At 64.9% G+C, this 109,242-nt stretch carries 123 protein-coding genes, 3 tRNA genes and 3 pseudogenes (2 of these 129 only partly in view); 68 read left to right on the plus strand and 61 right to left on the minus strand.

The features are described 5' to 3' along the window. From NDI54_RS01485 to NDI54_RS01515, 7 genes are all read right to left on the minus strand, one after another. Positions 1-259, minus strand: the 5' portion of a protein-coding gene (locus NDI54_RS01485; protein ID WP_310894715.1) for an SCP2 sterol-binding domain-containing protein. Its footprint begins 152 nt before the window's first position; 259 of the gene's 411 nt are visible here — the first part of the coding sequence; it begins with the start codon at positions 257-259; its stop codon lies beyond the left edge, outside the window. A gap of 46 nt (positions 260-305) precedes the next feature. Beyond that, positions 306-1,196 (minus strand): DMT family transporter, encoded by an 891-nt coding sequence (locus NDI54_RS01490; protein ID WP_310894716.1) that lies wholly within the window; start codon positions 1,194-1,196, stop codon positions 306-308. Between the two features lie 94 nt (positions 1,197-1,290). Further along, entirely contained in the window at positions 1,291-2,013 is a 723-nt protein-coding gene (locus tag NDI54_RS01495; RefSeq protein WP_310894717.1) for an ABC transporter ATP-binding protein, read from the minus strand. Further along, complete coding sequence (locus NDI54_RS01500; protein ID WP_310894718.1) at positions 2,010-2,822, minus strand: ABC transporter ATP-binding protein; 813 nt, start codon at positions 2,820-2,822, stop codon at positions 2,010-2,012. The genes NDI54_RS01495 and NDI54_RS01500 overlap by 4 nt, the downstream gene beginning before the upstream one ends. Further along, on the minus strand, positions 2,815-3,924 hold the full coding sequence (locus NDI54_RS01505; RefSeq protein WP_310894719.1) for a branched-chain amino acid ABC transporter permease: 1,110 nt from the start codon (positions 3,922-3,924) through the stop codon (positions 2,815-2,817). Before NDI54_RS01505 ends, NDI54_RS01500 begins: the two co-directional genes overlap by 8 nt. Next, positions 3,921-4,838, minus strand: a complete 918-nt coding sequence (locus tag NDI54_RS01510) for a branched-chain amino acid ABC transporter permease (protein ID WP_310894720.1) — start codon at positions 4,836-4,838, stop codon at positions 3,921-3,923. Before NDI54_RS01510 ends, NDI54_RS01505 begins: the two co-directional genes overlap by 4 nt. Before the next feature lie 28 nt (positions 4,839-4,866). After that, positions 4,867-6,153, minus strand: a complete 1,287-nt coding sequence (locus NDI54_RS01515) for an ABC transporter substrate-binding protein (protein WP_310894721.1) — start codon at positions 6,151-6,153, stop codon at positions 4,867-4,869. A 401-nt stretch (positions 6,154-6,554) separates the two neighbouring features. On the opposite strand from NDI54_RS01515, the gene NDI54_RS01520 reads away from it, so the two are divergent. Further along, positions 6,555-7,391: a proline dehydrogenase family protein gene (locus NDI54_RS01520; RefSeq protein ID WP_310894722.1), complete on the plus strand. Its 837-nt coding sequence runs from the start codon at positions 6,555-6,557 to the stop codon at positions 7,389-7,391. A gap of 4 nt (positions 7,392-7,395) precedes the next feature. Here the strand turns inward: NDI54_RS01520 and NDI54_RS01525 are convergent, their stop codons facing one another. Next, positions 7,396-8,115, minus strand: a complete 720-nt coding sequence (locus tag NDI54_RS01525) for a helix-turn-helix domain-containing protein (RefSeq protein ID WP_310894723.1) — start codon at positions 8,113-8,115, stop codon at positions 7,396-7,398. Positions 8,116-8,313: 198 nt separating this feature from the next. Here NDI54_RS01525 and NDI54_RS01530 point away from each other — a divergent pair, with 198 nt between their 5' ends. From NDI54_RS01530 to NDI54_RS01570, 9 genes are all read left to right on the plus strand, one after another. Further along, entirely contained in the window at positions 8,314-9,837 is a 1,524-nt protein-coding gene (locus tag NDI54_RS01530) for an aldehyde dehydrogenase family protein (protein ID WP_310894724.1), read from the plus strand. Then, on the plus strand, positions 9,830-9,955 hold the full coding sequence (locus NDI54_RS01535) for a hypothetical protein (protein WP_310894725.1): 126 nt from the start codon (positions 9,830-9,832) through the stop codon (positions 9,953-9,955). Before NDI54_RS01530 ends, NDI54_RS01535 begins: the two co-directional genes overlap by 8 nt. A gap of 232 nt (positions 9,956-10,187) precedes the next feature. Then, positions 10,188-10,484 (plus strand): toxin-antitoxin system TumE family protein, encoded by a 297-nt coding sequence (locus tag NDI54_RS01540; protein ID WP_406600164.1) that lies wholly within the window; start codon positions 10,188-10,190, stop codon positions 10,482-10,484. A gap of 19 nt (positions 10,485-10,503) precedes the next feature. Further along, entirely contained in the window at positions 10,504-10,911 is a 408-nt protein-coding gene (locus tag NDI54_RS01545; RefSeq protein ID WP_310894727.1) for an HVO_A0114 family putative DNA-binding protein, read from the plus strand. Between the two features lie 119 nt (positions 10,912-11,030). Beyond that, a complete protein-coding gene (gene eif1A, locus NDI54_RS01550; protein ID WP_310894728.1) occupies positions 11,031-11,318 on the plus strand; it encodes a translation initiation factor eIF-1A in 288 nt (95 codons plus the stop codon). 41 nt (positions 11,319-11,359) lie between these two features. After that, complete coding sequence (rio1, locus tag NDI54_RS01555) at positions 11,360-12,295, plus strand: serine/threonine-protein kinase Rio1 (RefSeq protein WP_310894729.1); 936 nt, start codon at positions 11,360-11,362, stop codon at positions 12,293-12,295. 208 nt (positions 12,296-12,503) lie between these two features. Further along, complete coding sequence (locus NDI54_RS01560) at positions 12,504-13,553, plus strand: two-component system sensor histidine kinase NtrB (protein WP_310895138.1); 1,050 nt, start codon at positions 12,504-12,506, stop codon at positions 13,551-13,553. Positions 13,554-13,648: 95 nt separating this feature from the next. Beyond that, positions 13,649-14,197 carry a KH domain-containing protein gene (locus NDI54_RS01565; RefSeq protein WP_310894730.1) on the plus strand — a complete coding sequence of 183 codons (549 nt, stop codon included), beginning with the start codon at positions 13,649-13,651 and terminating at the stop codon, positions 14,195-14,197. A 73-nt stretch (positions 14,198-14,270) separates the two neighbouring features. Beyond that, positions 14,271-14,711, plus strand: coding sequence for an acyl-CoA thioesterase (locus NDI54_RS01570; protein WP_310894731.1), 441 nt, complete (start codon positions 14,271-14,273; stop codon positions 14,709-14,711). Positions 14,712-14,775: 64 nt separating this feature from the next. Here the strand turns inward: NDI54_RS01570 and NDI54_RS01575 are convergent, their stop codons facing one another. From NDI54_RS01575 to NDI54_RS01595, 5 genes are all read right to left on the minus strand, one after another. Further along, positions 14,776-15,045 (minus strand): hypothetical protein, encoded by a 270-nt coding sequence (locus NDI54_RS01575; RefSeq protein ID WP_310894732.1) that lies wholly within the window; start codon positions 15,043-15,045, stop codon positions 14,776-14,778. Next, entirely contained in the window at positions 15,042-15,281 is a 240-nt protein-coding gene (locus tag NDI54_RS01580) for a hypothetical protein (protein ID WP_310894733.1), read from the minus strand. Before NDI54_RS01580 ends, NDI54_RS01575 begins: the two co-directional genes overlap by 4 nt. 77 nt (positions 15,282-15,358) lie before the next feature. Then, entirely contained in the window at positions 15,359-15,595 is a 237-nt protein-coding gene (locus NDI54_RS01585; RefSeq protein ID WP_310894734.1) for a hypothetical protein, read from the minus strand. Between the two features lie 370 nt (positions 15,596-15,965). Then, positions 15,966-16,037: transfer RNA gene (locus NDI54_RS01590), tRNA-Thr, on the minus strand. Positions 16,038-16,104: 67 nt separating this feature from the next. Continuing rightward, positions 16,105-16,761 carry a DUF7114 family protein gene (locus NDI54_RS01595; RefSeq protein WP_310894735.1) on the minus strand — a complete coding sequence of 219 codons (657 nt, stop codon included), beginning with the start codon at positions 16,759-16,761 and terminating at the stop codon, positions 16,105-16,107. A gap of 60 nt (positions 16,762-16,821) precedes the next feature. On the opposite strand from NDI54_RS01595, the gene NDI54_RS01600 reads away from it, so the two are divergent. Both NDI54_RS01600 and NDI54_RS01605 read left to right on the plus strand, forming a co-directional pair. Then, entirely contained in the window at positions 16,822-17,496 is a 675-nt protein-coding gene (locus NDI54_RS01600; RefSeq protein ID WP_310894736.1) for an enoyl-CoA hydratase/isomerase family protein, read from the plus strand. Positions 17,497-17,534: 38 nt separating this feature from the next. Next, entirely contained in the window at positions 17,535-18,311 is a 777-nt protein-coding gene (locus NDI54_RS01605) for a DUF3105 domain-containing protein (RefSeq protein WP_310894737.1), read from the plus strand. 25 nt (positions 18,312-18,336) lie between these two features. On the opposite strand, the gene NDI54_RS01610 is transcribed toward NDI54_RS01605, so the two are convergent. Beyond that, positions 18,337-19,170 carry an NAD+ synthase gene (locus tag NDI54_RS01610; protein ID WP_310894738.1) on the minus strand — a complete coding sequence of 278 codons (834 nt, stop codon included), beginning with the start codon at positions 19,168-19,170 and terminating at the stop codon, positions 18,337-18,339. A gap of 228 nt (positions 19,171-19,398) precedes the next feature. Between NDI54_RS01610 and NDI54_RS01615 the strand changes: the two genes are divergently transcribed. The 5 genes from NDI54_RS01615 (at position 19,399) to NDI54_RS01635 (ending at position 23,301) form a co-directional block, all read left to right on the plus strand. Next, a tRNA-Gly gene (locus tag NDI54_RS01615) sits at positions 19,399-19,469 on the plus strand. Positions 19,470-19,986: 517 nt separating this feature from the next. Beyond that, positions 19,987-20,994, plus strand: coding sequence for an AAA family ATPase (locus NDI54_RS01620; protein WP_310894739.1), 1,008 nt, complete (start codon positions 19,987-19,989; stop codon positions 20,992-20,994). Between the two features lie 192 nt (positions 20,995-21,186). Continuing rightward, positions 21,187-21,495 carry a 30S ribosomal protein S24e gene (locus tag NDI54_RS01625; protein ID WP_004516108.1) on the plus strand — a complete coding sequence of 103 codons (309 nt, stop codon included), beginning with the start codon at positions 21,187-21,189 and terminating at the stop codon, positions 21,493-21,495. After that, on the plus strand, positions 21,496-21,630 hold the full coding sequence (locus tag NDI54_RS01630) for a 30S ribosomal protein S27ae (protein WP_310894740.1): 135 nt from the start codon (positions 21,496-21,498) through the stop codon (positions 21,628-21,630). A gap of 9 nt (positions 21,631-21,639) precedes the next feature. Then, positions 21,640-23,301 (plus strand): bifunctional N(6)-L-threonylcarbamoyladenine synthase/serine/threonine protein kinase, encoded by a 1,662-nt coding sequence (locus tag NDI54_RS01635; RefSeq protein WP_310894741.1) that lies wholly within the window; start codon positions 21,640-21,642, stop codon positions 23,299-23,301. Between the two features lie 65 nt (positions 23,302-23,366). Here the strand turns inward: NDI54_RS01635 and NDI54_RS01640 are convergent, their stop codons facing one another. Beyond that, positions 23,367-25,001 (minus strand): potassium channel family protein, encoded by a 1,635-nt coding sequence (locus tag NDI54_RS01640; protein WP_310894742.1) that lies wholly within the window; start codon positions 24,999-25,001, stop codon positions 23,367-23,369. A gap of 274 nt (positions 25,002-25,275) precedes the next feature. On the opposite strand from NDI54_RS01640, the gene ilvA reads away from it, so the two are divergent. From ilvA to NDI54_RS01670, 6 genes are all read left to right on the plus strand, one after another. Continuing rightward, positions 25,276-26,487 carry a threonine ammonia-lyase gene (ilvA, locus tag NDI54_RS01645; protein WP_310894743.1) on the plus strand — a complete coding sequence of 404 codons (1,212 nt, stop codon included), beginning with the start codon at positions 25,276-25,278 and terminating at the stop codon, positions 26,485-26,487. Positions 26,488-26,742: 255 nt separating this feature from the next. Continuing rightward, positions 26,743-26,952, plus strand: a complete 210-nt coding sequence (locus tag NDI54_RS01650; protein WP_310894744.1) for a DUF1328 domain-containing protein — start codon at positions 26,743-26,745, stop codon at positions 26,950-26,952. Between the two features lie 99 nt (positions 26,953-27,051). Further along, the gene (locus tag NDI54_RS01655) at positions 27,052-27,255 is read left to right on the plus strand and encodes a hypothetical protein (RefSeq protein ID WP_310894745.1); all 204 of its coding nucleotides are present in this window, start codon (positions 27,052-27,054) and stop codon (positions 27,253-27,255) included. 29 nt (positions 27,256-27,284) lie between these two features. Next, positions 27,285-27,366, plus strand: a tRNA-Ser gene (locus tag NDI54_RS01660). Between the two features lie 525 nt (positions 27,367-27,891). Continuing rightward, the gene (locus tag NDI54_RS01665) at positions 27,892-29,640 is read left to right on the plus strand and encodes a BCCT family transporter (RefSeq protein ID WP_310894746.1); all 1,749 of its coding nucleotides are present in this window, start codon (positions 27,892-27,894) and stop codon (positions 29,638-29,640) included. A 333-nt stretch (positions 29,641-29,973) separates the two neighbouring features. Next, positions 29,974-30,528 carry a DoxX family protein gene (locus tag NDI54_RS01670; protein WP_310894747.1) on the plus strand — a complete coding sequence of 185 codons (555 nt, stop codon included), beginning with the start codon at positions 29,974-29,976 and terminating at the stop codon, positions 30,526-30,528. A 163-nt stretch (positions 30,529-30,691) separates the two neighbouring features. On the opposite strand, the gene NDI54_RS01675 is transcribed toward NDI54_RS01670, so the two are convergent. After that, entirely contained in the window at positions 30,692-31,063 is a 372-nt protein-coding gene (locus NDI54_RS01675; protein ID WP_310894748.1) for a VOC family protein, read from the minus strand. A gap of 58 nt (positions 31,064-31,121) precedes the next feature. Then, positions 31,122-32,000 carry a PhzF family phenazine biosynthesis protein gene (locus tag NDI54_RS01680; protein ID WP_310894749.1) on the minus strand — a complete coding sequence of 293 codons (879 nt, stop codon included), beginning with the start codon at positions 31,998-32,000 and terminating at the stop codon, positions 31,122-31,124. A 107-nt stretch (positions 32,001-32,107) separates the two neighbouring features. On the opposite strand from NDI54_RS01680, the gene NDI54_RS01685 reads away from it, so the two are divergent. Beyond that, positions 32,108-32,719, plus strand: coding sequence for a DJ-1/PfpI family protein (locus tag NDI54_RS01685; protein WP_310894750.1), 612 nt, complete (start codon positions 32,108-32,110; stop codon positions 32,717-32,719). Positions 32,720-32,733: 14 nt separating this feature from the next. Here NDI54_RS01685 and NDI54_RS01690 read toward each other — a convergent pair whose 3' ends face one another. Continuing rightward, a complete protein-coding gene (locus tag NDI54_RS01690) occupies positions 32,734-33,807 on the minus strand; it encodes a Gfo/Idh/MocA family protein (RefSeq protein ID WP_310894751.1) in 1,074 nt (357 codons plus the stop codon). A 39-nt stretch (positions 33,808-33,846) separates the two neighbouring features. Then, the gene (gene rnz / locus NDI54_RS01695; RefSeq protein WP_310894752.1) at positions 33,847-34,779 is read right to left on the minus strand and encodes a ribonuclease Z; all 933 of its coding nucleotides are present in this window, start codon (positions 34,777-34,779) and stop codon (positions 33,847-33,849) included. Positions 34,780-35,162: 383 nt separating this feature from the next. Here rnz and NDI54_RS01700 point away from each other — a divergent pair, with 383 nt between their 5' ends. The 3 genes from NDI54_RS01700 to NDI54_RS01710 all read left to right on the plus strand — a co-directional run bounded on the left by NDI54_RS01700 (position 35,163) and on the right by NDI54_RS01710 (position 37,890). Beyond that, positions 35,163-36,305: a hypothetical protein gene (locus tag NDI54_RS01700; protein WP_310894753.1), complete on the plus strand. Its 1,143-nt coding sequence runs from the start codon at positions 35,163-35,165 to the stop codon at positions 36,303-36,305. A gap of 57 nt (positions 36,306-36,362) precedes the next feature. Continuing rightward, on the plus strand, positions 36,363-37,028 hold the full coding sequence (locus tag NDI54_RS01705) for a potassium channel family protein (protein WP_310894754.1): 666 nt from the start codon (positions 36,363-36,365) through the stop codon (positions 37,026-37,028). A 385-nt stretch (positions 37,029-37,413) separates the two neighbouring features. Then, complete coding sequence (locus NDI54_RS01710) at positions 37,414-37,890, plus strand: DUF7384 family protein (protein WP_310894755.1); 477 nt, start codon at positions 37,414-37,416, stop codon at positions 37,888-37,890. A 28-nt stretch (positions 37,891-37,918) separates the two neighbouring features. On the opposite strand, the gene NDI54_RS01715 is transcribed toward NDI54_RS01710, so the two are convergent. The 5 genes from NDI54_RS01715 to citZ form a co-directional block, all read right to left on the minus strand. After that, entirely contained in the window at positions 37,919-39,622 is a 1,704-nt protein-coding gene (locus tag NDI54_RS01715) for a methyl-accepting chemotaxis protein (protein ID WP_310894756.1), read from the minus strand. A gap of 134 nt (positions 39,623-39,756) precedes the next feature. Next, the gene (locus NDI54_RS01720; RefSeq protein WP_310894757.1) at positions 39,757-40,554 is read right to left on the minus strand and encodes an SDR family NAD(P)-dependent oxidoreductase; all 798 of its coding nucleotides are present in this window, start codon (positions 40,552-40,554) and stop codon (positions 39,757-39,759) included. After that, positions 40,544-41,215 carry a non-canonical purine NTP pyrophosphatase gene (locus NDI54_RS01725; RefSeq protein WP_310894758.1) on the minus strand — a complete coding sequence of 224 codons (672 nt, stop codon included), beginning with the start codon at positions 41,213-41,215 and terminating at the stop codon, positions 40,544-40,546. The genes NDI54_RS01720 and NDI54_RS01725 overlap by 11 nt, the downstream gene beginning before the upstream one ends. A 128-nt stretch (positions 41,216-41,343) precedes the next feature. Beyond that, positions 41,344-41,619: a DUF5808 domain-containing protein gene (locus NDI54_RS01730; protein ID WP_310894759.1), complete on the minus strand. Its 276-nt coding sequence runs from the start codon at positions 41,617-41,619 to the stop codon at positions 41,344-41,346. 266 nt (positions 41,620-41,885) lie between these two features. Next, the gene (citZ, locus tag NDI54_RS01735; protein WP_310894760.1) at positions 41,886-43,031 is read right to left on the minus strand and encodes a citrate synthase; all 1,146 of its coding nucleotides are present in this window, start codon (positions 43,029-43,031) and stop codon (positions 41,886-41,888) included. A gap of 227 nt (positions 43,032-43,258) precedes the next feature. Between citZ and NDI54_RS01740 the strand changes: the two genes are divergently transcribed. Then, entirely contained in the window at positions 43,259-44,473 is a 1,215-nt protein-coding gene (locus tag NDI54_RS01740) for a potassium channel family protein (protein ID WP_310894761.1), read from the plus strand. Positions 44,474-44,486: 13 nt separating this feature from the next. Here NDI54_RS01740 and NDI54_RS01745 read toward each other — a convergent pair whose 3' ends face one another. After that, positions 44,487-44,738 carry a DUF7536 family protein gene (locus NDI54_RS01745; protein WP_455032220.1) on the minus strand — a complete coding sequence of 84 codons (252 nt, stop codon included), beginning with the start codon at positions 44,736-44,738 and terminating at the stop codon, positions 44,487-44,489. A gap of 99 nt (positions 44,739-44,837) precedes the next feature. On the opposite strand from NDI54_RS01745, the gene NDI54_RS01750 reads away from it, so the two are divergent. Beyond that, on the plus strand, positions 44,838-45,794 hold the full coding sequence (locus NDI54_RS01750; protein WP_310894763.1) for a succinylglutamate desuccinylase/aspartoacylase family protein: 957 nt from the start codon (positions 44,838-44,840) through the stop codon (positions 45,792-45,794). Positions 45,795-45,992: 198 nt separating this feature from the next. After that, entirely contained in the window at positions 45,993-47,051 is a 1,059-nt protein-coding gene (locus tag NDI54_RS01755; protein ID WP_310894764.1) for a pyridoxal-phosphate dependent enzyme, read from the plus strand. 1 nt (position 47,052) lies between these two features. Here the strand turns inward: NDI54_RS01755 and NDI54_RS01760 are convergent, their stop codons facing one another. The 3 genes from NDI54_RS01760 to NDI54_RS01770 form a co-directional block, all read right to left on the minus strand. Further along, positions 47,053-47,256 (minus strand): hypothetical protein, encoded by a 204-nt coding sequence (locus tag NDI54_RS01760; protein ID WP_310894765.1) that lies wholly within the window; start codon positions 47,254-47,256, stop codon positions 47,053-47,055. A 56-nt stretch (positions 47,257-47,312) separates the two neighbouring features. Further along, positions 47,313-47,519 carry a hypothetical protein gene (locus NDI54_RS01765; protein WP_310894766.1) on the minus strand — a complete coding sequence of 69 codons (207 nt, stop codon included), beginning with the start codon at positions 47,517-47,519 and terminating at the stop codon, positions 47,313-47,315. Positions 47,520-47,686: 167 nt separating this feature from the next. Next, entirely contained in the window at positions 47,687-48,952 is a 1,266-nt protein-coding gene (locus NDI54_RS01770) for a tRNA(Ile)(2)-agmatinylcytidine synthase (protein ID WP_310894767.1), read from the minus strand. A gap of 132 nt (positions 48,953-49,084) precedes the next feature. On the opposite strand from NDI54_RS01770, the gene NDI54_RS01775 reads away from it, so the two are divergent. Further along, positions 49,085-50,053 carry a transcriptional regulator gene (locus NDI54_RS01775; RefSeq protein ID WP_310894768.1) on the plus strand — a complete coding sequence of 323 codons (969 nt, stop codon included), beginning with the start codon at positions 49,085-49,087 and terminating at the stop codon, positions 50,051-50,053. Between the two features lie 5 nt (positions 50,054-50,058). Here NDI54_RS01775 and NDI54_RS01780 read toward each other — a convergent pair whose 3' ends face one another. The 4 genes from NDI54_RS01780 to pyrE form a co-directional block, all read right to left on the minus strand. Further along, entirely contained in the window at positions 50,059-50,499 is a 441-nt protein-coding gene (locus NDI54_RS01780) for a PIN domain-containing protein (protein ID WP_310894769.1), read from the minus strand. Next, the gene (locus NDI54_RS01785; RefSeq protein WP_310894770.1) at positions 50,496-50,789 is read right to left on the minus strand and encodes an AbrB/MazE/SpoVT family DNA-binding domain-containing protein; all 294 of its coding nucleotides are present in this window, start codon (positions 50,787-50,789) and stop codon (positions 50,496-50,498) included. Before NDI54_RS01785 ends, NDI54_RS01780 begins: the two co-directional genes overlap by 4 nt. A 113-nt stretch (positions 50,790-50,902) precedes the next feature. Then, positions 50,903-51,151, minus strand: a complete 249-nt coding sequence (locus NDI54_RS01790; RefSeq protein WP_310894771.1) for a glutathione S-transferase N-terminal domain-containing protein — start codon at positions 51,149-51,151, stop codon at positions 50,903-50,905. Positions 51,152-51,236: 85 nt separating this feature from the next. Beyond that, entirely contained in the window at positions 51,237-51,788 is a 552-nt protein-coding gene (gene pyrE, locus NDI54_RS01795) for an orotate phosphoribosyltransferase (protein ID WP_310894772.1), read from the minus strand. Positions 51,789-51,948: 160 nt separating this feature from the next. On the opposite strand from pyrE, the gene glmM (NDI54_RS01800) reads away from it, so the two are divergent. After that, the gene (gene glmM, locus NDI54_RS01800) at positions 51,949-53,328 is read left to right on the plus strand and encodes a phosphoglucosamine mutase (protein ID WP_310894773.1); all 1,380 of its coding nucleotides are present in this window, start codon (positions 51,949-51,951) and stop codon (positions 53,326-53,328) included. Here glmM (NDI54_RS01800) and NDI54_RS01805 read toward each other — a convergent pair. The 7 genes from NDI54_RS01805 to NDI54_RS01835 form a co-directional block, all read right to left on the minus strand. Further along, a complete protein-coding gene (locus NDI54_RS01805; RefSeq protein WP_310894774.1) occupies positions 53,313-54,464 on the minus strand; it encodes a DUF7118 family protein in 1,152 nt (383 codons plus the stop codon). The genes glmM (NDI54_RS01800) and NDI54_RS01805 overlap by 16 nt on opposite strands. Next, positions 54,464-54,826, minus strand: coding sequence for a phosphoribosyl-AMP cyclohydrolase (hisI, locus tag NDI54_RS01810; RefSeq protein WP_310894775.1), 363 nt, complete (start codon positions 54,824-54,826; stop codon positions 54,464-54,466). Before hisI ends, NDI54_RS01805 begins: the two co-directional genes overlap by 1 nt. Positions 54,827-54,893: 67 nt before the next feature. Beyond that, positions 54,894-56,297 carry a protein kinase family protein gene (locus tag NDI54_RS01815; protein WP_310894776.1) on the minus strand — a complete coding sequence of 468 codons (1,404 nt, stop codon included), beginning with the start codon at positions 56,295-56,297 and terminating at the stop codon, positions 54,894-54,896. Positions 56,298-56,454: 157 nt separating this feature from the next. Further along, positions 56,455-57,483 carry an A24 family peptidase gene (locus NDI54_RS01820; RefSeq protein WP_310894777.1) on the minus strand — a complete coding sequence of 343 codons (1,029 nt, stop codon included), beginning with the start codon at positions 57,481-57,483 and terminating at the stop codon, positions 56,455-56,457. A 102-nt stretch (positions 57,484-57,585) separates the two neighbouring features. Further along, positions 57,586-57,975: a ferredoxin Fer1 gene (gene fer1 / locus NDI54_RS01825; RefSeq protein WP_310894778.1), complete on the minus strand. Its 390-nt coding sequence runs from the start codon at positions 57,973-57,975 to the stop codon at positions 57,586-57,588. A 126-nt stretch (positions 57,976-58,101) separates the two neighbouring features. Beyond that, positions 58,102-59,310 (minus strand): inorganic phosphate transporter, encoded by a 1,209-nt coding sequence (locus NDI54_RS01830; RefSeq protein WP_310894779.1) that lies wholly within the window; start codon positions 59,308-59,310, stop codon positions 58,102-58,104. A gap of 69 nt (positions 59,311-59,379) precedes the next feature. Further along, a complete protein-coding gene (locus tag NDI54_RS01835; protein WP_310894780.1) occupies positions 59,380-60,258 on the minus strand; it encodes a hypothetical protein in 879 nt (292 codons plus the stop codon). 109 nt (positions 60,259-60,367) lie between these two features. Between NDI54_RS01835 and hisA the strand changes: the two genes are divergently transcribed. Together hisA and NDI54_RS01845 are read left to right on the plus strand one after the other, a co-directional pair. After that, positions 60,368-61,108, plus strand: coding sequence for a 1-(5-phosphoribosyl)-5-[(5-phosphoribosylamino)methylideneamino]imidazole-4-carboxamide isomerase (gene hisA, locus NDI54_RS01840; protein WP_310895140.1), 741 nt, complete (start codon positions 60,368-60,370; stop codon positions 61,106-61,108). Positions 61,109-61,154: 46 nt separating this feature from the next. After that, positions 61,155-61,757 (plus strand): class I SAM-dependent methyltransferase, encoded by a 603-nt coding sequence (locus NDI54_RS01845; protein ID WP_310894781.1) that lies wholly within the window; start codon positions 61,155-61,157, stop codon positions 61,755-61,757. Between the two features lie 7 nt (positions 61,758-61,764). Here NDI54_RS01845 and NDI54_RS01850 read toward each other — a convergent pair whose 3' ends face one another. The 3 genes from NDI54_RS01850 to NDI54_RS01860 all read right to left on the minus strand — a co-directional run bounded on the left by NDI54_RS01850 (position 61,765) and on the right by NDI54_RS01860 (position 64,019). Next, entirely contained in the window at positions 61,765-62,157 is a 393-nt protein-coding gene (locus NDI54_RS01850) for a nuclear transport factor 2 family protein (RefSeq protein WP_310894782.1), read from the minus strand. Positions 62,158-62,263: 106 nt separating this feature from the next. Beyond that, positions 62,264-63,244 carry a porphobilinogen synthase gene (gene hemB, locus NDI54_RS01855; RefSeq protein ID WP_310894783.1) on the minus strand — a complete coding sequence of 327 codons (981 nt, stop codon included), beginning with the start codon at positions 63,242-63,244 and terminating at the stop codon, positions 62,264-62,266. A gap of 46 nt (positions 63,245-63,290) precedes the next feature. Further along, positions 63,291-64,019: a competence/damage-inducible protein A gene (locus NDI54_RS01860; RefSeq protein ID WP_310894784.1), complete on the minus strand. Its 729-nt coding sequence runs from the start codon at positions 64,017-64,019 to the stop codon at positions 63,291-63,293. 172 nt (positions 64,020-64,191) lie between these two features. Between NDI54_RS01860 and NDI54_RS01865 the strand changes: the two genes are divergently transcribed. Both NDI54_RS01865 and NDI54_RS01870 read left to right on the plus strand, forming a co-directional pair. Then, positions 64,192-64,320: a hypothetical protein gene (locus NDI54_RS01865; RefSeq protein ID WP_310894785.1), complete on the plus strand. Its 129-nt coding sequence runs from the start codon at positions 64,192-64,194 to the stop codon at positions 64,318-64,320. 75 nt (positions 64,321-64,395) lie between these two features. After that, on the plus strand, positions 64,396-65,145 hold the full coding sequence (locus tag NDI54_RS01870) for a potassium channel family protein (protein WP_310894786.1): 750 nt from the start codon (positions 64,396-64,398) through the stop codon (positions 65,143-65,145). Position 65,146: 1 nt separating this feature from the next. Here NDI54_RS01870 and NDI54_RS01875 read toward each other — a convergent pair whose 3' ends face one another. After that, complete coding sequence (locus NDI54_RS01875) at positions 65,147-67,228, minus strand: heterodisulfide reductase-related iron-sulfur binding cluster (RefSeq protein ID WP_310894787.1); 2,082 nt, start codon at positions 67,226-67,228, stop codon at positions 65,147-65,149. 143 nt (positions 67,229-67,371) lie between these two features. Here NDI54_RS01875 and NDI54_RS01880 point away from each other — a divergent pair, with 143 nt between their 5' ends. Continuing rightward, a complete protein-coding gene (locus tag NDI54_RS01880) occupies positions 67,372-67,992 on the plus strand; it encodes a conditioned medium-induced protein 4 (protein WP_310894788.1) in 621 nt (206 codons plus the stop codon). A gap of 150 nt (positions 67,993-68,142) precedes the next feature. Beyond that, positions 68,143-69,342, plus strand: coding sequence for an inorganic phosphate transporter (locus NDI54_RS01885; protein WP_310894789.1), 1,200 nt, complete (start codon positions 68,143-68,145; stop codon positions 69,340-69,342). Positions 69,343-69,347: 5 nt separating this feature from the next. Here the strand turns inward: NDI54_RS01885 and NDI54_RS01890 are convergent, their stop codons facing one another. Next, positions 69,348-69,563, minus strand: coding sequence for a hypothetical protein (locus NDI54_RS01890; protein WP_310894790.1), 216 nt, complete (start codon positions 69,561-69,563; stop codon positions 69,348-69,350). A gap of 176 nt (positions 69,564-69,739) precedes the next feature. Between NDI54_RS01890 and NDI54_RS01895 the strand changes: the two genes are divergently transcribed. Beyond that, on the plus strand, positions 69,740-70,423 hold the full coding sequence (locus NDI54_RS01895) for a hypothetical protein (RefSeq protein WP_310894791.1): 684 nt from the start codon (positions 69,740-69,742) through the stop codon (positions 70,421-70,423). A gap of 52 nt (positions 70,424-70,475) precedes the next feature. Here NDI54_RS01895 and NDI54_RS01900 read toward each other — a convergent pair whose 3' ends face one another. The 3 genes from NDI54_RS01900 to NDI54_RS01910 form a co-directional block, all read right to left on the minus strand. Beyond that, a complete protein-coding gene (locus tag NDI54_RS01900; RefSeq protein ID WP_310894792.1) occupies positions 70,476-72,341 on the minus strand; it encodes a carbon starvation CstA family protein in 1,866 nt (621 codons plus the stop codon). Between the two features lie 175 nt (positions 72,342-72,516). After that, entirely contained in the window at positions 72,517-73,491 is a 975-nt protein-coding gene (locus NDI54_RS01905; RefSeq protein ID WP_310894793.1) for an ArsA family ATPase, read from the minus strand. Then, positions 73,491-73,787 (minus strand): hypothetical protein, encoded by a 297-nt coding sequence (locus NDI54_RS01910; RefSeq protein WP_004959670.1) that lies wholly within the window; start codon positions 73,785-73,787, stop codon positions 73,491-73,493. The genes NDI54_RS01905 and NDI54_RS01910 overlap by 1 nt, the downstream gene beginning before the upstream one ends. Positions 73,788-73,932: 145 nt before the next feature. Between NDI54_RS01910 and NDI54_RS01915 the strand changes: the two genes are divergently transcribed. Next, positions 73,933-75,219, plus strand: coding sequence for a CobW family GTP-binding protein (locus NDI54_RS01915; RefSeq protein ID WP_310894794.1), 1,287 nt, complete (start codon positions 73,933-73,935; stop codon positions 75,217-75,219). On the opposite strand, the gene NDI54_RS01920 is transcribed toward NDI54_RS01915, so the two are convergent. From NDI54_RS01920 to NDI54_RS01930, 3 genes are all read right to left on the minus strand, one after another. Next, on the minus strand, positions 75,216-75,422 hold the full coding sequence (locus tag NDI54_RS01920; RefSeq protein WP_310894795.1) for a hypothetical protein: 207 nt from the start codon (positions 75,420-75,422) through the stop codon (positions 75,216-75,218). The two genes, NDI54_RS01915 and NDI54_RS01920, sit on opposite strands and share 4 nt — an antisense overlap. Before the next feature lie 93 nt (positions 75,423-75,515). Further along, entirely contained in the window at positions 75,516-75,929 is a 414-nt protein-coding gene (locus tag NDI54_RS01925; RefSeq protein ID WP_310894796.1) for an SRPBCC family protein, read from the minus strand. 30 nt (positions 75,930-75,959) lie between these two features. Beyond that, positions 75,960-76,274, minus strand: coding sequence for a hypothetical protein (locus tag NDI54_RS01930; RefSeq protein WP_310894797.1), 315 nt, complete (start codon positions 76,272-76,274; stop codon positions 75,960-75,962). Between the two features lie 59 nt (positions 76,275-76,333). Between NDI54_RS01930 and NDI54_RS01935 the strand changes: the two genes are divergently transcribed. Then, complete coding sequence (locus NDI54_RS01935) at positions 76,334-76,546, plus strand: hypothetical protein (RefSeq protein WP_310894798.1); 213 nt, start codon at positions 76,334-76,336, stop codon at positions 76,544-76,546. A gap of 29 nt (positions 76,547-76,575) precedes the next feature. On the opposite strand, the gene NDI54_RS01940 is transcribed toward NDI54_RS01935, so the two are convergent. Both NDI54_RS01940 and NDI54_RS01945 read right to left on the minus strand, forming a co-directional pair. Then, positions 76,576-76,947 (minus strand): cupin domain-containing protein, encoded by a 372-nt coding sequence (locus tag NDI54_RS01940; RefSeq protein ID WP_310894799.1) that lies wholly within the window; start codon positions 76,945-76,947, stop codon positions 76,576-76,578. Positions 76,948-76,997: 50 nt separating this feature from the next. Further along, positions 76,998-78,383 (minus strand): hemolysin family protein, encoded by a 1,386-nt coding sequence (locus NDI54_RS01945; RefSeq protein ID WP_310894800.1) that lies wholly within the window; start codon positions 78,381-78,383, stop codon positions 76,998-77,000. Positions 78,384-78,481: 98 nt separating this feature from the next. Here NDI54_RS01945 and NDI54_RS01950 point away from each other — a divergent pair, with 98 nt between their 5' ends. The 3 genes from NDI54_RS01950 to NDI54_RS01960 are packed head-to-tail and all read left to right on the plus strand — an operon-like array spanning position 78,482 to position 79,856. Then, on the plus strand, positions 78,482-78,760 hold the full coding sequence (locus NDI54_RS01950) for a glutathione S-transferase N-terminal domain-containing protein (RefSeq protein ID WP_310894801.1): 279 nt from the start codon (positions 78,482-78,484) through the stop codon (positions 78,758-78,760). Then, on the plus strand, positions 78,760-79,269 hold the full coding sequence (locus tag NDI54_RS01955; RefSeq protein WP_310894802.1) for a redoxin domain-containing protein: 510 nt from the start codon (positions 78,760-78,762) through the stop codon (positions 79,267-79,269). The genes NDI54_RS01950 and NDI54_RS01955 overlap by 1 nt, the downstream gene beginning before the upstream one ends. Before the next feature lie 2 nt (positions 79,270-79,271). After that, positions 79,272-79,856 carry an L-threonylcarbamoyladenylate synthase gene (locus tag NDI54_RS01960; protein WP_310894803.1) on the plus strand — a complete coding sequence of 195 codons (585 nt, stop codon included), beginning with the start codon at positions 79,272-79,274 and terminating at the stop codon, positions 79,854-79,856. A gap of 28 nt (positions 79,857-79,884) precedes the next feature. Here the strand turns inward: NDI54_RS01960 and NDI54_RS01965 are convergent, their stop codons facing one another. Continuing rightward, on the minus strand, positions 79,885-80,547 hold the full coding sequence (locus NDI54_RS01965) for a CRISPR-associated protein Cas4 (protein WP_310894804.1): 663 nt from the start codon (positions 80,545-80,547) through the stop codon (positions 79,885-79,887). Between the two features lie 137 nt (positions 80,548-80,684). Here NDI54_RS01965 and NDI54_RS01970 point away from each other — a divergent pair, with 137 nt between their 5' ends. Together NDI54_RS01970 and NDI54_RS01975 are read left to right on the plus strand one after the other, a co-directional pair. Beyond that, the gene (locus NDI54_RS01970; RefSeq protein WP_310894805.1) at positions 80,685-80,966 is read left to right on the plus strand and encodes a hypothetical protein; all 282 of its coding nucleotides are present in this window, start codon (positions 80,685-80,687) and stop codon (positions 80,964-80,966) included. Between the two features lie 59 nt (positions 80,967-81,025). Beyond that, complete coding sequence (locus NDI54_RS01975; protein ID WP_310894806.1) at positions 81,026-82,222, plus strand: hypothetical protein; 1,197 nt, start codon at positions 81,026-81,028, stop codon at positions 82,220-82,222. 104 nt (positions 82,223-82,326) lie between these two features. On the opposite strand, the gene NDI54_RS01980 is transcribed toward NDI54_RS01975, so the two are convergent. Beyond that, complete coding sequence (locus tag NDI54_RS01980; protein WP_310894807.1) at positions 82,327-83,025, minus strand: DUF5828 family protein; 699 nt, start codon at positions 83,023-83,025, stop codon at positions 82,327-82,329. A gap of 191 nt (positions 83,026-83,216) precedes the next feature. Between NDI54_RS01980 and NDI54_RS01985 the strand changes: the two genes are divergently transcribed. From NDI54_RS01985 to NDI54_RS21510, 8 genes are all read left to right on the plus strand, one after another. Further along, the gene (locus tag NDI54_RS01985) at positions 83,217-83,909 is read left to right on the plus strand and encodes a type 1 glutamine amidotransferase domain-containing protein (protein WP_310894808.1); all 693 of its coding nucleotides are present in this window, start codon (positions 83,217-83,219) and stop codon (positions 83,907-83,909) included. Between the two features lie 199 nt (positions 83,910-84,108). After that, entirely contained in the window at positions 84,109-85,146 is a 1,038-nt protein-coding gene (locus NDI54_RS01990; RefSeq protein WP_310894809.1) for a TAXI family TRAP transporter solute-binding subunit, read from the plus strand. 60 nt (positions 85,147-85,206) lie between these two features. Beyond that, on the plus strand, positions 85,207-85,695 hold the full coding sequence (locus NDI54_RS01995; RefSeq protein WP_310894810.1) for a DUF1850 domain-containing protein: 489 nt from the start codon (positions 85,207-85,209) through the stop codon (positions 85,693-85,695). Beyond that, positions 85,692-88,385: a TRAP transporter permease gene (locus NDI54_RS02000; RefSeq protein WP_310894811.1), complete on the plus strand. Its 2,694-nt coding sequence runs from the start codon at positions 85,692-85,694 to the stop codon at positions 88,383-88,385. The genes NDI54_RS01995 and NDI54_RS02000 overlap by 4 nt, the downstream gene beginning before the upstream one ends. Positions 88,386-88,425: 40 nt before the next feature. Then, complete coding sequence (gene upp, locus NDI54_RS02005; protein WP_310894812.1) at positions 88,426-89,103, plus strand: uracil phosphoribosyltransferase; 678 nt, start codon at positions 88,426-88,428, stop codon at positions 89,101-89,103. A 266-nt stretch (positions 89,104-89,369) separates the two neighbouring features. Then, positions 89,370-89,807, plus strand: a complete 438-nt coding sequence (locus NDI54_RS02010) for a DUF2391 domain-containing protein (RefSeq protein ID WP_310894813.1) — start codon at positions 89,370-89,372, stop codon at positions 89,805-89,807. 46 nt (positions 89,808-89,853) lie between these two features. Continuing rightward, a complete protein-coding gene (locus tag NDI54_RS02015) occupies positions 89,854-90,438 on the plus strand; it encodes a DUF7090 family protein (protein WP_310894814.1) in 585 nt (194 codons plus the stop codon). 241 nt (positions 90,439-90,679) lie between these two features. Then, a complete protein-coding gene (locus NDI54_RS21510; protein ID WP_044952319.1) occupies positions 90,680-90,838 on the plus strand; it encodes a DUF7563 family protein in 159 nt (52 codons plus the stop codon). Between the two features lie 101 nt (positions 90,839-90,939). On the opposite strand, the gene glmM (NDI54_RS02020) is transcribed toward NDI54_RS21510, so the two are convergent. Next, a complete protein-coding gene (gene glmM / locus NDI54_RS02020) occupies positions 90,940-92,256 on the minus strand; it encodes a phosphoglucosamine mutase (RefSeq protein WP_310894815.1) in 1,317 nt (438 codons plus the stop codon). Between the two features lie 209 nt (positions 92,257-92,465). Next, complete coding sequence (locus NDI54_RS02025) at positions 92,466-92,642, minus strand: hypothetical protein (RefSeq protein ID WP_406600161.1); 177 nt, start codon at positions 92,640-92,642, stop codon at positions 92,466-92,468. A gap of 58 nt (positions 92,643-92,700) precedes the next feature. On the opposite strand from NDI54_RS02025, the gene rpiA reads away from it, so the two are divergent. After that, positions 92,701-93,381, plus strand: a complete 681-nt coding sequence (gene rpiA, locus NDI54_RS02030; RefSeq protein WP_310894817.1) for a ribose-5-phosphate isomerase RpiA — start codon at positions 92,701-92,703, stop codon at positions 93,379-93,381. A gap of 52 nt (positions 93,382-93,433) precedes the next feature. Here the strand turns inward: rpiA and NDI54_RS02035 are convergent, their stop codons facing one another. Next, positions 93,434-93,601 (minus strand): DUF1931 domain-containing protein, encoded by a 168-nt coding sequence (locus NDI54_RS02035; protein WP_137683435.1) that lies wholly within the window; start codon positions 93,599-93,601, stop codon positions 93,434-93,436. Positions 93,602-93,890: 289 nt separating this feature from the next. Between NDI54_RS02035 and larB the strand changes: the two genes are divergently transcribed. The 6 genes from larB to NDI54_RS02060 all read left to right on the plus strand — a co-directional run bounded on the left by larB (position 93,891) and on the right by NDI54_RS02060 (position 99,237). Continuing rightward, positions 93,891-94,652, plus strand: a complete 762-nt coding sequence (gene larB / locus NDI54_RS02040; RefSeq protein WP_310894818.1) for a nickel pincer cofactor biosynthesis protein LarB — start codon at positions 93,891-93,893, stop codon at positions 94,650-94,652. Between the two features lie 105 nt (positions 94,653-94,757). Beyond that, positions 94,758-94,907, plus strand: coding sequence for a DUF7563 family protein (locus NDI54_RS21515; RefSeq protein ID WP_455032221.1), 150 nt, complete (start codon positions 94,758-94,760; stop codon positions 94,905-94,907). Between the two features lie 27 nt (positions 94,908-94,934). After that, a complete protein-coding gene (locus tag NDI54_RS02045; RefSeq protein ID WP_310894819.1) occupies positions 94,935-95,219 on the plus strand; it encodes a GIY-YIG nuclease family protein in 285 nt (94 codons plus the stop codon). A gap of 163 nt (positions 95,220-95,382) precedes the next feature. Next, entirely contained in the window at positions 95,383-96,780 is a 1,398-nt protein-coding gene (locus NDI54_RS02050) for a phosphoglucomutase/phosphomannomutase family protein (RefSeq protein WP_310894820.1), read from the plus strand. A gap of 43 nt (positions 96,781-96,823) precedes the next feature. Further along, complete coding sequence (locus NDI54_RS02055; protein WP_310894821.1) at positions 96,824-97,588, plus strand: ABC transporter ATP-binding protein; 765 nt, start codon at positions 96,824-96,826, stop codon at positions 97,586-97,588. A 2-nt stretch (positions 97,589-97,590) separates the two neighbouring features. Beyond that, a complete protein-coding gene (locus NDI54_RS02060; RefSeq protein WP_310894822.1) occupies positions 97,591-99,237 on the plus strand; it encodes a hypothetical protein in 1,647 nt (548 codons plus the stop codon). A 41-nt stretch (positions 99,238-99,278) separates the two neighbouring features. Here NDI54_RS02060 and NDI54_RS02065 read toward each other — a convergent pair whose 3' ends face one another. The 3 genes from NDI54_RS02065 to samp2 all read right to left on the minus strand — a co-directional run bounded on the left by NDI54_RS02065 (position 99,279) and on the right by samp2 (position 100,533). Next, positions 99,279-99,851 (minus strand): RDD family protein, encoded by a 573-nt coding sequence (locus NDI54_RS02065; RefSeq protein WP_310894823.1) that lies wholly within the window; start codon positions 99,849-99,851, stop codon positions 99,279-99,281. Between the two features lie 77 nt (positions 99,852-99,928). Further along, on the minus strand, positions 99,929-100,318 hold the full coding sequence (locus NDI54_RS02070) for a GNAT family N-acetyltransferase (protein ID WP_310894824.1): 390 nt from the start codon (positions 100,316-100,318) through the stop codon (positions 99,929-99,931). A 14-nt stretch (positions 100,319-100,332) separates the two neighbouring features. Continuing rightward, positions 100,333-100,533 carry a ubiquitin-like small modifier protein SAMP2 gene (samp2, locus tag NDI54_RS02075; protein WP_310894825.1) on the minus strand — a complete coding sequence of 67 codons (201 nt, stop codon included), beginning with the start codon at positions 100,531-100,533 and terminating at the stop codon, positions 100,333-100,335. A 78-nt stretch (positions 100,534-100,611) separates the two neighbouring features. On the opposite strand from samp2, the pseudogene NDI54_RS02080 reads away from it, so the two are divergent. The 6 genes and pseudogenes from NDI54_RS02080 to NDI54_RS02105 form a co-directional block, all read left to right on the plus strand. Next, positions 100,612-100,977 (plus strand): annotated as a pseudogene (locus NDI54_RS02080) (AAA family ATPase); the annotation flags it as partial. A gap of 51 nt (positions 100,978-101,028) precedes the next feature. Then, a pseudogene (locus NDI54_RS02085) lies at positions 101,029-102,279 on the plus strand (NUMOD3 domain-containing DNA-binding protein); the annotation flags it as partial. Positions 102,280-102,282: 3 nt separating this feature from the next. Then, positions 102,283-102,894 (plus strand): annotated as a pseudogene (locus tag NDI54_RS02090) (replication factor C small subunit); the annotation flags it as partial. A gap of 92 nt (positions 102,895-102,986) precedes the next feature. After that, on the plus strand, positions 102,987-103,619 hold the full coding sequence (locus NDI54_RS02095) for an archaellin/type IV pilin N-terminal domain-containing protein (RefSeq protein WP_310894826.1): 633 nt from the start codon (positions 102,987-102,989) through the stop codon (positions 103,617-103,619). Between the two features lie 70 nt (positions 103,620-103,689). Further along, the gene (alaS, locus tag NDI54_RS02100) at positions 103,690-106,473 is read left to right on the plus strand and encodes an alanine--tRNA ligase (RefSeq protein WP_310894827.1); all 2,784 of its coding nucleotides are present in this window, start codon (positions 103,690-103,692) and stop codon (positions 106,471-106,473) included. Positions 106,474-106,820: 347 nt separating this feature from the next. After that, complete coding sequence (locus NDI54_RS02105) at positions 106,821-107,012, plus strand: DUF7511 domain-containing protein (RefSeq protein ID WP_310894828.1); 192 nt, start codon at positions 106,821-106,823, stop codon at positions 107,010-107,012. A gap of 24 nt (positions 107,013-107,036) precedes the next feature. Here NDI54_RS02105 and NDI54_RS02110 read toward each other — a convergent pair whose 3' ends face one another. Further along, entirely contained in the window at positions 107,037-108,899 is a 1,863-nt protein-coding gene (locus NDI54_RS02110) for a cation:proton antiporter domain-containing protein (protein ID WP_310894829.1), read from the minus strand. A gap of 82 nt (positions 108,900-108,981) precedes the next feature. Here NDI54_RS02110 and NDI54_RS02115 point away from each other — a divergent pair, with 82 nt between their 5' ends. Next, on the plus strand, positions 108,982-109,242 hold the beginning of the coding sequence (locus tag NDI54_RS02115) for an alpha/beta fold hydrolase (RefSeq protein WP_310894830.1). Its footprint extends 501 nt past the window's final position; 261 of the gene's 762 nt are visible here — the first part of the coding sequence; it begins with the start codon at positions 108,982-108,984; its stop codon lies off the right edge, out of view.

Consider the following 109,242-nt stretch of genomic DNA (forward strand, 5'->3'; position numbering starts at 1 on the left):
TGACCCAGTCGCTGTAGGGGCCGCGGAACGCGAAGTCGTACTCGGGGTCCGCGACCGTCCCGGCGGCGGTACAGATGCCGTCCTCGATGACGACGGCGACCTGTATCGGCTCGCCGGTGTAGGTGTCGTCGGCGCGGATCTCGAAGCAGAACGCGGCGGTGAAGCCGTCGGCGGTGTCAGCGAACGCGGCGCGCTCGTTGATCCGGTCGCGCCACGCGGCGGCCCAGTCGTCGGCCTCGGTCGGCAGCGTCACAGTCATTGGCAGGCGATATGCGAGGGGGGCTTTTCTGTGTTGTCCTCCGGCCCTACGCCCGGGCTCGGCCGACGACCACCACGGCGGCGAGCAACAGGCCGCCCCCGACCAGAAACCAAGGACCGACCCGCTCACCGAGCAGGGCCGCGCCGAGCGCGGTCCCGACCAGCGGCTGGGCGACGAACAGCACCGACACGGTGCCGGCATCGACGTACTCCAGGCCCTTGTACCAGAGGTACCACGCCGCCGCGGTGGCGAACACGCCGAGATACACGACTGCGGCGAGAACCGCGGGGTCCGTCGGCAGCGAACTGAGCGAGCGGCCAAGCAGCCACAGTTCGCCCGCCGACAGGACCGCGAGCATCGGCGTCGCCGTGACGGTCGCGTAGGTCGCGGTCTCCAGGGCCGAGAACCGTGCCACGAGCGGTTTGCCCCAGACGGTGTAGGCGGCCCACGCGACACCAGCGCCGAGCAGCGCGAGGACGCCCGCCGGATCGAGACTCCCGTTGAGGCCGTTGTCGACGACGACGAGCACCGTGCCAGCGATTGCGAGGCAGACACCGGTGGCCTTCGCACGAGTGAGTTGTTCGTCGATGACGACGGCGGCCAGCAGGAGCGCAGCGACCGGCGTTGCGACGGTAAGGAGCGACCCCTGGCTGGCGGTCGTCAGGTCGGTCCCGACGAACTGCGTGACGATAGTCGCGGTCACCAGCGCGCCGAGCCCGACGAACCTGCGCCAGTCGGTCCGGGTCGGCGAACGGGTCGCGGCGGTAGATTTGACGACGGCGACCAGCACCGCCGCGCCGAGGACGACGCGGAGAAACCCCAGCGTGACGGGCGGAATCGCCCCGAAGCCCCACTTGCTAACGACGTACATCCCGCCCCAGAGGACCGCGGCCAGGAGCGGCGCGAGCACGCCGAACAGTCGGTCCAGCCGACTCATCGTGTTCGGTCAGTCGCGACTGCGCGACAGGAGAGAGATAGGTTCGTATCCATAGATCGTGTGTCGTTGGTTCGAAACTGAACCGGCGGTGGTATCAGCGGCGCGATTCGCCGCCGAGGTACAGCCGGGAGACCTCGGGGTCGTCCAGCAGCGAGTCGGCCTCGCCCTCGAACTTGACCGTCCCCTGGTCGAGGACGAACCCGCGGTCGGAGATGCCCAGCCCCTCGCGGGCGTTCTGCTCGACCATCAGAATCGACGTGCCGAGTTCGTTGACCGTCTCCACGTCGTCGAACACCTCCTTGGCGGTGTTCGGAGCCAGCCCGGCGCTTGGCTCGTCGATGAGTAACACGTCGGGCTCCATCACGAGCGCGCGGGCAAAGGCCAGCACCTGCCGCTGGCCGCCCGACAGTGTCTTCGCGTTGGCGGTGCGCTTGTCGTCGAGGATGGGGAACCGGTCGTACAGTTCGCCGACGACCTCGTCGAGGCCGCTGTCGCGGGCGACCCCGCCCATCCGGAGGTTCTCGTCGATGGTCAGCGACCCGAAGACGTTCTCGGTCTGTGGGACGTAGCCGACGCCGATCCGGACGATGTCCTCGGGAGCCATCCCACCGATTTCGCGGTCACCGAGACGGACCGAACCGGTCCAGGGCTCCAGCATGCCGAACACCGTCTTGAGGACGGTGGACTTGCCGGCCCCGTTCGGGCCGACGAGGCAGGCGATTTCGCCCTCACCCAGCGTCAGCGAGAGATCGTCAAGCACCTGCACCTCGCCGTAGCCGCTGTCGACACCGTCGACGGTGAGTATCGGGTCGGTCATTCCGACGGCCCTCCCAGGTAGGCGTCGATGACGCGCTCGTCGCTCCGGACCGCCTCGGGCGGCCCCTCGACGAGGACACTCCCCTGGTTGAGGACGATAATCGGATCGGCCAGCCGCATGATGAAGTTCATGTCGTGTTCGATGATGAGGAAGGTGATCCCCTCCTCGTTGAGTTCCTCGATGAACCCCGCTAGCTTGTCGGCCAGCACGGGGTTGACGCCGGCAACGGGCTCGTCCAGCAGGAGCAGGTCGGGTTCGGCCATCATCCCGCGGGCCAGTTCGACCAGTTTCATCTGTCCGCCCGAGAGGTCCGTCGCGGGCTGGGTCGCCAGGTCGCCGATCTCGAACCGTTCGAGCATCTGCTGGGCCTGTTCGAGCGAGCGCCGTTCCTCCCGCTCGACGGTCTCGGGCGAGGTGAACAGCGGGATTATCGATTCCCCAGTCTGGTCGTGTGGTCCCACAAGCAGCGCCTCCCGGACGGTCATTCCCTCCGGTTTGCGCGGCGTCTGGAACGTCCGGATCATCCCCTGATCGGCGATTTCGTGGGGGTCCTGGCCGGTCACGTCGACGCCGTTGACCGCGACGGAGCCAGCGTCAGGCTCGTAGAAGCCCGACACGAGGTTGAACAGCGTCGATTTGCCGGCTCCGTTTGGGCCGATGAGGCCCGTGATGGTGCCGCGTTCGACCTCGATGGACGCGTCGTCCGTCGCCACGAGGCCGCCGAATCGCTTCTCCAGGCCCCGTGCGCGAAGCACCGGGTCGTCCTTCCCGAGAACGGGTCCGTCGGAGACGAGCGACTGCTCACTCATCGCGACCACCGCCCAGCGAGTCGGGCCAGATGAGTTCGCGCTCCGGCGGGAGGATCCCCTCCGGGCGGAGCCTGACGATGAAGATGATGAGCAGACCGACCAGCATGAGCCGGAGCGGTGCCGCGCCGATGGGCAGCGCGCCCGTGTCGGTCAGGAAGCGCGTCCCCTGCTGGATGGCGACGATGGTGAACCCGCCCAGCATCGCGCCGCGGTCGCTGCCGGTGCCCCCGAGGATGACGGCGACCCAGACGTAGAACGTCGTGATCGGCTGGAGGTCCGAGGGACTGACGAACAACACGAGGTGGGAGTAGAACACGCCCGCGAGCGCCATGATGAGGCTCCCGATGACGAACGCCTGCATCTTGAACGCGAAGGTGTTCTTGCCCAGCGTCTCCGCGAGGTCCTCGTCGGTCCGGATCGTCCGCAGGACGCGGCCCCACGGCGACTGGTGGATCCGACGGAGGAACAGGTAGACGGCCGCGACGATCACCGAGACCAGCACGACGTTCAGCGCGCTGGTGACGACCGACTGGCTCATGTAGAACAGCGAGGTCCCCCCCACGTTGAACACGTACGGGTAGGTCAGGTCGCCGAGTACGGGCCAGTCGGAGAAAAACAGCGGAATCCCGGTCAGGCCGGCGCTGCCCGCCGTCCACTGTGATTCGTTGAGGATGAAGATACGCACGACCTCCGCGAGCCCCAGCGACGCGATGGCGAGGTAGTCATCCCGGAGCTTCAGCGTCGGGTAGCCGATAATCACCGCGAGCACCGCGGCGAGACCGAGACCGCCAAACAGCGCGATAACGGGACTGACGCCGCCGGAGATCGGCGAGCCGGACGCCGTCAGCAGCGCGGTCCCGTACGCGCCGAGGCCGAAGAAGGCCGCGACGCTGAAGTTGATCATGCCGCCGTACCCCCACTGGACGTTCAGCCCCATCGAGAGGAGCATGTACATCGCCGACAGCCCGACCAGATACAGCAGGTACGCCGGGGCGAGGAAGCCGGTGATAACCGCGAGGAGCAGGAACGCGGCAAGCGCGGCGAGCAGTCCCGCAACGCCCTTCTCGCGGGGCGAGTACGCACCGACATCGAGCGCGCTCATGTCATATCACCCGCGATGCCGCGGGGCCTGACAAGCAGGACCGCGACCATGATGACGAACGCGACGGCCGGTGCGTAGGCGTTGCTGATCGGGAGTCCGATGTCGCCAAGCAGCGGCGTCAGTTCGTGGAGCATCCCGATGAGCAGCCCACCGAGCATCGCTCCGTACACCGAGCCGATACCGCCGAGGATGACCGCGGCGAACACGACCAGCAGGATGTTGAAGCCGATACGCGGGTCGAGTTGGCTGTACAGCGCGAGGAAAACGCCACCAGCGGCGGCCAGCGCGCTGCCGACGACCCACATGACGAGAATGACGCGGTCGGTTCGGATACCGCTCACGCGTGCGAGGTCGGGGTTGTCGGCCGTCGCACGCATCTTCCGGCCCAGCGTCGTCCGCTGAAGCAGGAGGTGCAACGCAACCACGAGCACCGCCGCGCTGACGATAATTGCGACATCACGCTGTGTCACTGCGACATCGAGGGTGTCCAGCAGCAGCGGAATCGGGCCGCTACGGGTGATATCGTACTGCAGGAAATCCGTTCCGAAGGACGCCTGTAGTACCGCGCGGTAGACGAACGCCACGCCGATGCTCGTGATGAGCAGCCCGATCGAGTCCGTATCGAGTGGCTTGTACACGAGGATGTGAGTCAGGACGGCGACGACGGCTGCAAGCGCCATCCCGACGGCCAGCGACAGGAAGAACCCGATCGGGAGACCGAGAACGGTGCCGCCGAGGCCGCCCAGAACACCGAACGCGACGAAGGCCCCGTAGGCACCCAGCGTCATCGTATCGCCGTGTGCGAAGTTCGCGAAGTCGGCGATGCTGTAGACCAGCGAGAGCCCGATACTCCCGAGGATGATGATACTACTGAAGACGAGCCCGTTTGCCAGGTACTGTAATATCTGCGCCATTGGTGAAAATGGAAAGGTCGCGGCCGCCTTAGCCCTCGATGAAGCCGCCGGATTCGTAGGCGTGGTCCACGACTTCGAACACCTGCAGCAACCCGACCGGGTCACCGTTCTCGTCGAGGTCTATTGGGCCGCTGACGCCGGTGTAGTCCACATCAGACGGCGAGCCGCCGTTCGCCAGAATCTCGTGTGCGTCCTCGTAGCTGGTCGCTTCCTCGCCTTCGGGCCGGGTCACGTCCCGAACAACCTCCATGAGCGCCGAGCCGGTGAACTCGTCGGCGGCTTCGATGGCGAGTGCGCTGACGACCACCGCATCGTAGGCGTAGGCCGACCACGACGTGGGTTCCTCGCCGAAGCGGTCCTCGAACTCCGAGACGAACGCCTGGTAGTTCTCGGCGTCCTGGGGAACGCTCGGCACCACAGCCTTCATTCCGTCGAGACTTCCCTGGGGAGCCGATTCGAGGACTTTCGGTCCTTTGACGCTGTCGCCACCGTACCAGGCGGCCTGGTCGGTGACGCCCAGGTCGAACGCCTCCTGGGACATCGTGGCGAACTCCGGCTGGTAGGTGATGAACACCCACGCGTCAGCGTCGGTGTCAGACATCGAGGAGATGGTGCTGCTGTAGGAGGATTGGCCCTGGTCGTGGGGTTGGTTGTAGACGATGTCCCCGTCGAACGCCTCGACGAAGGCCTCGCCGACGGACTGGCCGTAGTCGTTGTTGATCCAGGCCAGCGCGGCGGAGCCGTTGCCGTCATCTTCGAGAAGCGTCGCAATCGCTTCCGCCTGCGCCTTGCCGGCCGGCGGCATCCGGAGCAGGTCCGGGTAGTTCGTCAGGTTCGGGCTGGTGCTGTTCTGGCTGATCTGGACGACATCGGTGTTCTGGACGACGCTCTCGTGTATGGCCGTACTGACACCGCTCCCGACGGTCCCGATGAGCAGCGGGACCTCCTCCTGGTTGACGAGTGTCTGAGCCGCACTGACCCCGCCCTGACTCGTACTCTGGTCGTCCTGCTGTGAGATCGCCAGTTCGCCGCCGCCGACGCCGACGGCGTTGACATCGTCAAGCGCGATCTCCTTGCCGCGCTGGTTCCGCTGGCCGAACGCGGACAGCGAACCGGAGAGGCTGTCTACCATCCCGATGGTGTAGGTTTCGGAGCCGGAGTCCGTCGAGGTATCCGTCGATTCGCCGTCACCGCCGTCGCCGCCGCTGTCTTCGGGAGCCCCCCCGGAACAGCCGGCGAGGCCGACGAGTCCGGCGCTGGCCGCAGCCTTGATTATGCTCCGCCTGTCGATCGATCGCGTGTCATTGTCGTTCATGATATACTGATAGCTTGTTTCGGAACGCCCTGTATAGTCGTGTCCCCGTCCATGGTAGGCCCCATGTTCTGCCGCCTGTACGGCAAGCCCTGAATTAATACTTTTGAAAGGTATTTCATCCCCGGCGTATCGTATGGAACAAACAAAAATTGCCACGAGAGGAGTTCATTCAGTCGGAGAGCCGACCCGCTATCTCGACTCTGAACTCGATGCTGGCAGACATATCTAGTTATTGTCCAATCAGAACGACAGCAGAAGGACACAGCACGGCCGAGCAGAGTGTGTGATCGGGCCGGCGATGAAACGCGCAGCGGTTTCACTGCCGCTTGTTTTCACCTAGATTGGTCTGATTTTTTTGGTAGGGGGTCTATTTAGGCTAATATAGTGGCGTAGATTCGGTAATGATCCCGCCGATAGCGAACAACTTCGTCGCCGGGGAGACAGCGCCGGGGGCACTCGACCACGTCGCCGCGCTCAACGACGACGATGTCAAGGGAATCTTGAATCTGTTAGGCGAACACTACGACGAGCGCCAGCCAGCTGACGAGGACGCCGACGCATACATCGAACTGATCAAGGAAATCGACAGAAGCGGCCTCGACTGCTGTATCTCAGTCAAACCCTCCCAGATCGGCCTCGATGTCGGCGACGACGTGTTCGTCGAGAACCTCGAACAGATCGTCGCGGCGGGCGACGACCACGGCGTCTTCGTCTGGGTCGACATGGAGGATTACACCACGACCGACGTGACCCTCGACGCGTACGAGCGACTCGTCACGGCCCACGAGGGCGGCGTCGGCGTCTGCACGCAGGCGAACCTCAAGCGCACCCCGGATGACCTCGAACGGCTCGCCCCCCTGCCCGGCAAGGTTCGGCTGGTCAAGGGAGCTTACTCCGAGCCCAAGCGTGTCTCCTACAAGAAGAAAGAGCGCGTCAACGAAGCCTACCGGGACTGCCTCGAACTGATGTTCGAGACGTTCGAGGGCGGTGTCGCCGTCGGCAGCCACGACCCGGCGATGATCGACTACGCCAAGGACCTCCACGACGAGTACGGCACCGACTACGAGGTCCAGATGCTGATGGGCGTCCGCGACGACGCCCAGCGCGACCTCGCGGCGGAGGGCGTTCCGATGTGGCAGTACATTCCCTACGGCGACAAATGGTTCTCCTACTTCTACCGGCGTGTCCGCGAGCGCAAGGAGAACGCGCTGTTTGCCGTTCGGGCCGTCCTGAACTGAACAGTTACGACGTGTCCGGGTCGAGCAGTTTCGCCTCGGCCTTCCGGAGGTGTTCGAGCAACGTCGTTTTCGAGACACCGAGTTTCGACGCGAGTTCGCGTGTCGAGATGCCACGGGGCCACGCGTAGTAGTCTTCCTGTCTGGCGAGTTCGAACGCCTCTCGCTGGCTGTCCGAGAGCCGGTCCATCCGCCGAAGCTGCCCCGGGTTGCCGCCGCCGGCGGACGTGATTCGAGTTACCTCGATGTCGGCCGACTGTTCCTCGCGGATCTCTTCGAGGAGCGACTCGGCCTCGTCGCGGGACTCCGGGAAAAACACCGGCCAGTGTTCGCGGCCGTGCCGGACGCGGACCGGGTCGTTGTGGATGAACCCCCGCGAGAGGAGGCTGTCGCTGATGGTGTTGTCCGGGTCGTACTCGACGAACAGCTCACGGGTCGTGTTCCCCGGAGAAGTCCCCGTCCCGGTCGCGCCGTGGCGCTCGCGCAGTTCCAGCACTGACTCCGTTAGCGACGAGTCGCGGGTCGCCTGGATGAGGTCTTCAACGTCGCTAATACTGTCGGCGTACGCCGTGAACAGGCCCTTTACGCTGCCGTTCTGTGTGTTGTACACGCCGTGAGCCAACAGCCCAGCCGCCGTCTTGTCGGTGACTTCGAGCGTCCAACAGTCCGGATGCCAGATGCTCAGGGTGAGTTGGAGTCCGCCGTCCGCTGATTGTACCTCGCTCATAGTGGGCGCCCTCCGTATGAGGGATTCCTAAGAGAAATCACGCTATGGACGCCAATAAAGGTGCGGTTAATAAGGGGAACACCGACCATGGGCGGTAATGCCGGGTTTTCGATGAGTCGTAAGCCGATGACTAACAGGGGGTGACCCCTGACCATGGACGGTGGTAGATATTGGTGGGACTAGTGAGAAATCACAGCTATGAGTGCAGACGACTCACGACGACACTACATCGACGGTGACTGGACGACAGGCACCGGCGACGAAACGTTCACGAGCCAGAACCCGGCCACCGGCGAGGCGCTCGCCTCGTTCCACCGCGGAACCGAAGACGACGTAGACCGCGCGCTGGCCGCGGCGGAGGACGCCTACGACGAGTGGCGCTCGCTCTCACACATCGACCGCGCGGAGTACCTCTGGGACATCTACCACGAACTCCGCGACCGCCACGAGGAACTCGGCGAAATCGTCACCATGGAGTGTGGCAAGGAGATCAGCGAAGGGCTGGCCGACGTAACCGAGTCCTGGCATATGGTGGAGTGGGCCGCCGGTAACGCCCGCCACCCCCACGGCGACGTGGTCCCCTCCGAAATCGCCAGCAAGGACGCCTACATGCGCCGCAAGTCGAAAGGTGTCGTCGGCTGTATCACGCCGTGGAACTTCCCGGTCGCCATCCCGTTCTGGCACCTCGCGGTGACGCTGGTCGAGGGCAACACCGTCGTCTGGAAGCCCGCCGAGCAGACCCCGTGGTGTGCCCACATCATCGCCGAGATGTTCGAGGATTCGGGCATCCCGGACGGCGTATTCAACCTCGTCCAGGGCTACGGCGACGCCGGCAACGCCATCGTCGAGGACGACCGCGTCGAGACGGTTCTGTTCACGGGCAGCGCCGAAGTCGGCCACCAGATCGCCTCGAAGGTCGGCGGCCAGCCCGGCAAGATCGCCGCCTGCGAGATGGGCGGGAAGAACGCCGTCGTCATCACCGAAGAAGCGGACCTCGACATCGCCGTCCACTCGGCCGTGATGTCCAGCTTCAAGACGACCGGCCAGCGCTGTGTCTCCTCGGAGCGACTCATCGTCCACGAAGACCTGTACGACGAGTTCAAAGAGCGGTTCGTCGACGTGGCCCAAGACATCGCCGTCGGCGACCCGCTGGAGGAAGACACCTTCATGGGGCCGCTCATCGAGGACGGGCAGGTCGAGAAGTTCAAACGCTACAACGACCTCGCCCGCGAGGAGGGCGCGAACGTGCTCGTCGACCGCGCCGACCTCGGTGCCGAGGAGATCCCCGACGGCCACGAGGAGGGCCACTGGGTCGGCCCGTTCGTCTACGAGATCGACTACGACGAGGACCTGCGCTGTATCAACGAAGAGGTGTTCGGTCCCCACGTCGCGCTGCTGGAATACTCGGGCGACTTCGACCGCGCGCTGGAGATGCACAACAGCGTCGACTACGGCCTCGCCGGGGCCATCATCTCCGAGGACTACCGCCAGATCAACCAGTTCCGCGACGAAGCGGAAATCGGACTCGCCTACGGGAACCTCCCGTGTATCGGCGCGGAAGTCCACCTGCCATTCGGCGGCGTCAAGAAGTCCGGCAACGGCCTCCCGAGCGGCCGCGAGGTCATCGAGGCCGTCACCGAACGCACCGCCTGGACGCTGAACAACTCCAAGGACATCGAGATGGCCCAGGGCCTGTCGGCCGACATCATCACCGATGAGTAAGGTCCAGTCACAGCCGGTCGGCTCAGTCTGTCCGCGCTGTCGCGGCGAGACGACGACGGCGAACGGCATCGAGACCTGCACCGACTGTTCGTGGGTCGGCTGTCTCGGCGCTGACTGAGCGACGATTCACGAGGGGCAGTTTTGCATCCTGGCCCTACTGTCTGTCCCACCTACTTTGCCGCTGGTCGCAGTATTGGTTCTGTTACGACAGGGCTGTGCTCTGCTGTCGTGGTATTATGTCGGTGCAGTCGGCGGTTTGCCGGCTCAGGACGGAGTGCGAAATCGACTCCCGTAATCGTTAGTCCTCACCCTAACGTTCATACTGTTAGGGACAAAACTAACAGTTATCGATAGGCAGCGATGTCGAGGTGCTGGAAGACGAAATTCAGGCCTACGACGACGGCACTGTCGCTCGGATACGCATCCTCGACGTGCCCCAATCTGACCAGTACCCGGAGGGCGTCAAGTACGCGTTCCACTACGGCGAGGCTGGCGCTGACGACCCCATCATCCGCTTCGACAACCACCACGGCCCGCACGAACTGCATATCGCAGGGCAGGTGTTCGAAATCGGATTCGAGGGCCTGCAACCACTGTATCGGACCTGGCGAGCCGCACTCCCGCCCGAGAAACGCATCGAATGGTAACTCACACGTATCCCAACCCATGACTCGAACGCTTCACATCACCATCGGCACGCGACCAGACCGTAGCGACCTCGCGGACACGCTCGGGGCTATCGACGCTGACGAAGCCGTTGAGCCCAATCCGTCCCGACTGTGCATCGAGAGTCTGGCAACGTTTGGCCGCATCTTCCGGCCGACGAACCTCGAACTGCTCGAAGCCATTGTCGAACACGAGCCCGAAAGCATCCGCGAACTCGCTCGTCTCGTCGAGAGACACCCCCCGGAAGTCACCGAGAACGTCCATGAACTCGCCGACTACGGGCTCATCGAACTGGAAGACGAAGGGCGTGCGAAGCGACCGACAGTCTGGTATGACGAGTTCGAGTTCTCCGGTGATGTTCCGCTCCGTGGGCTGGATCCTGACAGCGACACGCCAGTTGCCCCGTAGTGCCGCTGTCGTGACAGCGCGGGATCGCCCCGGCCCACAGCCCTTTGCCGGCGGTCCGGACCCCCGTACGCGGTCCAATTTTTCCAAACCTTAAACCTCTCCCCGTCGAAGTATCGTCTATGAGCGACAACGACAGCAGAAAGAACCTGCGGATGCCGGAAGAGGACGAGGTGTTCGCCATCGTCATGGACATGCTTGGCGCGAACCGCGTCAAGGTACGCTGTATGGACGGTGTCGAACGCACAGCCCGGATTCCGGGCAAGATGCAAAAACGGATCTGGATACGGGAAGACGATGTCGTGCTGGTCGAACCCTGGGACTGGCAAGACGAGAAGGCCGATATCACGTGGCGCTACGAGAAACAGGACGCCGACCAGCTCCGCGAGGAGGGACACATCCAGGAGTAGTCTGATATGTATCTGGCCGCGGGCTCGACGGGGGTGCAAGCGTGACCGAGGGGCAGTTCGGCCTGCTCGACACGGACGATGTCGACTCGCCGGGCGACGAGTGGGAGGAGGTCGACGTGTCCGACACGGAAGCCGACCGTATCGCCCGCAAGCGGGACCGCGAGTTCAGCGAGTTCCGCGAGCGCATCAAGGACGCCGACCAGTTCAAGGTCGAGGCTAGCGTCTTCGACGACGCCACCTACGGCGCGCTGTACAAACTCGTTCAGGACGGCCACATCGACGCCTTCGGCGGCCCGATTTCGACTGGGAAAGAGGCCAACGTCTACACGGCACTCTCCGGTGACAAGGAGGTCGCCGTCAAGGTGTACCGCATCAACGCCTCCGATTTCAAGGACATGCGGGGCTACCTCGACGGCGACCCCCGCTTCGAGGGCATCGGCTCGGACAAGAAGAAGGTCGTCACCGCGTGGGTGCGCAAGGAATCGTCGAACCTCAAGCGCGCCCGCCGGGCCGGCGTCCGGACGCCCGAACCCATCGCCGTCGAGCGCAACGTCCTCGTGATGGAGTACCTCGGGACCGAGGACGGCCGCAGTAAGCGCCTCTCCGAGGTCCACATCGAGAACCCCGAAACCGCCTACGAGGTCGTCAAGGAGTACACCCGCCGGCTGTACGACGCCGGCCTCGTCCACGGCGACCTCTCGGAGTACAACATCGTCTTCCACGAGGGGCAGTTATATATTATCGACCTCGGGCAGGCGGTGACCATCCACCACCCCAACGCCGACGACTTCCTGGAACGGGACTGTCGCAACGTCGCGAACTTCTTCGCCAGACAGGGCGTCGACGCGACGCCCGATGAGCTACTCTCGTACGTCCGGGAGTACGCGACACCGAAGGACAAGGACGACACAGCGCCGGGCAGCGACGACGACGCCGTGCCACAGGGGACGCCGGCAGACCGCCGCGACGACGAGTGAGTATCGGGCAGTACTACTCATGCCCCCACTCTGAGGCGAGCGAACCGCACTACTGCGCTCTTGTTACCCGGTTCATCACAACGCAGCTAACTGTGAAAACCGCAGTACGTAACCTATTAGCTGTCCTATGCTTTGGTATGAGTTATCATTCACAGTGGCCCTCGTACCGTGTGAACTGCCGCTGGCCGCCCACGGATCGGTACGGCTGATGGATACCACACCATCGAACAGCGGTTCGGACCAGCAATCAACGCACGGCGACGATTCGGTGTCTGAGCGCCTCATCGAAGGGCTGTCGTCGCACGCGGTGTTCATGCTCGACACTGACGGCACCATCACGACCTGGCCCGACCCGGCCAACGTGCTGTATGGCTACGACCGGGACGCGACGGTCGGCCACCACGTCGACATGCTGTTTGCCGACCCCGACGAGATGGAGACGACCGTCGAGTCGCTGCTGGCGGAAGCAAAAGACAGTCCCGTCGAGACCCAACACTGGCACCGGCAGGCCGACGGCTCGGTGTTCTGGGCCACCCTCTCGCTCTCGCCGCTCGGTGATGGAGAACTGGATGGATTCGTCGCAGTCAGCCAGGACACGACCGAGAAACACCAGTACGACAAGATGCTGGAACGCCAGAACGACCGGCTCAAGGAGTTCACCGACATCCTCGCCCACGACCTGAAGAGTCCGCTGAGCGTTATCTCCTCGCGGGTGCATCTGGCCCGCGAAACCGGTGACCAGGAACACCTCGATGCACTCGAAGAGACGAGCGACAGGATGGCCCGTCTCGTCGACGACCTGCTCTCGGTCGCCAAACAGGGCAACGTCGTCACCGACCCGGAAACGACCGATGTCGAGTCGGTCGTCGACACAGCCTGGGAAGGGGCCGGCGGAGCCAGCGAACGAGCCACGCTCCAGTACGACCACATCGGTTCGGTGAGCGCTGACGGCGACCGACTCATCGAACTGTTCGAGAACCTCTTTCAGAACAGCATTCGACACGGCGACGGCGCCGTTATCGTTCGCGTCGGCCCGCTGAAGCACGGCTTCTACGTCGAGGATGACGGCCCCGGAATCCCGGACGACATCAAAGATGACGTGTTCGACCACGGCTTCACCACGTCCGAGGACGGCAGCGGCTACGGGCTCTCTATCGTCCGCACCATCGCCGGCGCACACGGCTGGGACATCATCGTCACCGACAGCGAGACAGGCGGCGCACGCTTCGAAATCACCGGCGTCGAGTTTCTGGACTGAGATGGCGTCTGTCGGCAGACGACCGCCAGGTATGCGTCAGTCCCGCGACTGCCGAAGTTTTAAACAGGCAGACCCTCCTACAGAGAGGTATACTTATGCAACACGTGAAGATTCCGCAGGACCGTATCGGTGTGTTGATCGGCGAAGGCGGTGCGACCATGCGCGAGATCGAGGAGCGCGCAGAGGTCCGGCTGGATATCGACTCCGAAGACGGCACGGTGAAAGTCGAGTCCGTCGGCGACCCCGTGACGGCGCTGAAAGGCCCCGACATCGTGAAGGCCATCGGCCGCGGGTTCGCGCCCGACGACGCGCTGGCACTGCTTGAGGACGACATGATGATGTTCGAACTCATCGATATCGAGGCCGCCTCCCGCAACAAGAACGACTTCCGCCGCCAGAAGGGCCGACTCATCGGCGAGGGCGGCCGAACGCGGGAACTCATGCAGGAACTCTCCGGCGCGGCCGTCGTCATCTACGGCTCGACGCTTGGTATCATCGGCGGCCCAGAGCAGGTCGACGCCGTGCGAGAAGCCGCCGAGATGATTCTCGACGGTGCGCCGCATGGCTCCGTGTACTCGTTCCTCGAACGCAAACACAACGAGATGAAGCACAAAGGCCTCGAATACCACCAGTTCACCGGATAGACGGCTGTCGACAGACACGGCGCGTCACTGAGAACCACCACACTGTTTTCCGAGCACCGTGCCAAGCGCTGCTATGCCGACCATCGACGAAACACATATCGTCAACCGCGAGCGCGTCCAGCCGACCCACGCGAACAACTATCAGAGCGCCCACGGGGGGATCGTCATGAAATGGATGGACGAGATCGGGGCGATGTCGGCCATGCGGGCCGCCAGGGAGTCCTGTGTGACCGCCCAGATGTCGAGCGTCGACTTCGAACGCCCCATCCCCATCGGCGACACCGCGCTCATCGAGTCCTACGCCTACGCGACCGGCCGGACCAGCGTCCGGGTTCGGATCGAAGTCGCCCGCGAGGACCCACACACCGGCGACACCGAGGAGACGACCAGCGCGTACGCGACCTTCGTCGCCATCGAAGACGGTACGCCAACTCCGGTCCCGGACCTGACCGCCGAGACCGAGGCGGCCAAGCAACTGCGGGAAACGGCGCTCGCCGAGGAGCCAGACAGGTAGCCGGCGGGGACCGACAGCACAACGTCGACGACAACGGAGTCGCTTTCGCGCGCCACGCTCAGCGCTAAATGGTGCGCGGCGTGTCGAAGTAATCGAGCATATCCAGCACCGCACCCATGATGAAACTGATGACGGCGATGACCAGGACGAGCCCGGTGAGAAGTGTCGAAATCGGCGGGGCGAGCATGAACTGGAACGCGGCGATGAAGACGCAGGTGACCATCCCAACGACTAGCAGGAATGAGCCTGCGCTGGGGTCGTCACCGGTGAGGAACTCGAGTCCGGCGAGGAAACCGGTAGTCTCCGGCGGGTCCTCGGCAACCTCTTCGGTCATTGCCCGACCTCAGACTGTCCGGTCTCCGCGGCCCGCTGAATAATCTGCACGAGGTGTGACACCCAGAGCCCGCCGGTAAATCCGAACAACGCGGAGACGATGACGGCTTTCGTGAGCGTTCCGAGCGGGGCAGCTGCCGCTAGCAGACAGAGTCCGCCGAAGAGGAGCATCAGTCCGTACTGGATTCGGGTATCGATATCGAGGCGTGAGATGGTCTGGGCGAGGGTTGAGCGCATGTGTGGATAGTAGTGGCTGGTCGAACGGCGGCTGGTTGTGGCGCGATACGACGACAGAAACCGGCAGCGGCACCTGTTCAGGTAGCGTCCTCTTGGAGAAGCCGTTTGATTTCGCCGAGCCTGCGGTACGTGGCGAGTCCGAGGATGGTCGCGGGCCAGAGGCCGATGAACTGGCCCCGCTGTTTGTCGCCGCGGACGTAGTAGAAATACAGCGCCAGGGCAACGGACGCGACGGACGCCAGCACGGCGGGACCCATGCGGCCACTCTCGTCTGTAGATGCCGCATCTGCCGTCTCGTCGTGTGTGGTATTCACATGCAATGTTAGGCCTACAGCGGGATATCCCTTTGGAAAAGGTCATCAAAACGAGAAGTCTCGAAAGCGGGCTACGTTCGGGAGGGTAACTGCCGCTATTACAGTCCCTGTCTACGGAACACCGCCGCTTTGCACAGTTAGTTGGTCATAGAAACCCTCGGCGGGGATTCAAATCTCGGTTCCGGTCACCCGACCACAGTAGTTGTTGGCGACGGAACGCCTGGTAGAAGCGTGCTCCGAAAAAGCCTAGGCCGGAATTTGAACCAGAGGAAGACTCTCGCTGGTCGTCTTCCAGGGATTCAAATCCCGGATCCGGCGTGTCACGCGCTCCGGACCCATCGCTGGCGCTCTGGGTTAGTCGCTTGGAAAAAGCCTAGGCCGGAATTTGAATCCGGGGTCTCGTCCTTACCAAGGACGCGCTTTACCGCTAAGCTACCCAGGCACGCATCAATGTGTATCCGGCAATTGTCTAAAGTCGTTTCGATTCGGGGCCGGTGTGTCGATTAGTATCAGTGGTCGGCGGCGGCCTCGGTCCCGTCGCCGGTAGGCTGTTCGGCCCCCGCACGCGCTCGGAGCGCGTCGGCCACGTCCTCACCGAGCAGGTCGGCATTCGACGGGAGGCCGTCGGCGGCCAGTTCGGTCGCGTACTCGCGGAGCGTCGGCGTGGGTCGGATACCGGCGGCAGTGACACCGGCGACGACGGCGAGTTCCAGAATGTCGGTTTCGAGGGCGGCGTCGAGGCGCTCGTCGTCGGTCGTCCGGCGGACCGTCTGGTCGTGGCCAAAGGAGCGAACGACGGAGACGGCGGCGTCGGCGGCCTCGGTCCTGGCAAGCAGGTAGAAGCCACGCGAGACGAGGATATCGGCGATGAGGATGTCCAGGTCCGCCGTGTCGCGGTCGCCGTTGACCCAGGGATCATCGTGAGCCAACTGGCGAGTGAGCGAGAGGCCCTCGTAGATGAGTTGGACGCCGGCAGCCCGGTCAGCGACGCCGTCGGTCAGGTCGACCGGCGGATCGCTGGTTGCCCCTGCGCTAACGAGCGTCAGGACGCCGGGCGCCAGTGACGCGTCGTCGAGGCGGGCGTCGATCCGCCCGTGGAGCCGGTCAGGCTCGACATCGTCGACTGCCGCCAACGCTGCTCGGCGAACTGCCGCCACTTCCTCCATTATGAGGGTCTAGCGACGGGAAGGGCAAAGACCTTTGGAAACCGCAGAGTCACAGCAGGCATGGTACAGACCACGAACGGCGATGGTATCCGGACGCTGACGCTGGACCGGCCCGACCAGCGCAACGCCCTCACCAGCGCGGCGCTTCGCAATCTCGAATCAGCGGTCGAGTCGGCGACCGAGCCAGTGCTGTACCTCCACGGCGCTGGCGAGGCGTTCTGTGCCGGGGCGGATCTCGACGAGGTCAAGGCCCTCGATTCGGAAAGCGCCCAAACGTTTGCGGCGCTGGGCCAGCGGGTCGCCCGGACGCTCGAATCCTACGACGGGGCCGTCGTCGCCGGTATCGACGGGGCGGCGCGGGGCGGCGGCGTCGAACTGGCGCTGGCCTGCGATATCCGGGTAGCGACGCCCGACGCGACCCTGGCCGAAACGGGCGTCAAGCTCGGCCTGTTCGGGGCCTGGGGCGGAACGGCGCGGCTCCCCGACATCGTCGGGACCGGCGAGGCGCTTGACATCGCGCTGTCGGGCCGAACGCTGGACGCCGAGACGGCCCTGCGAATGGGCTTGATCTCTCGGATCACCGCCGAACCGCGAGCCGTCGCCGAAGAACTGGCGGCTGTCGATGCGGACGCACTCCGAACGCTGAAAGACCGGATACGGGACGACGCCGACCGGGAAACACAGGAGCGCCGCGAACAGGAGGCCTTCGCCGTTCTCAACGCGGACGACGGGTAGGAAAGAGTACAAGACCACCCCTCGCTTACGGGCTGGCAATGGCTGACTGTGAGTACTGCGGGGAATCGTTCGATGACGAGGACGTGTATCTCGACCACCTCGCTGATGCCCACGACGGCGAACTGGGCGCTATCGACCGACGGCGGGTCAAGAAGCACGCTGGGGGCGACGACGACGGCGATCTTCCGGTGGGACCGATCATCATCGGTGTCGTCGTCGTGCTCGCAATCGGAGTGGCAGCGTATGCGACCCAGCTGAGCGGGGGTGGCGACAGCGGGGTCGACAGCGAAGACCTGATCGGAACCGCTGACGCACAGCCGCTCTCACCCGTGGAGGCCAACGGGACCGAGGCGTCATCGCTGGCTGACTCCGGCGACAGCGACCAACTGGCCGATGTCGAGCAATTCCCCGATCGGGGGGCCAACCACGTCGCACAGGGCAGCGCCATCGACTACGAGCGGGTGCCGCCACTGTCCGGAACGCACTACGGTTCAACTGTGAGTGCGGGCTTCTACGAGGCGACGCCGCTGCTCGGCTCGCTCGTCCACACGCTCGAACACGGCGCGGTCATCATCTACTACGACCCGGACGCGATCTCGCCCGAAGCCAGAGAGAGCCTTCGGGAGTTCGCTAGCGTCCATACCGGGACCTGGCAGAGCGTCGTCGTCGCGCCGAACCCCAGCGACGACCCCAGAGCCCCCTACGTCGTGACGGCGTGGCAACACGAACTAACGATGGACAGCTACGACGCCGAAACCGTCCACGCGTTCCTCTCGGAGTACCTTGGTCGCGGCCCGGAGAACCCAGTCCGCTAAGTCGCACTGACGAATTAGAGGCGACTCAGTACAGCGGCTCCGGACCCGGGGGCATCGCCCGCTTGTGGGCGCTCGATTCGTACATTTCACGGACAGTCTCGACGGCATCTATCGGGACGCCGATCCGGTCGGCTGTCGCGGCTGCCGGAACGCCGCCGTCGATGTGCAAGGCAAGAATCGAGTCGAGCGTGTCGTAGTCCATCCCCATCTCGTCGGCGTCAGTCTGGCCGGACCACATCTCGGCGCTGGCGGTCTTCTCAGCGAGGTCGTCCGGAACGCCGACGTGTTTCGCCAGCTGTCGGACCTGCTGTTTGTACAGCGCCGCAATCGGGTGGCAGTCGACCGCGCCGTCGCCGTACTTCGTGTAGTAGCCCACCAGCGCCTCGCTGCGGTTTCCAGTCCCCAGTACTAGCGACTCCTCGTGGTTGCCGACGAGATAGTTCAGCACCGCCCGGCAGCGAACCCGAAGGTTGCCGACGGCGAGTTGGTCGCCCTCGGCGTCGGGGTAGGCGTCGAGGAACGCGTCGACCAGCGGATTGATTTCGATAACGTCGTAGTCGATGCCCAGCAGGTCGTTGGCGACTCGCTCGGCGTCGCTCATGTTGTCCGCGCGGTTGGCCTCGCTTGGCATCACGAGCCCGTGGACGGCGTCACGGCCCAGCGCCTCGACGGCCAGGTGGGAGACGAGCGTGCTGTCGATACCGCCCGAGAGCCCCATCACGACGGTGTCGACACCCGCGGCGTCGACCTGGCCCTCGATGAACGACGTGATGTGGTCGCGATGGGCGTCCAGTTCAGCCTCGGAGAACGTCAGGTCGAACGGGTCCTCAGCCCGGACGACGGAGTCGGCCGTTGCCATATCTGTTGGTTGGCCGGGCGGAACTAATACCCATCCATCGGCGCGATATTTTCGGACGGCCGTCCAGTCGAAGCGCTACGTTCAAGTGCGGTCGCTGTTGACAGTTCGGTACGAAGTGCGTGCAGTGTGCAGGTTCGATGGACCTGCAACGAGCAGTAGTGCGCCGGTGGTGAGCGATTCCGTAGGAATCGCGAGCCTCGGCGCGCGAGTGAACGTAGTGAACGATGCGCGCCGGTGGTCCAGTGGTAGGACATTGCCTTCCCAAGGCAATAGCCCGGGTTCAATTCCCGGCCGGCGCACTCCCTGCGGTCGTTTGCCGCCCGATGTTCGCGAACGCGTTGCGTTCGCTCACTCCCGGCCGGCGGGTTTTGCTGCGAGCAACCCGCGAGCAGCAAATACAGTCGAAAATCAGCACACGTAGACGGTGTACAATGCCAGCGCCGCTGATCGCAGCGAAACGATTCTAGGTACGTAGAGTGAACGGTTATGTGAGAAGAATGTGTAGTACGTTAACGTATGCCTCGACCATCCACACGGCCCCATAATCACCTCCGGGAATGTAAGAAATGCGACGAGCCGGTGATCAAAACAGCCGACGCGGAGTTCGAGTGCGTGGAATGTGGATGGCAGCCAGCCGTGGACAGTCTGCTCTCGTGAGGCTCGGGGACCACCGATGCTGGTGTGTCGGTCGCTTTGGGTTTCGGTCGTGAGAGGCGTCACCGAACGCGCCGCGACTGCACCATTGAGACCAGCGAGGAGCGTGAGCCTGCGGACCGCGGGATACTTGTCGGGGCCGGGCATACCCAGTCTCAACAGATGGACGCGCCGCTGTGGACGGAGACACACGCCCCGGAGTTGTCGGAGATCCCCCAGCCGAAGGCCCGCGAGCACCTGCAGGGAGCCATCGAGGAGCCGATGAACCTGCTGGTCCACGGGCCGAAGGGAAGCGGGAAGACGGCCGCCGTCCGGGCCTTTGCCCGCGAAGTCCACGAGAACCCCGACGCGGACTTCACCGAACTCAACGTCGCCGACGTGTTCGACATGACGAAAAAGGAGGTCGCCAACGACCCGCGGTTCTCGTCGTTCATCGACAGCAAGCGCCGCCGCGAATCCTCGAAGGCCGACCTCATCAACCACGTCCTCAAGGAGTCCGCCAGCTACTCGCCGGTGTCTGGCAGCTACAAGACCATCCTGCTGGACAACGCCGAGGAGATGCGCGAGGACTTCCAGCAGGCGCTGCGTCGGGTGATGGAACAGTACTACGAGGCGACGCAGTTCGTCATCGCGACACGCCAGCCGTCGGCGGTCATCCCGCCGATCCGCTCGCGGTGTTTCCCGGTCGTGATGCGCGAGCCGACCCACGAGGAGACGGCGTCCGTGCTGGAGGACATCGTCACCGCGGAGGGCGTCGACCACGACGACGAGGGCATCGAGTACGTCGCCGGCTACGCGGAGGGTGACCTCCGGACGGCGGTGCTGGCCGCCCAGACGACCGCCGAAGCCGAAGGAGCGGTGACGATGGACGCCGCCTTCGAGACGCTGAACGCCGTCGAGGCCGACGACCAGGTCGAGCAGATGATCGACGCGGCCGAGGACGGGCGCTTTACCGATGCTCGCTCGACGCTCGATGACCTGCTCGTCGACGAAGGCCACGGCGCGGCCGACATTCTCGACGACATGCTCGAAGTGGCACGGTCGCGGTACTCCGGCGACCGACTGGCCGAGATCCATCGGCTGGCCGGCGAGACGGACATGGCGCTGGTCGACGCGGCAAACGAGCGGATCCACCTCTCGCACCTGCTCGCGCAACTGGGCGAGCGGTAAGCACGACGCCGACCGTTATTGCGCTGTGGACGCTATACCAGCCAGAGCTGGCCGCTGGAGTGCGTGCCGCTGGTATCTCCGAACCGCGACACAGCGCGGCTCGGGGAATCGCGGACGATCGGCCGTCAAGCCGGCGTCAACCGCTTCGAAATCCTTTTACGCGCTTCGGCGGGTAGATACGGACAACGAACCATGGATATCGACATCATCGAAGAAGACGAAAATCCCATGTTGCACCGAACGGACGTCCGGTTCGAGGTCGTCCACGACGAAGCTACCCCGTCCCGTCTCTCTGTCCGCGACTCTCTTGCGGCCACGCTGAACAAGGACGCCGAGGAAGTCGTCATCCACAAGCTCGACACCAAGTTCGGCATGCGGAAGACGGTCGGCTACGCGAAGGTCTACGACAACCCCGAGTACGCCCGCGATGTCGAGCAGGACCACATGCTCGAACGCAACAAGATCGTCGCCGACGGCGAGGAAGAGGCGGAGGAAGCATAGATGCCACACAACGAGTACTACAACGACGACGGCGAACTCGACCGCGAGAACTGTCCCCGGTGTGGTGACACCGTCCTCGCCGAACACGAGGACCGCCAGCACTGCGGTAAGTGCGGCTACACCGAGTGGAAGTAAGGCCACCCGATGCGTATTCTGGGTATCGAAGGTACCGCCTGGGCAGCCAGTGCTGCGGTGTTCGAGACGCCGGACCCAGCGCAGGTAACCGACGATGACCACGTTTTCATCGAGACTGACGCCTACGCCCCCGACAGCGGCGGCATCCATCCACGCGAGGCCGCCGAGCACATGGGCGAGGCCATTCCGACCGTCATCGAGACAGCCATCGAGCACGCACACGAACGTGCGGCCGCTGGCAGTACGAACGATGGCGGTGGCAGCGGCCCGCCAATCGACGCCGTCGCCTTCGCTCGCGGCCCGGGGCTTGGTCCCTGCCTTCGCATCGTCGCCACAGCAGCCAGAGCCGTCGCCCAGCGCTTCGACGTGCCGCTGGTCGGCGTGAACCACATGGTCGCCCACCTCGAAGTGGGCCGCCATCGCTCGGGTTTTGATTCGCCGGTGTGCCTGAACGCATCCGGCGCGAACGCACACATTCTGGGCTACCGGAACGGCCGCTACCGCGTGCTCGGCGAGACGATGGACACCGGCGTCGGCAACGCCATCGACAAGTTCACCCGTCACATCGGCTGGTCCCATCCCGGCGGGCCGAAAGTCGAGCAACACGCCCGCGACGGCGAGTACCACGAACTGCCCTACGTCGTCAAGGGGATGGACTTCTCCTTCTCGGGCATTATGAGCGCCGCCAAGCAGGCCGTCGATAGCGGTGTTCCAGTAGACGATGTCTGTCGCGGGATGGAGGAGACCATTTTCGCGATGCTAACGGAGGTCTCCGAGCGGGCGCTGTCGCTGACCGGCGCTGACGAACTGGTACTGGGCGGCGGCGTCGGCCAGAACGACCGCCTCCAGCGGATGCTCGGCGAGATGTGCGAGCAACGCGGCGCGGCGTTTTACGCCCCCGAAAATCGCTTCCTGCGGGACAACGCCGGGATGATCGCGATGCTCGGCGCGAAGATGTACGCAGCCGGAGACACCATCGCTATCGAGGACTCCCGCATCGACTCGAACTTCCGGCCCGACGAGGTGGCCGTCACCTGGCGCGGCCCCGAGGAGTCAGTCGACAGCTATCCGACGGATGCAGAGGAGGTCCAGGGTGCGGAGGCGGCCGTCCGCTTCGAGGGGGACCGCGTCGTCAAGGAGCGCGTGCCGCGGAGCTACCGCCACCCGACGCTCGACGACCGACTCAGGACCGAACGCACCCGACAGGAGGCCCGGCTCACCAGCGAAGCCCGCCGCCACGGTGTCCCGACGCCACTGGTCCGAGACGTAGACCCACAGGAGTCCCGCATCGTCTTCCAGCGAGTGGGCGACACGGACCTCCGCGAGGGGCTGTCCGCGGACCGCGTCGCGGACGTGGGTCGCTGGCTCGCTCGCATCCACGACGCCGGCTTCGTCCACGGCGACCCGACGACGCGGAACGTCCGGGTCGGTAGCCGCGGTGACTGGCCGGACCGGACCTTCCTCATCGACTTCGGTCTGGGCTACTACACGCAGGAGGCCGAGGACCACGCGATGGACCTCCACGTCCTCGCCCAGTCGCTCGCCGGGACCGCTGACGACCCCGAAACGCTGCTGTCGGCCGCCGAAGACGCCTATCGAACTGAGAGCGACCACGCCGACGCGGTGTTCGCCAGTCTCGATGACATCGAGGGCCGGGGCCGGTATCAGTAGGGAGGAGTCACCGGGTGGTACTTCCGCCCGGTCTCGCCGCCGACCGACTTGCTACGCGCACGGCATTAGCCAAACACCGATTTGAACCGCGTCACGCCGTCGTCGGTGCCGGCGATGACGAGCTTGTCAGTTGGTTCGATAGTCACATCAGGACTGAGGTCGGTGATGACTGCACCGTTGCGTTCGATAGCGACGACCGTACAGCCCGTCCGTGAGCGGACATCGGCCCCGCCAAGCGTCGTATTCCCGAGACCGTCAGCGGCGACACGGATGACCTCGACTTGCTGGTCCATCGAGATCACGTCCTCGTCTTCGAGAATCGTGGACGCGAGCATCCGACCGCTGACCGTCGACAGCGCGAGGACGTAGTCAGCGCCCGCCCGATACATCTTCTGGACGTTCTCGCTTTCCTCGGCGCGGGCGATGATTTCGACATCGGGGTTGAGGTCGCGGATGACCAGCGTGGCGAACTCGGTGTCGGTATCATCCGACAGAGCGAGAATGATCGTTCTGGCTGCGCCGACGCCGGCGTGTCGCAGGTCATCGGGTTCCGTGGCGTCGCCGACGACATCGACGCCCGGCTCGTCGGACTGGTCGAGCACCGTATGCGGCACCCCGGCGGTCGTGAGCGCCGACGTGATCGTCTGTCCGACCTCACCCGCACCGATGACCACCGTCTCCCCGCGGCGGAAGCCACGCACGCTGGAGAGGGTCATCTCCTTGAGCCGTTCTAATTGCCGCTCAGTCCCCGAAACCAGCAGGACCGTACTCCCGTCGAGTTCGGCGTCGGGATCGGGCGGGCTCACGAACTGCCCGCGGAACCACGCGCCGATGACGTTGACGCCAGTCCGCTCCCGGATGCCGCTCTCGGCGAGGGTCGTCCCGACAAGGTCGCTTCCGCGGTGGATCGGCAGTTCGGCGATGTCGAAGTCCTCACCGATTTCGATAGAGTCACCGAGCGTCGTCGAGACGCCCGTCGTCACCTTGCTTGCGAGGCTCTCACCGAGCAGGCCACGTGGCGAGAGGACGGCGTCGGCTCCGGCGAGGTCGTGATACTTCGCGCGGTCGGGTTCCTTGACGACGCTGACGGTCTGGACCGATTCATCGACCTCGCGGGCGGTGAGGATAATGCTTGTGTTGACCTGGTCAGAAGCGTCGGCGACGAGCGCCCGGGCGGTGGACAGGTGGGCCCGTTCGAGGCCGTCGACGGACTGTGGGTCGGCGTGGATGACCTGATACCCCTCCTCATAGAGGTCGTTGGCCCGGGACCGGTCCGGTTCGACGATGACGTAGTCGACATCCCAGGTGTCCAGTTCGGTGACGAGCGTCTCACCGCGGGGAGAGAACTGACAGATGACGACGTGGTCGCTGAGGTCGTTTTCGACCGTGCTCGGAGCTGTCGTCGCCATGGCCTCTTCGAACAGCGGAAACAGCAACACCGGGAGCGCGAGGAAAATCAGCACGACACCGGTGATGTCCATCACAATAACGAGCAGCCGCATCTCCGTGGTGCTCCACGGCGCATCCGAACCGTACCCGGTCGTTGTGAACGTCTCGACCACGACGCGAAGCGACCGCAGGAACGGTTGCGGGTCGTTTTCGAACGCCATCATACCGTAGTCGTACGCGAACGCATACCCCAGAATGATGCCAGCAAGCGCGACGATATACATCAGCGTCCGTCGCAGCCAGGTATCCATCTACTACTTTCTGGGATACCGAGTGTAAAACAGTTCTGTCCGACTAACCACCGGCCGCCTCCCGGAACGAGAACCGGGATCGCAACGCTATCCATACGCCGTCTTGCACTTTCACTTTCACCGCGCTACGACTGGGTTTAAGTCCATCGCGTTCGTTGTGCCGACTGCAGTCACACGCTCCCCTTTCCGTTCTGGTGACTTGCCTCAGTAGTCACAACGCTCTCCCGGTATCGCGGGCCGACAGTATAACACGGTCCGGCGAATACCCTTTCGCATGCTCTCGTTTGAGGACGTTCTCGCGGCACAGGACACTGTCTCTGAAACGGCCAGACACACACCACTCGAGTACTCGCATACGTTCTCCGCGATGACTGGCGCGGATGTCCACCTCAAGCTCGAACTGTTCCAGCGGACGGGCTCGTTCAAGATACGGGGCGCGACAAACCGCATCGCGTCGCTCTCGGAGACTGAACGGGCGGCCGGCGTCGTCACGGCCAGCGCCGGCAACCACGCACAGGGGGTCGCACTCGCCGCCACGCGAATCGGCGTCGACTCGAAGATCGTGATGCCGGAACGAGCGCCGGTCTCGAAGGTGAAAGCGACCCGGAGCTACGGCGGCGACGTGGTTCTCCACGGGCGGGACTACGACGCCGCCGCCGAGCGTGCCCACGAGATCGAACGCGAGGAAGACCGGACCTACGTCCACGCCTTCGACGACGAGAGAGTGATGGCGGGCCAGGGGACCATCGGGCTGGAGATCTACGAGGACCTCCCCGGCGTGGACACCGTCGTCGTTCCCATCGGTGGCGGCGGACTCATCAGCGGCATCGCGACGGCACTCAAGGGCAAGGACGAAGACATCCGCGTCATCGGCGTCCAGGCCGACGGTGCCTCAAGCGTGGCCGAGTCCCTGGAGAAGGGCCACCGTATCGAGCGCGACAGCGTCGAGACCATCGCCGACGGCATCGCCACCCGCACCGTCGGCGAGGAAACCTTCGAGGTCATCAGCGAACGCGTCGACGAGGTTGTGACGGTGTCTGACTCCGAGATCGCTGTCGCCCTAACGACGCTACTCGAACGGTCGAAAACGCTCGCCGAAGGTGCGGGGGCCGTCGCGCTGGCCGCCGTCATGGAGGCGAAGTTCGACTTCGAGGACGACGAGACGATCGTCCCGGCGCTGTGTGGCGGCAACATCGACCTGAACACGCTGACCAACGTCATCATGCGCGGCCTCGTCGAGACCGGCCGCTATCTCAAGATCCGGACCGTCCTCCAGGACCGCCCCGGTGCGCTGGAGGAACTCGTCGAAGTCCTCACCCGTGAACAGGTCAACATCTATGCCATCGAGCACGACCGGACCAACCGCGACGTGGCGATGAGTTCGGCCGAAGTCGAACTGGACTTAGAGACCCGCGGCCCAGACCACGTCGACGCCCTCCTCGACGCGCTCACCGACGAGGGGTACGAGGTCGACGTGCTCGTCTGACCGGGAACGCTCGCTGTGCATCGACGGCCTGCATACGAAAGTGCGATCGAACAGAGCGAGCCTGTCATATCAACGCCCACGCCGTAGCGTCCTGATACCGCTGTTTTCGACCAGTTGTATCATAACCGCTGTCGCCCCTGCAAGCACAACGCTGGCCTCGCCGCCGGTCGAACGGTCGACTATGTCATCACTGACAGCAGCGCACGACGGTACCGCACCGCAGCTTTCCCGACAGCTCTGTAACGGGTGGCTACAGTGGTAGCGCTTCCGCTCGCCGTGCCATCGACCGCGACCGTCCCGCTCCAGTCCGGCGGCGGCCTGCTGTACTACGCTATCGTCTTCGTGATCCTGGCCTTTGTTGCTGGGATCGCTGGCTTCCGCGGCGTCGCCGGGCTGAGCTTCCGCGTTGCGAAGTTCCTCGTCGTCATCTTCCTCGCCCTTGCGCTCGTCACCTTCCTGCTCTGATTCCGGCGGGGTTTTAGCCGCGGCGACCGCCGCTTCGTGTATGCGACGGGCCGCACGCACCGCACCGACCGACACAATAGCACGGAGTGGAGGGCTCTAATGGACCCGCAGGCGAAAGCCAGCCTTCTGTGGGGCGTCGTCGGGAGCCTCGCGTTTCTGGTCTTGATCCAAGGCTATGAACTGCTGGCCGGCACGCCGGTGTCGATTCCGGCCAAAGTCGGGGTCGCGCTGGCCGTTGGCGTCGGGACGACGCTGGCCTCTTACCGCATGCAGCCACGGCTGTTCGGAAACGAAAGCCCTTAATCGCCCGCCCTCGCACTCTCGAAACGCGAGCCAGGATGGCCGAACGGTAAGGCGCACGCCTGGAAAGCGTGTTCCCTTTCGGGATTCTGGGTTCAAATCCCAGTCCTGGCGTAGGGAGGTTCGAACGAAGTGAGAACCTCCAGAAACGTGAACGGTGAACGAAGTGAACCGTGAACTGGCGCTTTCTGTGACTGACTGTGAGTGAGGAGCGACAGCGACGACCGAGCCAGCAGTCACGAAACGCCCGATGTCTGGGATTTGAGCACGCGAGTCGCAGCGCCGAGCCCGGCGAGGCGACCGTCTCGCCATCGGTTCAAATCCCAGTCCTGGCGTACCACCTTTTTCGACGGGGGGTTCGAGCGCTACGCGCCCTCAACCCCCGCGCAAAAACGTGGTATCGCGCACGCAGCAGTAGAATTCTAGTTACGACTTCTGGTCAGGGAAAGAGTATTAACAACAGGCCAACTAGATCTCGCATGTCAACTGTTGCCAAACTCTGTCCGAGGCACTTGGTCAGCACGGGAAGGCATCCGGACCCGTCGCCCCCAGAAGGTGTCAAAAGCGGCGACCACGGTCGACCCGGGACAGGCAGCCGAGAGTTGTTTCAGCGGCAATCCGTGACGGTGGAACGGGTCGATGTCTCAAGGTGACGACGAGGATGTCGTCGGGAAGACATCAGAAGGACTCCAGGTCGAGCTGTTCCACCCGGATACTGACCGGGAAACCGGAGACAGAAACATCCAGACCCTCGGCGTCGACGTTCATTCGCGGGTTTTCCCTATTTCCTGTCTGGTGATCGCGCTCTTCATCGGGCTCACGCTGGGCTTTCGGTCGCAGGCTGCGGGGATGTTCACCGCGATTCAGACAGGGATTGCCGCTGTTGCAGGCTGGTTCTACATCCTCTCGGTGAACGTCTTCATCATTGTCGTCCTGTACTTTGCGCTCGGCAAGTACGGGTCGATCCGGCTCGGAGGCGTCGAGGCCGAGAAAGAGTTCTCCGACTTCTCCTGGGTTGCGATGCTATTCAGCGCCGGCATGGGCATCGGGCTCATGTTCTTCAGCGTGGCGGAACCGGTCTTTCATTTCGGATCGGTGCCGCCTTTCTTCGATGGCGTTCAAGATGGAAGCGCCGCGGCTGCCGGTGTCGCGATGGCGACCACGTTCTTCCACTGGGGTATCCACCCGTGGGCGGTTTACGCACTCGTCGGCCTGGGCTTGGCGTTCTTCTCGTTCAACCGCGGATTACCGCTCACGTTCCGGTCGATATTCTGGCCCCTGCTGGGCGAGCGGATCTACGGCTGGCCGGGTGACGTTATCGACATCCTCTCGGTCATCGCAACGCTGTTCGGGCTGTCGACATCGCTCGGTATTGGCGTCCAGCAAATCAACGCCGGCCTCACGACGCTCTCCGGGCAGTTCCTCTCGACGACGATCCCGCAATCGGTATGGGTTCAGGTGGGACTGATCGGGATAATCACGGTCATTGCGACGCTGTCGGTAGCCGCTGGGCTCGACGGAGGTGTGCGGCGACTCAGCGAATTCAACGTCTATCTCATGCTCATGCTCCTCGGAGCGATGCTCATCGTCGGCCCGACGCTGTACGTCCTCGCCAATTTCGTCACGAGCCTCGGTACCTACATCGGCGTTCTGCCGGAGTTGTCGTTCTGGAGCCAGACCGGCGGCGGGAGCACCTGGCAGAGCGGCTGGACGATCTTCTACTGGGGGTGGTGGATCTCCTGGTCGCCGTTCGTCGGGATGTTCATCGCCCGCATCTCCAAAGGCAGGACCGTCCGGGGGTTCGTGTTCGGCGTCCTCCTGGTGCCGACGCTGTTCTCGTTCTTCTGGATGGCCACGTTCGGCGGGTCGGCGCTGTTTATCGAACTGGAGACGAGCGGATCGCTCGTCGCCGCGGTGAACGCCGACGTTGCGACCGCCATCTACGAGATGTTCTCGTTCTATCAGCTGGCGGTCCCGTTGTCGCTGCTGGCGGTCGTCCTCGTCGTCACGTTCTTCGTCACGTCCTCGGATTCGGGGTCGCTCGTGATCGACCATCTCACATCCGGGGGAAAACACGACGTGCCGGCCGCCCAGCGGATATTCTGGGCGGTCATCGAGGGTGTCATCGCCGCTGTCCTGCTGATCGGTGGGGGACTGGAGGCGCTCCAGACAGCATCGATCACTGCCGGGCTTCCCTTCACCCTCGTCCTGCTGTTGATGTGTTACACGGTCTACGTGGGACTGGCGAACGAACTCCGGATCATGGAGTCCGATGCGTTCGCCGAGTGGATGGAACGGCTTGGCGACCGTGATTCCGTCGTGGTTGAGGACGACAGCATCGCCGTAGCCAGTGCTGACGATAGCGAAGCCTCACCCGGCGATGACTAACAGTCGTTCCCTGACGTGATTGGTCGGGGGCCGTAGATTTCGAGGAGTACAGAACCCCGGCTGCCAGCGATACTGCTGTGGGTGTTCGGTACTGGACGGTCCACTCTTCGAGACGGTCGGAAAACCGCACGCGAGATGTGCGCCCTGTATTCAGCGAGGGAAGCAGAATTTCGAACGAAACTGCTAGCCAATGCTGTGTTCGGGACGCAGACTGCCCGAGCAGGTGTTATTCTTATATACCGGGCTTGGAATTCACAGGAACGGACTACTGAATATCGAATAAAACGCGTCCCAGCACTCATATTTAATACAGGGGTCCATGTTGACTATCTTATGTCCTCAGAAGAAGTTACGATTCGGAGTACTGTCGGAGGGTATACTGCAGAGGGACGACTGCACACGCTCAGCATCTGGTTTATCCTGGCGTTGCGCCTCATGATGGGGATTGCGTTCCTCTGGAGCGGCGCTGATAAGGTACTCTCAGGGAGCTTCAGCGCGGCGGGCTACCTCCAGAACGCGCCACCCGCAAACGGGAGTCCGGTTGCCACCCTCTTCGTGACAATGGGGGAAACTCCGTGGTTCGTCGACTTCGTCAATATAGCTGTGCCGTGGGGAGAGGTATTGATTGGCCTCGGGCTCATAGTCGGGTGCCTGACCCGGCTGGCCGCGTTCTGGGGCGCGTTTCTGATGCTGATGTTCTATCTGGGCAACTGGGACATCGCCCACGGCTACATCAACGGAGACTTCGCGTACATGCTCGTGTTCCTGTCGGTGGCTGCATTCGGTGCGGGCCGCATCCTCGGTCTTGACGCCTATATCGAGCAGTACGATATCGACGGCAAGCCACTCATTAACCGGTATCCTTGGGCGCGATATTTCCTCGGCTAAGAGGGAGCTCAACGGCGGTCGAAATCTGCTGGATTTTCTCACTCAATTCACACACCTACCACAGATTCTATTCAGTCACAAATATTTGAAACAATATCTCACTAAATAGTTGTACGACGCCCCTGGTTCATCCGTTGCCACCGAGTCCCTGCTCCTGATTGCCTCAGAGCCAGCGGTAGAACTCCAGCGTGTACCCCTCGGGGTCCTCAACGAAGGCGGCGAAGGCGTCAGCAGCGTCGATTTCAGTTGGTTCGAGTACCGGCGCAGCGCCGGCGTCGATGGCCGTCTCGAAGGTCCCCTCGACATCGTCGACGGTGAACGCGATGTGGTCCACGTCGGCACGGTTCGGCGCGACCGGGGTGGTGCGGTCGGGGTCGTAGCGCAGTTGCAGGTCACCGTCGCCGTCCCGGCCGAGATAGACGTTCTCGACGCCGTCCAGCGTGAAGCGGTTGGTCTCCTCGAAACCGAGCGCGCCGTAAAATTCCATTGCGCGGTCGAGGTCCGAGACGCAGATCGCCGTGTGTGCGAGTTCCATACAGCGGCGTTATCAGCGGGGTGAAATGAGTGTGCCGATACCACCGCTTGGCGACCACTCACAGCAGATCGCCGCGGGCGACGGAAACGACGCTGCCACCGACCCGGACGCTGATCGGGTCGTCGCTGCCGTCGGCCGAGAGGTGCAACAGCGATGGCCGACCCATCTCATAGCCCTGTTCGACACGAGCATCGACGACGGGACCGCCCAGCACTTCGTGGCGGGCGAGATACGCGGCCAGACAGCCGTTCGAGGAGCCTGTCGCGGGGTCCTCGGGAACGTCGTAGAACGGCGCGAACACGCGAACGGCGAGGTCGTTGTCGTCGCTTCGCGGGTCCCGACAGACGGCCAGGACGTTCTTGGCCTCGCGGTCACCGGTCACAGCGTCGTAGGCGTCGCGGTCCAAGTCGATGGCCTCTAGCGCGTCGCGGTCGGCCACCGGGACGACGATTGTCGCCAGCCCCGTCGAGACGATTTCGACCGGCCAGTCCTGATCCAGTCGGTCAACCGAAAGGCCGAGCACGGCGGCCAGGTCCGCGTGGGCCAACTGCTCGCCGAACTCGGGGGCCTGCTGTGTCATCCACAGGGTTTCGCGGCCGTCGCGCTCTCGTACGTCGACCGGCACGTCACCGACCGGCAGGTCCAGCGTCACCGTTTCCGGTTGCCCTCCAGCCAGATGGTCTCGGATGACCTGTGCCGTCCCGAGAGTGGGATGGCCGGCGAAAGGAATCTCGGCGACGGGGGTGAAGATGCGGACCGGCCACGCGCCGTCGGTCGGTTCCCCGGTGACGAACGTCGTCTCCGAGTAGTTCATTTCGGCGGCGATGGCCTGCATCTCCTCGTCGCTCAGGTCGCCGGCATCGGTGACGACGGCGAGTTGGTTCCCGGTGTATCGTTCCTGCGCGAACACGTCGACGATGTGAAATGGGTGAGACATACCTGTTCGCTCGGCGGCGTCGCCAAAGAACGCTCTGGGTGGCAGTGGTGAGTCAACAAATGACAAGAACCACTGGGCTATTTGCCACTGTCGGCCCTCCCGTGGGCATGGACACTGTCGTAATCGCCTGTTTCGACGGGTTCGACGAACTGGACGCCATCGGCCCCTACGAGATGTTCGAGAACGCGGCGCGCTTTGGCGCATCGTGGGACGTGACGCTTCGGTCGGTGCGTGAGTGTGATATGGTCACCGCGAGCCACGGGCTTCGAGTCGAACCGGACGGGGTGCTTGCCGACGTTGCCCCGGACCTGCTCGTGGTGGCCGGCGGCGGGTGGAACGACCGAAGCGAAGCCGGTGTCTGGACCGAAACCGAGCGGGGGGATCTCCCCGACGCCGTTGCGGCGGCCCACGACCGCGGCGCGACTGTCGCGGGCGTCTGTACCGGCGGCATGGTGCTGTCTCGGGCCGGCTTGCTCGACGGCCGCCCCGCAGTGACACACGGCGGCGCACTCGACGACCTGCGAGCGACGGACGCCGACGTGGTCGATTCCCGAGTGGTCGATGACGGCGACGTGCTGACCTGCGGCGGCGTTACGTCCGGACTCGACCTTGCGGTCCACATCGTCGAGCGCGAATGGGGCGTGGACGTGGCTGGGGCTGTCTGCGAGGAGATGGAGTACGAGCCCCGCGGCGACGTGTTTAGCGGCGACTCAGCGTAAGTGTGCCTGAGCGCTCAGGCGTTCGCGCGGGCGTCGTCAAGCAGCGCCTGCACGTCGACGGCCTCGCCGGTTTCGCTGCTCTCGATGGCGGCGAAGACGATGGCCATCGATTCGAGGACGCTGTCGACGTTCGTCGGCATCGGCTCGCCGCCCTCGACCCAGTCACAGAACTGCTCGATGAGCCAGGCGTTCTTCCAGTGGGGTCGCTCGGCCAGCGGGACCGTCTCGCCGTCGCCCTTGCCGATGCTCTCGAAGTTTCCGGTGTGGTAAGCGTCCCCGTGGAACCGTTCGACATCGCGACGGTCGAGGACGACCGTCTGGTCCGAACACTCGGCGCGGAACTGCTCGTGGCCCCAACCGTTCAGCGTCGTCGCGTTGGCGTAACTGCCCTCGTACTGGGCGCGGGTTCCGTCGGCGAAGTGCATCGTCACGAGGCCGGTGCAGTCGCCCTCGTAGTCGGCCCCGTCGGGCGTCCACGTCTCGGCGTACACCCGCTCGCAGGGCGAATCGGCCAGCGACGCGAGGATGTCGAGGTGGTGAATGGCTCCGTCGAGCAGGAGCATGTTCTCCATCTCGTAGACGTAGTCGGCGTAGAAGCCGTGGTCGCGGACGTTGCCCGTGTACCGCCCCGTCAGATAGTCGATATCGCTGGCGTCCTCGACGGCGCGTCGGAACGTCGTCTTGTCCCGGTCGAAGCGGTGACTCATCGTCACGCCCATCTTCTTGCCGGCCGCGTCGACCTTCTCGGCGACCCGCACCGACGCCTCCAGCGTGTCGGCGATCGGTTTCTCCGAGATGATGTGGAGGTCGTGAGCGAGTGCCGTCTCCACGACAGCCTCGTGGGTCGACGGCGGCGTCACGATAGAACAGATGTCCGCCGGACGTTCCGAGAGCGCGGTTTCGAGGTCGGTGTAGCACTGCTCCGGGGACAGCCCGAGTTCCGTTTCGGCCAGTTCAAGCCGTTCAGGGTCGGTATCGACCGCGGCGACGACCTCGATTCGGCCGTCCTCGACGTTCGGTGGGATCGCGTCCGTCGCCCAGGTGGACCCCTGCCCACCCAGGCCGACATGGACTAATCGGTGTGTCATGGCTGCGCTATCGCTTCGAAGAATAAATGCTGCACTATTTCATCGGTACTCGTCGGCATCAGGGAACTCGACATGTCGTTCCATTCCGTCCTCCGCGAGCACGACTTCGCCGTCGAACGCTTCGCGGGCCTCGTCGACCAGTTGGTCGGCGCTGGCGGCGTAGCGCGTCGAGAGGTGGGTCAGCGCCAGCGTCGACGCGCCGGCCTGCCGGGCCACGTCGGCGGCCTCCCGAGCGGTGGAGTGGGCCGTCGCCTTCGCCCGCTCTTTCCGGTCCTCGGCGAAGGTGGCGTCGTGAACGAGCAGGTCTGCCCCCTCGCTGGCCTCGATGACGCTCTCTTTCGGGAGCGTGTCGCCGGTGTAGACGAACCGTCGGCCGGGGCGGGGCGGCCCGACGACGGCCTCCGGCTGGATGGTCTCGCCCTCGTGTTCAACGGGGTCGCCGCGGTGGAGCTTGGAGTATTTCGGTCCCGGCGGGATGCCGAACTCCTCCTCGGCTTTCTCCCGGTCGAACTTCCCCTTCCGGTCGTCCTCGTCGAGGACGTAGCCGACGCTGGCACACCGGTGTTCCGTCTCGATGGCCCGAACTTCGTACTCCGGGCGGTCGAGGACCACATCGCCGGCCGATACCTCGTTGATGCGGACGGGAAACGAGGGTGTCGTTCCGTTGGCCTGGATGAGCTGCTTGATGTTCCCGCGTGTCCCCGCCGGCGCGTGGATAGCGATGGGGCGTTCGCGCTCGTTGAAATCCCACGTCTGGAGTAGCCCCGGGATACCGAGGACGTGGTCGCCGTGGAGATGCGTGACGAACAGGTGGTCGATGGCGAAGCCGGTGCCATAGCGCATCATCTGTCGCTGCGTGCCCTCGCCGCAGTCGAAGAGCAGGTAGTCGCCGTCGCGGTTGCAGAAGATGCTGCTCGTGTTGCGCTGGGTCGTCGGCACGGCCCCACTCGTCCCGAGAAACGTCACGCGCATATCATCGAACCCTCTACTGTCGACAGGTAAACCGGTGTCGAAAGGGCAGCGCCGAGAGCGGGTCGTCACTCCCGGTCTGGATCTGTCGGGTCGCTGTGACCATCGTTTGTGCGTTACTCAGTACCGTGCTTATTCGAAATGTCCGAACATACTGGCTGCTCGCAGTATTCTTGCTGCCAGTGTTTGCGCCCCGACTGGATGCTTAACTACCGACAAAACAATTTGTCGTTGCGTAAGTGTTGCTCAATCTCATTTTTTCCGGCCGGCGATAACAGAGGGCAGCTTAGCAGGTTATTATACTCAGATGAACTGTCTCGCTGGTTTATGTGTCATTCTCCCGTTGAATCGTTCGCATTGCCTTCCAATCACTGCAGAACCAACTCATGATACAAACTCGTACACTCGCCGTTTTCGCTGCGCTACTCGTCGTCGGTGGCCTCACCGCACAGGTCGGGGCTGTACCGGGCGTGACAGCGCAACAGGAATCGCCGACAGAACAAGCCGGGAACACAGGGGTCACCGTTGACTCCCTGACCGCTCCAGAGAGCGTCGCGCCGAACTCGACTGCTGACGTGGCCGCGACGGTCACGAACAACGAGAACACCACGGTGACTGAATCCGTGGAATTCCGGTTCGACGGCGCTGTCGTCGACCGGACGCTCGTCACGCTTGAGCCCACCGAGACCACTACCGTCCAGTTCTCCGCGGACACGACCGGCATCGAACCCGGTGACTACCGCCACGGTGTCTTCACCAGCGACGACGGTCAGATCGCTGCCGTTACCGTCTCTGACTCCTTCACGCTGGAGAGTTTCGACGCACCGACGAACGCCACCGCCGGTGACAACATCACCGTCGACGCGACCGTTGCCAACCCGAACGACTTCAACACGACCCAGGCAGTCGAGTTCCGGCTCGACGGCCAGCCACTCGCCACCGAGTCCGTGACCCTCGACGCGAACGAATCGACTGACGTGACGTTCACGGTCGATACGACCGGCGTCGAACCGGGCACGTACGTCCACAGCGTCTTCACGCGTGACGACGGTGCGTTCGGCGAGATTACCATCGAATCGGCTGTTGAGACGCCTGAAGAGCCGTCCGAGACTGAAACCGAAGAGCCGCCTGCGAGCGAAACTGAGGAGCCGTCCGAGACCGAAACCGAAGAGCCACCGGCAAACGAGACTGAAGAACCGCCAGCGAGCGGAACTGAGGAACCGTCCGAGACTGAAACCGAAGAGCCACCGGCAAACGAAACTGAAGAACCGCCAGCGAGCGGAACTGAGGAGCCGTCCGAGACTGAAACCGAAGAACCGCCAGCGAGCGGAACTGAGGAACCGTCTGAGACCGAAACCGAAGAACCGCCAGCAAGCGGAACTGAGGAGCCGTCCGAGACCGAAACCGAAGAACCGCCAGCGAACGAAACTGAGGAGCCGCCCGCAAACGAGACCGAAGAGACTGACGACGAGACCGAAACCGAGGACGCAGGTACCGCGACCGAAGAAACTCCGACGACAGAAGGCTAACCCGCGCCACCCTGTCACCCGTTCACATTTTTAATGGTGGCCGTCGTACCGTAGTCCATGAAGTTCGTTATCGTTGGCTATGGCCGCGTCGGCATCCGGACTGCACGGATTCTGCAGAGCGAGGGCCACGAAGTTGTTATCGTTGACAACGACCCTGTGAAGGTCGAACGAGCCACCGAGACCGGGTTCGAGACTATCGAGGGCGACGGCAACGAGGAGAGTGTTCTCATGGAGGCCGGCATCGAAGCCGCGGACGCTATCGGCGGCCTCACTGGTGACCTGAACACGAACTTCACCGCCTGTATGATCGGCAAGGAGTTCGGTTGTCGGACCGTCCTGCGAATCGACGCCGACTACCGCGAGGAGATCTACGAGAAGTACGCCGCCGACGTGGACGAGATCATCTACCCCGAGCGGCTGGGGGCGGCCGGCGCGAAAACGGCGCTGCTGGGCGGTGACTTCAACGTTCTCGCCGACCTGACCGAACAGCTTTCGGTCGCGAGCATCCGTATTCCCGACGGCTCACCGTTTGTGGGAAAACGCGTCGTGGAAGTGGAACTCCCCGGTGACGCCCACATTTACGCCCACGGGAAGGACCACGAACCGATGACGATTCCGCTGCCACAGACCGAAATCGAAGCCGGCGACAGCGTCGCGATCATGGCCGACCCCGGCGGGCTGGACGACATCCGGGCGACGCTCCGGGGCGACGCGCCGGCCTGACCGCCCGGTACTTCGCTCCGCTCTGCTGTGTCGACACTTGGCACGGCAGCGGGAGCTATCTCGACTGAAAGCCGGGGGAGTGGTATATGAAAGGGAGGATCGCGGTGTCCGGGCGCGCCTGGGGAGGATAGGATGGCACGCAGTGTCACCGACGCCCACTGCAGCCGTGGAAGCGCGCCCGTACCGGTATGGGATGCTACCGGTAGGCATAAATGCCCGTCAGACAAGCGGCCGACGGACGACAGACGGCGCGGCTTTTTGCCCGTTCGGGTACTGGGTCCCGACATGACTTGGGCGACGTTGTTCGAACGCGCGACGGACCACCAGACCACGGTCGACGCTGTCTGTGCAGCCCTCGACGAACACCGGGCGGAGGACGACAGCGATGCGTGAGCCGTCGCCGGCCCGTATCGTCGCCGATGCCGACGTGCTCGCCGCCGACCTGCTGTGTGGCCCAGACAACGACGCCCGCGCCGCGCTCGACCATGTCCGTCGGCACTCGTGGGTCACGCTCATCGCGAGTGATCACCTGCTAGACGATGCCACCGCTGTCATTGCCGACCTCGCCGACGACGACCTGGCAGCTGACTGGCGAGCGCGGATCGAACCGGACTGTGACATCGTCGACCACCCGGCCGGCGACCACCCCGCGCTGGCCGCAGCCTACCGGGGCGGCGCACAGCATCTACTTTCCTACGATGACGATCTGCGGAGCGCCCGGACCAGCGCGTCGCTCAACCGTCACATGTCCCTGAGCGTTCGACCGCCGGACGCCTTCGCTCGCCTGTTCGATCCGGCGTCACTGTATCCGGTCATCGAAGACAGCGAGTATCCCGGTCCCGACCGAAATCCGCGGGCGTAACGGGGAGCGGCTTCCAGTCCAGTCTGTGTCAGTCGTCAGCCGTCGTTACGGCGGTCGTGGAGACTCTCCCCGATGATCCGGCCGCGTCCTCGGCAACGTCGAACTCCGACAGAACCTCGCGCAGGTCGTCGGTCCGGGCCGCCATCTCCTGTACCTCGGTGGTCACTTCGGTGATCGTGGCGGTCTGTTCTTCGGCCGCGGCGGCAACGGCCTCGGACTCCTCGTTGGTCTGTTCGCTCACCGCCGCCACCTCGTCGACCATGTCGACGACTTCCTGGGTTGTCTCTGCCTGCTCGGCGGTCGCACCTGATATCTCCTGAATCGAGGTGTTGACCTCGCCGAGCACGTCGACGATGTCCTCGAAGTCCCGAAGCGCCGACTCGATGGTCGCAACGCTGTCGGTCACCTGCTGGTTCGTCGCCTCCACGTCGCTGACGGTCTCGCTGGCCTCGTGCTGGACCGCTTCGATGCGGTCCGACACGTCAGTCGCTGCGTCACGGGTCTCCTCTGCGAGCGTCTTCACCTCGTCGGCGACGACGGCGAACCCGTCACCGCTACCGTCCGCGCGGGCCGCCTCGATGGAGGCGTTCAGCGCGAGCATATTGGTCTGCTCGGCGATGTCCGTGATGACCTCGACGATATCGTCGATCTCGCTGATCTGGTCGACCAGGCTTTCGACTGCAACGGCGATATCGTCGATACGAGCCTCCATCTCGTCGAGTTCGTCGATGGCTTGCTCGGCATCCGCACGCCCCTCCCGACCCCGCTGTGTCGCCTTGTCGGCGGTCCCAGCGGCATCTTCGGCGGTCGCGGCGATCTCCTCAACGGTGGCAGACAGCGTGTTCATCTCCGAGGCGACATCATCGTGGCGGGACGCCTGTTGGCTGGCACCGGCCGAGATCTCCTGGATCGACCGGGAGATTTCGTCGCTCGCACCGTCGATCTCCTCGACGCTTCGGGTGACGTGGTCGCTCGTCTCGTCAACATCCTCGGCGAACGCGGCGACGGTTGCGACCGTTTCCCCCAGCGTCGTCACGAGGTCGTTGTAGTTCTCGACGACGGTCTCGAACTGCTCGTCGTCGGCCTCGAAGTCCTCGTCGATAGTGGCGGTCAGGTCCCCGTTTTTCGCCCGTTCGGCAGCGTCACCGAAGGCGACGACGAGGTCGTTGAGCGCCTGAGATCGCCGTTCGAGGTTGCTGGTCATCGTCTGGAGTTCGGTCGTGTAATCGTCCATACTGGCTGCCATCTGCTCCAGGGACTGTCCGAAGGCCCCGGGCACGTCCTCGTCCAGAACATCGGCGTCGAACTCCTGCCGGGAGAGCGCGTCGGCCTGTTGTGACACCGTCAACAGATAGGATTGCATCGACCGAAACGACGAGAGCAGTTCGGCGACCTCGTCGTCACGCTCGCTCGTTGGCAGTTCCACATCGAGTTCGCCGGCGGCGATGTGATCCGCGCCCGCAGCCATCGCTGTGACGGGTTCGACGAAGTCCTCACGGGTGATGAACACCGTATTGGCGAATGCGACGATAGCGCCAGCGAGCAATACGCCTGTGACGACGAGCCGAACGGTGCCGCTGGTGACAAGGGAGACAAGGGCCAACGCGACCGAAGCGGCAAACTGCAGACCGACAGCCGTGAGGACCTTCCGTTCGATTGAACCGGAGACGCCAAAAATAGCAAGTGATCTACGTATCACCGATTTGTACTGTCCGACCGGGTCTGTGAGCATACCGAACCATTTCGCTCCTGCTTTGATAAAGCAAACTCTCGTTTCTCAAAATATGAAAACGAGAGACGTATGAGATTACCGCGCAAGTGCTTTTTCTTCGCTCAATACTACCCTGAGTATCAGATTATATTCTGCTATCGTCCGCTGTTGACCCAGCCTGCGACGCGCCGGACAACCCACCGCGGCGTCGCCCTGACCAGTCGGTCGATAAGCCGCATCGACCGCCGCGGAATCACGACCGTCTCGCTCGCGGCGGCTCCCTCGTAGGCCGCCGTTGCGACCGCTTCGGGCGTGTTCGAGGTGAGCGACCCAACGGACGAAGCCGACATTCCCGCACGCTCCTGAAACTCCGTGTCGACCGGGCCGGGACAGACGACGGTCACATCGACCGAAGTCTCGCGGAGCTCCTCTGCCAGCGCCTCGCTGAAACTATTGATGTATGCCTTACTCGCGTAGTAGCCCGCGAGGTTCGGGCCGGGCTGGAACCCAGCGACCGAGCCCACGTTGATCACCGCGCCGCCGTCATCGAACTCGTCCAAGAATAGCCGCGTCAGTTCGACCGGCAGCAACACGTTCAGCCGAAGCTGTGTCCGTTCCGCGTCGAGGTCGCTGTCGGCGAACGGGCCGTAGGTCCCCACACCGACGTTGTTGACGAGGATATCGATGTCCAATCCGCGGGACCGGACCGTCTCGTAGAGCTCTTCGGCGGCCGCCGTGCGGTCGAGGTCCATCACGATCGGCGTCGCCGTGATGCCCCTCGTTTCGAGATCCTCGGCCAGCCGCGCCAGTTTCTCCTCGCTCCGGGCGACCGGGACCACGTCGTGCCCGCGTGCGGCGAACTCCCGCGCCAGCGCGTTACCGATACCCGCCGATGCACCGGTTATCAAGGCGGTACCGCCAGTGCCGACGACCGGTACGTCGCTACCGCTCACCGTACCACTCCGCAAATTTCGCCAGCGCCCGCCCACGGTGGGAGACGGCGTTCTTCTGCTCGGTGCTCATCTCCGCGAACGTCGTCCCGTCGTGCTCGAAGATGGGATCGAAACCGAACCCGCCCTCGCCACGCGGGGCGACGATTTCGCCGGGCACGCGCCCCTCGAACAGTTTCACCGGGACCGTCTCGCTGTTCTGTTCCGCGGTGCCGTCGTGGACCTGCTCGTCCGTCGTCGCCGCGCCGCGGTCGTCGGCCGACAGGTCCTGTCCGCGGCGGTCCTCGCGGTCGATACCGCCCGGGTCCGGCGTTGCCTCGAACCCCTGGCCGTCGCAGTAGGCGATGACCGTCTTGAACGCCGCCGCGCGGTCGTCCTCCGGCTCGGTCATTCGCCAGACGCGCTCGACTCCGACGGTGTCCTCGACGTAGGAGGAGTACGGCCCGGGGAACCCGTCGAAAGCGTCGATGAACAGCCCCGCGTCGTCGACGATGACCGGGCCGTCGGCTGCCCGGTAAGCCGCCCGTGCGCCCTCGGCCGCGACCGTTCCCAGGTCGTCGGCCTGGACCTCCGGGTAGTCGAAGTCGAACTGCTGGACCTCGTCGTCGAGATACTCCGTCGCTTCCCGGACCTTCCCGGGATTGGTCGTGACAAAATTGAGCATACCGGCACACGGCGACCGGCGATAAAAGAGCCGTCGAAAGTCCGGTCATACGGATTGTTGTAGATCATTCCCGGACAGTACCGCCCCAAGGGCCGGCATACACCGGGAAACCGCTACAACAGTCCGTATCAGTCGACGACGACTTCGACCGGTTCGTCCTCGCTCTCGGATTCGAACTCCGCCTCGCTGCCGCCGCGTTCGAGATACAGCATCACGCCGGCGACCGCCAGAACGACCCACGAGCGCCAGTTCGCCAGGTTCAGCGTGTAGCCGATGCCGAATGGCTTCTCGACCAGCATGTCATCGCCCGGCTTCCAATAGGCCGACACCAACCGCTTGAGGCTCGGTCGTTCGAAGTTGTACGGCACGCCGAACAACGTTCCCGACTGGGGTTTCTCTGCCATACCAAACTGTATTCGGGCCGAGGTTAAACCATTTGTCCACCACCTTTTTTGTCGTCGCCGTTCCTCGCTCGCTTCGCTCGCTGCGGAGACGGCTCCTCGAAAAACGTGGGCGAAAAAGGCCGGAATCGCCGCCCCGCGGCGATTCCGAGGAACCGGCGGCTTCGCCGCCGGATGCTGGCAGCCCTGCCCTTCCCCGGTTCGCGCGATAAAACGCGCTCACGGCCATACAACAGGGACAGGCTTCGAAAAGCTGCGGCCAGAGCGTCTTACCGTTCGTCCAGCGGCACGAACGTCGTGTCTTCGGGCTTCGCACCGACGTAGCGAGCACGGGGTCGGATCAGGCGGTTGTCCTCGATGTACTCGAAGACGTGGGCGACCCAGCCACCGACACGAGACATCGCGAAGATGGGGGTGTAGATGTCGATGGGGATGCCCATCTGGTAGTACGTCGACGCGGAGTAGAAGTCGACGTTCGGGGCCAAGCCCTTCTCTTCCATGAGGTAGTCTTCGATAGTGGTCGACATCTCGTACCACTTGAGCGTGCCGGCGGCCTCGCCGAGTTCCTTCGAGCGCTCGCCGAGAATCTTCGCTCGCGGGTCCTTGACGTTGTAGACGCGGTGGCCGAACCCGGAGACGCGGCGGCCCTCGTTGAGGGCGTTCTCGACCCACTCGAGCGGGTCGGATTCGGCGTCGTCTACTTCCTTTAGCATCTCCATAACGTCCTGATTAGCCCCGCCGTGGAGCGGTCCTTTCAGCGTCCCAATAGCGGAGGTGACCGCGCTGTGAACGTCCGACAGCGTCGACGCGGTGACGATGGCCGAGAACGTCGAGGCGTTGAGGCCGTGGTCAGCGTGGAGGACGAGCGCCTGATCGAACACGTCCGCCAGCACGTCGTCGGGCTCCTCGCCGTTGAGCATATAGAGGAAATTCGCCGCGTGGTCGAGATCGTCGCGGGGTTCGACGGGGTCCTGGCCGTCGCGGATGCGAGTGAAGGCGGCGATGATGGTCGGTATCTTGGCCGTGATCCGCCGACCAGTTTCGAGGTTGACCAGCTCGTCGGTCGGCTCGGCGTCCTCAGGTGCCGGGTCGAACGCCGAGAGCATCGACACCGCGGTCCGGAGGGCTGCCATCGGGTCCTCGTCGGCTTCGGCGAGTTGCCGCACGGTGGAGATAACGTCGTCGTCCACATCGCGTGCTTCGACCATCGCCTGCTTGAACTCGGAGAGTTCGTCCCGGTCCGGCAGATGGCCGTGCCAGAGCAGGTACAGCACCTCTTCGTAGCTGGCCCCCTTTGCGAGGTCCTCGATGGTGTACCCCCGATACACGAGTTTGCCAGCGTCGCCGTCGATAACGCTGAGTTCGGACTCGGCGACAATGACACCCTCGAGTCCCTTCTTGAGGTCGTCGGACATACGCAATCTGTTCCCTACCTGCCGGGAAAAGCATTTTCTTTCCAAGCGTGTGTGGCACAATGTCAGGAACGGAGAGTGGACAAGCGTCCAGATGTTCCCTGGGAGATCTGGGTTTGTGTGCCACTGCGACAGCCACCTCGGTATGCAAACGGCCAGTCACAACAGGCGTATGGTACTCCCCAGCACAGTGAGGAACGTTTTTGCTCGGGGCCGTCGAATCGGCCGCTATGGACCAGACGGTCGAGTACGAACCGGTCAGCGTCAAGCAGGTGCTGGCCGAGATGAAAGACACCGCCGAGTTGCTCATCGACCTCTCGTACTCGGCCGTCCTGCTGGGCAGCGACGACGTGGCCGCGGAGGTACTGGAGCTAGAGGAGAAGATGGATGTCCTCCAACTGCGCGCACGTATGAGCCTCCTGATGGCCTGCCGGTCGACAACGGACGCGGAGTCACTAGCCCCCGTCCTGGGGATGGTGGGGGCGGCGGAGAAGATCAGCGACGCCGCCGGCGATATCGCCAAGATAGTCCTTGAGGACATCGGCCTGCCGGACACGATGCGGGCGGCCCTGCCGGAAGCCGTCGAGACGCTCGTGCGAGCGACGATTCGTTCGGACTCCCCGCTGGCCGACGAGACGCTGGGGAGCCTCAATCTCGAAACCGAGACCGGCGTCCGAGCGCTGGCGATCCGCCGGCAGGGTAGCTGGCTGCTCAACCCCGACCGGGAGACACGCCTCGAAGCGGGCGATGTGGTGCTGTTCCGTGGTCCCGAGGACGGTATCGCCGAAGTATACCGGGATGCCACCGGCGAGGTGTACGAACCGCCGGACCCGCGCGAGGGGAGCGTCCGCGATCTCGAACGCGCCGTCGACTCCATCGTGCTGATGAAGGACATGGGTGAACTGGCGGTCGATCTGGCCTACGGCGCGGTGCTGTTCGACAGCACGGAGGTCGCCGAGGAGGTCGTCGAACTCGAAGCTGAGGTCGACGCGCTGCAGTCCCGGTTCGAGGCGTGGACGCTCCGGGCCGCGGCGGACATCGACGACCCCGTGTCGCTGCGGGGTCTCGTCCACCTGGCCCGCTCGACGGAAGTCATCTCCGACGCCGCACTGGAGATGAGCGAGGGCGTCCTCCGGGGGCTGTCGACCCATCCGGTCGTCGCTGAGGCCGTCCAGGAGTCCGACGAAGTCATCGTTCGGACCACGGTGTACCCCGACAGCGACCTCGCGGGGACGACCATCGGTGACGCGGCGGTCAAGACGGCGACGGGCATGCGCATCATCGCGATACGGCGCGGGGCCGGGGAAAGCGAGCGGACGGGTCGGGAAGGCGGGGACTGGGTCGTCTCACCAGGCCCGGAAACGGCGATTCAGACCGGCGACGTACTCATCGCGAAAGGGACTCGAACCGGCGGCGACCGGCTCACAGAACTGGCCGAAGGATAGGAGAACGGCAGTATCAACGCCTGGCGAGACGGACGGCCGACACCGCCGTGAGCAGCGCCGTCAGCAGCCCGCCAAGCGAGGTCGCGAGAACGAACGAAAGCGCCACGTAGAACCCCATCGGCCGCTGGGTCCCCGGCAGGACGAACAGGGCGAACAGCCCCGCGGTGAACAGGCCGGCGACCGCGAACCCGATTTTCGCGTTCCGGGACACGTTCAGCGCCGCGACCATCGCCGCTTTGCCGCTCTGTGGCTCGGACTGGGACACGCTCGCCGATAGGGCCGGGGTCCCCAAGACGCCGTCGGTCCGGCGCAACCGCCGCTGAAATCCGAACCAGTAAAGGCTCCCAAGGCAAACGTGAGAACAATGGTTACTTTCGGTACGGCGACCGCCGCTCCCGGTGAGAAAGACACGGGGCGGCTGGAGGTCGGTGAGACCCGCGACGGGTCGACGTTCGGGCTACCGGTCGCCGTCGTCAACGGTGTCGACGACGGGCGGACCCTCTACATACAGGCCGCCAGCGACGGCGACGAACTGAACGGCGTCGGCGTCATCCAGCGGACGCTCCCGCAACTCGACCCGACGGAACTGTCCGGCACGGTGCTGGTCTGTGGCGTCGTGAACTACCACGCCTTCCAGGTCGCCGAGCACCGCAACCCGATCGACGACACGAAGATGAACCGAGCGTATCCGGGCGACAAAACAGGGACATCGAGCGAGCGTATCGCTGCTGCGACCTTCGACGCCGCGATCAGCGCCGACTACGTGCTCGACCTCCACCAGGGATCGACTTCGCGGATGATCGACGAGGTGCGGGTCCGGTGTGGCACCCGACATCGCCTCCACGAGGAGTGTCTCGAACTCGCAAAGGTGTTTGGCTGTGGCTACATCCTCGACCAGAAAGGCCCCGACGGGCAGTTGGCCCGCGCCGCGCCCGACGAGGGCGTTCCGACGATCGATCCCGAACTCGGCGGCTGTGTCGGCTGGGACGAGACCTCAATCCAGCGGGGCGTCGAGGGCGTGTTCAACGTCTTGAAACATTACGGCTTCCTCGACGGCCACCACGACGCGCGGCCACAGACCCGCGCCTCCGGGTTCGAGCAGTACGGCTCCCCCGTCGGCGGCCTCATCGACCTCAAGCCCGACCTCGGCGACCGTGTCTCCCGCGGCGAGACGCTGTTCGAGGTGACCGACGTGTTCGGCGACCCCAAGAGGGAAATCACCGCCGACTCCAGTGGCGTGTTCTGGCGTGCCCGCCGGCTCCCCCAAGTCGCCACCGGCGAGTACGTCTGCTCGGTCGGAACGAACGTCGATACGTACTGACCGCGGTTACTGCGTCGGGTGGTCTCGCGTCGCAGCGCGTCGCATATGCTCGGTCGCTGCCCTGCCTTTCCCCGGGGCGGCCGACGGAGCGGCCGCCCGGCCACCGCGCTGTGGGCTCCGCCAACCCAGGCCGCAGGCACCGACTACTGCGGCCGAAAATGTCGCCAGCTTTTGCCCAGTCCGCTACCCAGTAGGCACATGCGCATCTGTTCAGTCTGCGACCGGGAGTACCCCCGCGAAGAACCCTGGCGGTGCTCGTGTGGTGAACCGCTCGACTACGCCACCCAGCCACTGCCCGAGGAGCGACCGGCGCGATTCTCGCGGGCCAGCGGCGTCTGGGACTTCGCCGAGTTCCTCCCGATGGCCAAGCGGGTCAGTCTCGGCGAGGGCTGGACGCCGCTGGTCGACGCGCCCGGGTGGGACGCCGCGTTCAAACTGGAGTATCTCCATCCGACGGGGAGTTTCAAGGACCGCGGCGCGGCGACGGTCATCGCGGAGGCGCTCGAAGTCGGAGCGGACCGGGTACTCGAAGACTCCTCTGGCAACGCCGGGCTTGCGGTCGCGTCCTACGCGGCACGAGCGGGTCTGGACGCAGAGATATACGTCCCCGCGGGCGCGAAGGAAGCAAAGCGTCGCCGTATCGAACACACCGGAGCCGACGTGGTCCCCGTCGAAGGGAGTAGAGAGGCCGTAACCGCGGCCTGTATCGACGCCGTCGAGAACGGGGCGGACTGGTACGCCAGTCATGCCTGGAACCCCGCCTTCTTCGCCGGAACGGCGACGGCTGCCTACGAAATCGCCGCCCAGCGGAACTGGACCGTTCCGGATGCCGTCGTGACGCCGCTCGGTCATGGAACGCTGTTCCTCGGCCTCTATCGTGGGTTCCGAGCACTGGAACAAGCCGGATGGACGGAGTCGGTGCCGCGCATACTGGGCGCGCAGGCGACCAGGTACAGCCCCATCGCCGACGGGCAAAATGGGACGGGCGGCGACAGGAACGACCTCGCCGACGGCATCCACATCCGGGACCCGCCACGCGGTCACCAGATCCGGCAGGCCATCGAGGAAACGGACGGGGCTGCCGTCGCCGTCTCCGCGGCGGCGACGGAGCGGGAACACGACCGCCTCGCTGCGTCGGGGTTTCACGTCGAACCGACCTGTGCGACGGCGACGGCGGCGCTAACTCAGTTCAGAAAGCGGGGAGAACTCCAGGACGACGAGGACGTTGTGGTTGCGTTGACGGGACGAAACAGCTGACCTACCGCATCAGCAACGTCGAGACCGGAAAGTCAGCATCGACGGAGAGCCACTGGTTCTCTACATCTGTCGTTTCGACATCTGGGGCGTAGCAGATGAGCCGTTCACTGCCGTCGGGACGGGAGCGCACCACGGCAGGCAGCGCCGTCTCGTCAGCGTCGCTCGCTGCCGTCATTTCACTCGTCGACCGGGTATCGAAGTCCATGTCGGTGTTCACGAGAGGTGTTATTATTGTTACCAGTCGATTATCGCGCGTAAGGGCTACTGAACGTCGTCAAGGGAGACGAGAAGGTCCGACGAAACGGCCAGCCAGTTCGCGTCCAGTTCAGCATTCGTGAGGGTAGGGGGATACAAAATCGATCGCTCGCCGCCACCCGCGGCCGGCTCGTGTTCCACGGTCAGCAGTTTCTCAGTGAATCCACCGTCCGTCGTCTTTCGCTGCTCGGCGTCGTGCCCCTCATTGGTCATGCCCGCTGGATAACCGTGTATCAATATTGTTATCCGTCGTCTAAATAGTCGTATATCCCGATATTACCGGAATATTCGTGGTGCTTACTGACCGGTAATCGGGATGAACCAGATAGCAGAGAGGAATGCAGCGACGGGCAGCAACTTTCCACGACGGCACTATCGGTTCAGCGGGCGGGGTGGGTGGGCGCGTCAAACCCACCGCGGACGAGCGGCTTCGCGATGTGGCGGCGCGCGACCGGCGGCACCTCGTACCAGCCCCGTTCCAGATCCCGTTCGACAGGCTGTTCCACTCTGCCGTCGGCGCTGGTCCCGCAGTCCCGGCACCGGTAGCCCTGATTCCGACCGGCGGATTTCATCGACCGACCACAGTCCGGACAGTCCGGCGTGACAGCCTCGGTCGTCACCAGGTCCCGGACGGCGAACTTCTCCAGTTTGAGCGTCCCGTCGCTCACCTCGCCGCAGGCGGTGATCCGGTCGCCAGACCTGAGCGAGCGAACCCGGTCGCGGAACCCCTTGGTCGGCTCGAAGGCCGCACAGTCGAGAGTCGTTCCGTCGTCTTCGAGCGTGAAGAACACGTGTCCGCCCGCCCGCGTTTCGGGGGCGTCGACCACGGTACCGGTGACGCGGTAGGCGCTGTCGTCCGTGACCGCGCTGAGCGTCGCATCCTGTAGATGCACGTCGGTTCCCTGGTTCGTCACGAACGTCGCCCGGCGGGCGATGGGTTCGCTGTCGATGGCGTCGGCAACGGCACGGCACGCGGCAGGGTCGTCTCCGCGGATCCCGTAGAGGATCGGACACGGTGTCCGGGGGACACAGACCGGATAGCCCGATTCGCGGTCGACGGTGTCCCACACGTCAGGGTAGTACTCCTCGGCCGCGGCGCGGACGCTCTCGCTATCGACCGACCGCTCCGTGCCCCACCGGTCCCGCTCCCGGTAGGCGATGTGTTCGTAGGTCCAGTCCGACAGCGCGGCCCAGGCCCCGACCGCCGCGAGTGCGCCGACCAGTCCGCGGCCGTTGCCCCGTTGACAGCGGGCGAACCCGACCACGTCGGCAAGCGTCGTCGCGGCCATCGGGTCCTGTATGGACTGGATCGTCTCACGGGCGAAGGTTGCGACCTGCGGCGGAACGTCCGCAGGGTCGCAGTCCGCCACGACGGCCCCGGGATTGGTCTGGGGGTCGTCGGTCTCGGCCATGTCGAGTACGTCCTCGACCAGCCCCAGCGCCGTGTCGGCGTCGAGGTCCGTATGCACCGCCAGCGCCGCGTTTCCGCGGGTCTTGTGTTCGACGGCGGGGTTCAGCCGGACGAGGAGCAGCCGCTCGACGACACCCCCAGCGTCTCGTATCGACTCGGCGAGGGTCACAGCGGCGTAGGTGGTACACATCCCCCGCTCGCGTGAGTCCGTATCGTCGAGGCCCACGACAGTCACGTCACTCTGTAGCCCCGAAGCGGTCAAACCCCTTTCGTCACGCTGTCGGAACGAGAGAGCCTGAGAGTTCAACGAGCGGCGCAATGCATATAATGGGTGAACAGCCTAGACTCAGTAGAGGTACAGAGTACTATGTCACGGTCGGCGCTGGTGGAAAACGTCATGGCGATGCTCGAAGACGCTGGCTTCCTCGTCAGCGACCGCTGCGCGATTCGCCCGAAGAGTTTCGACATCGCAGCCCGCCGCGGTGAGGACGTGTTGCTCCTGAAGATACTGGGCAACATCGACGCCTTCGACGCACAGACCGGGGGCGAGATGCGGCGGCTGGGCACGTATCTGAATGCCACGCCGATCGTGATCGGCCTCCGAACGCGCGACGAGGAGCTGAAACCAGGCGTCGTCTACTTCCGGCACGGCGTCCCCGTGCTGTCACCCGACACCGCGATGGACCTGTTCGTCGAGGAGGTCCCGCCACTCATCTACGCCGCCCCGGGCGGGCTCTACGTCAACATCGACTCCGAGATCCTCGCCGACGTGCGCGAGAACCGCGACTGGTCGCTGGGCCGCCTGGCGAAGGAACTGGGCGTCTCCCGGCGGACGGTCTCGAAATACGAGGACGGGATGGACGCCTCCGTGGAGGTGGCCGCCGAACTGGAGGACCTGTTCGACGCGCCGCTGACCTCCCCAGTCAGCGTCCTCGACGGTGCCGAGGAGGTCCGCGACGACGAGCCGACGCCGGAGGACCCGGATGTCGCACCGGAAGACGAGCCGATCGTGACAGTGTTCACCCGTATCGGCTTCGAAGTCCACCCGACGGACCGCGCGCCCTTCAAGAGCGTCAACGAGAGTGAGGACCAGCACGAGCAGGTGCTCGCCGGCCACTCGGCGTTCACCGAGACGGCCGAGAAGCGAGCCCGCATTATGTCCTCGGTCGGCGAGGTAACCCGGACCCGGTCGGTGTACGTCGTCGACGAACTCCGGCGCGAATCCGTCGACGGAACCGCGCTCATCGAAAAGGAGGAGATGGAGAACATCCAGGATGCGGTTGACCTTCGAGACCTGATTATGGAACGTGGCGAAGACCCCGAAGAAGTAGCCTGAACTGGTTAGACGCTGTGGGTTCTGAACCGCTCAATCGCGACATCCAGCGGCAGATCATCGAAGTCATCGTCACCGCCAGCGACGAGCGTGGCATTGCGCTCGTGAGCCAGCGCCACAGCACAGGCGTCGGCTAACGAAACAGTGCCGTGACTTTTCACTTCCCCGGCAAGTCGCCACTGTGCCTGTTCAATACTGAGACCGTTCCGTTCCAGTGTCCGAATATCCCGGTCAGCTGTCCGCAGCGATGCTGTCGTCGGCGTGTCATCGGCTGTCCCTTCGAACCGAGCGACGAGATAATAGACCTCGGTAGCGTTCGCCGTTGCGAGCAGGCCGTTGGCGTCTCCCGACTGAACGTCAGTCAACAGCGTCCCGACCCGTTCGTGTCCGGACTCATTGTAGAGAAAGGCGATGAGGGCTTCGGTGTCGAAGACATATGTCGAACTCATTTCTCAGATGGCCGGAGGTCTTCCATCCGCCGCTGGTCGCGCTGTTTCGCTGCGTCCTTTTCGGCCTCGACTTTCGCCAGTATCTCGCCGGGGTCGTGGTCACCGGCGTGGATTCCGTGGAGGGCTTCGAGGTCCGGAACGGGTTCGATGATGATGCGGCCACCGTCCTCGTATATGAACACCTCGCCCGGCGTTTCGATGTCGAACTTCTCCCGGAGCGGCTTCGGAATCGTCGCCTGCCCTTTCTGTGAGATGCGTACTACGGATGGGTCAGAAGTATTACTTGACATGTGGTGTTGTACTTTTGAATTTGTGTAGTACTAAAGGTGTTGCTGCACACGCCAACAGCGGTAGCACTATCGCAGCAAAAGACGATGAAAAGCGAAACGTCGCACCGCTTGGCCTACTGCCCGTACGTCTCTTCGAGGTACTCGACGATGTCGTCGGATTCGGGCATCGCGTCGATACCGTTGTCCTTGTCGACGAGGACAGGGACACCGGTCTGGCCCGAAACCTCCTTGACTTCGGTCCGTTCGTCGTGGGACCGCGGGACCATGTGGGATTCGTAGTCCAGGCCGAGCTCGTCGAGCTTCTTGATTACCTTCGCGCAGTACGGACAGCCTTCGAGTTCGTAGAGTTCGAGGTTAGCCATTACGGCGTATTCTAGCGATTCCACCGTCAAGAACACATCGGTGCTGTGTCCCGGCCGCACAGGGGCGAAGACGACTTGGCCAGCGCTACACGTCGATGTCGTCGGGCGCGTCGGCAAGCAGGTCCGACGCGGTCACAAGCGACGAGAGTTCGAGGTCGTGGTCGGCGAGGTTTTCGCTGGCCCCTTCCTCACGGTCGACGACCACGAGTACGCGGTTGACGACAGCACCGGCCTCGCGGAGCGCCTCGGCGGCGTCGACCGCGCTCTGGCCGGTCGTGGCGATGTCTTCGAGGATGATGACCTCCTGTCCCTCGATCAGGTTGCCCTCGATGCGGTTGCCCGTGCCGTATTCCTTGGCCTGCTTGCGGGCGATGACGTAGGGGATGCCCGTCTCGACGCTGGTGACCGCCACAAGCGGGACCGCGCCGAGGGCGACACCGGCCAGCGTGGCGTCCGTGTCCCACTCGGCGATGCGCTCGGCGAAGGCCGCGGCGATGAGATCCAGACAGTCGGGGTTGGTCTCGAAGACGTACTTGTCGACGTAGTAGTTCGACGTACCGCCGTGGGAGAGCTCGAACTCCCCGAACTTGACGGCGTCGGCGTCCCGCAAGGCCGCGATGAGGTCGTCGTTTGCCATACGCCCACTGGACGGCGGTGGGGCTAATGGCTGTTGGAATCGGACGGACTGTTGTCGCTGTGTCCCGATACTCACCTCGCCATGAGCGATACCACAACGTCCGTCTCGAACGGATGCATGGCGACATTCCTAAGCCGTTCGGCGTCACACAGTTCCCTGAATGCAAGTGTTCGGGTCGAGCGGCGTCCGGGGTGTCGCGGGCGATGAGCTGACACCGCGGTACGTCCTTCGGGTTGCACAGGCCGCCGGGGACGTTTGGCGTGAGAACCACGACCGTGTCGCAATCGCCCGAGACACGCGGACGACAGGACGGACGTTCATCAACGCCGCGACCAGCGGGTTGACGGGGGTCAGCTTCGACGTGGACCGCCTCGGCGTCGTCCCGACACCGGGACTGCAGGCCTACTGTGAGCGCGAGGGGGTCCCAGGCGTGATGATTACAGCGAGTCACAACCCGGCCGCGTACAACGGTGTGAAGCTCATCGGCGCGGACGGCGTCGAACTGACGCGGGACACGCTCGACCGCGTCGAGCAGTCGCTCCGGGACGACACCCCGACCTACGCGAACTGGGAGACCGTCGGCTCCGACAACGATATCGCCAGCGCCCGCCGCCGATACCGCGAGCAGGTCCTTTCCGCCGTCGACCGCGACCGCATCGCAGACGCCGACCTCACTGTCGTTATCGACCCCGGCCACGGTGCTGGCTCGCTGACGAGCCCCGACCTGTTCCGCGAACTCGGCTGTGAGGTCCATACCGTCAACACCCAGCCCGACGGCCACTTCCCCGGCCGCGACCCCGAACCCGTCGCCGAGAACCTCGAAGACCTGCGGGCGTTCGTCCGCGCGACCGATGCCGACCTCGGGTTCGCCCACGACGGCGACGCCGACCGCGGGATGTTCGTCGACGAGACCGGCACACACATCGAGGGCGACGCCGCGCTGGCCGCACTCGCGGCGGCGAAAATCGAGTCCGGCGACGGCGTCGTCTCGGCGGTCAACGCCTCCCAGCGGCTGGTCGACGTGGTCGAGGACGCCGGCGCGACACTCTCGCTGACGCCCATCGGCTCGACGTACATCGTCAGCCGGATCCGCAAACTGCAAGACGAGGGCACGCACGTCGCCATCGCCGGCGAGGGCAACGGCGGCATCCTCTTTCCGGACTACCGCATCGCACGGGACGGCGCGTTCACCGCCGCCAAGTTCCTCGAACTCGTCGCCGAGCGGCCCGCGAGCGAGGTGGCCGCGGACTACGACGACTACTACAACGTCCGGCGCAACCTCGAATACGAGACCGAAGACGAGCGCGAGGCGATGCTCGAAGGCATCGAATCCCACGCGAACGACGCGACGGCCGACCTCGATACGACGGACGGCTACCGACTCGACTACGGCGACGGCTGGGTGCTGGCCCGACCGTCCGGGACGGAGCCTGTCGTCCGCGTCTACGCCGAGGCGCGCACGCTCGACCGCGCCGAGGAACTCGCGGAGACGATGGTCAGCCGGGCGACCCAGCGAACGGATATCTACAGCGACGAATAGGTGTCCAGCGCGTCCCCGATAGCTGCGCGGGCCTCGCGGGCAGCCGACAGTTCGTCTTCGACAGCACCGCTCGCCAGTCGCTCACGTTCGGTTTCTGTGAGCTCTGACCGAGCGACGGCGCTCTCGCGGAGCCGCTCGTAGTCCTCCCGCTCCGCGAGTCTCCGCACCTCCCGCAGCGCCGCGACGACGGACTCATCGGCGAAGCGGGCGACGACCGAACGGTACTCCCGGCAGTACCACGGCAGGGCGTCGGCCGATGGCGGCGGCCAGTCGATCCGTACCGGCTCGGCATCGAGCCGGCGAAGGTAGGTCCGCCGCGTGGCGACAGCACTGCGGAGCGCCGCCGCGTCGTCGACGTAGTGGTCCAGTTTCGAGGCGGAGTAGTCGGCGTATTCGAGTAATTTCGGAATCGGCTCCCGGCCGGCGTCGTGCTCGCGGACGTACGTCAGGAGTTCTGTGGGCGGGGACTGGAACTCGACCAACGGGTACGCGTCCGCCCGCTCGATGACCGCCAGTGCCTCGCGGGCCGGCGTGTCAGTTCGGAAGTCTCGGAAGGCCTCGGTGACGGCGTCGTTGTAGTGCTGGATAGGGTCCCGGAGGTGTTCGACCGGCGCGTCGAGGTCGGCGTCCCCGAGCCGCTGGAGCCGTTCGAGGTCGTCGATTCGGTCGCCCAGTTCCCCACGCCGACGGCCGGCGTCGGTCCGGGCCTTCTTGTACTGTTCGCGCGCCTCGTCGAGTTCGTCGAGTCTGCCAACGAGGTCGCCGATGGGCGACAGCATCTCGCGGGCCTGCTCGAAGTCGCTCTCGGTGAGCCGGCGCTGCTGGAGGAAGTCATCGATTTCTTCGAAGGTATCGCGCTCGGGCAGGTCCTCGGGGAGGTCGTCGGTCAGCGTCCCGACGCGGCCCTGGAACTCCATGAACGCCTCGAAGTCGCCGCCGCCGGTCGCTCGGCCGTCGTAGCGCTCAAGCAGCGTCTGGAGTTCGCTGTAGATGTCCCGGCAGTCACGCAGGGCGTCCGCGCCGATTGCCTCGACGCGTTCCCGTGCTCGTTCGTGTGCCTCAGCGGCCCGTTCGAGGCGCGCCACGGCATCGGGCGTTCCCGCGCTGGCCTCGATATCAGTATCTGACTGAGCCATCAGTACACGTCGTCGGGGTCGAACACCTGTTCGCCGACCGTCTCGCCGTCGACGGTGCGGTGGAAACAGGACTCGTAGCCGGTGTGGCAGGCCCCGCCGGTCTGGTCGACGACGTACAGGAGCGCGTCCCCGTCGCAGTCGACCCGCACCTCCTCGACGGCCTGCGTGTGGCCGCTCGTGGCTCCCTTGTGCCAGAGTTCGTCGCGGCTCCGGGAGTAGTAGTGGGCCTCCCCCGTTTCGCGGGTCTTCCGGAGCGCTTCTTCGGTGACGTAGGCAAGCATGAGTACCTCGCCGGTGTCGGCGTCCTGAGCGACGGCCGGGATGTACGCCTGCTCGTCGAACGCGAGGTCGACCTCGGTCATACTCGGGTCGAGGCGTGTCCGAAAAATAGGTCTTCTGCTCAGGCGACCGGGTCGGTGTCCCGTTGTCTCAGGACAGGACCTCCGAAAGCCGCGTCGAGAACGTCGTCGGGCTGTCGTAGCGCTGTCCCGGGTCGGGATCCATCGCACGCTGCAGAACCGTATCGACGCGTGCAGGAAGGGCAGTGCCAGAACTGGGGGTCCGGAGCGCAGCGTTCTGAATCGCACTGGCGAGGTCACGCTCCCCGCTGAACGGTTTCCGCTCACAGAGCAGCCGGTATGCGACGGCACCGAGCTGGTACACCGGCGTCGTCCGTTCGATAGTCCCGGATAGCTGTTCCGGCGCAGTGTAAGGCGTGGCGCTGGTGTCGTCGAATGCGCTTGCCACGGCACGTTCGATACCCCACCCGGCGAGGGCCGCACGGACGCGGTCGTCACGCGAACGAATCCGAACCGAATCCGGGCGAATCGCTGTCGCGTACGCATCGTTTCGCGCGGCGGCAGCCGCCGCCACCGCAACGTCGTCTACCACCTGTAATCGGGCATCGAGCGAGAGTGAGGAACAGTACTGTTCGACCGACCCGTTGCCGGCACGGTACGCGATCCAGGCACTCGGGCTGACACCGACTTCGTAGATGGTCGACACCGACTGCAGACCAGCCACAGTTTGCCAGTTCTTGACGGCAGCCATGAACTGCTTGACTGCGCGTCCCTCTGCACCGCGGTCCGGGTCGAGCAACGCGATGTGTGCGACCTCGCCGTCCGTCCATGCTCCCCGATACCGGTGGACGTAGCCGGACGTATCGATCGCGTCGAGTTCCGTGAGGTCGGGGATCGCAGCCATCAGGGTACTCGTCGTCGTCATCGACCCGATCTCTGCCGGTGGCGGTTCGTCTTCGGTCCCGTCGCCGTCGTCCGACACAGACTCGTCAGAGGGTTCGGACAGTCTGTCCCGCCGATACCGGACCCCCGACTCTGCGATGTCGTGTCGGATAAAGCGGTGGTCGGTCGACTGCTTCGTCTCCCCGCCCGCCTGGAGGTCGAGCCGTTTGAAATCGAACGCTCGCTGTATTGCTTTCGCGGTGTCACAGGCGGTTTCCAGGTCGTCGTCCACGTGGAATACAACAGCATCGCGTTCGGGAACGACGACCCAGGCATCGAGCATCGGACTGCGTTTCACCTGCAGACACTCGAACAGTTCGTTCCAGTAGATGTCGCCGACGATGTCCGAGGCGTCCCACCGCAGGAGACACGGATGGCGGTTCGCGTCCATCCGTTCTTTGGCCGCCCGCATCGCGTCGATTCGGCGGTTGTGGGTCGAAAAGACCGAGGCATCGTTTCGGTTACGGTGATACTCGCGGACCACCCACTCGCCGTCTAGTTCGATGAGTTCGAGCGGCGGCTTACACGGCGGGCGAGCGGACGACCCCGATTGCGCCGGGGGTCGCATCGACCCGGAATCGTTGTCCGTCACGCAATCAGATCCGAAACTGTGTCGGTATGGCTCGTCAGTGCCAAAACCGGGAGCTGTACGCCGATCTGTTCGACCATTCGTCGGTATGGTACTGTACAACTTGTGTACATATAAAAAATCTCGGGTGAACTCAGCAGCCGTTTCCCGACACGGCCACTCAGGCCAGCCCGACCGCCTGCAACAGCGAGAACAGCACGTCGCCGTAGGTGAGCGAGACGACCAGCCCGGCGAACATCGGGACGAGGAACGGAATCCCGGGCGAGAGCCACACCTCGTCCTGTTCGACGAGCACGTCCAGCCCGTCGCGGAGCTGGTCGGGGGAGGTTCCGTAGGCAGAGTGCTCAATATCGTTCAGGAAGCGTTCGGCACCCCACGGGTCATCGATGCCGTCAGCTGAATCAGTCACACCCTGCGTCGGGGCGTCGTCACCGCGACCGCCCGCCCCGTCAACGTCATCGGTCACCGGGTCGCCGCCATCGGTCGCCAGCGAGCCGTCGCCGGGGTCGTTCGGAACCCGCGGCAGCGAGGTCGGGAGCCGATGCTGGTCGGGGTTGGCGCGAATGTCAGCGAGCGAGCAGCCGCGCCACTGGAGATACATCCGGAGGGCATCGAGGTCGAGGCCGCCGCGGTCGAACCCGTTGGGGGATTCGAGCAGGCGGCCGTACTCCGCGGTGACGCTCGTGACGGGGACGGGCCGGCCGATAAACATCGCCAGCGAAAACCGCCCCCGGGCGAGGTTACCGGCGGCGACGGCCAGCGGGTAGACAATGCCGGCGAGGACGGTGTTCGAGAGCACCGTCAGCGAGAAAACGCCGATAGCGGTCGTCTGGAGCGGCAGGGCGACGTTCGGCAGGTAGTACACGGGATAGACGGGAAAGAGGACGGCGAGGAGCATGAACGCCTTCGCGTCGGCCCCGCCGAACCCGCCGATGAGCCAGAAGCCGTACGACAGCGGGATGACGAAGCCGAGGCTGATCGCGACCCTGATGAAGAACAGCCGCTGGCCGACCGCCGTCGGGCCGGTCCAGACGGTGTAGGCGTCCCACAGCAGGAGGACGACCGCCAGCACGGCCAGCGGAGTCCAGGTCCGGTTGGGCACCCGGCGGGTTTTCACGTCGCGGTAGGCTGCCCACCCGAACACCGGGACGGCGACCAGCCGAAGCAGGTCCGGTATCGACCCGAGCACGGCTACATGCAACACAGCACAGCCCCTAATGGTTCCGATACGACGGCTGTAAAAAGCGGGTGCTACCGAGAGAGAAGAAGTCGGTGCGCTGCAGACGCCGCGTTAGATGACGCGGTTCTGCAGGTAATCGAGGTGCTTGGCGTTGTAGACGATCTTGACCTCATCGGCGTCCGGGCTGCCGATACAGGTCAGGCGAACGTTCTTGTCTTCGACTTCCTCGTCGCTGAGGATCTGCTGCATGTCCATGTCGATGTCGCCTTCGAGAACGATGGCGGCACAGTTCGCACAGGCCCCAGCGCGGCACGAGAAGGGCCAATCGTAGCCCTGTGCCTCGGCGGCCTCCAGGATGTACTCGCCTTCGTTCACGTCGAGGGACCCGTAGTCCTCGTCAGAGAGGTCCATCTCGGACGCCTCTGCGAAGACGTCGTCGTCGTACATGTCCCAGCCGTTATCGTCCACTACTTCGTAGTTAAGGTACTCTACCGTGGGCATCACCTGATCGGTTCGAACCCCGCCCTGTTAGACTTTGCCCTTCGGTTTTAGGTCGTGCAAAATAATGAGGGACAGCGCGGCGATTCGTCGTGGAATCGGTGCCATCGGTTCGGGGCCAGGTACTGCTCAGGCGATCGGCAGGAATCGGAACACCAGATACGCCGCGAGCGTCGCGATCGAGGGGACGATGTTCTGCAGGAAGATCACTCTGGCAGTGGTTCCGGGCTCGAACAGATCCGACGCGGACGGGATATCCTCCCGCGATTCCTCGCCGATGGGTTCGGTCTCGGCCGGCTTCGGCGTCCCCTTCTTGCCGCCGACAGTCGGCGCGTCCGCGGCCTCCGCGTCGGTAGTCAGCGCACCGACAGAGGCGACGGGCGACTCACCCTGGACCGTATCGGAGAGGCTCGTCGTTCGCGTCGCACGACCCCACCCGAGGCCGACGATGCTCATCGTCGCAATGATGACGAAACTCGCGGGGATGCCCAGCGCCGAGAGGAAGGTGACGATGGTGGAGGCAACCGTTGCAACGACGATGGCGGCCACCAGCGGCAGGTCGGTCAGGTCGTTGCCGACCGTGTCCATCGTCCGGCGAGCAATGGTAAACGCGCCGAGGCCGATGGCCCCGCCGCCGAGCAGGATCGCCGGGTACATCTCCAGAGAACCGTTTCCGACGAGGGGCGCGACGGCGTTGGCGACGTTCGACGCCCCCGCCGAGAAGCCCATGTAACAGCCGATACCGATGACGACGACCGTACCGATGAACTCCCGCTGTGTCGTGTTTTCACCCAGACTCGGGCGTGGAACGGCACCGGACCGGTCGAAATCGAGCAGCGCGCCCTCGCTCTGGGAGACGGCGAACCACTCGACCAGCCGAGGGTAGAAGTACCGCCCGATGACGCCGCTGACCCAGAAGGCGATGATGGGCGAGACGAGCCACCAGGAGACGATTTCGAGCATCAGGGCGGCATTGAGCGTGCCGCGCGCCAGACCCAACCCCGCGATAGCGCCGACGGCCGTCATCGAGGTCGACGCCGGAACGCCGACCACGTTCGAGAGGAACAGCGCCACGCCGATGAAAAACAGGACGACGATGCTGATGAGCGGCGAGAAGGCAGTCGCGACGAGGTCGCTCCCGAGGCTCTCGACAACTTCGGGACCGACGATGAGTCCCCCAGCGAGGGCGAAGATGGTCATCAGGGCCGCCGCGGACAGCTTCGAGAGCGTATCTGACCCGACGGCCGGGCCGAACGCGACGCCCGTAGAGGAGCCACCGATGTTGAAGCCGACGAAAATAGCCACCAGAACACCGAGGGCAAAGAGAAGTTCGACCATACGGATGCCAGACTCTCACCGGGTTAAAACGTACCGAACAGATACTCGGTCTAGCGGCGATGAGACCCGCTAGCGGGACCGTTCGTCCGAGCCACTATCAGCGGTGTCGGACTCGTCACTGTCGTCGATGAGCGGTTCGTCCTCGGCCGGCATCGTCTCCTCGACCTCGCTTGCGGTCTCCTCGACCTCGCTCGCCGCCTCTTTGGCCGCTTCGACCTCGTCGGTGACCGACTCGGCTGTTTGCTTCGCGTCGCTGGTCTTGTCTTTGACCTCGGTCGTTTTGTCTTTCACTTCGGTCGTCTTGTCCTTCGCTTCCGTCGCCTTGTCCTTGACCTCGGTCGTCTTGTCTTTCACTTCGGTCGTCTTGTCCTTGACCTCGGTGACCTTCTCGGCCGCGTCCTCGTCGCCGGTCTGGGTCGCGGTCTGTTCGACCTCGTCGGCCGTCTGTTCGACCTCGTCGACGGTCTCTTTCACTTCGTCGGCTGTCTGTTCAACCTCGTCCGCGGTTTTCTCGACATCGTCCGCGGTCTGCTCGACATCCTCGGCGGCCTCATCGACCGTCTCCGCGGCGTCCTCGACCTCGTCGGCGGTGGTCTCTAGCTCCTCGGCGGTCGTTTCCAGTTGCTCGGCGGCCGCTTCGAGCTCAGCGGCCTTGGTGGCGACATCCTCGTTCGTCCGTTCGAGGACGTTCGCCAGGACGAGAAACTGCAGCAAGCCGACGACGACGAACGCCGAGATAGCGATGCTGGCGGCAGTCGCGAGTATCGACACCGTGCCGGTACCGAGCGGCAGGACGCCGAACTCGGCCAGTCCCCAGGCCAGCGCCAGGCCGACGGCGACGACCAGGACAGCCTGTTCGAACAGCCGGTACTCGCGCTCGTAGGGCCCGAACATGATGTCTTCGAGCCGACGGGCAAGCGGTGTGAGAACAAGTGTAGCAGTAACCATGGCGAACCTTTCCCAGCACGCCGTAAAAGGATGGGGGTGTGTGGGCCAGGTAGCCGTCCGAACGTATGGGACCGACACGCTTTCGACGGCCGCCGCCGGACCACCGGCCATGTTACCCGAGTTCGAGGTCGTCCCCGCGGTCGACATGCAGGACGGACAGGTGGTCCAGTTAGTCGGCGGCGAACGCGGCACGGAGAAGACCTACGGCGACCCGGTCGAGGCCGCAAAGCGGTGGGTCGACGCCGGCGCGCGGACGCTCCATCTCGTCGACCTCGACGGCGCGTTCGAGGGCGAGCGACAGAACGCCGCGGCCATCGACGCCGTCCTCGACGCAGTAGGGGCCGACGTTGACGTGCAACTCGGTGGCGGCATTCGGACCGCTGAGGACGCCGTCTCGCTGCTCGACCGCGGGCTTGATCGCGTCATTCTCGGAACCGCCGCCGTCGAGACGCCGGAGATCGTCGGCGAGATCAGCGACGAACACCCCGGCAGTGTGCTGGTGAGCCTCGACGCGAAGGACGGCGAGGTGGTCGTCTCCGGGTGGACCGAAGGCACCGGGCTGGACCCCGCCGAGGCCGCGGCCCGCTACGCCGACCTCGGGGCCGGCGGCATCCTCTTTACCGACGTGGACGTGGAGGGACAACTCGACGGCGTGCGGACCGAGCCGGTCCGCCGACTGGTCGATAGCGTCGACATCCCGGTCATCGCAAGCGGCGGCGTGGCGACGATCGACGACGTGCTGGCGCTGCGCTCGGCCGGGGCCGCCGCCGTCGTGGTCGGCAGCGCACTCTACGAGGGGCAGTTTACCCTTGAGGCGGCGATGGACGCGCTCGGCGAGTCAGCGGAATAGCCCGGGCTAGTCGAACGCATAACCGTGTGGCCCCCTCACACAGAATATGGACCGCAACGACGTGCGCCGCGCGTGGGACAGCGTCTCCGAGACCTACGCCGACCGGCGTGACCCGACCGGGTCGGACGCGGCCCTACTTGATGACCTGCTCGACCGGTTCTCCGAACCGCCGACTGTCCTCGACGTAGGCTGTGGTGACGGCGCGCGAACGCTTGCGAACCTCCCACGGGACAGCATCGGTCTCGATTTCTCGCGTGCGGGACTGGCTCTCGCGGCAGAGACGGTTCCGGACAGCCGGCTCGTCCAGGGAGACATGACGGCGCTCCCGATTGCGACCGACAGCGTGGACGCTGTCACGGCCTATCACGCCGTCTTTCACGTCCCGCGGGACCAGCACCCGGCCGTCTACCGAGAGTTCGCCCGCGTCCTCCGACCGGGGGGCATCGTGCTGATGACGCTGCCGAGCGGGCGGTTCGAGACCGTCCGCCGCGGCTGGATGGGCGGGTCGATGTTCTTCTCAGCGCCGGGTCGACGGGCGACGCTCGACCAGTTGGCCGACGCGGGCTTCACCGAGACGGAAACCGTCACCGCGACGGACCCTCTGGGAAGCGATAGCGAATTCGTCTTCGCCACGCTCGGCGGCGATTAGCGACCGCCTACTGTGTCAAATCATCGGCCGTGCTGACGTGCATCCCGACGAACTGCCACTCGCGCGCCTCGCCGGTGGCTTCGAGGGTCCCGCTCCAGCGCGTGTCGTACTCGTGGCGGACTTTGCCCTCGGCGTCGGTCCAGCACAGTTCGACGGCGTCGCTGAACCACGCGTAGTCCTCGCGGTCCGTGACCCGGAGCGCGTGGCTGTCGACGGTCCAGTCCATCGTCGTCTCGGTCTGTGCTCGCAGTCCCGCTCTGACGGTGTCGGTCCCGACCAACTGTTCGGAGATACCGAACTTGACCACCGAACGGTCCCCATCGGATGCGAAGAACGGGGCGAGCGGGTCCCCGGCCCGGAGCGCGGAGTAATAAGCCTCGATAGTCTCTCTGGCGTTCATACGCTTCCGTACGGCGGCCGGCCACTTCACTGACACACCCTGGGACTGACAGTGACATCCTCCGGGACCGTCTGGCTTGCGGCGTACTAACTCGAAAGTCGCCGAATTAGAGTTCGTCTGCGAGGTCCTCGGCGAAGTAGGTGAGAATCAGGTCCGCGCCGGCGCGCTTGATCGACAGCAGCGACTCGTAGGCGACCGCTTCGAGGTCGAGCCACCCCTTCTCGGCGGCGGCGTGGAGCATCGCGTACTCGCCGGAGACGTTGTAGGCGGCGACGGGATGGTCGTAGGACTCCCGGATTTCCTTGACGATATCCAGGTACGGCAGCGCGGGCTTGACCATCAACACGTCCGCGCCCTGCTCGACATCCAGGTCGACCTCGCGGCGGGCCTCGCGTGCGTTCGCGGGGTCCATCTGGTAGTGCCGGCGGTCGCCGAACGCCGGCGCGCCGTCGGCGGCGTCCCGGAACGGGCCGTAGAAGGCCGATTCGTACTTCGCGGCGTAGCTCATGATCGGCACATCAGTATTGCCCTGGGCGTCCAGCGCCTCCCGGATTGCGGCGACCATGCCGTCGATCATGCCCGACGGCGCGACCATGTCGGCCCCGGCCGTGGCGTGGCTCGCGGCAATGTTCCCCAGCAGGTCCAGCGTCTCGTCGTTGCGCACCGTCAGCCGTGGGTCCTCGGCGGCGTCGTCTTCGAGGACGCCACAGTGGCCGTGGTCGGTGTACTCACAGAGACAGACATCCGTGATGACGTAGGCGTCGGTTTCGTCGGTGATCCGGCGTGTCGCCCCCTGGACGACGCCGTCTTCGGCCCAGGCACGGCTCCCCCGCTCGTCTTTCGCTTCGGGAACGCCGAACAACATTACCGCTTCGACCCCGGTCTCACGGATCTCCTCGACGCGGTCGACCGCTTCATCGACAGGGACCCGTTCGTGGCCCGGCATCGTCTCGATAGGGACGCGCTCATCGGTCGTCGCGTCGACGAACACCGGCGCGATGAGGTCCGAGGCCGAGAGGTCCGTTTCGCGCACCAGCGGTCGCACGCCGTCGGTCCGCAGGCGGCGCGGGCGCTGTGTCAGGTTCATACCGACATTTCGGGCCGTCTGTGGCAAGAACCCACCGCTTACCGATTTACTCCGTCTCGATTCGCTCGCGGAGCCAGGCCGCCGCGTCAGCGACGGTCGCTGGGTCGTCGCCGGTGATCTTCACCCGGCCTGGCGTGTCGTCCTTGCGGGGATAGCTCCCGACGGCCACGTCGAACTGCTCGCGAGCCGCAGTGATGGTGGAGACGAGCGCACCCTCGGGCGCTGGCGTGTGCATCGTCTCCGTCGTCCGGTCGCCGTCGAACTCGTCGGCGACGGTCTCGTACATCGCTCGCAGTTCCTCGGGGATGCCCGGGAACACGTACACGTGGTCGATGACACAGCCGGCGGCGAAGCTCTCGTCGGTCAGCAGCGCCTGGCCCCCCTCGGGGACCGACGCCCACGCGTCGAGGTCCAGATCCATGTCGTAGCGGTCCACCATCTCGGGGTTGTCAGCGGCGAACTGCTCGGCCTTTGCTTCGAGGTGGGCGCGAACGTCCTCGGGGACGACGAGGTCGCGGCCGAAGGCCCGAGCGACTCCGGCCTTCGTCACGTCGTCGGGTGTCCCGCCGATGCCGCCGGTGACGATGACCGCGTCGAAGGCGTCGTGATACCGCGCCACGGCGTCGGCGATGACCGCCTCGTCGTCGGGGACAGTCAGGACGCGGGTAACGCTCGCCCCGGCGGCCGTGAGCTGGCGGCCCAGCCACGACGCGTTCGTGTTCTCCGTGTCGCCAGCGAGCAGTTCGTCTCCGACGGTGAGCAGTGCAACGTCCATTATCCCGCCGTGGGAGCCTGGTGGCGTTAAGGGTTTGGCCGGCTGGAAATCCCATCGTCGAAAATATTGTTTTGAGTCGGCACAGATCCGTACTAACGACATATAATGACATTATATCCAGTCTAGCCATATTCCGGTAACATACATATACCGGGCCGTGCTAACTCATATCATGGTACTTGTCAGTAATTGCGTCGACTGCCTCAAACCCATCGACCCGAACCGACACCGACCGGCGAACACAGACAGTGACGACCACGGCGAGGAACCCGAGACACGCCCCTGGGACGTGACAGACTGATCCCGCGGCCTGACTCGTCGCAACGCGCCGACTGTACCAGTGGGGCGGGACGGACAGCCATAGACAGCTACAGCAATGCAACGCAGCGCTAGCCGCACAGGCACGGACCGGTCGCTGCTCCGGCGACTCGCCCGACCGGTGCTCGCGTTCGTCGGACTCGTCGCTGCCGGTGTGATCGGATTCGTCACACTCGGCGGTATCGGGGTCGTCAACGCCCTGTTCTGGCTGCTTGACCCGACGAGCATCGAACTCCACTTCCGGACCCACGACGGACCCGCGACGCTGGTCAAGGGCTACGCTATCGTGGTGCTGACCGGCCTTGTCGTCGCCGGGCTCTGGACCGGGGAAACAGTGCTATCGGCGGCCTTCGGCGGCCAGATTCAAGACGAACTCACACGCATGCAAATCGCACAGCGAATCGGGGAACTGGACGACCACGTCGTCGTCTGTGGCTACGGGACGTTCGGGCAGACCGTCGCGGCACAGATAGCCGACACGGACACACGGGTCGTGGTCATCGAACAGCAGACCGAACAGTACGAGCGGGCGCTCGACGACGGCCACCTCGCGCTGGAAGCCGACGCGAGCCGCGAGGAGACGCTGACAGAGGCCGGCGTCAAGCGGGCTGACACGGTTATCGGCGCAATCGACGACACGAACGCGAACATCCAGATCGCGGTCCTGGCCAGCCAGCTCGCGCCGACGGTCCGACTCATCGTCCGGGCCGGCGACCGACAGGACGAGACGGTGGCTCGCCGCGTCGGCGCGGACGAGGTGATAATCCCCGAGGTCGTGAGCGGGAAGCAGGTGTGTGAACGGCTGTAAGTTAGGCCCCGCTGATCGCCTCGGCCAGCAGTTCAGTGACGCCGACGATTTCCAGATCGTCCTCGTAGCCGCCGGTCTTGCGCCCGTCCTCGTACATCGTCATGCACATCGGGCAGGCGACGACGAACTTCTCGACGGCCGCGCCCGCGTCGGTGTCTTCAAGCGCCTCGCGCAGGCGTTCCTCACTCGGCTTCGTCTCCTCTTCGAGGTCCATCCAGAGGCCGCCACCGCCGCCACCACAGCAGAAGGAGTCGTCCCTGTTGCGGGGCATCTCGTGGAGGTCGGCCCCGGTCGCGCGGATGAGGTCTCGCGGCGCTTCGAACTCACCGTTGTAGCGGCCGAGGTGGCAGGGGTCGTGGTAGGTGACGGTGTAGTCCAGTTCCGAGCCCGAGAGGCCGAGCGCGCCCGAGCCGGCGAGGTCGGCGACGACCTGCGTGTAGTGGAACACGTCGTCTTCGCCCCACTCGCAGGCCTCGAACTCGGGGTACTCGTTCATGAACGTGTTGTAGGCGTGGGGGTCCGTCGTGACGATGGACTCGAATTCGCAGTCCAGCATCGCGGCGGCGTTGTCCTCGACGAGCATCTCGTAGAGCCCTTCCTCGCCGACGCGGCGCACGTCGTTGCCGTCGGTCTGTTCGGCCTCGTAGAGGATGCCGTAGTCAACGTCGGCGGCCTCGAAGATGCGAGCCAGCGCCCGTGCAATCTTCTGGTTTCGCTCGTCGTAGCTGGGGTAGTCGCCGACGTACCAGAGGTATTCGACCGGTTCGTCGCGGGCGTCCGGGACCTCGAAGTCGAGGTCCTCGGTCCAGTCCGGCCGGGCGCGTTCGGGGTCGCCGAAGGTGTTGCCGTGCTGGAAGACGTTCATCATCGCGTCCTGGACGTGTTCGTCCATCTCGCCGGCCTCGGTCAGCCGGCGGTTCATCTCGGTGAACTGCGTGACGTGTTCGATATCGACCGGGCAAGCGTCCATGCAGGCCATACAGGACATACAGGACTCCATCGTGTGGGCGTCGATGACCGACGTGCCGCCGTCGGCGATGATCGGCACGTCGTCGCCGCCGGCATCGCGTTCCTCACGGTAGCGTTTCAGGTCCAGAATGACGTTTCGCGGGTCCAGTGGCCGGCCGGAGGCCTTGGCCGGACAGACCGAGGAGCACCGGCCACACTTCGTACAGGCGTCGTGGTCGAGCAACTGCTTCCAGGAGAAGTCGTCGATGTCGCTGGGGCCGATCTCTTCGGGGCTGGCGTCGCTTGGCACGCCCGGCAGTCGCACCCCGGCTTTCTCGTCGCGGGCGACGAGGTTCGCGAACGAGGAGAGCATGTGGAACGGCTTGGCGTAGGGAATCCAGGCGACGAACCACAGCGCGACCAGCGAGTGGCTCCACCAGACGAAGGGATACGCTGTCGCGGCCAGCTCGGGCGTCATTCCCACCATCACCAGGACTTCCTTGAGCGACCAACCGACGAAACTCACGGTCTCGAAGGAGACATCCCGGACCGTCGACGTGCCGAGAATCCGCACCGCTTCGGTGAGGTAGCCGCCGACGCCCAGCACGAACAGCACGCCCAGAAACAGGTCGTCCTCGCGGGAGGTGTGACGGTCGTGGAGGCGCTCCATCCGACGGCCGTAGCGCCGCCACAGCGCGACGCCGACGCCGACGACGAACAGCAGCCCCATCGCGTCCATCACGAACGAGTAGGAGAGGTAGAACCGACCGACGAAGAAGGATTCGCCGGTCAGCGGGCGATACAGGTCCATGTCGATTCCGAGGATGGTCGTCCCGATGAGCAGCGTCAGAAACCCCCAGACGACGAAGGCGTGCATCACGCCCGCGACGGTGTCCCGGTCGAGTTGCTTGCGGTTTGACAGGGCTAGCTGCGCCGCCGCAACCGTCCGCTGTGGCAGGTCGTCCAGCCGCTCGAAGGGGTCTTCGCTGCCCCGAGCGTAGCGGGTGACGCGGTCGTACACACCGTAGAGAAAGACGAGAATGGCGAGCGCTGCGAGGTAGTAAAACAGCGCTTTCCCCACGTCCCCGATGCGCCAGAACGTCGGGCGCGTGGTCGTCTGGAGTACGGTTGACATACGGTAACACGTGATTCGCGCCCGCTTAAATCTTATCACGCCCCTTCGCCGTCTTGCGTGAATTGCGACACTGTTGAAAGTTTCTCACGTTTACCTTATCCGTCCGACAGTTATATCACTCCGGAGACAAAGTCTAAGGTTCGATGGACGAGAAGACCGAAGAACTCCGTGACATCTTCATGGATGTCTCCGACGAGGCGGCCGTGACGGAGTCACAGGAGGCGTCGAGAGGGTCCCTGGCCGATACTGACGAGGCCGGTGTCACGGACCGACTCGAAGACACCATCGCGCGGATGCGGGAGCGCTACGAGTTTCAGACCGGGCTTGCCGACGACGCTCTGGTGACAGTTGTCCGACTGTTCTACGAGGGGAACGACGACGAGACTATCGCGGCCGACATCGGGGCGGACGAGTCCGACGTGGTCGAGGCGCGGCTGGACCTGCATCTCCTCCGCGACGAGGACACAGAGGCACCGTTCGACCTGGCTGAGTTCCGCCGCCGCGTCGCCGACGACGACCCATCGGTCGCCGAACTCGCCGACGAGTTCGATATCGACGAGTCCTGGGCCGCTCACTACCGCCGCGTCGTCGCCGCACAGGACGCCGCTCGTCGGGTCTCCCACCGCTTCCAGAGCGAGTTCGAGGACGCACTCACCGACGCCGGGTTGTCGACACAACACGCCGCCACCCTCCGCGAGGACGGTCTCGACGAAGCCACTGAGGACATCGATTCGCTTGACTCCGACGCTGATGTGTCGATGTGACTCGGGGAGCGTTGCTGCAGTCGTTGTCGGTTGGGAGTCAGAGCCATGCAGTAACGAACACCGAGATTTCCGCCCGTCATCGGACACAACAGCGTGAATCGGTCGCGCGAACGGTAGGCTCATTGTAGGGCAGGGCAAACGCCGTGACAGATGGTCGCGACGAGTACGATTGTGACACTTGTTGTCGCGTCAGCGGCGAGTCTGTTCATGGCCTGGGCTATCGGTGCTGGGTCGTCCGGGTCCACTCCGTTCGCGCCGGCCGTAGGCGCGAACGCGATTTCGGTGATGCGGGCCGGGTTCTTCGTCGGCATCCTCGGGCTGGCCGGCGCGGTCCTGCAGGGGGCCAACGTCACCGAAGCGGTCGGGAGCGAACTCGTCCTGTTCCCGAGCGGCGGCGGCCTTTCGGCCATCGCCGCCATCGTCGCACTGCTAACGGCGGCGGCGCTGGTCGCCGTCGGTATCTTCACCGGTTATCCTATCGCGACAGCCTTCACTGTCACCGGCGCGGTCGTCGGCGTCGGGCTGGCGATGGGTGGCCAGCCGGCGACGGCCAAGTACATCGAAATCGTCTCGCTGTGGGTGCTGACACCCTTCGTCGGCGGCGGCATCGCCTTCGGCACGGCGTGGTCGCTCCGCCACGAAGCCACCACCGAGGAACGGCTCGTCCCGCTGCTTGGCGGGCTGGTCGGCGCGATCCTGGCGAACATCGAGTTCGTTCTCCTGGCACCGGGCAGCGAACAGGCGTCAGTCGCCCGCGCTGTCGCACGAGCAGCCGGCACGCCGATACTCCCGTCGATGATCGTCGTGACGCTCCTTGCCGGGGCGCTCGCCGCGGGACTGCTGTATCTGGACATCAGAGCGGATGCAGCCGCCGGGCAGCGCCACTTCCTGCTAGTGATGGGCGGGCTCGTGGCCTTTTCGGCCGGCGGGAGCCAGGTCGGCCTGGCGCTGGGGCCGCTGGTCCCCCTGCTCGGGGAGGGGCCGACGGCCGCCATCCCAATCACCGGGATCCTGCTGTTCGGTGGGCTCGGCCTCCTCATCGGGTCCTGGACGGGCGCGCCGCGGATGATCAAAGCGCTGGCACAGGACTACTCCTCGCTGGGACCGCGGCGCTCTATCGGCGCGCTGATTCCGAGTTTCATCATCGCGCAGGCGGCCGTCTTCTTCGGTATCCCGGTGTCGTTCAACGAGATCATCGTCTCGGCGATCGTCGGCTCCGGCGCGGCCGCCGGCGGCGGCGAGGTCAGTCGGGAGAAAATGGGCAAGACGGTGCTGGCCTGGATCGGGTCGCTCGCGCTGGCGTTCGGGCTGAGCTACGGGCTGTTCTGGGCTATCGATACGGCGTTCTGAGCCGGTCAGCGGCCCCAGACGAACCGGCGCACGGCCTCGTTAACGCGGGTCGAGAGCCGCCCCATCCAGGCCTCGGGCGAAACGCGCTCGATGTCGCGCTGGTCGACTTCGATACGGTCGTCGCCGAACGGGTCGTGGACCTGATCGCCGCCCTCCTCGTCGACGGCGTCGACGACAACTGTCATCGAGCAGCGGCCGCAGGCTTCGGTGTCTTTCGCCATGATTGTTAGTGATTAATTCGGAAGCCAGCGTCAAAAACCTGCCGAGGCGGTCGTGTACAGCCCGTGAACGACCGGCATCTGACCGACGCGCTTAAGAGGGCGACACGGCATCCCCATGGTATGAGCTACCGCGCCATGGCATCGGTGGGAACTGACCGTTCGCGCGATTCGGAGCGATGACCGACGAGTCCGAGTCCACGGCGGTCGAGGAGTCGCCGGACTACGGTGCGGACGGCTGGGAAGACCCGATGACGGGTGCGGTTCCGAAGTCGGAGCTACCCGACGAGATCGTCGACGAAGTCCCACACTGGACCGACGACCCCTACTTCGACCGGGTGAGCGACCGGCTGATGTACAACTACACGCTGGAGCGGGACCACCGGCTCCGGGGCGAGCGTTGGGACCTCTACGGCGAGATGCGAGTGCTGAACCAGAAGCAGTTCTTCCACCCGGCGCTGTCCTACGGCGACCACGAGTCCGAGGAGTACCTCTACGCCCGCCGCGTCGACCGACCGACGGTCGGCGAACTGAAGCGGCTGGTCGAACTCGGGCACGACCTGGCCGACAAGCGGGTCACGGCGAACGAGGAGCACTACCGGACGGACTTCACGTTCGTCCTCGTCGCTGACGAACTGTCCGAGGAAGTCCGGACGTTCGTCGAGGGACAGCGCGAGCGGACACTGTTGAAGTACGGCTACTACGGCCACTACGAGGTCAATCTGGGCGTCGTCGTGCCCGACAAACAGGAAGCGGTCGCCGGCGAGACCGCCGATGTGGTCGAGGCGTTCGTCCTCTGGGAAGACGTGAGCCAGCCCGAGGAAGGGGTGCTCTCGCGGCTCGCCAAGCGATTCTGGAAATAATTCGCGGTAGCAGTCGCTGCCAGCGCCGAAAACAGAGAAATGATCGGTCGTGTCAGTCGTCGCTCGGTTCGACCATGCCGCCACCGTAGCTCTCGCGAACGGTGCTGATGTTGTCGTAGCCTTTCTTGACCAGCGCCAGAGCGAGACCGATGAGGGTCAGTGCCAGAAGCGTCTGGATGATCGTGGCAAACAGCTGGACGCCGCTCGCACCGCCCACGATGATGGTCTGGTAGATGTTCTGGTAGAACGCGAGCCAGCCGAGGCCGAGCACGGTTATTACCACCATCACGGCCATCGGCACTCCGGTGGAGTACAGCTGCTTGCTCTTGTCCCAGTTGGCCAGCCAGACCGTCCCGGTCAGCAGCGCTAGCGCGGCCAGGAGCTGGTTTGCGCCGCCGAATAGCGCCCACAGGACGACCCACTGGCCGGAGACGACCATCACGTACGCGAGGCCACACTGGATGATCGGGTTCGTGTACCGACCGCGGCCGAGTTCGCCGAGCATCGAGCGGATGCCACCGCCAAGGTCGAGCCCGGTCGATGTCTGGCCGGCCGGGAGGCCGACGATCTCTTCCATCATGTAGCGGCCGAGGCGGACGGCCGTGTCAGTGGACGTAAGCAGGAAGCTCACGAGGACGAGCGCCATGAACGGTGCGCCAAAGGCCTGTGGCAGGCCGAGACTCGTCAGGATGATGCCGCCACCGGTTGCGAAGTTCGGCAGCGCCGCACCGATACCGCCTGCGGGGTCGGGGAAGCCGGCGACCGCGAGCGTCGACAGCGCGACGGCCGCGAGCAGGCCCTCACCCAGCATCCCGCCGTAGCCGATGAGGCGGGCGTCGGTTTCCTTGTTCAGTTGCTTCGCCGTCGTCCCCGAGGAGACCAGCGAGTGGAAGCCGCTGATGGTCCCACAGGCGATTGTGATGAACAGCAGGGGGAACAGCGGGTACAGGCCCGCGCCCTCGACACCCCAGAACCCGTTGAACGCACCGATCGAGTCGGCGATGACCAGCGGCTCGCTCGCCGAGCCGAGGAGAGTGCCGACAATAATAGCCAGCAGCGCACCGCCGACGCCGGTGTACAGCAGGAACGAGGAGAGGTAGTCACGCGGCTGGAGCAACACCCACACCGGGAGTGCGCTGGCGATAGCGGCGTAGGCCATGATAACCGGGATCCACGCCGCGGTGTTACCGCCTAGTGCGCCCGCGCCGGGCACCCAGGAGCCGCTGCCGCCCAGCAACACGATAACGGACATCTCCGCGGTCCGTTCCGCCGTCGGCTCGAACAGCGCAATCGGGAACTGAATCCCGGCGTAGACGCCGACGAACACGCCCGTGACGAACAGGACTGTCCCCGGGATGAACGGCCCGTTGAGCTGGTAGAGGTACACGCCAAACGCCAGCGCGAGGGCGATGTAGACCAGCGACGCCGTCACCACCTCGGGGTAGGCGTTGAACACGATCCCGACGACGAGCGCGAACACCGCCACGACGAGGATGATCGTCAGGAACGCGAACCACAACAGCATGTTCTTCCCGCCCTCGCCGACGTACTCACCGACGATGTACCCGATGGACTTCCCCTCGTGCCGGAGCGACCCCGACAGCGAGACGAAGTCGTGGACACTCCCCATCAGCGGGTTGCCGATAGCGATCCACAGCAGTGCCGGGACCCAGCCCCAGATGGCCCCCGCCGTGATCGGGCCGACAATCGGTGCCCCACCCGCGATACTGGAGTAGTGGTGGCCGAGCAACACCGGTTTCTTCGACGGGACGTACTCCTGCCCGTCTTCGTACTTGTGTGCCGGTGTCTCGTTGTCGTTGTCAAGTTCGAGGAACCGCGCGAGGTATTTCGAGTACCCCAGATACCCCACGCTGAACGTCACCAGTACAGCCAGTACGATCCAGATTACTTGAGTCATGGATGTGCATGAATATTAACTGAGATTAGGCTATTAATAGTTATCATATATTTCTTACACTTCGTGAGTCCGTCAAAACCTGCACGGATGCACCGCATCGACTGTCAACAAAAAATCTAATATCTGATTACTTATCGGTCGTGCGCGAGCCGCACATGAGCGGCAGGTCGGCGGGTCAGACGAACGTCGGCGCTTCCGACTCCGTCTCGACAGCGAGTTCGGCGGCCACGTCTTCGAGCAGGTCGCCTTTCACCTCCGCCGTGCGGGTCGTGATTTCCGCGACCAGCGGGGGATCGAGCGTCTCGCGGACCTCCCGAAGCCGCTCGTTCTCAGTGGCGACCCGGTCCCGGAGATACCGAGCCCCGCGGCCGTTCTCGTCGGGGTCCGGTTCGGGCGTGAGTTTGTTCGCCACGAGGCCACGGACCGAGAGGTCGCGCTCCCGCATCTCGGCGATGGCGCGCCGCGTCTCGTTGACCGAGAGCTGGTCGGGGTTGAGCACGAGGAAGAAGGCGGCGTCGGCCTGCAGCGCGCCGCCGGCGAACTCGAAGAACTCCTTGCGGTCCTGTAAGCGGGCCAGTACCGGGTCCCCGTCCATCACGCGCCGGGGCTCGTTGCTCCCGATGGCGGCCTTCTCGAAGAGGTCGATGCTCTTCTCGCGTTTGTGCATCAGCCGGTCGATCCAGCCTTCGAGGAACTCCGGCAGGCCGAGCAGGCGGAGCGTGCTGCCGGTCGGCGACGTGTCGAAGACCACCCGGTCGTACGGGTCGGCGTTGCGCATCACGTCGACGAAGCGGTCGAACAGCGCCGACTCGTAGGCCCCCGGCGTCTGGTGGGCCATCTCCAGCTGTTGGTTGATCTCGTTGACCATCGCCGCCGACACCTGCTCGGAGAGGTCGTTGCGGATGCCGTCGAGGTGGCGCTGGGTCTCGGTCTCTGGGTCGATCTCCATCGCGTCGAGACCGTCGATACCCTCGACGGCAGCCGGCTCGTCGCCGAACTCCTGGTCGAACACGTCCGTAACAGAGTGGGCCGGGTCCGTCGAGACGACGAGCGTCTCCAGGCCCGCCCGCGCGGATTTCACGCCGTAGGCACAGGAGACGGTGGTCTTGCCGACCCCGCCTTTGCCGCCGAAGAAGACGAACGGCTCCATCAGAAGTGGTACTGCTGGCCCTTGCGTTCGATGTACGACCCCCGGTCCCACAGCCGCCGCTCCCAGGCCTCGAACGTGTCTTCGAGGTACGGCAGCAACTCGGCGGTGTAGTACGACACCGGCGACGGGATGCCGAAGGCGTCGGGGAAACAGGCCAGCATGAACGCGTCCTCGATGTCCTCGGCCTCCTTCTCGATTTTCTCGTAGGCCGGATGCGTTATCATGCCGTGGTACAGCCCGCGGGCCCACTCCCGCAGTGTCCGGCGAAAGCGCTCGATTCGGTCGGCCAGTTCCATCGTGGGTCATGTGTGCGGGAGGCACGGAGTAAAAGCTGTCGCAGCTATCCGCCGACAGCGCCTACCCGCCGTGGCGGCACAGCGGTCGTGTCCGGCCGCCGGAAACAGGGCGCGGCTTGAAGGGAACCGGTCCACAACGGAGGGTATGCGCGACACCATTCCCGTCACGATTCTCTCCGGAAGCCTCGGGGCCGGGAAGACGACGCTGCTGAACCACCTGCTGACCGAGGCTGGCGACCGCGACATCGCCGTCCTCGTCAACGACATGGGGACGGTCAACGTCGACGCGGAACTCATCGCCGAGGGGTCCGAACTCGACGTTGACGACGGCGTCGCGGAGCTGTCCAACGGCTGTATCTGCTGTGAACTGCAGGACGACCTCGAAACGGCGGTCGTCCGGCTGGCGAACAATCGGGACTTCGACGCACTGGTCGTCGAGTCCTCTGGCATCTCCGAGCCGGCACCGGTCGCGCGGCTGTTCACCACCGAATCGCGGGTAGCCGCGCTGTATCGAGTCGACACGCTCGTGACCGTGCTCGATACGCGGCTGTTTCTCGATTCCTTCTCGGGCGAGACGCCGGAACGCCGCGGCAGCGGCGAAGCAAACGTCGATGGAGATAGCAGCGACACAGCGGCCGAGGACGCCGATCGCCCGCTCTCGGACCTCATGGTCGAGCAGGTCGAACTCTCGAACATCGTCCTCCTGAACAAGGCGGACCTCTGTTCCGACGGCGAACTCGACGAGGCCGAGGAACTGGTCGGCGCGTTACAGCCCGACGCCGAGACCATCCGAACGACGTTCTCACAGGTCGCTCCCGACCGGCTGTTCGACCGAGAACTGTTCGACCAGACCGAGATCAACGACCTGCCCGGCTGGAAGCGGGCGCTGGCCGAAGCCGGGCACAGCCACGGCGGGCACGACCACGACCACGATGCCGAGGGCGATGCAGACGACAGCGACCACGGACACGGCGGCCACAAGCACCCCGCGGACGTGTACGGCGTCACCTCCTTCACCTACCGCCGCCGCCAGCCGTTCCATCCTGGGCGGTTGGCCGACGTGCTTCGGGACCTCCCGGCGGGTGTCGTCCGGTCGAAAGGCACCGTCTGGCTGGCGGACAACGAGTCCCGCGTCGTTATCGGCCAGGCCGGCCCCTCGATACGCGCCGAGGCACAGGGACCGTGGATCGCGAGCCTCCCCGAAGTCGAGCGGGACATGTACCGCTCGAACCGACCGGAGCTCGACTGGCACGACGAGCACGGCGACCGCCGGACGGAACTGGTGTTCATCGGAACCGACTACGACGAGGACGCCCTTCGGACGGCACTGGACGACGCGCTGGTCACGGACGGAGAATGGACGGACAGCGAGTCGCTTACGGGTCCGTTTCCGGCGGAACAGGGCGATGAAACGGTGATTCGGAGCCCCTAGCAGGCACAGTCACGGCCGGCCGCGCGCTCGAAGCGCATCTCCTCGCCGCAATCCGGACAGACCGGCTCGCCGTCCAGGTCGACATCCCTGATGCGGACGCCGCAGTCGTCACACCAGTACGCCCCCTCTGACCCGTCGTCGGGGCGGGACTTCGCGTCCGGCTGTGACGTGAGTGCCTCCTTGACGCTGTCGAGGATGCTCATGGTCGTACATGTAGGTTCCGGCTACTAAACGTACCGTGGTTGTGCGCAGTCGTCTCACGGGCAGCGACGAACGGGCCGGTGGCGCTGTCGCCTTCAGCCCCCGGGAACGTCGGCCGCCAGTTCCTCGATGGCCCGCTCCAGTTCGTTGCCGCGCTTCCAGGCGGCGATGCGGTCGGCGAAGGGCAGGGGCAGGTTCAGCGAGACGGTCGACCGCATCGTGATTCGGGAGCCGTTTTCCTCCGGCGTGACGGTGATTCGCGTCTCCAGGTGGTCGAAAGGGCCGACCTCGCCCTCGGCAGTGTACCGGAGCCCGTCGTCCCGAGTCTCGAATCGAAGCGGCACCGACATCCCCGGGCCGGCGGCGGTGACGAGCGTCCCGTCGTCGGTTTCCTCGACGGCCGTTACGGTGAATGTCCCCTCCGCTGCGACGACTGCTTCCGGGGAGAGCGTGCGGTGGACAGCCGGCGGCCGCGCCATCACGAACCGAGAGCGTTCGACCTTGCGCATACCAGTCCACATGCATACCGGGGTAGTAAATCACAGGGCCAGCGGGACGGAGACGGCGAGCAACAGGACGGCGAAGCCGACACCGATGTAGATGAGACGCTGAAAGCGAAGCTCCGGGGCGATCTGTACCGAGGGCGGCGGGGCTGTCCACACGAGTCGGTGATAGGCGACCGCGGAGACGGCGGCGGTCCCGACTGTTGCGACCGCCAGTCCGGCCCACACCGGCAGCCCGTAGGCGAGGCCGTACAGCGGGCCGACGGAGAACAGCAGCAGCACCGCCGTCGCGGTGCAGACGAGAAACGGGACCGGGTCGACCGGGTCCCCGTCGCGGTTCCGAACGTCCATACGCCACATTCGGACCGCCTGCCAAAGAGCTAAGGGGCGTCCCGTCCGTGGTCGTGGGCATGAGCGACGCGAACGGGTTCGAAGAGGGGGCAAGCGGCTCGCAGGGTGACCCGCGGGTACTCATCGCGATGAACGTCGTGCTCTCGACGGCGTTTGCGGCCACTATCGTCTGGGGGCTGAGCGTCATCGGCGCGGCGGAACTGACGGCGATCAACGTCGCGACTGGCGCGATACTCCTGTTCGCGCTGACCTACGTCATCACGCTCCAGTAGCGGTCCGCGGAGCGGCCGCGGCACTCGGCTTACTCGGGGTCGTAGGGATGTACGTCGTCCACTGCGGGCGCGCCGACGACGATGGTCTTCACCGGTTCGGTCGCCGATTCGGGGTTGTGCGCCCGCTGGGGGCTGTCCGGTTCGACGACGAACACCTCGTCTTCACCGATCTCGTAGGTCTTTTCGGGCGTTTCGACGGCGAGCGTGCCCGAGCAGACGTAGAACAGTTCTTCTTGATCGTCGTGGTAGTGATACGCGAGCGGGATGTCCTCGCCGGGAGCGACCTCGTAGACGTTGACGGCGGCGTTCTCCAGGCCGACCGCGTCGCTGATAGAGCGCTGGACGCTGGGCCGGTCTGGTGTCGGTTCGATGTCGTCGACTGCGAGGTGGTGATAACCCATACTATCGCTGTCGACCGCAACCGCCCTAAAACGACCGCTGCCCCGAACCCTCAGTCAGTGGCCTCTTCCGCGTCGACCGGCTCCGCCTCGTCGTCTTCGAGGCGAATGACCCGTGCCTTCATGATGCGCGTGTTCTCGACCTGTTCGACGCGGATCTCGACGCCGTCGTAGGTGATGGTCTCGCCTTCCTCGACGAGCCGGCCAGCGCGGTTGAAGATGAAGCCAGCGATGGTCTCGAACTCCTCGCCTTCCGGCAGGTCCAGATCGAGGGCCTCGTTGACCTCCTCGATGTTGACCTCGCCTTTGACCGTGACCGTGTCGTCGTCGACGTACTCGATGGGCTCTTCCTCCTCGCCTTCGAGGATTTCGCCGACGATCTCTTCGGTCAGGTCCTCCATCGTCACCAGTCCCTCGGTGGTCCCGAACTCGTCGATGACGATGACCATGTGCAGGCGCTCGGCCCGCATCTCGGTCAGCAGGTCGTCGACGTTCTTGGACTCGGGGACGTGCAGGGTCGGCTCGATGAGGTCTTCGAGGTCCATATCGCGGGCCAATGCCTCGCCGTAGTTGAGGTCCCGAACGAGGTCACGGATGTGGATGACGCCGATGACGTTGTCCAGGCTCCCCTCGTAGACGGGGATGCGTGCGTGGCCGCTCTGAATGCACGTCTCCAGGGCCTCTTCGGCGGAGGCCTCCTTGGCGACGGCGGTCATGTCCAGCCGCGGCGTCATCACTTCCTTGGCGATGGTGTCGTTGAACCGGAGCGTCCGCTGGAGCATCTCGCGTTCGTCCTCGTCGAGGACGCCCTCGCGCTCGCCCGTCTCGATGATGTCCTGTATCTCCTCGCGGGTGACGTAGGAGGTCTCGATGGCCGACCGGCCGCCGGTGATCTTGTTGACGACGCGGGTGAGGTAATCGAACAGCAGTATGAGCGGCAACAGGAACTTCTCGGCGAATTTGAGGGGGCGTGCGATGCGCAGCGCCCACGATTCGGTGTTCTCGACCGCGTAGCTCTTTGGCGCGCTCTCGCCGAACAGCAGGACGATAGCGGTGATTCCGAAGGTAGCCGCGAGCACGGCCTCGCCCTGAGAGAGGTACATCGCGAGGAGTCCGGTGGCGATAGAGGACATCGCGATGTTGACGAGGTTGTTTCCGACGAGAATCGTCACCAGCAGGCGGTGGGGGTCTGATTTGAGTTGTTTGAGCGTTTTCGCACCCGGTACGCCGTCCTCGACGAGCGCTTCCGTCCGGTGGGCGGGCAGCGAGAACATCGCGATTTCCGAGGACGAGAAGAACGCCGAGAGAACGATCAGGCCGACAATTGTAACGATACCACCGACGAGTACCACGTTCTGCGGTATCGGGACGCCGACCACTTCGTACGCCTGCAGTGTCGCTACAGACAGCTCAGACAGCACAGGTGGGTCGAGGGACATCAACGGTCGAAGTTGTAATGCCCGCGGATTAAGACTTGTCATGGAGGGGCCGCCAACGAAGCCCTTACCCGGCTTTCGCGCGTATCCCCGCCCAGAGTATGAGCGAGCCCGACATCACGCTGTACCGGCTGCAGGCGTGTCCGTTCTGTGAGCGCGTCGTCCGGAAACTGAACGAATACGGTCTCGACTATCACTCGCGGTTCGTCGAGCCGATGCATTCGGACCGGGACGTAGTCAAGCGACTCTCCGGGAAGCGGACCGTCCCGGCCATCGTCGACGAGAACACCGGCGTGACGATGTCCGAGAGCGCCAACATCGTCGCGTATCTGGAGCGGACCTACGGCGAGGGTGAGGAGACCGCAGGAGGTGTGGCCTGATGGAGCTCGATTTCGAAATCGTCGACCTCGACCCGGTCGACCACCCCGAGGAAGGCGATACCGCGCCGGATTTCACACGCCCGCTCGTCAACGAGGAGTTCTGGGCGGACGAGTCGCTCTCGTCGCTGTGTGCCGACAGCGACCGGGTGGTGCTCGTGTTCCACCCGATGGACGGCGCGTTCCCGGCGACGTACATCTGGAACGAGATCCGCGACCGCGCGTGGCACGAGCAGGCCACCGTCGTCGGCGTCTCGATCTCGACACCCTACGAGCACAAGCAACTGCTCGAAGAGCGGGAAATCGAGGGGAACTACCGGCTGTTCTCGGACCCCGCAAACGGCGTCGCACAGCAGTACAGCATCGACATGGACCTCGACGGGATGGCCGGCATCGAGGAGCCCCGCCCGTCGGTGTTCGTCCTCGATAGCGACCGGACCGTCGAGTACGCGTGGGTGGCCCAGGAATGGCCCGACTTCCCGGACTACGACGAAGTCGAAGCCCAGCTCTGACGATGGCGACAGTCGACGAGGCCGCGGCGGCACTCCGCGACGGAGAGCTGGTCGTCTATCCGACGGAGACGGTGTACGGGCTCGGCGCGGACGCGCTCGATGCTGCTGCCGTCGAGCGTGTGTTCGAGGCGAAGGGCCGCGACCGCGACAAGCCGGTGTCGCTGGCCGTCCCTGATGTCGAGGCCGCACGCGAGTACACGCGCCCGAGCGACCGCGAACTGGCGTTTATGCGCGAGTTCCTCCCCGGTCCGGTCACCGTCGTTGTCGAGCGCACCGACGCGGTGCCGGACGTGCTCGTCGCCGGCCGGGACCGCGTCGGGGTTCGGATCCCCGACCACGACCTCGCGCTCGAGCTGCTTGCCGAAACCGGACCGCTGACGGCTACGAGCGCCAATATCTCCGGCAACCCGAGTGCCCGCTCCGTCGACGACCTCGACGCCATCCGCGAGCGCGCCGCACTAGTCCTCGACGCCGGCGAGACCGACGGTGGGACCGGCTCGACGGTCGTGAACGTCGATAGCGGGACGATACACCGCCGTGGCGCACACGCCGACGCCGTCGAGTCGTGGCTGGCGGACCGGGACTGACGCTTACGCTGTCCGGTGGCTGCCCGCCTCACCGTAGCATCGACCGCAACGACCGCGTTTTGACGCCGCAGTCGTCGCTAAACTCACAGGGCGTGCATTTCGCGTCGTTGCGCACCCGTCCCGGCGGGCCGTCAATGCTGTCGGCGGTCCTGACCGCCCGACGGTAGACGCCGGCCCGCCGCGCGTTCACCTCGATGCGCTGGATGACGCCGTAGGCCGGGTACTCCGCGTAGGCGTGCCCGATGTCGCGCTCGCGCTCCCAGGACAGCGCCTTGGCGGCGGCGACCAGCCGCACGGTCTGGGGCTCCCAGACCCCCTCCTCGGGCGGTCGGCCGGCGAAGACGAGCGACGGAACTGGGCCGTCCTGTCCCGCGACGATCTTGTGTGCGATACCGCGGGCGTCCTTGCCATCGAGATACGCGTCCGTCGCCGCCGGCGCGACCAGCGCATCCCAGTCAGCGAGCCGGTCCCGTAGCCCCCTGAGCCGGTCGCGGTACTCGTCGGGGCCGACTTCGATGGGGGCGGCCAGCAGGGCGGCGTCGTCGGTCAGCAGCCGCTCGTAATCGCGAGCGATCTGGCGAATCGACTCGATTTCGTCGGGTATCTCGCTCGCTCCGTCGCGGCGACGGTAGTAGAGCTTCCGCGGGCAGTAGGCGGCCGTTTCCAGTTCCCTGAACGTGTGGGTCGACATGGCCTCGGATGGCCGCGTGCCCCTACAAGAAGGTTCGGCGTAGTGGACGGTCGCTTGGGACTGAATAGATCGCCGCCGCGTATCTGCCTCACGCTGTCGACCAAACGTTCACATGTCATCGCGTAGTGTAGTTCCGTATGTCCGCCGCCGAAGAATCCGTCCGCGTCTGGCTGGTCGAACGGACCTACTCCGACGACGAGCAGAACCTCATCATCCTCACGTACGCGACGCCCGACGGCGAACGGTACTTCCGGAAGGAACGCGCCCTGACCTCGTTTTCGGACGTGCGTGATACAACGGCCGCCGTCGACGTAGAGCCCGGCAATCTCGGCGCTGTCGACGACCCCGACCTGCAAACGCAGTACGCCACGGAAGCGACGCGGATGGCCGACGAGCACGACCCCGAGGACGTTATTTAGCGCCTGCCGTCGTCGCGCCGCCGAAAGGCCTGACCGTCGGGAGCCACAACGTCCTGTCGATGACTGCACCCGGCGGACGGGACGGGCCGGCGACGTTTGCCCGCCGATACACGAAGACATGGGTCCACGCCGTCGCCACGGCGGCGCTGACGGCGTTCGGGACGCTGACCGTCGTCGACCAGCGGTTCGCCGCCGTCGCCATCGCGGCGTACGTCCTGCCGCCGGTCGCGCTGTACCTCCGAGCGGACGGTGACGACGGAACTGACGGGACGGCCATCGCGTCTCCGGAGACCGGCGCGTCGGCAACCGAAACGGAGGCGGCCACGCCGTCGAGCACCGACGCCACGTCCGCCGGCGCATCGACCACCACTGCCGCATCCGCCGGCGTGTCGAAGTGGACGGCCGCCTCAGCTCCGACCGACGCCCACCTGCACGACGCGGCCTCGACCGATACGGGCGCGTACGCCGTCGGCGCGGACGGCGTCTTCCTCGCCGACAGCGGCGCGGGCTGGGACGCGCTGCTCTCCGACGGGCCACGCGCCCAATCACGGACGCTCCGCGGCGTCGACGCTGTCGGCGACGGCGGCGTCTGGATGACGGGCGACGGCGGGACGGTCGCCCGCGTCGACCCCGAGACCGGGCAGCACGTCGACCACTCGGAACCGGCCGGTGACACGTCGAATCTCGTCGCCGTGGCCGCGACGAACGGGGCCGACGGCGAGATTGTCCTGCTCGGAGACGGGTCGGGCGGCGTCCGCCGGGGCGACTACCGCGACGGCAGTGTCGCCTGGCGCGACCCCGTGACGCCCGGGAGCGGGTCGAGCCTGGCCGGCCTCGCCCTCCGGACCGACGCCGGCTGGGCCTGTGATACCAGCCAGCGGGTGTTCGAGACCACCGACGGCGGCCGGTCGTTCACCGACTCGGGGATTGACGATGTTTCCGGGACCCTGACCGACGTGGCAGCGACGGGTGCGGGACCCATCGTCGGCACCGACGACGGCGTCGTCTACCGGACCGAGTCGGGGTCGTGGACCCCGGAACGGGTTTCAGACGCCGGAATCTCGGCCGTGGCCGGTCGCGGTGACCGCTGGCTCGCCTGCGGAGCTAACGGGGCGGTTTTCGAGCGAACGGCCCCGTCTGACTGGGAACGCGTCACAACCCCGACAGCCGAGTCGCTCAACGGCGTCGCAGTCGGCGAATCGCGTGCCCTCGCCGTCGGCGACGGCGGCACCGTTCTCGAACGCGATGGTCGGTGACGCGACACTCGGACACAAAACCACTGCCGGCGGCAGAGACGCCGCCTTAGTTCGTTTTGGCGTCGACGATGCTGGAAGACGATTGCGCTTGCATGGCAGCGAGCTTAGTTCGTTTTGGCGTCCGTCTCCTCGCCCGGCTCTGTCGCATCCACACCCTCCGCGGCTTCGACGGCTTCGGTGACCTTCTCGGTGTCGACGTGCCAGCGGTCGACGGCCTGCTCGAAGTCGGCGAGCTTGTTCGAGACCCGCATCTTCAGGTCGTCGTCGTTGACGTTGACCTCGAAGATGTACTCGGGGCGGTTGCCGTCGCCGACGCGTCGCAGGTTCGCGCTGATGAGGTCGTTGTCGAAGTAGTAGGGCGCGATCTGTGTCATCACGTTGCGGTAGACGGTGTCCTCGACCTTCCGCAAGGCCTTCCGGCTGGCGGAGTCGGCCGCGCGGGCGACGTAGTCGACGGATTCGCTCCAGCGCTCCATCGCCTCGTCGGGTTCGTCGAGGTTGTCGTAAGACTCGCTGAGCTTCTCGCCGGCGGTCTGGAGGTCCTCGTCTGGCCCCTTGCCGGCCTGCTCGCCCTTGCCCTCGGCGACACTCGCCTGGTCGGCGGTCTTCTCGTTGACATCCTCGTCCAGTCGCTCGTGGCTCTTGGGTCGCCACTCGTCGAACTCACTGAGGGCGTCGTCGTCGACATCCTCGTCCGAGGCAATGTCTTTCAGCGCCTGCGTGATGCGTTCGCCGTGCTCGACGATGTTGACCCAGCCACCTTGCGTCTTGAAGCCTGAAACGCTCTCTTCGATGTCTGCCATGGTATAATAGATCGGTCTATGACAGCCGCGGAACCTGCTGCAGTGGGCTGTCCATCTGTACTCAGCGGCTTGCTGCTCAGCGGGGTTAAACGTTTCCGCTGTGGTGACAGATACAGTCCGCTCCGCTGTCTGTCTCGCTTCGCTCGACACCGAACGGCCGCTTATAAGGATTGCACACGAACGGTCGTGTGATGGCATCCGCACTATTCGTCGTAAGCGAACACGGGTACTGGGGCGAGGAATGTATCGAGCCGCTGACGACGCTCACCGACGCTGGCCTGGATATCACGGTGGCGACACCGACCGGCGAACCGCCGGTGCTCGACGAACGGTCCGTCGACCCCGAAGAAGTCGGCGAAGAACTCTCGGAACACGTCCGGGAGGTCCACGAGACCGACGAGCGCCTGAACGACCCGATCCCGCTGGCACAGGCCGACGCCGCCGACTACGACACCGTCGTGTTCCCCGGTGGCCACGGCGCGGAGTGGGATATCACACAGGACACCCACGCCCGCGAACTGCTGCGCGAGAGTGTCGCCGGCGACGACGGCAAGGCCCTCGTCGTCTGTCACACGGTCGGGATCCTGGCCTTCACCCGCAATAGCGACGGCGAGTTCCTGGTCGACGGCCGCTCGGTCACCGGCTTCCCGAACGCCTGGGAGGAGGGCATCGTCGACGAGAACGACCTGCTCCCCGACGGCCGCAAGCTTCCCTACTGGGTCGAAGACGAAGTGAAGGCCGCCGGCGCGGACTGGGACGCCGAACTCGACGCCGACACCAGTGTCACCGTCGACGGCGACCTCATCACGGCTCGTGGCCCGCCGTCCTCGGCGGACGCCGCGCGAACGCTGCTCGAGGAACTCGGAATCGAGACGCCGGCGTAACAGGATCCGGAACGGCGACTACTGCCACACATCAAACCAGCTGAATTTCTCGGAATGGAGAATATCTTTCCCGGTCGGGTTGTGCCGCCCGGTCGCCGTCCCCGAAAACACGGTGTCATACGGTATCGCACGATATAGTCAAATAGCGACTGTGTACTAGCTAACCTTCTTGAAGGCCCCGGGCAACGTAGACATACGTATGACTAACAACTCCACACGTAGGCGGTTCCTCAAGACTGCAGGTGTCGCAGGTGTCGCGGCCCTCGCCGGCTGTGGCGGCGACGGTGGCGATGGCGGCGATGGCGGCGACGGCGGCATGACCGAGACTGACGGTGACGGCGGCGACGGTGGCATGACCGAGACTGAGACGGAGGCCGAGGTGGACACCCGCCTCTCGTGGCACGCCGGCGGCACCGGCGGGACCTACTTCCCGCTCTCGAACGAGTTCAAGACGATTGTCGATGAGAACACGGACTACACCCTGACCGTCCAGTCGACCGGCGCGAGCGTCGAGAACGTCGGCAGCCTCGCCAGCGGCGACGCCGACTTCGCACTCATCCAGAACGACATCGCCTCGTTCGCAAAGAACGGGACCGGCATCGACGCCTTCCAGGACAACGCCGTCGAGAATCTCCGCGGCGTCGCGACGCTGTACCCGGAGACAATCACGGTCGTCACGCTGGCGGATACTGATATCACCTCGCTTTCGGACCTCTCGGGCGCGACGATCAACACCGGCGACCTCGGTAGCGGGACGCAGGTCAACGCGAACCAGATCCTCGAAACAGTCGGGATCACCGACTTCAACGAGCAGAACGCCTCGTTCTCGCAAGCCGCCGACCAGCTCCGGAACGGCGATATCGACGCCGCGTTCGTCGTCGGCGGCTGGCCCGTCGGCGCTATCGAGGACCTCGCAAACACCAACGATCTCGTCATCGTCCCCATCGAGGGCGACAACCGCGAGGCCGTCAAGGACGCCGCCTCGTGGTTCGCTGACGACACCATCCCGGCCGGCACGTACTCCGGCGTCGATCAGGCCACCGAGACCGTCGCCGTTCAAGCGATGATCGCGACGAACGCCGAACAGCCCGAGGAGACGGTCGAGGCAGTCACGGCGGCCATCTTCGACAACGTCGACGACCTGTCCATCAAGACGGACTTCATCAGCGCGGACTCCGCACAGGACGGGATGTCCATCGAACTCCATCCCGGCGCAGCGGCGTACTTCGACGCATAAGCCGTCGACTGACGCCACCCGTACCGTTCGCTAACTGTCTTCTGTCACACGCCAACCGAGATGAGACGACGATACGTCGCTATCGCAGCGATCCTCGCGCTCCTGCTCATCGGATCTGTAGCTGCGCTGCCCGGCGGCCGCGTCCTCGTCGTCGAGGACGCCGAGACCGGTGAACAGTACATGACGGTTCCGGTCGAGGACGGGACCATCGTCGCACTCGAATACATGCACAGCGTCGAGAAAACTCGCGTCTACGACGAGTACACGGTCCGCGGGGACCACTTGGAAATGACCCGAATGGAGTTCGAATCCTTCGGGTGGGGACTGCCAAGCGGGGCGAACGTCACCCGGGAGAACGGAATGTACGTCTTCGACCCGCCGGGGAACTACACACGTGTGACAGTCGCACCCGGTGAGGTCGCAGGGCACAAGCTTCACGTTGGAGCCGAGAGCTATGACTTGGTAGCACGGACCAATGGCCGCTCGGTTCACATCCACGTGGCCCGGCGCTCGGCGGTCGACGCTGTGACGGACCAGTTCAACACATGACTGACGACATACCGGCTGACACGAGCGAGGAAACTGTATCGGACGAGGAAGTCGACGAGGTACTCCAGGAGATCGAGCGAAAGCGGTCGCTCACAGGCTGGGCAGTCATTGCCGTCGCGCTCATCGGCATCGCCTTCTCGGTCTTTCAGATGTGGCTCGCAGCGAAGGGGTTCGTCCTCTCGATTTCGCTCCCGGGCGTGGGCGACATCGTGTTCGCATCGCTGCAACTCCTCCAGATCAACGCCGTCCACGTCTCCTTCGGTCTCATCCTGACATTCCTGCTGTATCCGGGCAGCACCGGCGACGGCCCGCTCTCCCGGCGCTGTATCGCGCTCGGGGCGCTGGTCGACGAGAAACTCGGCACGGACCATCCGGTGTCGCGCGTCGTTCACGCTATCGGGGACGCGCTCGCCTGGGCGTTCCTGGACTCGGAGATGAACCGCGTGACGCCGTCGGATTTCGTCTTTATGGGCCTCTCAGTGCTGTCGGCCGCGTACTTCATCACCGACTTTCAGGAAATCCAGCGGATGCGTGCACTGGGACTCGAACGGGGCCGTCCGGTCCAGGAGGTGTTCACCTTCCTGGAGCCGATTGCGGGCCTGCTCGGACCGCTGACGGACATCTCCTACGCGTTCGTGCTGGGCGTGCTCGGCGTCCTGCTCGTCCTCGAAGCGACCCGCCGGGCCATCAGCCTCTGGCTGATGGTCATCGTCGCGGTCTTCATCGTCTACGCCCGCTTTGGCGTCCTCATCCCGCAGGACGCCGCCTACGTTGGCGTCCTCTCCATCCCGGAACTGTCCTGGCCCTCGATCATCCAGAACCTCTGGTACAACACGGAAAACGGGGTGTTCGGCATTCCGGTCACCGTCTCCGTGCAGTTCATCTACATCTTCATCCTGTTTGGTGCGTTCCTGGAGATGTCCGGCGCGGGGCAGTGGTTCATCGACCTCGCATACAGCGCCACGGGAACCCGGAAGGGCGGCCCGGCGAAGGCGTCCATCCTCGCGAGCGGCTTCATGGGCACCATCTCCGGGTCCTCGATTGCGAACACGGTGACGACCGGCGCGTTCACGATTCCGCTGATGAAGCGGTCGGGGTACTCGCCGGAGTTCTCCGGCGGCGTCGAGGCGTCGGCGTCTTCGGGCGGCCAGATTCTCCCGCCGGTGATGGGGGCCGCCGCGTTCCTCATCGTCCAGTACACCGGGACACCCTTCGCCGATGTCATCGTCGTCGCGACGATACCGGCCATCGTCTTCTTCTTTGGCGTCTGGGTGATGGTCCACTTCGAGGCGGTCAAGGAGAACATCGGCGGCCTCGACTCCTCGGAACTGGTGGATATCCGAAGCCACCTCCGAAGCGGGTGGTTCTACCTCGTCCCGATTCTCCTGCTGCTGTACTACCTCATCATCGAGCGGCTGTCGGTCGCCCGCTCGGCGTGGTTCACGCTCATCGCCATCGGCGCGCTCATCACGCTCGTCGCGGCCTACAGCGACGAGACGCGCGCTCGTCTGGGGGCGATTCTCGGTGTGCTGTTTGGCGCATCGCTCCTGTCGCAGTTCCTGTTCGGAGCCGGTGTCCTCGGCGCGCTGGCCGGCGACGGAACTGGGTCCCAACCCATTATGAGCGCGTTCTCTGCCACCGTCGGCAATATCGGCACGCTGTTGATTCTGGCCGGCGTCCTCACGCTGATTACCCGGCCCCGGCTCGACTCGCCAATACTGTCGTTCGACAACGCCGTCGACGACGCCGCCGAGACGACCGCCGATGCTATCAGCCGACCGGATCTGGCCTCGAACGGGCTGTACAAGCTCGGTGTCTTCCTCGGAAAATCGATGGAAAGCGGGGCCAAAACCGCGGTTCCGGTCGTCATCGCCGTCGCCGCCGCCGGCGTCATCCCGGGCGTCATCAGCGTCTCCGGCCTCGGCCCGAACCTCGTCTCGCTCATCACGGCCGTCGCCGGCGGGTCGCTCGTCTTGCTGCTCGTGGTCACCGCTATCTCCTCGATCATCCTCGGGATGGGGATGCCGACGACGGTGACCTACATCATCCTCGTCTCCCTGCTCGCGCCGGCGCTGACCGAGTTCGGCGTCCCGCTGCTGGCGGCGCACCTGTTCATCCTCTACTTCGGCGTCATCGCCGACATCACGCCGCCGGTCGCGGTCGCCGCCTACGCCGCCTCCGGCGTCGCGAAGTCAGACGCGTTCCAGACCGGCATTGAAGCGTTCTCGCTATCGCTCAACAAGGCCATCGTCCCCTTCGCGTTCATTGTCACGCCAGGGATCATCTTGATTCGGCGTGTCCCGACGGAATCCGGATACCGAATCGTCGGGACCGCCGACCTGCTTGAACTTGGCTACTCCATCCCCGAGATACTGATTCCTGTGGTCGGCGTGTTCCTCGGCGTCATCGCGCTCGCGGCGACGGTCATCGGGTTCGCGTACGCACCGGTCTCCCGGGCCGAGCGAGCGGCGTTCGCGGTCAGTTCGCTGCTGCTGATGGCCCCCGCACTCGCGGTGTCGGGCACGTACGACATCCTCGGACTGATCGGCATCGCTGGCGGCGAGACGACGGTGCTGCTCGACGTGCTGCTGCGGGGCCTCGGCCTCCTCCTGTTCCTCTTCCTGATGGCGAAGAACCGCCAGCGCGGCGGAGACTCCACAGCACAGGCGGGGACACCGGAGCCGGCCTGAGTGAGAACCGTTTAACCTATCGGGGGTCAACCGCTCTGGTATGCCAATCGAACAGCGCGGCGACGCCTCCGTCGTCACGCACGCGCTGGCGCAAGACGAACTGACGAAGATCCGGGATGTCGAGACCGAGCAGGTCGCCTTTCGGAAGGGACTGGTCCGCCTCGGCCGCATCTGCGGGTACGAGATCATCGACGGCCGGATGGAAACCGAGTACACCGAGGTCCAGACGCCGCTGACCACGACGATGGGAGAGCGGGTCAAAGGACTCGACGACGTGGTCATCGTCAACGTGCTCCGCGCCGCGACGCCGTTCGTGGAGGGGCTGCTCAAGGCGTTCCCCCGCGCCAGACAGGGCGTCATCTCCGCCAGCCGCGACGAGGCGGCCGGGATGAACGACGACGGCGAGTTCCCGATCTCCGTCGAGTACGTCAAACTGCCCGAGATCACGGAGGACGACACCGTCATCATCGCGGACCCGATGCTCGCCACCGGGTCGACGATGACGACGGTGCTCGATTACATCACTTCGGAGAAGACCGAACCGGAGAACCTGCTCGTCCTGGCCGCGGTCTCCGCCCCCGAGGGCATCGTCCGCGTCTCGGAGGCACAACCGGACGTTGATATCATCAGCGTCGCCATCGACGACGAACTCGACGAGGACGGGTTCATCGTGCCCGGACTCGGCGACGCCGGCGACCGGGCCTTCCGGACGACGTGAACCGACACGGTCCGGCCGACCTATCGTCAGAGTGACGAAACGTTTTTATCCACGGCTCGACTCAGCCGATGATGTCGCGATTTTCAGGTTGTCGTCAGCCGCTGTACCCCATGTTTTCTCTTGGAAACCGATAGACGGCGGTCCGTCTTTTGTGCAGTCGAAACGGACAGTCAGCGGTAATCCGGCTCACAGCGACCGGCATACGGCTCCGGCCCCCGCAGTTCCGGACCGGGAGCCTTTCGTACCGACGGGGACAGCAACCCGATATGGCCCGACGAAGATATCGAGTCGCTGACACCGCACAGCAACTCGTCGGTGGGTTCCTGCTCGCGGGGCCGTTCGTCGTCACAGAAGAGGTGTGGGTGCTGGCCGAGAACATGTCCTGGTATCACGCCGTGCTCGTCGTCGGTATCGTGTTCGCTATCGGCTACGGAGCGCTGTACAAGGCCGACGCTGGCCGAGACGTGGACACCGAGGCGGAGGTGGCCGGCATCCCGGTCCGGTTCGTCTCGCTGATGGGGGTCGCGTTCGGCTCGGTCGCCATCCTCGCGGTGGCGCTGACAGCGCCGGATACGTTCCTCGTCAACGGCGGGATTCTGCCGGATCCGACACCGACAGCCGTCTTTCTGACGACGCTGAAAGCGATCACCGTCGGTGCGATCTTCAGCGTCGTCGGCGCTGCAACGGCGGACAGCGTGTTCTGACCGGGACCCGCACACTTAATTGGGTGCCACTCTCCTTGATGTGCATATGGAGTATACGCTGGCGATCGACAACGCGCCGGAGACCGTTCCGGGTGGCACGGGAATACTGCTCCTGCATCCGAGTACTGGCGAGACGGACCGACTGGACACGGACTTCCTTGCGACCGATACGGACTCGATGCTCGTCATCTCGACCCGGACCACCGCGCGGGAGGTCAAGCAGAAACTGGAGTACTACGAGGTCGACGAGTCGAAGGCGACCATCCTCGACACGCTGTCGGTCGAACGCGGCTACACCCGCCGCCGGTCCGAGGGCGTCCGGTACGTCTCCGCCCCCGACGACCTGTCCGGGATCGTCTCGGAGACGGAGACGTTCCTGCAGGACCACGACGGCAAACTCCGTGTGACCTTTGACTCGCTAACGGAGCTCATCTACTACGCCGACGAGGAGGGCGCGCTGTCGGCCGTCGAGGACATCCTCGACCTGCTTTCGGAGTACGACGCCGTCGGGATGTTCCACCTCGCCGACGAAGTCCACGATGAGGAGACGGTCGCAGCGTTCCAGAGCCTCTTCGACGGCGTCATCGAGCTATCCGAGGACGGAACGGTGACCAGTTCCTTCGACAAGTAGATCGACGCGGTCGGTCCCTGCGTCCGTCGCGTCTGTGGCGACCGCCCGACACTGTCACGTCCGTCGAAGTCGCCGGTGGTTTCCCGGACGACGAGTGTTCGGCCGTACCGAACACCTGACTACTGTTTCTCCAGTCCGAACGAAACCGTGTTTTTCCCCGACAGGGACCCCAACGGCCAAGTATGGGATCACCTACCAAACCAATAACAATTAAGAGGGTATAACCCACATACAGGGGTGTATGCCGGAATGCCAGAACTGCGGTAATTTTGTAACGGCTGACTACGCGCGTGTGTTCACGCCGAACGGGGTCGAAAAGCCCAGGGTCTGTCCGCAGTGCGAAGACAAGATTCGCGACGGGGCAGATGTCCGTGAGGCTCGGTCCACGCGTCGCGGCTAATCGAACCGGGGCAGGAACCGCCGCCCTGTGACCTGATCGTTGCGGGGGCGCTCTCCGTTCCGGTCGCGTTCACAAGCGACCGCGCTTCTCTCTCGTGTTAGTCAGGACAAAGCATCGGTCAGGAGCGTCCGTGCCTCCTCGAACACCGCGTCGGCACGGTCCGGGTCCCGGGCTTCGGCGGTAATCCGGACGAGGGGCTGGGTGCCGCTGGCCCGCAGGAGAAACCACGCGTCCCCGAGGTCGACGCGGACGCCGTCGAGCGTCGTCACGTCGTCGTAGGCGTCGGTCACCGTCTCTCGAACGCGGTCCATCACCGCGGCCTTCGCGTCGGTTTCGACGCTGTCCCGGCGGATCGGGTAGTCCGGTACATCGGCGGCTCGGTCGCCCAGCGGGCGCTCGCTGTCCAGCGCCGCGACGGTACAGGCCGCCAGCGGCCCGTCCGGACACAGCGTCCGGTCGGGCCAGATCCACGCGCCGCTGGGTTCCCCGCCGAAGGCCACACCGTCATCGCTCGCGGCCTCGGCGACGTACACGTCCCCGACCGGGGTGTACTCGACGGTCACGTCGATGTCGTCGAGGTGGTCCGCGACGGCAAGGCTCGTATCGACCGGCACGGCGACTCGTTCGCCCGGTGCCGCCGCGGCGCGGGCGAACACGGCCAGTAGCACATCGCCGGAGAGGAAGGTTCCGTCGGCCGCGACCGCCCGCATCCGGTCGGCGTCGCCGTCGTGGGCGACCCCGAGGTCCGCGTCGGACTCGGCCACCAGCGTCGCTAGCGACCCGCAGTTCTCGGCTTTCGGCTCCGAGGGGCGACCCGGGAACGCGCCATCGGGCTGGCCGTTGAGGGTCTCGACGGAACACCCCAGCGCCGAGAGGGCGTCGACGCTGACCCGGCCCGCGCCGTTGCCGAGGTCCACGACGACGTGGCTGTCGAGGTTCGTTTCGCCGACTTCCGCGACCAGCGCCTCGACGTGGCGCTGGCCGGCGTCCCACGATTCAAAGTCGCCGCTTTCGTCCCAGTCGGCGGGCTCGAACGCATTTTCGTCGAGTCGCTCCTCAATGGTCGCTCGGAGAGCCGCGTCGAAGGCCTGCCCGCTGGGCTGCCAGAGCTTGATGCCGTTGTCCTGTGGCGGGTTGTGGCTGGCTGTCACCGCGACGCCGGCGTCGGCGTCCTGCCAGGCCACCGCCCGTCCGATTGTCGGCGTCGCCGCGCCACCGAGATCGACCACGTCGACGCCGCTCTCCCGGAGCCCGGCCACCAATGCTGCCTGTAGGTACTCGCCACTTTCACGCGGGTCCCGGCCCATGACCACCCGCTCGCAGTCGATGCCCAGCGCCCGCCCCACGGAGAGCGCCAACTCGGCCGTCACCGTCTCGCCGACGGGACCCCGGATCCCGCTCGTTCCGAACTGTGTCATTACTGGCTCCTGCGTCGGGCGACCCCTAAAACCCATCCGGCATCGGGCAGGTAGCAGTTTCTCAAACAAAGACGACTGTAGAGTGTTAGAAAGCCCCACCCAACCTGGATTGTCTAACCGGCTATTGATGGGGGGTTCTGGCTGTTTAAAAACTCTATTGACCACCACCGATCAGGCGTTGTGGGCCGTGACAACGAGTCCACAGCCGGTTACTGCGACGACGACCACTCACAGGCCGTCCCGGTAGTCAGGCCCTCGTCGTCGATGTGGGCCGACAGACAGCCGTAGTTACAGAACTGCCCCGTCGGCTCGCCGTCGGGCGACTCGCTGACGTAGAGGGGGTCGTGGTCCTCGACCGGAGAGCCACAGTACGTGCAGTCGGTCATACGAACACTTGCGCCCGGGAGAACAAACGTTTTGTCCGCGACTGTCGACCCACTGGACATGAAACAGGGCGGCTCCGACGCGGCGAAACGCGCAGCGGGGGAATCGGCGGCCGAGGCGGTCGAAGACGGGATGGTCGTCGGCCTCGGCACGGGGTCGACGGCGGCCCACGCCATCCGGGCTATCGGCCGGGCGGTCGACGCCGGCCTCGATGTCGTCGGTGTCCCCACCTCCTTTCAGTCCCGCGAACTGGCTCGTGACTGCGGGATTCCGCTGGCCGACCTCGACGACGTATCGGTCGACCTCGCCATCGACGGGGCCGACGAGGTGGCCGGCGGCGACCTCGTCAAGGGCGGTGGCGCGGCCCACGCCCGTGAAAAGGTGGTCGACGCGAGCGCCGACCGCTTCCTCGTCGTGGCCGATCCAACGAAGGCGGCCGACAGGCTCTCGGTCCCAGTACCCGTCGAGGTGCTCCCGATGGCCCGCTCGACGGTCGCCGAAGCCGTCGCTGAGCTGGGCGGCGATCCGACGCTCCGCCGTGCAGAGCGCAAGGACGGCCCGGTCGTCACCGACAACGGGAACCTCGTCCTCGATTGTGATTTCGGCGGCATCGACGACCCCGCGGCGCTCGCCAGCGACCTCTCGGCGCTCCCCGGCGTCGTCGAGCACGGGCTGTTCGTCGATATGGCCGACGAAATCCACGTCGGCACCGCTGACGCCGTCACCGTCCGGGACGTATAGAGGTAGCTATCGCTGGTCAGGTTGCGTCAAAAAAACGTCGCTCAAAACGACCTTACAGGTCGCGCGGCTGGACTGTCTTGCGGTCGTTCTCGTCAGCGCGGCGGGCTGCGTCCTGAAGCAGCTCCTCGACTTCCTCGTCGAGTGCGTCGTAGAAGTCGGACGCTACGTTCATGTCGCTGAGCTCTTCCTTAACGGCGGCTTTGACGATTAGGTCTGCCATACAGACGAGGTATCGACGGGGGTTACTTATATACTTTCTCCAATCCGTTCGCTCTCGCCGCTATTCCCGGCAGTCTGAGGCGTTATACGGCACGTAACCCCTTATAAATCCACCATTCTGACCGGATATATGGGTCATAATACGCGGTTCGGACAGCTTCAAACGGCAATGGTTGGGTAAATCGCGTCATACGTCGCTCACGCGCGCTCGCAGCGGAATCGGCCCTGATGCGGTGGAACAGCAATGCCGGACCGACGGATAGGAGTGGCCGGGTCGCTGAATGGGTCCCATGCGCGACATACTCGATTCGGTTGCGGCGGGTGACCTCTCCCCGGCGGAGGCCGAGGCGGCGCTTGCAGGCTATGCGACCAGCGGAGCCGGTCGGTTCGACGCCGCCCGGGAGGACCGCGCGGGTGTCCCCGAGGCCGTCCTCGCGGACGGGAAGACCCCGGGCGAGGTAGCAGACCTGGCGGCGACAGCTATCGAAACGACGGGCCGGGCTATCGTGACACGGCTCGATACAGCCACTGCGACGGCTGTTCGGGAACAACTGGCCGAGACCGATCCAGATGCAACGGTCCGATGGGACGACCGCTCGAACTGGCTGGTGGCGACGACGCCGGCGTTCGAGCGTCCGTCGCTAGACGCGTCAGTGGGCATCATCACGGCCGGAACGTCCGATGCCGTCCCGGCCGGGGAGGCCGCGCTTATCGTCGAGGAGATGGGCGCGACCGTGACCCGTATCGACGATGTGGGCGTCGCGAGCCTCGCCCGGACGATAGATGCGGTCGACGCGTTCCGGGACCAGGACGTACTCATCGTCGCGGCGGGCCGCGAAGGCGCGCTCCCGACGGTTATCGCCGGACTCGTCGATGTCCCGGTTATCGGTCTCCCTGTCTCGACGGGCTACGGCCACGGCGGCGAGGGCGAGGCGGCGCTCTCGGGCCTGCTCCAGTCCTGCACCGCCCTCTCCGTGGTCAACATCGACGCCGGATTCACCGCCGGGACGCAGGCCGGCCTCATCGCCAGACAGCTCGACGATGCGCGGTAAAGGCCTGGCCGAAGTTGGGAGGGAATACCCAAGCATTTGGGTAAACGCCTATGTGTCCCACACGCATAGAAATAGGCGTCGGCGGTGGTGTCGCCGACGAACACGATGCCTGAATGTGATCATTGCGGCGCGCACGTCTCTGACAGATTCGCCCGTGTGTTTGCGGACCAACGCGGACACATCCGGGCCTGCCCGAACTGCTCGGCGAACGCTGGCATTGCCGAGGTATCGAGAGAGCGCGCCCACGAAGTGTGAGGCCCACTGGGCCGGGAGCATCGTGCGATGACCACCACGCGGAGCCCTTACTACGTGTACGTCCTCCACTGTAGCGACGACACGTTTTACACCGGGTACACGACCGACGTGGAGCGCCGCGTCCGCGAACACGACGCCGGCGACGGCGCGAAGTACACGCGTGGCCGGACGCCGGTCGAACTGGTTCACGTCGAGACGTTTGATTCACAGTCCGCGGCGATGAGCCGCGAGTGCGAGATCAAGCAGTACACCAGAGCGGAGAAGGAGCGTCTCATCGAGGCCAGCGAGGCCGAAGCGGACTTTGAACCCTGAACCCCGAGAAATCGTAGCTCGGTCTCGCAATCGGCCGGTCGTGGGGATCATGTGATAGCGTCGCCGTCACGGGGAGCTATCTCTGCCCTCTTGTAGAGCGAACGGAAATGAAGGGTAGGTTATGAGGCGTGATTTTTTGTCGGGGGGCTGAGAACCGCGAGACATGACTAACGACGCGGATGTCGACGCAGGCGCAATCGCCTTCGGGACGGACGGCTGGCGGGCGACGCTGGACGTGTTCACAAAGCCCCGAGTACGGATGGTGGGCCAGGCCGTCGCCACCACCCTGCAGGAGCGAGATGCGACCGGGACCGTCGCCATCGGGTACGACGCCCGCGAAACCTCGCCCGGGTTCGCCGACGAACTCGCACACGTGCTGCGTGCGAACGGCTTCGACGTGCTCCTGCCGGACCGGGACACGCCGACGCCAATTGTCGCCTGGACGGTGAAAGACCGCGACCTCGCGGGGGCGCTCCAGATCACGGCCAGCCACAACCCGCCGGAGTACAACGGCGTGAAGTTCATCCCCGGCGACGGCGCACCGGCCCTGCCCGACTGGACGGCCGCCTTCGAGGAGAACCTCGCCGTCCTCGACCCGCTACCCGAAGACGAGTGGGGCGAACGAACAGAGGAGGATCTCATCGGCCCGTACCAAGAGCACGCGCTGGAGTTCGTCGACACCGACCTCGACGGCCTGCCGGTCGCCTACGACGCGCTGTATGGCAGCGGTCGCGGCGTGACCGACGAACTCCTCGAAGCGGGCGGCGCTGACGTGACGCGGCTCAACTGCGTGCAGGACCCCGACTTCGGCGGGGGCTCCCCCGAGCCGTCGGCGGAGAACGCCGAAGGGCTCGTCGAGGAAGTCAGCCACGGCGACGCCGCGCTGGGGATCATCAATGACGGCGACGCCGACCGCATCGGCGTCGTCACGCCCGACCGGGGCTATCTGGACCCGAACCTGTTTTTCGCCGCGATGTACGACTTCCTGCTTGAGGACGGGACGGGCGACGTTGTCCGGACGGTCTCGACCTCCAGTATCGTCGACCGCGTCGCCGAGGCCCACGGTCAGAACGTCCACGAGGTCGCCGTCGGCTTCAAGTGGGTCGCTGAAGCGATGGCCGACCACGACGCCCTGTTCGGCGGCGAGGAATCGGGCGGGTTCGGCCTGCCGGACCACCTCCGGAACAAGGACGGCGTACTGGTGGCGCTGGTCGCCGCTGCCGCCGAACACGAGGAATCGCTCGATGCTCGCGTCGACCGACTGCTGGACGAACACGGCGAGATACACCAGAGCCGGATCAGCGTCGACTGCCCGGACGACCGCAAGGAGCCGGTCCTCGAAGACCTCGAAGTCGCGCTCCCGGAGACGCTGGCGGGGGTCGCCGTCGACGGCATCAACACGGTCGACGGGTTCAAGATCCGGCTCGAAGACGGGACGTGGGTGCTGGTCCGCCCTTCGGGCACGGAGCCGAAGCTCCGCGTCTACGCCGAAGCGTCGAGCGAGGCGCGCGTCGAGGAGCTACTGGAAGCGGGCCGGGACCTGGTCGAGCCGCTAGTCTGACAGAAACCAAACCTTTTCGGCGGTGTTATCCAAGCGCTAACACATGTCCGAGCCCTCCGCCGCAGTCGCCGCCGAGTCCCTGACAAAGCGCTACGGACCCACGACGGCTGTCGACGAACTCGACCTCAGCATCGAACGCGGCGACATTTACGGATTCCTCGGCCCAAACGGTGCCGGGAAGACGACCACGATGCGCATTTTCACCGGCCTCATCGAACCGACCGGCGGCGAAGCACGCGTCGCGGGCGTCCCCTGTACGGACCGGCGCGCGCTGGTCGAAGACATCGGCCTCATGCCGGAGACGCCGCCGCTGTACGACCAGCTGACCGGGCGCGAGCAGCTGCAGTTCGCGGCTGATCTGCGGAACGTCCCCTGGGAAACCGTCGCTGACACCGCGCTGTCGCTGTGTGCGTCACTCGACCTCCGTGCGGATCTGGACCGCCGCATCGACGGCTATTCGAAGGGAATGGGCCAGAAACTCTCGTTCGTCCAGGCCGTCCAGCACGATCCCACTGTCGTCTTTCTCGACGAGCCCACGTCCGGATTGGATCCCCGGGCCGCGAAGACACTCCGGGAACTGATCACTGATCTCGCGGACGGGGACACGACGGTGTTTCTTTCGACGCACATCCTGCCCGTCGTCGAGGAAATCGCCGACGTGGTCGGGGTACTCCACGGTGGCCAGTTGGTGGCCGAGGGGTCACCGGCAGAGCTGACCGCTGCCGCGGCGCGCGACGAGGGTGACGGCGCTGACCTGGAAGACGCCTTCCTGGCACTGACCACTGACGACGGTACCGCCTGGGCCTGACGATGGGTGACCGCGCTCAGACCCCGGGCGAACGTGGTGACCGGTACGTCCGGAGTGACGCACGCGATGCCTGGGTCGTCGTCCGGACCGAGCTTCGCGCTCGCGTCCGCCAGACCCTGGAGACGCCCCGACAGCTCGTCAGTGTCGCGGTGTTGCTCCTGCTGGTGGGAATCCTCCTCCCGCTGTTTGGTGTCGGCGCGGCGCTGTCATACGGTGCGTCGCTAGCGAGCGGGCCGCCGCCGGTCGGACGGACCGGGGTGCTCGTCGCTGCAGCCATGGGTGCTGGCCTGTATCTCGGCTTCTCGACCGCGTTCCAGCAGCTTCAGCTCGGGACGCTCAGTCCGCTCGTCAGAACCGCAGTTCCGCCGCGGGCCGTCGTCGTTGGGCGGCTCACGAGCGAACTCACACAGGCGCTGGTGTTCGTCGTCCTCCCCGCAGGGTTGTTGCTGCCAGCCGTCGCCATTGGTGCCCGGAACCCCATCCCCGCGGTTCTGTTGGCACTGGGCCTCGTGCCCGCTTTGCTTGGGTCGGCATTTGCTGGCCGGCTGCTGGGCGAGGGCCTCGCGTTCGCAAACCGATGGCTCGGCGTCAGTACCTGGACCAAGGGGGCAGCAATTCTCGCCGCCACCGCAGCGGCGTATCTCGGGACGCAGATGTGGCTGGAGTCCGTGTTTCCGGACTCGTCCGGGACTGCGACGGAGGCCGGCCTGCAGACGATTGTCCCCGGCGCGCCCCTGCAGGCGTACGCGAGCGTCATCCTCGCGCCCGTCGGCGCACAGATACGGCCGCTGGGACTCGTCGTTGGGGCCGTACTGGTCGCCGCCGTTCCGCTTGCCCTCGCCGCGACTGTGCGGTTCGAATCGTGGCTCCTCCAGCGTGAACCCGAAGCGGACCGCGACGGAACCGGACACGCCGACGAAAGCCGGCCCGTAGCCGCGCCGTTTCGCGCCACGTCCGCCACCCGGGTCGCCTGGCGGTACCTGCTCCGGACCCGCCGCGACCCCGCGATGCTGGCCCACCTGTTCCCGATCTTCGTCGGCAGCCTGGGTATCCTGTCGACGGCCGCGACCGACCTCGATACGGCCCTGTGGCTAGCCCCGGGGACAGCCGTCATCGTCGGGGCCGCCCTCGCCGGCGGTGCGTACTGCCTGAACCCGCTGGGTGACGACCGCAACCAGTTACCGCTCGTACTTACCAGCACCGGGTCGACCGCGATGGTACTCCGCGGTCGCGCACTCGCTGGCATCACGCTCGGACTACTGTTTGCCTGGGGCCTCGCCGTGCCCCTCGAACTGGCCGATGGCTCCGGCACCCACACCGTTGCCCTGGCGCTCTTTGCCCCCATCCTGCTCCTGGCCGGCGCTGGGACGGCACTCGGGATGGGCGCGCTGGTGCCGAAGTTCGAACGGAGCGAGTACCTCAACGTCGAGCGAGCCCACCCCTCGCTGCTCGTCTCCATCGGCTACATGCTGGGGTCGATACCCGTCGGTATCATCGGGCTGGTGCTGTTTCCCACTGCGGTCGGTGACCCTTCGGCTCTCCATCTCGCGGCACTTGGCACCTACGTCCTCGTCATCGGCGCTATCGGTCTGGCCGGTTACGCCGCCGCCGTCCGCCGGTTCGACCGACTGACGCTCGATGACATCTGAGAATCGGTGCGGCTGGGCGTCTGAGCCCACACTCCCGGGCGTTACTCGCCTGTGCTGACGACGTACGTACCGGCCACGCGGTCGCCGAGGCGCTGGGCGTCGTCGCTGACGAACATGACGGCTGCCTCGACGAGGAGCCAGCCGCCCATGAGAACGAGCGCGAAGAGGAACCCGAATCCGCCGAGGATTCCGCCGAGCAGGAGCATGACCGGGAACGGGGCCAGCAGCACGGCCGTCCGGACCAGTCGGTCCCGTTGTGACGGCGGCGCGCCGTTCTCGTCAACGACCGCGACGTTCTGGGAGCGCTTCCCGACCGTCTCGTTGCTCTCAGCGTAGTAGCCGAAGTAGTAGACGAGCACCGCGCCGATGGCGAGCCACAGGGCGAAGTTGATAACGATACCCAGCAGTCCCGCAGCCAGCATCGAGCCGCCGCCCATCGCGCCCGGACTCTCGGGCGAGACGGCCATCGCCCCGACAGAGAGGAAGGCATTGAGGACGAACGTTACGAGCCACAGTCCGAACGCAACAGCGCTCAGAATGGCGAAATCGATGAGGTAGGCGACGACTCGGTCGCCCTTCGCTTCGACCGCGTTTTCGGGGACAGTTGCTGCCATTGTCTTAAAATCGTTCTCGAAACTATCTAAAGAATGTTACGACGCTGTGCCAACGGTTGTGATCTCGCGCCGAACGATTACCGCTCCGACTCGCGCTCGCCGCGAAAGCGGTCAGGTTCGTCCAGCGGTTCGATCTCGAACCCGAGCGCCTCGTAGAAGGATCGAACATCCGCATCGAACTCGGCTGTGACCCGGTCACGCCGGTCAAGCGCGGCTTCGACCAATGCCGTACCGATGCCCTGAGCGCGGCGACGCCGGCGGACGGCGACGGCTTCGATATGGGTCCCATCGAGTACGAGTGCACCGAGGATGCGCCCGGCTGCCGGATCGTCGCCAGATACCGCGACGAGCGTTTCGCCGTCTTCGATGCCCGCTCGCACGGTTTCCACGGCTATCGAGAGGACCGCCCCATCGAGGACGTTCATCACTGCGGGCACTTCGTCAGCCGTGGCTGTACGAACGTGCATGGCTGTCCGGCGACTTATCCGCCCTTGATGAGTCGAACGACGCGAACGTGGTCGTGCTCGACAGGCTGGTCCGTCGGCACGTGTTCGCCGTCCACGAGGACCGACACCTCGTGGGGGCTCAGGTCGACCGGTGCGAGCAGGTCGGCGTAGGTCGCGTCCGCGCCCACCTCTAGTTCGTGGGTGTCCTCGCCGGCGATTTCGACGGTGACGTGCATACGCCGACTACTCCGCCGACGAACCTGAGACTGTCGACTCTCGCGGGGTTTAAGACCGGCCCACGCTTCCCATCGTCCATGAGTGAGGCCGAGTCCGAGTCGCGGGCGGGACGCGAGGAGGTCTGGATCGAGAAGTACCGCCCGCAGACGCTGGACGACGTGATGGGCCACGAGAACATCGTCGGGCGGCTCAAGAGCTACGTCTCGCGCAACGACCTGAGCCACATGCTGTTTTCCGGCCCCGCGGGGACGGGGAAAACGACGTGTGCGACGGCCATTGCCCGCGAGCTGTACGGCGATGACTGGCGCGAGCACTTCCTCGAACTGAACGCCTCCGACGAACGCGGCATCGACGTGGTCCGAGACCGCATCAAGAACTTCGCCCGGACAAGCTTCGGCGGCGTCGAGTACCGCATTATATTTCTTGACGAGGCCGACGCGCTCTGTGTCCCGCCTGGCACCGACGTTGTGACCGGCTATCCGTCGTCTCCCGAGGTGAAGCCAATCGAGGAAGTCGCTGCGGACGGGGAACCCATCCCGTCGGTCGACTTCGAGACCAACGAGATACAGTCGGATAAAGGCCATCTCGTCGATTCCGGCGTTGCGGACTTCTTTGACCTCGAACTGGCAGACGGGCGCACCGTTCAAGCGAGCCTTTCACATCCGTTCTTTGTGGTAGGGGATGACGGTGAGCTCGTCGAACGAGAACTGCAGGAGCTCGAACCCGGTGACGAAATCGCTGATTTCAGGGACGCAGTCGGTGTCTCGCAGTGCGAGGTCTGCGACGAGTGGACTGCTGGGCGGTTCTGTTCTCTCGATTGCAAAAACGAGGGCCACAGTCGCCGGATGACGGGCGAGGGCAACCCAATGTACGGAACCGAGTGGTCCGAGGAGCGACGTGAAAAAATCGTCGAGAAACTCTCTGACGGACGGTTTGCCGGAGAAAACAACCCGAACTACGGCGGGGAGTTCCATGGCGTGTCCGTGTGGGAAATGGATGAAGACGCCATTGAGGCGTTCCGTGAAACGCTCAGTGAGCTGCGGTCGGGAACCTCCTGGGAGGAATGGGTCGTTGATGCCGACGCCGACACGGTGAAAGAGGATATCGGCCGCTCCTGTGCGGACTGGTGGGCGAACCTCGACGACGATAGAAAGGCCGAACTAATCGAAAAAGCGACCGAAAACTGTGACTATCCCGTCTGTGACATCACCGGCGACAACAATCCGATGCGCGACCCAGAGGTCGCACAGAAAGTCTCGGAGGCCCTACAGGGACACGAGCCGACCGGTGGGAACATCCGTCATAGCGAAGAACTCGGCCATCTCGTCCGGTCAGACTGGGAGTACGAGGTCGCAACAGCACTCCAGGACGCCGGTATCGAGTACGAATACGAACCGGAGTTCGAACTATCCGATTCCGTGTTCCACCCCGATTTCCTCGTCGACCATACGGTCATTGAGGTCAAGGGAGTCGCCGAACTGTGGGGACAGACCGAGAAAGTCGAGGAGTTCCTAGACACGTACGGTGACGAGTACACGTTTGTCGTCGTCGGGGACAGCGCTCTCCCGCACCACGAACACTATGACCGAGACGAGTTCGACGCCGCTGTCGTCTCCGATGGTGGCCGACAGGCAGTCGAAACCGTGACCGTAGACAGTATTGCGTACAGCCACCGCGGGAAGGCCTACAACATCAGCATGGAAGGGACGCCGAACTTCATGCTCGCCAACGGAATCCTGACCCACAACACGAGCGACGCCCAGTCAGCGCTGCGCCGGACGATGGAGCAGTTCTCGAACAACGTCCGCTTTATTCTCTCGTGTAACTACTCCAGCCAGATCATCGACCCCATCCAGTCCCGCTGTGCCGTCTTCCGTTTCTCGCCGCTGGCCGACGACGCCGTCGCCGAGGAAATCCGCCACATCGCCGCCGAAGAAGACATCGAACTGACCGAGGACGGCCTCGATGCCCTCATCTACGCCGCCGACGGCGACATGCGGAAAGCCATCAACGGGCTGCAAGCCGCGTCGGTCAGCGGCGACACGGTCGACGAGTCGGCAGTCTACGCCATCACCTCCACGGCCCGCCCGGAGGAAATCCGGACGATGGTCCAGTCGGCGCTAGACGGCGACTTCACGGCTTCGCGGGCAACGCTCGACCGACTGCTGACCGAGGAGGGCATCGCCGGCGGCGACATCATCGACCAACTGCACCGCTCCATCTGGGAGTTCGACATCGACGACGAGGCGGCCGTTCGGGTACTCGAACGCATCGGCGAAACCGATTACCGGATTACTCGCGGCGCGAACGAACGCGTCCAGCTCGAAGCGATGCTGGCCTCGCTCGCCCAGGGCGAGTAAGGTCGTACTACCGCTACAAACCGGTTTTTCACGCCTGATAACTGGCGGGTGAGCTTTATCATGAAAGGGCTCTAAGAGTATCAACAACTGAAATGCAACGTTTACGACTATCTACGGAGGGGACAGGGGAGGACCGCGGCCAGGTCGGGATCGGGACCCTTATCGTGTTCATCGCGATGGTGCTGGTCGCGGCAATCGCGGCGGGTGTGCTCATCAACACCGCGGGGTTCCTGCAGAGTTCCGCACAGGCGACGGGCGAGCAGTCCAGCGACTCGACGACGAACCGAGTCCAGGTCGTTGGGGTGACCGGTGACTACTTCACCGACAACAGCGAGGTCGGCGTGGTGAACGTTACGGTCAAGCGAGCACCGGGGGCTGGGAACGTCGACCTGGACAAGACGACCATCCAGTGGATCGGCCCGAGCGGATCGTACTACCAGCTGGCGTCTGGTGGCGCGGAGGGTGACCCCGATGGTCGGTTCGTCGTTTCGACCGTACAGGACAACGACGACTCTCAGCCAGTGTTAAACGACGTTGAGGATCGCTTCAAGATTTCACTGGACCTCGGCAGTACCAAGGATCTGAACCGGGGCGATCCCTTCGGCGAACCGCTCCCGGAAGGCGAGACGGCGACACTCCGCATTACCTCGCCCTCGGGCGGCATGACGACCGAAGAAGTCGTCGTGCCGAAGACGCTCTCCGGGGAATCCGCGGTCACGCTGTGACCGGGAGTCACAGGCGATAGCCCGGTCCCTTCGGAACAGTTTTAGGCGAACGTGGGCCAACTGAACACCAATGAGCGACCTCGACGAGGCCTACCAACTCGACTATTTCGAAGAGGAAGGCTTCCACCGCCAGGAGTGTGCCTCCTGTGGCGATATGTTCTGGTCCCGCATCGAGCGCGAGACCTGTGGCGAGCCGCCGTGTGCCGAGTACGACTTCATCGACAATCCCGGGTTCGACAAACCGTACTCGCTGACGGAGATGCGCGAAGCGTTCCTCTCCTTTTTCGAGGAGCGCGACCACGAGCGCATCGAGCCGTATCCGGTGGCGGCCAACCGCTGGCGCGACGACGTGTTGTTGACCCAGGCGTCGATTTACGACTTCCAGCCGCTCGTGACCTCGGGAACGACGCCGCCGCCGGCGAACCCGCTGTGTATCAGCCAGCCCTGCATCCGGATGCAGGACATCGACAACGTCGGGAAGACAGGCCGACACACGATGGCCTTCGAGATGATGGCCCACCACGCGTTCAACGCCCGCGAGGACATCGAAGACCCCGAGCAGTACGCCTACGAGGGCGAGGTGTACTGGAAGAACGAGACGGTCCGGTACTGCGACGAGCTGTTCGAGGAAATGGGCGCGAACCTAGACGAAATCGTCTACATCGAGGACCCGTGGGTCGGCGGTGGCAACGCCGGTCCGGCCATCGAGGTCATCTACCGCGGGGCCGAACTCGCCACGCTCGTGTTCATGTCCATGGAACAGGACCCCGACGGCGAGTACGAGATGAAAGACGGCAACCGGTACTCGCCGATGGACACCTATATCGTCGACACCGGCTACGGGCTGGAGCGGTGGACCTGGATGAGCCAGGGGACGCCGACGGTGTACGAGGCCGTCTACCCCGACATGATCGCCTTCCTCAAGGACAACGCCGGCATCGAACTCACCGACGAGGAGGAGCGAGTCGTCCACGAGGCCGCGAAGCTCGCGGGCCGGATGGACATCGATGAGGCCGAGGACATCGAGGCTGAACGGGACACCATCGCCGCCGAGGTCGGCGTCGAGGTTGAGGAAATGCGGGAACTGATGGCCCCGCTGGAAGATATCTACGCCATCGCCGACCACTGCCGCACGCTCGCGTACATGCTCGGCGACGGCATCGTCCCGTCAAACGTCGGGACGGGCTATCTGGCCCGGATGGTGCTGCGCCGGACGAAGCGGCTCGTCGACGGCGTCGGCGTCGACGCGCCGCTGGACGAACTCGTCGACATGCAGGCCGAGCGACTGGGCTACGAGAACCGCGACACCATCCGCGACATCGTCCGCACCGAAGTCGAGAAGTACCGCGAGACGCTGGACCGCGGTGGCCGGCGCGTCCGCCAGCTAGCCGACGAGTACGCCGAGAAGGGCGAGCCGATCCCGACATCGGAACTGGTCGAACTGTACGACTCCCACGGGATTCAGCCGGACATGGTCGAGGAAATCGCCGCCGAGAAAGGCGTCGCGGTCGACGTGCCCGACGATTTCTACGCGGTTGTCGCCCAGCGTCACGGCGGCGACGACGCCGTGAGCGAGGCGTCACAGATTCCATACCAGGACCGACTGGAGGAGCTTCCCGAGACGGACCGGCTCTACTACGAGGACCAGCAGCGGACCGAGTTCGAGGCCGTCGTGCTTGAGGTGTTCGACCGCGACGACGGGGACTACGACGTGGTACTCGACCAGACGATGTTCTACCCCGAAGGCGGTGGCCAGCCGCCGGACGAGGGGACGCTGTCGACAGACGATATCTCCGCCGAGGTGTCCGACGTACAGCAGTACGGCGACGTTATCGTCCACACCTGTGACGACGACCCCGGGAAAGGTGAGTTCGTCCGCGGGCAGGTCGACGCCACCCGCCGCCAGCGCCTGATGCAACACCACACGGCGACCCATATCGTCATCCACAGCGCCCGGCAGGTGCTCGGCGAACACGTCCGGCAGGCCGGTGCCCAGAAGGGCACTGACTCCGCCCGTATCGACATCCGCCACTACGAGTCGGTGAGCCGCGAGGAAGTCAAGGAAATCGAGCGCCTCGCCAACGACATCATCCAGGACAACATCGCGGTCACGCAGAAGTGGCCCGACCGCAACGAGGCCGAGGAGCGCCACGGCTTCGACCTCTATCAAGGTGGGATTCCAGCCGGCGAGCAGATCCGGCTCATCACCGTCGGCGACGACGTGCAGGCCTGCGGTGGCACCCACGTCGCCCGCACCGGCGATATCGGGGCCGTCAAGCTCCTGAACACCGAGCGGATTCAGGACGGCGTCATCCGCCTGACCTTCGCTGCGGGCAACGCGGCCATCGAGGCCACCCAGCGCACCGAGGACGCACTCACCGAAGCCGCGGACATCCTCGATGTCGCCCCCGAAGCGGTGCCCGAGACCGCCGAGCGGTTCTTCGACGAGTGGAAGGCCCGCGGCAAGGAGATCGAACAGCTCAAGGAGCAACTCGCGGAGGCCCGCGCCAGCGGCGGCGGCGACAGCGAGGAGGTCGATGTGGGCGAGGCGACCGCCGTCGTCCAGCGGATCGACGCCGACATGGACGAACTCCGCGCCCAGGCGAACGCCATCGTCGAACAGGGTAACATCGCGGTCCTTGGGTCGGGACTCGACGGCGCGCAGTTCGTCGTTTCAGTTCCCGACGGTGTCGACGTTGATGCCGGCGAGGTCGTCGGTGAACTCGCCGGCCGCGTCGGCGGCGGCGGCGGCGGCCCGCCGGACTTCGCACAGGGCGGCGGCCCCGACACGGAGGCGCTCGACGACGCGCTCGACGATGCGCCGGATATTCTACGCACTGTCGCGAACGTCTGAACGGTCGTTCTTTTCGCCGTCGTTCCGTCTCTACGGTCTCGCCGCTTCGGACAGTTGTGTGACTAGGGATTGAGATTCCGCCCGAACGACCTGTTTCTAGCCAGTGAATGACATTACATTCAGTTGTATTATGTATTTGCTGACGTGCTTCCAAAAGTATTTTTAGTAACTGCCCATATACAGCAGATATGAGCGAAAAACGTGATATCGCACACATACAGTCCCACACCGAGTACGTTCGGTCACAATCGATGTGCCAGGGCTGTGGAGTCAGTGTCCCCGCTGAAGGCGGTCGCACTGCCGATGCACTGTGTGACAACTGCAGTCCGTCTCGCGGCACCTAATTCATGAGTACCTCCACGACGCCCCCGACGGACACCGATCTGAACGAAGCCCCGGAGTTCGAACTGGACTGTCTGTACGACGACCCCGAGGACCCCTCGGAGCTGACGATCTTCCCATCAGGTCGCCAGCAATCCGTGACCGAGTGGGTCACCGCGGACCAGTCGGCGGTCGTCTCTCTCGACGAACTGCGCTGAGCGGCGCGTCCGGTTTCATCCCTCTTATTCTCCCTGACACAGCGCCCTGGCGTCCTGCATCGCCTCGTTGGTCTCACAGACGAGCGTCAGGTGGTCGCCGCTTGCGAGACGGAAATCGCTGTCGGGGACTCTGTCGGTCCCGTCACGGCTAACCATTGCGACCAGACAGCCGTCCGGGAGTTTTTTCGCGGTCTCTGCCATCGTCCGGTCGACCAGCGACTCGTTGCTGAGTTCGACCTCCAGTACGTCCCCAGTTCGACCGGAGTCCGAGAGCCAGTGGGCCAGTGCCGGTCGCTCAACTGCGTCGTCGATGGCATCGGCCACGGCAAAGCCCGCCGAGATCGTCTCGACATCGAGGTCCTCGAAGGCTTCGACGTTGTTCGGCTGGTTCGCCCTGGCGACCACCGTGTCAACGTCGAAGCGGGTCGTCGCCAGTTGTGCGACGAGGAGGTTCACGTCGTCGTCCGCAGTCGCGGCGACGACGACGGACGCCCGGTTCGCCCCCGCTTCTTCGAGGACGGTCGCGTTCGTCGCGTCCCCGTGAACGACGCGGTGGCCGTCGGCCCGGGTCCGCTCGACCGTGTCCTCGTCGCTGTCGATGAGGACGACCTCCTCACCGCGCGACTCATACCGCACTGCAAGTTCCCGGCCGACGCGGCCGCCGCCGACGATGAGTGTTTGCATGGGAAGAATGTCGAGTGCTTGCGCGAAGTGACGGGCCAGCCCGCCTTGAAACATGACGGTCGCGAAGATGACGAGAAAGACGGTCCCGACGAGGATCGTTGCGGCCTCCGGGTTGTCCGGGCGCAGTTCGATAGCAAACAGCGTTGCGACGCTGGCCGGGACAATCCCGCGTGGCCCCATCGCGCCGACGAACATCCGCTCTCGAACGGTCAGTCGGCCCCCCAGCGTCGAGAGGAACACGCCCAGCGGGCGAACGAGTGCGACGACGACGATGACGACGACCAGGCCGCCGATCCCGAGCGCACGCAGGTCGCCGAGCGAGAGCTGTGCGGCGAGGACAATAAACACGAACGAGAGGACAAACAGCGTAATACCGCCCTTGAACTCGGCGATCTCCTCCTCGTGGGGGATGTCGACGTTCCCGAGGACGATACCGGCGACGGCGGCAGCCGCGATGCCGGCCTCGGAGAGCCACATGCTACCCAGCGCGTACGCCAGCAGCGCCGCGGTGAGTACCATGACGCGCGCGTTCTGCGTGGCGTTGTCCGCCGAGAGATTCAGCCGCCGGAGCAGGAGCGCGATGCCGCCGCCGGCGACGACGCCGACGAGGACGCCGACGGCCAGTCGGGCGACGAAGGCCTCGATGACAACCACCGGCGAGGACTGGCTCGCGATGACGAACTCGAACGTCGCCACCGCGAGAATCGCGGCAGTCACGTCGTTGATGATGCCCTCCGTTTCCAGCGCCGCGGCGACGCGGTCCCGCACTGGAACCACTTGCATAATCGGTGTGATGACCGTCGGCCCGGTGGCGATCAGCAGACTCCCGACGAGGACGGCCACCGCCCACGTCGTCCCGAACACGACTTTGACAGCGACGGCAGTCCCAACGAGCGAGACGAACGCGCCGATTGTCACCAGTCCCAGCGCCTCCCTGGATGCTTCACGGACCCGCTCGACGGTGAGATGGAACGCCCCTTCGAAAACGATGATACCGACGCTGAGGCCGACGATGGCCTGCAGTCCGGCCTGTCCGAATATCGCGGGATCGACCAGCCCGAGCGCCTGTGGGCCGACGAAGACACCGGCGACCAGCAGGAAGGCGACGCTCGGGATCTGGAGCCAGTCGGCAACCAACTGGGCGGCGACGCCCAGACTCACCACCAGCACGACGACGCCGATAAGTGATGCTGCTCCGGACACGGGACGGGCGGCCCTTCGACAGCCAGCGGCAAAGAGCTATTCACCGAAAGAGACACACCGCCAGCGCGGGAATCGACGGCCAATGCCGACCGCACGCAACCGCGACGTGTCGCTCTACTACGAGGCCGACGGCGACGGCCCCACCGTCGTGTTCGTCAACGACGTGGGGTACGGCGCGTGGCTCTGGGGCTGGCACTACGATACCGTCGCTGGCCCCTACGAGACGGTGGTGTGGGACCTCCGCGGGACCGGCCGGTCGGACGCGCCGGCGGGACCGTACGATGTGGAAACGCTGGCCGCTGACCTCGAAGCTGTGCTGGCCGACCACGGCGTCGGGAGCGCC

The organism is Haloarcula terrestris (assembly GCF_031624315.1).
GTDB classification, from domain to species: Archaea; Halobacteriota; Halobacteria; order Halobacteriales; family Haloarculaceae; genus Haloarcula; species Haloarcula terrestris.

Coding starts and splice junctions, on each gene's coding strand:
- NDI54_RS01490 (WP_310894716.1), bottom strand. CDS start 1,196: ATGAGTCGGCTGGACCGACTGTTCGGCGTGCTCGCGCCGCTCCTGGCC.
- NDI54_RS01495 (WP_310894717.1), bottom strand. CDS start 2,013: ATGACCGACCCGATACTCACCGTCGACGGTGTCGACAGCGGCTACGGC.
- NDI54_RS01500 (WP_310894718.1), bottom strand. CDS start 2,822: ATGAGTGAGCAGTCGCTCGTCTCCGACGGACCCGTTCTCGGGAAGGAC.
- NDI54_RS01505 (WP_310894719.1), bottom strand. CDS start 3,924: ATGAGCGCGCTCGATGTCGGTGCGTACTCGCCCCGCGAGAAGGGCGTT.
- NDI54_RS01510 (WP_310894720.1), bottom strand. CDS start 4,838: ATGGCGCAGATATTACAGTACCTGGCAAACGGGCTCGTCTTCAGTAGT.
- NDI54_RS01515 (WP_310894721.1), bottom strand. CDS start 6,153: ATGAACGACAATGACACGCGATCGATCGACAGGCGGAGCATAATCAAG.
- NDI54_RS01520 (WP_310894722.1), top strand. CDS start 6,555: ATGATCCCGCCGATAGCGAACAACTTCGTCGCCGGGGAGACAGCGCCG.
- NDI54_RS01525 (WP_310894723.1), bottom strand. CDS start 8,115: ATGAGCGAGGTACAATCAGCGGACGGCGGACTCCAACTCACCCTGAGC.
- NDI54_RS01530 (WP_310894724.1), top strand. CDS start 8,314: ATGAGTGCAGACGACTCACGACGACACTACATCGACGGTGACTGGACG.
- NDI54_RS01535 (WP_310894725.1), top strand. CDS start 9,830: ATGAGTAAGGTCCAGTCACAGCCGGTCGGCTCAGTCTGTCCGCGCTGT.
- NDI54_RS01545 (WP_310894727.1), top strand. CDS start 10,504: ATGACTCGAACGCTTCACATCACCATCGGCACGCGACCAGACCGTAGC.
- eif1A (WP_310894728.1), top strand. CDS start 11,031: ATGAGCGACAACGACAGCAGAAAGAACCTGCGGATGCCGGAAGAGGAC.
- NDI54_RS01560 (WP_310895138.1), top strand. CDS start 12,504: ATGGATACCACACCATCGAACAGCGGTTCGGACCAGCAATCAACGCAC.
- NDI54_RS01565 (WP_310894730.1), top strand. CDS start 13,649: ATGCAACACGTGAAGATTCCGCAGGACCGTATCGGTGTGTTGATCGGC.
- NDI54_RS01570 (WP_310894731.1), top strand. CDS start 14,271: ATGCCGACCATCGACGAAACACATATCGTCAACCGCGAGCGCGTCCAG.
- NDI54_RS01575 (WP_310894732.1), bottom strand. CDS start 15,045: ATGACCGAAGAGGTTGCCGAGGACCCGCCGGAGACTACCGGTTTCCTC.
- NDI54_RS01580 (WP_310894733.1), bottom strand. CDS start 15,281: ATGCGCTCAACCCTCGCCCAGACCATCTCACGCCTCGATATCGATACC.
- NDI54_RS01595 (WP_310894735.1), bottom strand. CDS start 16,761: ATGGAGGAAGTGGCGGCAGTTCGCCGAGCAGCGTTGGCGGCAGTCGAC.
- NDI54_RS01600 (WP_310894736.1), top strand. CDS start 16,822: ATGGTACAGACCACGAACGGCGATGGTATCCGGACGCTGACGCTGGAC.
- NDI54_RS01605 (WP_310894737.1), top strand. CDS start 17,535: ATGGCTGACTGTGAGTACTGCGGGGAATCGTTCGATGACGAGGACGTG.
- NDI54_RS01610 (WP_310894738.1), bottom strand. CDS start 19,170: ATGGCAACGGCCGACTCCGTCGTCCGGGCTGAGGACCCGTTCGACCTG.
- NDI54_RS01620 (WP_310894739.1), top strand. CDS start 19,987: ATGGACGCGCCGCTGTGGACGGAGACACACGCCCCGGAGTTGTCGGAG.
- NDI54_RS01625 (WP_004516108.1), top strand. CDS start 21,187: ATGGATATCGACATCATCGAAGAAGACGAAAATCCCATGTTGCACCGA.
- NDI54_RS01630 (WP_310894740.1), top strand. CDS start 21,496: ATGCCACACAACGAGTACTACAACGACGACGGCGAACTCGACCGCGAG.
- NDI54_RS01635 (WP_310894741.1), top strand. CDS start 21,640: ATGCGTATTCTGGGTATCGAAGGTACCGCCTGGGCAGCCAGTGCTGCG.
- NDI54_RS01640 (WP_310894742.1), bottom strand. CDS start 25,001: ATGGATACCTGGCTGCGACGGACGCTGATGTATATCGTCGCGCTTGCT.
- ilvA (WP_310894743.1), top strand. CDS start 25,276: ATGCTCTCGTTTGAGGACGTTCTCGCGGCACAGGACACTGTCTCTGAA.
- NDI54_RS01655 (WP_310894745.1), top strand. CDS start 27,052: ATGGACCCGCAGGCGAAAGCCAGCCTTCTGTGGGGCGTCGTCGGGAGC.
- NDI54_RS01665 (WP_310894746.1), top strand. CDS start 27,892: ATGTCTCAAGGTGACGACGAGGATGTCGTCGGGAAGACATCAGAAGGA.
- NDI54_RS01670 (WP_310894747.1), top strand. CDS start 29,974: ATGTCCTCAGAAGAAGTTACGATTCGGAGTACTGTCGGAGGGTATACT.
- NDI54_RS01675 (WP_310894748.1), bottom strand. CDS start 31,063: ATGGAACTCGCACACACGGCGATCTGCGTCTCGGACCTCGACCGCGCA.
- NDI54_RS01680 (WP_310894749.1), bottom strand. CDS start 32,000: ATGTCTCACCCATTTCACATCGTCGACGTGTTCGCGCAGGAACGATAC.
- NDI54_RS01685 (WP_310894750.1), top strand. CDS start 32,108: ATGGACACTGTCGTAATCGCCTGTTTCGACGGGTTCGACGAACTGGAC.
- NDI54_RS01690 (WP_310894751.1), bottom strand. CDS start 33,807: ATGACACACCGATTAGTCCATGTCGGCCTGGGTGGGCAGGGGTCCACC.
- rnz (WP_310894752.1), bottom strand. CDS start 34,779: ATGCGCGTGACGTTTCTCGGGACGAGTGGGGCCGTGCCGACGACCCAG.
- NDI54_RS01700 (WP_310894753.1), top strand. CDS start 35,163: ATGATACAAACTCGTACACTCGCCGTTTTCGCTGCGCTACTCGTCGTC.
- NDI54_RS01705 (WP_310894754.1), top strand. CDS start 36,363: ATGAAGTTCGTTATCGTTGGCTATGGCCGCGTCGGCATCCGGACTGCA.
- NDI54_RS01710 (WP_310894755.1), top strand. CDS start 37,414: ATGCGTGAGCCGTCGCCGGCCCGTATCGTCGCCGATGCCGACGTGCTC.
- NDI54_RS01715 (WP_310894756.1), bottom strand. CDS start 39,622: ATGCTCACAGACCCGGTCGGACAGTACAAATCGGTGATACGTAGATCA.
- NDI54_RS01725 (WP_310894758.1), bottom strand. CDS start 41,215: ATGCTCAATTTTGTCACGACCAATCCCGGGAAGGTCCGGGAAGCGACG.
- NDI54_RS01730 (WP_310894759.1), bottom strand. CDS start 41,619: ATGGCAGAGAAACCCCAGTCGGGAACGTTGTTCGGCGTGCCGTACAAC.
- citZ (WP_310894760.1), bottom strand. CDS start 43,031: ATGTCCGACGACCTCAAGAAGGGACTCGAGGGTGTCATTGTCGCCGAG.
- NDI54_RS01740 (WP_310894761.1), top strand. CDS start 43,259: ATGGACCAGACGGTCGAGTACGAACCGGTCAGCGTCAAGCAGGTGCTG.
- NDI54_RS01750 (WP_310894763.1), top strand. CDS start 44,838: ATGGTTACTTTCGGTACGGCGACCGCCGCTCCCGGTGAGAAAGACACG.
- NDI54_RS01755 (WP_310894764.1), top strand. CDS start 45,993: ATGCGCATCTGTTCAGTCTGCGACCGGGAGTACCCCCGCGAAGAACCC.
- NDI54_RS01760 (WP_310894765.1), bottom strand. CDS start 47,256: ATGGACTTCGATACCCGGTCGACGAGTGAAATGACGGCAGCGAGCGAC.
- NDI54_RS01765 (WP_310894766.1), bottom strand. CDS start 47,519: ATGACCAATGAGGGGCACGACGCCGAGCAGCGAAAGACGACGGACGGT.
- NDI54_RS01775 (WP_310894768.1), top strand. CDS start 49,085: ATGTCACGGTCGGCGCTGGTGGAAAACGTCATGGCGATGCTCGAAGAC.
- NDI54_RS01780 (WP_310894769.1), bottom strand. CDS start 50,499: ATGAGTTCGACATATGTCTTCGACACCGAAGCCCTCATCGCCTTTCTC.
- NDI54_RS01785 (WP_310894770.1), bottom strand. CDS start 50,789: ATGTCAAGTAATACTTCTGACCCATCCGTAGTACGCATCTCACAGAAA.
- NDI54_RS01790 (WP_310894771.1), bottom strand. CDS start 51,151: ATGGCTAACCTCGAACTCTACGAACTCGAAGGCTGTCCGTACTGCGCG.
- pyrE (WP_310894772.1), bottom strand. CDS start 51,788: ATGGCAAACGACGACCTCATCGCGGCCTTGCGGGACGCCGACGCCGTC.
- glmM (WP_310894773.1), top strand. CDS start 51,949: ATGCAAGTGTTCGGGTCGAGCGGCGTCCGGGGTGTCGCGGGCGATGAG.
- NDI54_RS01805 (WP_310894774.1), bottom strand. CDS start 54,464: ATGGCTCAGTCAGATACTGATATCGAGGCCAGCGCGGGAACGCCCGAT.
- hisI (WP_310894775.1), bottom strand. CDS start 54,826: ATGACCGAGGTCGACCTCGCGTTCGACGAGCAGGCGTACATCCCGGCC.
- fer1 (WP_310894778.1), bottom strand. CDS start 57,975: ATGCCCACGGTAGAGTACCTTAACTACGAAGTAGTGGACGATAACGGC.
- NDI54_RS01830 (WP_310894779.1), bottom strand. CDS start 59,310: ATGGTCGAACTTCTCTTTGCCCTCGGTGTTCTGGTGGCTATTTTCGTC.
- NDI54_RS01835 (WP_310894780.1), bottom strand. CDS start 60,258: ATGGTTACTGCTACACTTGTTCTCACACCGCTTGCCCGTCGGCTCGAA.
- hisA (WP_310895140.1), top strand. CDS start 60,368: ATGTTACCCGAGTTCGAGGTCGTCCCCGCGGTCGACATGCAGGACGGA.
- NDI54_RS01845 (WP_310894781.1), top strand. CDS start 61,155: ATGGACCGCAACGACGTGCGCCGCGCGTGGGACAGCGTCTCCGAGACC.
- NDI54_RS01850 (WP_310894782.1), bottom strand. CDS start 62,157: ATGAACGCCAGAGAGACTATCGAGGCTTATTACTCCGCGCTCCGGGCC.
- hemB (WP_310894783.1), bottom strand. CDS start 63,244: ATGAACCTGACACAGCGCCCGCGCCGCCTGCGGACCGACGGCGTGCGA.
- NDI54_RS01860 (WP_310894784.1), bottom strand. CDS start 64,019: ATGGACGTTGCACTGCTCACCGTCGGAGACGAACTGCTCGCTGGCGAC.
- NDI54_RS01865 (WP_310894785.1), top strand. CDS start 64,192: ATGGTACTTGTCAGTAATTGCGTCGACTGCCTCAAACCCATCGACCCG.
- NDI54_RS01870 (WP_310894786.1), top strand. CDS start 64,396: ATGCAACGCAGCGCTAGCCGCACAGGCACGGACCGGTCGCTGCTCCGG.
- NDI54_RS01875 (WP_310894787.1), bottom strand. CDS start 67,228: ATGTCAACCGTACTCCAGACGACCACGCGCCCGACGTTCTGGCGCATC.
- NDI54_RS01880 (WP_310894788.1), top strand. CDS start 67,372: ATGGACGAGAAGACCGAAGAACTCCGTGACATCTTCATGGATGTCTCC.
- NDI54_RS01885 (WP_310894789.1), top strand. CDS start 68,143: ATGGTCGCGACGAGTACGATTGTGACACTTGTTGTCGCGTCAGCGGCG.
- NDI54_RS01890 (WP_310894790.1), bottom strand. CDS start 69,563: ATGGCGAAAGACACCGAAGCCTGCGGCCGCTGCTCGATGACAGTTGTC.
- NDI54_RS01895 (WP_310894791.1), top strand. CDS start 69,740: ATGACCGACGAGTCCGAGTCCACGGCGGTCGAGGAGTCGCCGGACTAC.
- NDI54_RS01900 (WP_310894792.1), bottom strand. CDS start 72,341: ATGACTCAAGTAATCTGGATCGTACTGGCTGTACTGGTGACGTTCAGC.
- NDI54_RS01905 (WP_310894793.1), bottom strand. CDS start 73,491: ATGGAGCCGTTCGTCTTCTTCGGCGGCAAAGGCGGGGTCGGCAAGACC.
- NDI54_RS01910 (WP_004959670.1), bottom strand. CDS start 73,787: ATGGAACTGGCCGACCGAATCGAGCGCTTTCGCCGGACACTGCGGGAG.
- NDI54_RS01915 (WP_310894794.1), top strand. CDS start 73,933: ATGCGCGACACCATTCCCGTCACGATTCTCTCCGGAAGCCTCGGGGCC.
- NDI54_RS01920 (WP_310894795.1), bottom strand. CDS start 75,422: ATGAGCATCCTCGACAGCGTCAAGGAGGCACTCACGTCACAGCCGGAC.
- NDI54_RS01925 (WP_310894796.1), bottom strand. CDS start 75,929: ATGCGCAAGGTCGAACGCTCTCGGTTCGTGATGGCGCGGCCGCCGGCT.
- NDI54_RS01930 (WP_310894797.1), bottom strand. CDS start 76,274: ATGGACGTTCGGAACCGCGACGGGGACCCGGTCGACCCGGTCCCGTTT.
- NDI54_RS01935 (WP_310894798.1), top strand. CDS start 76,334: ATGAGCGACGCGAACGGGTTCGAAGAGGGGGCAAGCGGCTCGCAGGGT.
- NDI54_RS01940 (WP_310894799.1), bottom strand. CDS start 76,947: ATGGGTTATCACCACCTCGCAGTCGACGACATCGAACCGACACCAGAC.
- NDI54_RS01945 (WP_310894800.1), bottom strand. CDS start 78,383: ATGTCCCTCGACCCACCTGTGCTGTCTGAGCTGTCTGTAGCGACACTG.
- NDI54_RS01950 (WP_310894801.1), top strand. CDS start 78,482: ATGAGCGAGCCCGACATCACGCTGTACCGGCTGCAGGCGTGTCCGTTC.
- NDI54_RS01955 (WP_310894802.1), top strand. CDS start 78,760: ATGGAGCTCGATTTCGAAATCGTCGACCTCGACCCGGTCGACCACCCC.
- NDI54_RS01960 (WP_310894803.1), top strand. CDS start 79,272: ATGGCGACAGTCGACGAGGCCGCGGCGGCACTCCGCGACGGAGAGCTG.
- NDI54_RS01965 (WP_310894804.1), bottom strand. CDS start 80,547: ATGTCGACCCACACGTTCAGGGAACTGGAAACGGCCGCCTACTGCCCG.
- NDI54_RS01970 (WP_310894805.1), top strand. CDS start 80,685: ATGTCCGCCGCCGAAGAATCCGTCCGCGTCTGGCTGGTCGAACGGACC.
- NDI54_RS01975 (WP_310894806.1), top strand. CDS start 81,026: ATGACTGCACCCGGCGGACGGGACGGGCCGGCGACGTTTGCCCGCCGA.
- NDI54_RS01980 (WP_310894807.1), bottom strand. CDS start 83,025: ATGGCAGACATCGAAGAGAGCGTTTCAGGCTTCAAGACGCAAGGTGGC.
- NDI54_RS01985 (WP_310894808.1), top strand. CDS start 83,217: ATGGCATCCGCACTATTCGTCGTAAGCGAACACGGGTACTGGGGCGAG.
- NDI54_RS01990 (WP_310894809.1), top strand. CDS start 84,109: ATGACTAACAACTCCACACGTAGGCGGTTCCTCAAGACTGCAGGTGTC.
- NDI54_RS01995 (WP_310894810.1), top strand. CDS start 85,207: ATGAGACGACGATACGTCGCTATCGCAGCGATCCTCGCGCTCCTGCTC.
- NDI54_RS02000 (WP_310894811.1), top strand. CDS start 85,692: ATGACTGACGACATACCGGCTGACACGAGCGAGGAAACTGTATCGGAC.
- upp (WP_310894812.1), top strand. CDS start 88,426: ATGCCAATCGAACAGCGCGGCGACGCCTCCGTCGTCACGCACGCGCTG.
- NDI54_RS02010 (WP_310894813.1), top strand. CDS start 89,370: ATGGCCCGACGAAGATATCGAGTCGCTGACACCGCACAGCAACTCGTC.
- NDI54_RS02015 (WP_310894814.1), top strand. CDS start 89,854: ATGGAGTATACGCTGGCGATCGACAACGCGCCGGAGACCGTTCCGGGT.
- NDI54_RS21510 (WP_044952319.1), top strand. CDS start 90,680: ATGCCGGAATGCCAGAACTGCGGTAATTTTGTAACGGCTGACTACGCG.
- glmM (WP_310894815.1), bottom strand. CDS start 92,256: ATGACACAGTTCGGAACGAGCGGGATCCGGGGTCCCGTCGGCGAGACG.
- NDI54_RS02025 (WP_406600161.1), bottom strand. CDS start 92,642: ATGACCGACTGCACGTACTGTGGCTCTCCGGTCGAGGACCACGACCCC.
- rpiA (WP_310894817.1), top strand. CDS start 92,701: ATGAAACAGGGCGGCTCCGACGCGGCGAAACGCGCAGCGGGGGAATCG.
- NDI54_RS02035 (WP_137683435.1), bottom strand. CDS start 93,601: ATGGCAGACCTAATCGTCAAAGCCGCCGTTAAGGAAGAGCTCAGCGAC.
- larB (WP_310894818.1), top strand. CDS start 93,891: ATGCGCGACATACTCGATTCGGTTGCGGCGGGTGACCTCTCCCCGGCG.
- NDI54_RS21515 (WP_455032221.1), top strand. CDS start 94,758: ATGCCTGAATGTGATCATTGCGGCGCGCACGTCTCTGACAGATTCGCC.
- NDI54_RS02045 (WP_310894819.1), top strand. CDS start 94,935: ATGACCACCACGCGGAGCCCTTACTACGTGTACGTCCTCCACTGTAGC.
- NDI54_RS02050 (WP_310894820.1), top strand. CDS start 95,383: ATGACTAACGACGCGGATGTCGACGCAGGCGCAATCGCCTTCGGGACG.
- NDI54_RS02055 (WP_310894821.1), top strand. CDS start 96,824: ATGTCCGAGCCCTCCGCCGCAGTCGCCGCCGAGTCCCTGACAAAGCGC.
- NDI54_RS02060 (WP_310894822.1), top strand. CDS start 97,591: ATGGGTGACCGCGCTCAGACCCCGGGCGAACGTGGTGACCGGTACGTC.
- NDI54_RS02065 (WP_310894823.1), bottom strand. CDS start 99,851: ATGGCAGCAACTGTCCCCGAAAACGCGGTCGAAGCGAAGGGCGACCGA.
- NDI54_RS02070 (WP_310894824.1), bottom strand. CDS start 100,318: ATGCACGTTCGTACAGCCACGGCTGACGAAGTGCCCGCAGTGATGAAC.
- samp2 (WP_310894825.1), bottom strand. CDS start 100,533: ATGCACGTCACCGTCGAAATCGCCGGCGAGGACACCCACGAACTAGAG.
- NDI54_RS02095 (WP_310894826.1), top strand. CDS start 102,987: ATGCAACGTTTACGACTATCTACGGAGGGGACAGGGGAGGACCGCGGC.
- alaS (WP_310894827.1), top strand. CDS start 103,690: ATGAGCGACCTCGACGAGGCCTACCAACTCGACTATTTCGAAGAGGAA.
- NDI54_RS02105 (WP_310894828.1), top strand. CDS start 106,821: ATGAGTACCTCCACGACGCCCCCGACGGACACCGATCTGAACGAAGCC.